At 69.7% G+C, this 112,019-nt stretch carries 96 protein-coding genes and 1 other RNA gene (2 of these 97 cut by a window edge); 48 read left to right on the forward strand and 49 right to left on the reverse strand.

All coding sequences use genetic code 11. The features are described 5' to 3' along the window. Positions 1-316 carry the final stretch of an ROK family transcriptional regulator gene (locus tag AC1PMG_RS04810; RefSeq protein ID WP_481110840.1) on the forward strand. It extends 845 nt beyond the left edge of the window, so the window shows 316 of its 1,161 coding nt (coding positions 846-1,161); the start codon falls outside the window, past its left edge; its stop codon occupies positions 314-316. Between the two features lie 117 nt (positions 317-433). Next, positions 434-856 carry a VOC family protein gene (locus AC1PMG_RS04815; protein ID WP_242160544.1) on the forward strand — a complete coding sequence of 141 codons (423 nt, stop codon included), beginning with the start codon at positions 434-436 and terminating at the stop codon, positions 854-856. A 4-nt stretch (positions 857-860) separates the two neighbouring features. On the opposite strand, the gene AC1PMG_RS04820 is transcribed toward AC1PMG_RS04815, so the two are convergent. Then, positions 861-1,730 carry an ion transporter gene (locus AC1PMG_RS04820; RefSeq protein ID WP_342072858.1) on the reverse strand — a complete coding sequence of 290 codons (870 nt, stop codon included), beginning with the start codon at positions 1,728-1,730 and terminating at the stop codon, positions 861-863. Positions 1,731-2,051: 321 nt separating this feature from the next. Here AC1PMG_RS04820 and AC1PMG_RS04825 point away from each other — a divergent pair, with 321 nt between their 5' ends. Continuing rightward, positions 2,052-3,284 carry an acetylornithine transaminase gene (locus tag AC1PMG_RS04825; RefSeq protein ID WP_267106700.1) on the forward strand — a complete coding sequence of 411 codons (1,233 nt, stop codon included), beginning with the start codon at positions 2,052-2,054 and terminating at the stop codon, positions 3,282-3,284. 9 nt (positions 3,285-3,293) lie between these two features. Here the strand turns inward: AC1PMG_RS04825 and AC1PMG_RS04830 are convergent, their stop codons facing one another. Then, entirely contained in the window at positions 3,294-3,911 is a 618-nt protein-coding gene (locus AC1PMG_RS04830; protein ID WP_481111611.1) for an HAD-IA family hydrolase, read from the reverse strand. 332 nt (positions 3,912-4,243) lie between these two features. Here AC1PMG_RS04830 and azu point away from each other — a divergent pair, with 332 nt between their 5' ends. After that, complete coding sequence (azu, locus tag AC1PMG_RS04835) at positions 4,244-4,594, forward strand: azurin (RefSeq protein WP_481111612.1); 351 nt, start codon at positions 4,244-4,246, stop codon at positions 4,592-4,594. Between the two features lie 73 nt (positions 4,595-4,667). On the opposite strand, the gene hemL is transcribed toward azu, so the two are convergent. Next, positions 4,668-5,960 (reverse strand): glutamate-1-semialdehyde 2,1-aminomutase, encoded by a 1,293-nt coding sequence (hemL, locus tag AC1PMG_RS04840; RefSeq protein WP_481110841.1) that lies wholly within the window; start codon positions 5,958-5,960, stop codon positions 4,668-4,670. A 587-nt stretch (positions 5,961-6,547) separates the two neighbouring features. Then, a complete protein-coding gene (gene thiE / locus AC1PMG_RS04845; RefSeq protein ID WP_481110842.1) occupies positions 6,548-7,171 on the reverse strand; it encodes a thiamine phosphate synthase in 624 nt (207 codons plus the stop codon). 14 nt (positions 7,172-7,185) lie between these two features. Here thiE and AC1PMG_RS04850 point away from each other — a divergent pair, with 14 nt between their 5' ends. Continuing rightward, complete coding sequence (locus AC1PMG_RS04850; protein ID WP_242004217.1) at positions 7,186-7,431, forward strand: rubredoxin; 246 nt, start codon at positions 7,186-7,188, stop codon at positions 7,429-7,431. A 181-nt stretch (positions 7,432-7,612) separates the two neighbouring features. On the opposite strand, the gene AC1PMG_RS04855 is transcribed toward AC1PMG_RS04850, so the two are convergent. The 10 genes from AC1PMG_RS04855 to AC1PMG_RS04900 all read right to left on the reverse strand — a co-directional run bounded on the left by AC1PMG_RS04855 (position 7,613) and on the right by AC1PMG_RS04900 (position 15,077). Beyond that, on the reverse strand, positions 7,613-8,527 hold the full coding sequence (locus AC1PMG_RS04855; protein WP_407136743.1) for a SirB1 family protein: 915 nt from the start codon (positions 8,525-8,527) through the stop codon (positions 7,613-7,615). Positions 8,528-8,577: 50 nt separating this feature from the next. Continuing rightward, complete coding sequence (locus AC1PMG_RS04860; RefSeq protein ID WP_017910443.1) at positions 8,578-9,030, reverse strand: DUF192 domain-containing protein; 453 nt, start codon at positions 9,028-9,030, stop codon at positions 8,578-8,580. A 174-nt stretch (positions 9,031-9,204) separates the two neighbouring features. Beyond that, entirely contained in the window at positions 9,205-9,852 is a 648-nt protein-coding gene (rpiA, locus tag AC1PMG_RS04865; RefSeq protein ID WP_152240005.1) for a ribose-5-phosphate isomerase RpiA, read from the reverse strand. Positions 9,853-9,952: 100 nt separating this feature from the next. Then, on the reverse strand, positions 9,953-10,423 hold the full coding sequence (locus AC1PMG_RS04870; RefSeq protein WP_017915860.1) for an EVE domain-containing protein: 471 nt from the start codon (positions 10,421-10,423) through the stop codon (positions 9,953-9,955). Next, positions 10,420-11,013: a 5-formyltetrahydrofolate cyclo-ligase gene (locus AC1PMG_RS04875; RefSeq protein WP_481110843.1), complete on the reverse strand. Its 594-nt coding sequence runs from the start codon at positions 11,011-11,013 to the stop codon at positions 10,420-10,422. Before AC1PMG_RS04875 ends, AC1PMG_RS04870 begins: the two co-directional genes overlap by 4 nt. A gap of 79 nt (positions 11,014-11,092) precedes the next feature. Continuing rightward, the gene (locus AC1PMG_RS04880; protein WP_481110844.1) at positions 11,093-11,872 is read right to left on the reverse strand and encodes an acyl-CoA thioesterase; all 780 of its coding nucleotides are present in this window, start codon (positions 11,870-11,872) and stop codon (positions 11,093-11,095) included. Between the two features lie 159 nt (positions 11,873-12,031). Then, positions 12,032-12,216: non-coding RNA, 6S RNA (gene ssrS / locus AC1PMG_RS04885), on the reverse strand. Between the two features lie 98 nt (positions 12,217-12,314). Next, a complete protein-coding gene (locus tag AC1PMG_RS04890; RefSeq protein WP_017910438.1) occupies positions 12,315-12,608 on the reverse strand; it encodes a cell division protein ZapA in 294 nt (97 codons plus the stop codon). Next, positions 12,605-12,826, reverse strand: coding sequence for a TIGR02449 family protein (locus AC1PMG_RS04895; protein WP_017910437.1), 222 nt, complete (start codon positions 12,824-12,826; stop codon positions 12,605-12,607). The genes AC1PMG_RS04890 and AC1PMG_RS04895 overlap by 4 nt, the downstream gene beginning before the upstream one ends. A gap of 67 nt (positions 12,827-12,893) precedes the next feature. After that, on the reverse strand, positions 12,894-15,077 hold the full coding sequence (locus AC1PMG_RS04900) for a putative bifunctional diguanylate cyclase/phosphodiesterase (RefSeq protein ID WP_481110845.1): 2,184 nt from the start codon (positions 15,075-15,077) through the stop codon (positions 12,894-12,896). A 209-nt stretch (positions 15,078-15,286) separates the two neighbouring features. On the opposite strand from AC1PMG_RS04900, the gene AC1PMG_RS04905 reads away from it, so the two are divergent. Both AC1PMG_RS04905 and AC1PMG_RS04910 read left to right on the forward strand, forming a co-directional pair. Beyond that, a complete protein-coding gene (locus AC1PMG_RS04905; RefSeq protein ID WP_160965354.1) occupies positions 15,287-15,832 on the forward strand; it encodes a YecA/YgfB family protein in 546 nt (181 codons plus the stop codon). After that, positions 15,832-17,178: an aminopeptidase P N-terminal domain-containing protein gene (locus AC1PMG_RS04910; protein ID WP_481110846.1), complete on the forward strand. Its 1,347-nt coding sequence runs from the start codon at positions 15,832-15,834 to the stop codon at positions 17,176-17,178. The genes AC1PMG_RS04905 and AC1PMG_RS04910 overlap by 1 nt, the downstream gene beginning before the upstream one ends. Positions 17,179-17,313: 135 nt before the next feature. Here AC1PMG_RS04910 and pepQ read toward each other — a convergent pair whose 3' ends face one another. The 7 genes from pepQ to rph form a co-directional block, all read right to left on the reverse strand. Then, positions 17,314-18,639, reverse strand: coding sequence for a Xaa-Pro dipeptidase (gene pepQ / locus AC1PMG_RS04915; protein ID WP_481110847.1), 1,326 nt, complete (start codon positions 18,637-18,639; stop codon positions 17,314-17,316). 281 nt (positions 18,640-18,920) lie between these two features. Continuing rightward, the gene (locus tag AC1PMG_RS04920) at positions 18,921-19,262 is read right to left on the reverse strand and encodes a PilZ domain-containing protein (protein WP_481110848.1); all 342 of its coding nucleotides are present in this window, start codon (positions 19,260-19,262) and stop codon (positions 18,921-18,923) included. Continuing rightward, positions 19,259-21,622 carry a DUF1631 domain-containing protein gene (locus tag AC1PMG_RS04925; protein ID WP_481110849.1) on the reverse strand — a complete coding sequence of 788 codons (2,364 nt, stop codon included), beginning with the start codon at positions 21,620-21,622 and terminating at the stop codon, positions 19,259-19,261. The genes AC1PMG_RS04920 and AC1PMG_RS04925 overlap by 4 nt, the downstream gene beginning before the upstream one ends. Before the next feature lie 93 nt (positions 21,623-21,715). Beyond that, positions 21,716-22,945 (reverse strand): radical SAM family heme chaperone HemW, encoded by a 1,230-nt coding sequence (gene hemW / locus AC1PMG_RS04930; RefSeq protein WP_481110850.1) that lies wholly within the window; start codon positions 22,943-22,945, stop codon positions 21,716-21,718. Between the two features lie 132 nt (positions 22,946-23,077). Then, entirely contained in the window at positions 23,078-23,689 is a 612-nt protein-coding gene (gene rdgB / locus AC1PMG_RS04935; RefSeq protein WP_481110851.1) for an RdgB/HAM1 family non-canonical purine NTP pyrophosphatase, read from the reverse strand. Continuing rightward, complete coding sequence (locus AC1PMG_RS04940; protein WP_481110852.1) at positions 23,686-24,075, reverse strand: VOC family protein; 390 nt, start codon at positions 24,073-24,075, stop codon at positions 23,686-23,688. The genes rdgB and AC1PMG_RS04940 overlap by 4 nt, the downstream gene beginning before the upstream one ends. Then, on the reverse strand, positions 24,072-24,797 hold the full coding sequence (gene rph, locus AC1PMG_RS04945; RefSeq protein WP_010343098.1) for a ribonuclease PH: 726 nt from the start codon (positions 24,795-24,797) through the stop codon (positions 24,072-24,074). The genes AC1PMG_RS04940 and rph overlap by 4 nt, the downstream gene beginning before the upstream one ends. Positions 24,798-24,904: 107 nt before the next feature. Here rph and AC1PMG_RS04950 point away from each other — a divergent pair, with 107 nt between their 5' ends. From AC1PMG_RS04950 to AC1PMG_RS04990, 9 genes are all read left to right on the forward strand, one after another. Continuing rightward, positions 24,905-25,765, forward strand: a complete 861-nt coding sequence (locus AC1PMG_RS04950; RefSeq protein ID WP_043094881.1) for a YicC/YloC family endoribonuclease — start codon at positions 24,905-24,907, stop codon at positions 25,763-25,765. Between the two features lie 153 nt (positions 25,766-25,918). After that, the gene (gene gmk / locus AC1PMG_RS04955) at positions 25,919-26,545 is read left to right on the forward strand and encodes a guanylate kinase (RefSeq protein WP_342072841.1); all 627 of its coding nucleotides are present in this window, start codon (positions 25,919-25,921) and stop codon (positions 26,543-26,545) included. Positions 26,546-26,657: 112 nt separating this feature from the next. After that, on the forward strand, positions 26,658-26,957 hold the full coding sequence (gene rpoZ, locus AC1PMG_RS04960; RefSeq protein WP_010343101.1) for a DNA-directed RNA polymerase subunit omega: 300 nt from the start codon (positions 26,658-26,660) through the stop codon (positions 26,955-26,957). Between the two features lie 101 nt (positions 26,958-27,058). Next, a complete protein-coding gene (locus tag AC1PMG_RS04965) occupies positions 27,059-29,230 on the forward strand; it encodes a RelA/SpoT family protein (protein ID WP_048491749.1) in 2,172 nt (723 codons plus the stop codon). Between the two features lie 320 nt (positions 29,231-29,550). Further along, on the forward strand, positions 29,551-29,934 hold the full coding sequence (locus AC1PMG_RS04970) for a RidA family protein (RefSeq protein ID WP_010341827.1): 384 nt from the start codon (positions 29,551-29,553) through the stop codon (positions 29,932-29,934). A 9-nt stretch (positions 29,935-29,943) separates the two neighbouring features. Then, positions 29,944-32,091 carry an ATP-dependent DNA helicase RecG gene (gene recG, locus AC1PMG_RS04975; RefSeq protein ID WP_481110853.1) on the forward strand — a complete coding sequence of 716 codons (2,148 nt, stop codon included), beginning with the start codon at positions 29,944-29,946 and terminating at the stop codon, positions 32,089-32,091. A gap of 241 nt (positions 32,092-32,332) precedes the next feature. After that, the gene (locus AC1PMG_RS04980; RefSeq protein WP_481110854.1) at positions 32,333-33,271 is read left to right on the forward strand and encodes a nucleoside hydrolase; all 939 of its coding nucleotides are present in this window, start codon (positions 32,333-32,335) and stop codon (positions 33,269-33,271) included. Between the two features lie 152 nt (positions 33,272-33,423). Next, positions 33,424-33,666: a type B 50S ribosomal protein L31 gene (locus tag AC1PMG_RS04985; RefSeq protein ID WP_010341537.1), complete on the forward strand. Its 243-nt coding sequence runs from the start codon at positions 33,424-33,426 to the stop codon at positions 33,664-33,666. A 285-nt stretch (positions 33,667-33,951) separates the two neighbouring features. Further along, positions 33,952-35,241: a citrate synthase gene (locus tag AC1PMG_RS04990; RefSeq protein WP_026143410.1), complete on the forward strand. Its 1,290-nt coding sequence runs from the start codon at positions 33,952-33,954 to the stop codon at positions 35,239-35,241. 170 nt (positions 35,242-35,411) lie between these two features. On the opposite strand, the gene AC1PMG_RS04995 is transcribed toward AC1PMG_RS04990, so the two are convergent. Both AC1PMG_RS04995 and AC1PMG_RS05000 read right to left on the reverse strand, forming a co-directional pair. Beyond that, positions 35,412-36,056, reverse strand: coding sequence for a hypothetical protein (locus AC1PMG_RS04995; protein ID WP_148830003.1), 645 nt, complete (start codon positions 36,054-36,056; stop codon positions 35,412-35,414). A gap of 113 nt (positions 36,057-36,169) precedes the next feature. Further along, complete coding sequence (locus AC1PMG_RS05000; protein ID WP_148830004.1) at positions 36,170-38,596, reverse strand: penicillin-binding protein 1A; 2,427 nt, start codon at positions 38,594-38,596, stop codon at positions 36,170-36,172. 218 nt (positions 38,597-38,814) lie between these two features. Here AC1PMG_RS05000 and AC1PMG_RS05005 point away from each other — a divergent pair, with 218 nt between their 5' ends. From AC1PMG_RS05005 to tkt, 13 genes are all read left to right on the forward strand, one after another. Next, positions 38,815-39,873: a pilus assembly protein PilM gene (locus tag AC1PMG_RS05005; RefSeq protein WP_017908825.1), complete on the forward strand. Its 1,059-nt coding sequence runs from the start codon at positions 38,815-38,817 to the stop codon at positions 39,871-39,873. Further along, positions 39,873-40,664 carry a PilN domain-containing protein gene (locus tag AC1PMG_RS05010; protein WP_481110855.1) on the forward strand — a complete coding sequence of 264 codons (792 nt, stop codon included), beginning with the start codon at positions 39,873-39,875 and terminating at the stop codon, positions 40,662-40,664. The genes AC1PMG_RS05005 and AC1PMG_RS05010 overlap by 1 nt, the downstream gene beginning before the upstream one ends. Further along, positions 40,661-41,335 carry a type IV pilus inner membrane component PilO gene (locus AC1PMG_RS05015; protein ID WP_342072835.1) on the forward strand — a complete coding sequence of 225 codons (675 nt, stop codon included), beginning with the start codon at positions 40,661-40,663 and terminating at the stop codon, positions 41,333-41,335. Before AC1PMG_RS05010 ends, AC1PMG_RS05015 begins: the two co-directional genes overlap by 4 nt. Continuing rightward, on the forward strand, positions 41,332-41,871 hold the full coding sequence (locus AC1PMG_RS05020; protein WP_342072834.1) for a pilus assembly protein PilP: 540 nt from the start codon (positions 41,332-41,334) through the stop codon (positions 41,869-41,871). The genes AC1PMG_RS05015 and AC1PMG_RS05020 overlap by 4 nt, the downstream gene beginning before the upstream one ends. A gap of 20 nt (positions 41,872-41,891) precedes the next feature. Further along, positions 41,892-43,787 (forward strand): type IV pilus secretin PilQ, encoded by a 1,896-nt coding sequence (locus AC1PMG_RS05025; RefSeq protein WP_481110856.1) that lies wholly within the window; start codon positions 41,892-41,894, stop codon positions 43,785-43,787. A 152-nt stretch (positions 43,788-43,939) separates the two neighbouring features. Continuing rightward, positions 43,940-44,959 carry an AAA family ATPase gene (locus AC1PMG_RS05030; RefSeq protein ID WP_481110857.1) on the forward strand — a complete coding sequence of 340 codons (1,020 nt, stop codon included), beginning with the start codon at positions 43,940-43,942 and terminating at the stop codon, positions 44,957-44,959. A 58-nt stretch (positions 44,960-45,017) separates the two neighbouring features. Next, on the forward strand, positions 45,018-45,956 hold the full coding sequence (locus tag AC1PMG_RS05035) for a DUF58 domain-containing protein (RefSeq protein ID WP_481110858.1): 939 nt from the start codon (positions 45,018-45,020) through the stop codon (positions 45,954-45,956). Then, positions 45,953-46,420: a DUF4381 domain-containing protein gene (locus AC1PMG_RS05040; RefSeq protein WP_481110859.1), complete on the forward strand. Its 468-nt coding sequence runs from the start codon at positions 45,953-45,955 to the stop codon at positions 46,418-46,420. The genes AC1PMG_RS05035 and AC1PMG_RS05040 overlap by 4 nt, the downstream gene beginning before the upstream one ends. Further along, positions 46,417-47,439 carry a vWA domain-containing protein gene (locus AC1PMG_RS05045; RefSeq protein WP_481110860.1) on the forward strand — a complete coding sequence of 341 codons (1,023 nt, stop codon included), beginning with the start codon at positions 46,417-46,419 and terminating at the stop codon, positions 47,437-47,439. Before AC1PMG_RS05040 ends, AC1PMG_RS05045 begins: the two co-directional genes overlap by 4 nt. Then, on the forward strand, positions 47,436-49,331 hold the full coding sequence (locus AC1PMG_RS05050; protein ID WP_481110861.1) for a vWA domain-containing protein: 1,896 nt from the start codon (positions 47,436-47,438) through the stop codon (positions 49,329-49,331). The genes AC1PMG_RS05045 and AC1PMG_RS05050 overlap by 4 nt, the downstream gene beginning before the upstream one ends. Further along, positions 49,328-51,088 (forward strand): BatD family protein, encoded by a 1,761-nt coding sequence (locus AC1PMG_RS05055; protein WP_481110862.1) that lies wholly within the window; start codon positions 49,328-49,330, stop codon positions 51,086-51,088. The genes AC1PMG_RS05050 and AC1PMG_RS05055 overlap by 4 nt, the downstream gene beginning before the upstream one ends. Before the next feature lie 192 nt (positions 51,089-51,280). Further along, positions 51,281-52,570 carry a dicarboxylate/amino acid:cation symporter gene (locus tag AC1PMG_RS05060; RefSeq protein ID WP_481110863.1) on the forward strand — a complete coding sequence of 430 codons (1,290 nt, stop codon included), beginning with the start codon at positions 51,281-51,283 and terminating at the stop codon, positions 52,568-52,570. A gap of 228 nt (positions 52,571-52,798) precedes the next feature. Next, on the forward strand, positions 52,799-54,799 hold the full coding sequence (gene tkt / locus AC1PMG_RS05065) for a transketolase (protein WP_152181027.1): 2,001 nt from the start codon (positions 52,799-52,801) through the stop codon (positions 54,797-54,799). Positions 54,800-55,001: 202 nt separating this feature from the next. Here tkt and AC1PMG_RS05070 read toward each other — a convergent pair whose 3' ends face one another. The 8 genes from AC1PMG_RS05070 to AC1PMG_RS05105 all read right to left on the reverse strand — a co-directional run bounded on the left by AC1PMG_RS05070 (position 55,002) and on the right by AC1PMG_RS05105 (position 66,755). Further along, on the reverse strand, positions 55,002-55,763 hold the full coding sequence (locus tag AC1PMG_RS05070; RefSeq protein ID WP_481110864.1) for a DUF2894 domain-containing protein: 762 nt from the start codon (positions 55,761-55,763) through the stop codon (positions 55,002-55,004). Continuing rightward, positions 55,753-56,403: an OmpA family protein gene (locus AC1PMG_RS05075; protein ID WP_481110865.1), complete on the reverse strand. Its 651-nt coding sequence runs from the start codon at positions 56,401-56,403 to the stop codon at positions 55,753-55,755. Before AC1PMG_RS05075 ends, AC1PMG_RS05070 begins: the two co-directional genes overlap by 11 nt. Further along, a complete protein-coding gene (locus tag AC1PMG_RS05080; protein WP_481110866.1) occupies positions 56,400-58,856 on the reverse strand; it encodes a DUF802 domain-containing protein in 2,457 nt (818 codons plus the stop codon). The genes AC1PMG_RS05075 and AC1PMG_RS05080 overlap by 4 nt, the downstream gene beginning before the upstream one ends. Positions 58,857-58,866: 10 nt before the next feature. Further along, positions 58,867-59,598 (reverse strand): DUF3348 domain-containing protein, encoded by a 732-nt coding sequence (locus AC1PMG_RS05085; RefSeq protein WP_481110867.1) that lies wholly within the window; start codon positions 59,596-59,598, stop codon positions 58,867-58,869. Positions 59,599-59,724: 126 nt separating this feature from the next. Then, positions 59,725-60,159, reverse strand: coding sequence for a hypothetical protein (locus AC1PMG_RS05090; protein WP_481110868.1), 435 nt, complete (start codon positions 60,157-60,159; stop codon positions 59,725-59,727). A gap of 297 nt (positions 60,160-60,456) precedes the next feature. Then, positions 60,457-63,195, reverse strand: coding sequence for a TonB-dependent receptor (locus AC1PMG_RS05095; RefSeq protein WP_481110869.1), 2,739 nt, complete (start codon positions 63,193-63,195; stop codon positions 60,457-60,459). A 133-nt stretch (positions 63,196-63,328) separates the two neighbouring features. Further along, entirely contained in the window at positions 63,329-64,450 is a 1,122-nt protein-coding gene (locus AC1PMG_RS05100) for a phosphatidylinositol-specific phospholipase C1-like protein (RefSeq protein WP_481110870.1), read from the reverse strand. Between the two features lie 349 nt (positions 64,451-64,799). Then, positions 64,800-66,755 carry an acetyl-CoA hydrolase/transferase C-terminal domain-containing protein gene (locus AC1PMG_RS05105; RefSeq protein ID WP_481110871.1) on the reverse strand — a complete coding sequence of 652 codons (1,956 nt, stop codon included), beginning with the start codon at positions 66,753-66,755 and terminating at the stop codon, positions 64,800-64,802. 199 nt (positions 66,756-66,954) lie between these two features. Here AC1PMG_RS05105 and AC1PMG_RS05110 point away from each other — a divergent pair, with 199 nt between their 5' ends. The 3 genes from AC1PMG_RS05110 to AC1PMG_RS05120 are packed head-to-tail and all read left to right on the forward strand — an operon-like array spanning position 66,955 to position 69,351. Continuing rightward, the gene (locus tag AC1PMG_RS05110) at positions 66,955-67,323 is read left to right on the forward strand and encodes a BlaI/MecI/CopY family transcriptional regulator (protein ID WP_010340889.1); all 369 of its coding nucleotides are present in this window, start codon (positions 66,955-66,957) and stop codon (positions 67,321-67,323) included. Then, a complete protein-coding gene (locus AC1PMG_RS05115) occupies positions 67,313-68,758 on the forward strand; it encodes a TonB family protein (protein ID WP_481110872.1) in 1,446 nt (481 codons plus the stop codon). The genes AC1PMG_RS05110 and AC1PMG_RS05115 overlap by 11 nt, the downstream gene beginning before the upstream one ends. Then, positions 68,755-69,351, forward strand: coding sequence for a hypothetical protein (locus AC1PMG_RS05120; RefSeq protein ID WP_342072817.1), 597 nt, complete (start codon positions 68,755-68,757; stop codon positions 69,349-69,351). Before AC1PMG_RS05115 ends, AC1PMG_RS05120 begins: the two co-directional genes overlap by 4 nt. Before the next feature lie 44 nt (positions 69,352-69,395). On the opposite strand, the gene AC1PMG_RS05125 is transcribed toward AC1PMG_RS05120, so the two are convergent. The 7 genes from AC1PMG_RS05125 to AC1PMG_RS05155 form a co-directional block, all read right to left on the reverse strand. Further along, positions 69,396-69,953, reverse strand: a complete 558-nt coding sequence (locus AC1PMG_RS05125; RefSeq protein ID WP_481110873.1) for a flavin reductase family protein — start codon at positions 69,951-69,953, stop codon at positions 69,396-69,398. Between the two features lie 60 nt (positions 69,954-70,013). Continuing rightward, on the reverse strand, positions 70,014-70,631 hold the full coding sequence (locus AC1PMG_RS05130) for a molybdenum ABC transporter ATP-binding protein (protein WP_320744995.1): 618 nt from the start codon (positions 70,629-70,631) through the stop codon (positions 70,014-70,016). Between the two features lie 28 nt (positions 70,632-70,659). Further along, positions 70,660-71,355, reverse strand: a complete 696-nt coding sequence (gene modB / locus AC1PMG_RS05135; RefSeq protein ID WP_481110874.1) for a molybdate ABC transporter permease subunit — start codon at positions 71,353-71,355, stop codon at positions 70,660-70,662. Positions 71,356-71,364: 9 nt separating this feature from the next. Continuing rightward, positions 71,365-72,144, reverse strand: coding sequence for a molybdate ABC transporter substrate-binding protein (gene modA, locus AC1PMG_RS05140; protein ID WP_481110875.1), 780 nt, complete (start codon positions 72,142-72,144; stop codon positions 71,365-71,367). A 118-nt stretch (positions 72,145-72,262) separates the two neighbouring features. After that, positions 72,263-73,093, reverse strand: a complete 831-nt coding sequence (locus tag AC1PMG_RS05145; protein WP_481110876.1) for an MBL fold metallo-hydrolase — start codon at positions 73,091-73,093, stop codon at positions 72,263-72,265. Next, entirely contained in the window at positions 73,090-73,440 is a 351-nt protein-coding gene (locus AC1PMG_RS05150) for an ArsR/SmtB family transcription factor (protein ID WP_184447052.1), read from the reverse strand. The genes AC1PMG_RS05145 and AC1PMG_RS05150 overlap by 4 nt, the downstream gene beginning before the upstream one ends. A gap of 4 nt (positions 73,441-73,444) precedes the next feature. Beyond that, positions 73,445-73,813 carry a rhodanese-like domain-containing protein gene (locus tag AC1PMG_RS05155; protein ID WP_481110877.1) on the reverse strand — a complete coding sequence of 123 codons (369 nt, stop codon included), beginning with the start codon at positions 73,811-73,813 and terminating at the stop codon, positions 73,445-73,447. A gap of 279 nt (positions 73,814-74,092) precedes the next feature. Here AC1PMG_RS05155 and AC1PMG_RS05160 point away from each other — a divergent pair, with 279 nt between their 5' ends. From AC1PMG_RS05160 to trxC, 4 genes are all read left to right on the forward strand, one after another. Next, entirely contained in the window at positions 74,093-75,148 is a 1,056-nt protein-coding gene (locus AC1PMG_RS05160) for an efflux RND transporter periplasmic adaptor subunit (RefSeq protein ID WP_481111613.1), read from the forward strand. A gap of 1 nt (position 75,149) precedes the next feature. Then, complete coding sequence (locus tag AC1PMG_RS05165; protein WP_481110878.1) at positions 75,150-78,353, forward strand: efflux RND transporter permease subunit; 3,204 nt, start codon at positions 75,150-75,152, stop codon at positions 78,351-78,353. Between the two features lie 78 nt (positions 78,354-78,431). Next, the gene (locus tag AC1PMG_RS05170; protein WP_019801935.1) at positions 78,432-78,911 is read left to right on the forward strand and encodes an OsmC family protein; all 480 of its coding nucleotides are present in this window, start codon (positions 78,432-78,434) and stop codon (positions 78,909-78,911) included. Next, positions 78,908-79,351 carry a thioredoxin TrxC gene (trxC, locus tag AC1PMG_RS05175; protein WP_481110879.1) on the forward strand — a complete coding sequence of 148 codons (444 nt, stop codon included), beginning with the start codon at positions 78,908-78,910 and terminating at the stop codon, positions 79,349-79,351. Before AC1PMG_RS05170 ends, trxC begins: the two co-directional genes overlap by 4 nt. Before the next feature lie 88 nt (positions 79,352-79,439). On the opposite strand, the gene AC1PMG_RS05180 is transcribed toward trxC, so the two are convergent. From AC1PMG_RS05180 to AC1PMG_RS05190, 3 genes are all read right to left on the reverse strand, one after another. Continuing rightward, positions 79,440-80,252 (reverse strand): S1/P1 nuclease, encoded by an 813-nt coding sequence (locus tag AC1PMG_RS05180; protein ID WP_043094932.1) that lies wholly within the window; start codon positions 80,250-80,252, stop codon positions 79,440-79,442. Positions 80,253-80,395: 143 nt separating this feature from the next. Continuing rightward, complete coding sequence (locus AC1PMG_RS05185; protein WP_481110880.1) at positions 80,396-81,016, reverse strand: OmpW/AlkL family protein; 621 nt, start codon at positions 81,014-81,016, stop codon at positions 80,396-80,398. A gap of 248 nt (positions 81,017-81,264) precedes the next feature. Next, the gene (locus AC1PMG_RS05190) at positions 81,265-81,894 is read right to left on the reverse strand and encodes an OmpW/AlkL family protein (protein ID WP_017917377.1); all 630 of its coding nucleotides are present in this window, start codon (positions 81,892-81,894) and stop codon (positions 81,265-81,267) included. Positions 81,895-82,054: 160 nt separating this feature from the next. Here AC1PMG_RS05190 and gap point away from each other — a divergent pair, with 160 nt between their 5' ends. Beyond that, positions 82,055-83,056: a type I glyceraldehyde-3-phosphate dehydrogenase gene (gap, locus tag AC1PMG_RS05195; RefSeq protein WP_043094937.1), complete on the forward strand. Its 1,002-nt coding sequence runs from the start codon at positions 82,055-82,057 to the stop codon at positions 83,054-83,056. A gap of 264 nt (positions 83,057-83,320) precedes the next feature. Here the strand turns inward: gap and AC1PMG_RS05200 are convergent, their stop codons facing one another. From AC1PMG_RS05200 to AC1PMG_RS05210, 3 genes are all read right to left on the reverse strand, one after another. Further along, positions 83,321-84,487, reverse strand: coding sequence for a hypothetical protein (locus AC1PMG_RS05200; protein ID WP_481110881.1), 1,167 nt, complete (start codon positions 84,485-84,487; stop codon positions 83,321-83,323). Between the two features lie 592 nt (positions 84,488-85,079). Beyond that, positions 85,080-85,541 (reverse strand): hypothetical protein, encoded by a 462-nt coding sequence (locus tag AC1PMG_RS05205; protein WP_342072807.1) that lies wholly within the window; start codon positions 85,539-85,541, stop codon positions 85,080-85,082. A gap of 281 nt (positions 85,542-85,822) precedes the next feature. Beyond that, complete coding sequence (locus tag AC1PMG_RS05210) at positions 85,823-86,899, reverse strand: methyl-accepting chemotaxis protein (protein WP_481110882.1); 1,077 nt, start codon at positions 86,897-86,899, stop codon at positions 85,823-85,825. A gap of 258 nt (positions 86,900-87,157) precedes the next feature. Between AC1PMG_RS05210 and AC1PMG_RS05215 the strand changes: the two genes are divergently transcribed. From AC1PMG_RS05215 to AC1PMG_RS05245, 7 genes are all read left to right on the forward strand, one after another. Next, the gene (locus AC1PMG_RS05215) at positions 87,158-89,905 is read left to right on the forward strand and encodes a DUF2339 domain-containing protein (RefSeq protein WP_481110883.1); all 2,748 of its coding nucleotides are present in this window, start codon (positions 87,158-87,160) and stop codon (positions 89,903-89,905) included. Beyond that, positions 89,902-91,266, forward strand: a complete 1,365-nt coding sequence (locus AC1PMG_RS05220) for a DUF3999 domain-containing protein (protein WP_481110884.1) — start codon at positions 89,902-89,904, stop codon at positions 91,264-91,266. The genes AC1PMG_RS05215 and AC1PMG_RS05220 overlap by 4 nt, the downstream gene beginning before the upstream one ends. A 218-nt stretch (positions 91,267-91,484) precedes the next feature. Further along, entirely contained in the window at positions 91,485-92,660 is a 1,176-nt protein-coding gene (locus AC1PMG_RS05225) for a phosphoglycerate kinase (protein ID WP_481110885.1), read from the forward strand. Beyond that, positions 92,657-93,307, forward strand: coding sequence for an HAD-IA family hydrolase (locus tag AC1PMG_RS05230; RefSeq protein WP_481110886.1), 651 nt, complete (start codon positions 92,657-92,659; stop codon positions 93,305-93,307). Before AC1PMG_RS05225 ends, AC1PMG_RS05230 begins: the two co-directional genes overlap by 4 nt. A 237-nt stretch (positions 93,308-93,544) precedes the next feature. Next, positions 93,545-95,011, forward strand: coding sequence for a pyruvate kinase (pyk, locus tag AC1PMG_RS05235; protein WP_010341498.1), 1,467 nt, complete (start codon positions 93,545-93,547; stop codon positions 95,009-95,011). 105 nt (positions 95,012-95,116) lie between these two features. Beyond that, positions 95,117-96,466: an HD-GYP domain-containing protein gene (locus tag AC1PMG_RS05240; protein WP_481110887.1), complete on the forward strand. Its 1,350-nt coding sequence runs from the start codon at positions 95,117-95,119 to the stop codon at positions 96,464-96,466. Between the two features lie 158 nt (positions 96,467-96,624). After that, a complete protein-coding gene (locus tag AC1PMG_RS05245; protein ID WP_481110888.1) occupies positions 96,625-97,629 on the forward strand; it encodes a class I fructose-bisphosphate aldolase in 1,005 nt (334 codons plus the stop codon). Between the two features lie 157 nt (positions 97,630-97,786). On the opposite strand, the gene AC1PMG_RS05250 is transcribed toward AC1PMG_RS05245, so the two are convergent. Next, positions 97,787-98,470 carry a response regulator transcription factor gene (locus tag AC1PMG_RS05250; RefSeq protein WP_342072801.1) on the reverse strand — a complete coding sequence of 228 codons (684 nt, stop codon included), beginning with the start codon at positions 98,468-98,470 and terminating at the stop codon, positions 97,787-97,789. A gap of 67 nt (positions 98,471-98,537) precedes the next feature. Here AC1PMG_RS05250 and AC1PMG_RS05255 point away from each other — a divergent pair, with 67 nt between their 5' ends. Further along, a complete protein-coding gene (locus tag AC1PMG_RS05255; protein ID WP_481110889.1) occupies positions 98,538-100,610 on the forward strand; it encodes a sensor histidine kinase in 2,073 nt (690 codons plus the stop codon). A 190-nt stretch (positions 100,611-100,800) separates the two neighbouring features. Here AC1PMG_RS05255 and AC1PMG_RS05260 read toward each other — a convergent pair whose 3' ends face one another. The 3 genes from AC1PMG_RS05260 to AC1PMG_RS05270 form a co-directional block, all read right to left on the reverse strand. Further along, a complete protein-coding gene (locus AC1PMG_RS05260) occupies positions 100,801-106,713 on the reverse strand; it encodes an MBG domain-containing protein (protein ID WP_481110890.1) in 5,913 nt (1,970 codons plus the stop codon). Between the two features lie 13 nt (positions 106,714-106,726). After that, entirely contained in the window at positions 106,727-108,427 is a 1,701-nt protein-coding gene (locus AC1PMG_RS05265) for a ShlB/FhaC/HecB family hemolysin secretion/activation protein (protein WP_481110891.1), read from the reverse strand. 264 nt (positions 108,428-108,691) lie between these two features. Further along, positions 108,692-109,234, reverse strand: coding sequence for an O-acetyl-ADP-ribose deacetylase (locus AC1PMG_RS05270; RefSeq protein ID WP_017912991.1), 543 nt, complete (start codon positions 109,232-109,234; stop codon positions 108,692-108,694). Between the two features lie 125 nt (positions 109,235-109,359). On the opposite strand from AC1PMG_RS05270, the gene AC1PMG_RS05275 reads away from it, so the two are divergent. Next, the gene (locus AC1PMG_RS05275; RefSeq protein WP_481110892.1) at positions 109,360-109,857 is read left to right on the forward strand and encodes a hypothetical protein; all 498 of its coding nucleotides are present in this window, start codon (positions 109,360-109,362) and stop codon (positions 109,855-109,857) included. A gap of 22 nt (positions 109,858-109,879) precedes the next feature. Here AC1PMG_RS05275 and AC1PMG_RS05280 read toward each other — a convergent pair whose 3' ends face one another. After that, on the reverse strand, positions 109,880-110,395 hold the full coding sequence (locus tag AC1PMG_RS05280; protein WP_481110893.1) for a methyltransferase family protein: 516 nt from the start codon (positions 110,393-110,395) through the stop codon (positions 109,880-109,882). Between the two features lie 254 nt (positions 110,396-110,649). Here AC1PMG_RS05280 and AC1PMG_RS05285 point away from each other — a divergent pair, with 254 nt between their 5' ends. Together AC1PMG_RS05285 and AC1PMG_RS05290 are read left to right on the forward strand one after the other, a co-directional pair. Beyond that, complete coding sequence (locus AC1PMG_RS05285) at positions 110,650-111,750, forward strand: nucleoside hydrolase (protein ID WP_481110894.1); 1,101 nt, start codon at positions 110,650-110,652, stop codon at positions 111,748-111,750. A gap of 119 nt (positions 111,751-111,869) precedes the next feature. Beyond that, a protein-coding gene (locus tag AC1PMG_RS05290; RefSeq protein ID WP_481110895.1) for a UDP-N-acetylglucosamine-peptide N-acetylglucosaminyltransferase crosses the window boundary here: on the forward strand, positions 111,870-112,019 show its start. The gene runs 237 nt beyond the window's last position; the window shows 150 of its 387 coding nt (coding positions 1-150); the start codon lies at positions 111,870-111,872; the stop codon falls past the right edge of the window.

The following is a 112,019-nucleotide window of genomic DNA, read 5'->3' on the forward strand; positions in this document are numbered from 1 at the left end:
GCCCGACATCCGCGCGCTGCTGGCCGCCTACGATCCGGCGTGGCCGGCGATCGAGCGCTGGATCGCGCGGGTGGCGCCTGGCCTGTCGCTGATCGTGTCGGCGATCGTGGCGATCTTCGATCCGCAGGCGGTGGTGTTCGGCGGGCGCATGCCGCGCGAACTGGCGACGCGGCTGATTCCGCACGTGCGCATCGACAACCAGCCGCGCCGCGGCCAGGCGCGGCCGTTGCCGCGGCTGCTGCCGGCCGCCGCCACCGCCGATGCCAGCGCGGTGGGCGCGGCGGTGCTGCCGTTGAAGGCCTGCTATTTCCGCTGAACCGGTCCCGCCGCGGCGTCGCCATGCCTGCACGCCGCCGGCGCTACCCTATGCGCCCTTTCCGCGCGCCATTGCGGTACGGCGCGCGTCCCATCCCCCACCCTCGGAGTTGTCACGATGAAATACCTGCACGCCATGATCCGCGTCCACGACCTGGAGAAGACCAGCAAGTTCTTCACCGAAGGGCTGGGCCTGCACGAAACCCGCCGCATCGAGAACGAAGCCGGCAAGTTCACCCTGGTGTACTTCGGCGCGCCGGAGAACCCGGAAGCCGAGGTCGAACTGACCTACAACTGGGGCTCGGACGAGGACTACGGCAGCGCCCGCAACTTCGGCCACCTGGCCTTCGAAGTCGACGACATCTACGCCCTCTGCGCGCACCTGCAGTCGCTCGGCGTGACCATCAACCGTCCGCCGCGCGACGGGCGCATGGCCTTCGTGCGCAGCCCGGACCTGATCTCGATCGAGCTGCTGCAGAAGGGCGAAGCGCTGGCGCCGGCCGAGCCGTGGGCGTCGATGCCGAACACCGGCGTCTGGTAAGGGCTCAGGGCACCGTCTCGGGCAACGCCTGGCCGCAGCCCCGGCAATAGCCGGCGTTGCGGTCGTGGCCGTGCAGGCCGCAGTGCGCGCAGGTGCGTCGATCCGGCGCGCGGCTGCGGTCGGCATCGCGCAGGCTGTTGGCCAGTTCCGCGGTGTAGATGCCGGTGGGCACGGCAATGATGCTGTAGCCGATCAGGATCAGCACCGAGGTGATGGCGCGGCCCAGCGGAGTGAGCGGGGCGATGTCGCCGAAGCCGACCGTGGCCATCGTCACCACCGCCCAGTACATCGCGGTGGGGATGCTGGTGAAGCCGTTGGCCGGGCCTTCGACCACGTACATCAACGCGCCGAAGATCACCACCAGGGTGATCACCGTGAACAGGAACACGAACACCTTGCGTCGGCTACGCCACAGCGCATCGACCAGCAGGCTGCTTTCCTCGACGTAGCGGGTCAGCTTGAGAATGCGGAACAGCCGCAGCACCCGCAGCACGCGCACCACCAGCAGGGTCTGCGCGCCGGGCAGCAGAAACGAGATGTAGGTGGGCAGGATCGACAACAGGTCGATCACGCCCCAGAAGCTCAGCGCATAGCGCAGCGGCCGTTTCACCGTGGCCAGGCGCAGCGCGTACTCGGCGGTGAACAGCGCGGTGAAGCCCCACTCCAGCACGTACAGGGTGCTGCCGTGGCGGGTGTGCAGCGCCGGCACGCTGTCGGCCAGGATCACCGCGACGCTGGCCAGGATCGCCGCGACCAGCAACAGGTCGAAGTTGCGCGAAGGCTTGGTGTCGTGCCGGTAGATGATGTCGAACCAGCGGCGCCGCCAGCCGTGCTCGGTCGCCGGGGCGAGCTGGGAATCGAGAAAAAATCGCATGCGCCCATGCTACCCGAGCCGCCTTGCGGTCGCGGGCGCGCACGCCGCGGCAGGCGGCGTCCCGATCGGATGCGACGCGGCTGCTGCAGAGCCCCCTGTGGGAGGGGCTTCAGCCCCGACGCCGTAGCGCTGAAGCGTCGGGACTGAAGTCCCTCCCACATGTCGAGCAACGGCGTGGTGGGGTTGCTGCGGCACGCGCGTGGGCGGCGGCGGTGTGGCACAGCAGCCTGCCGCCACGTCGGTCCAGGTGGCGGCCGGCAGTCCCCGGCCGTGCGCTGCCGGCGGTCTTATAATCGGCGCTTTCCCCGCAGGACTGCCTCGATGACCGCTTCTTCCGCCGCGGAGCTGATCGCCCTCGGCCAACGCTACGCGCTGCCGATCTACCGTCCGCGCCAACTGGTGCTGGAGCGCGGCCAGGGCGCGCGGGTGTGGGACAGCGAGGGGCGCGACTACATCGACCTGTCCGCCGGCATCGCCGTGTGCGGGCTTGGCCACAACGATCCGGACCTGCAGGCGGCGCTGCTCGAACAGGCGGGCAAGCTGTGGCACACCAGCAACGTGTTCTACAGCGAGCCGCCGCTGCGCCTGGTCGAGGAGCTGGTGGTGGCCTCGCGCTTCGCGGAGAAGGCCTACCTGTGCAATTCCGGCGCCGAGGCCAACGAGGCGGCGATCAAGCTGGTGCGCAAGTGGGCCACCGCCCAGGGCCGGCCGCCGCAGCGGCGGGTGATCGTCACCTTCCGCGGCAGCTTCCACGGCCGCACCCTGGCCGCGGTGACCGCCACCGCGCAGCCCAAGTACCAGGAAGGCTACGAGCCGCTGCCCGGCGGTTTCCGCTACGTCGACTTCAACGACATCGTGCAGTTGGAAACGGCGATGGCCGCCGGCGATGTGGCCGCGGTGATGCTGGAGCCGGTGCAGGGCGAGGGCGGGGTGATGCCGGCGGCGCCGGGTTTCCTGGCGCAGGTGCGGGCGCTGTGCGACCACCACGGCGCGCTGCTGGTGCTGGACGAGATCCAGTGCGGCATGGGCCGCACCGGCACCCTGTTCGCGCACTGGCAGGACCAGGTCACCCCCGACATCGTGACCCTGGCCAAGGCGCTGGGCGGCGGCTTCCCGATCGGCGCGCTGCTGGCCGGGCCGAAGGTCGCCGAGACCATGCAGTTCGGCGCGCACGGCACCACCTTCGGCGGCAACCCGCTGGCCGCGGCGGTGGCGCGGGTGGCGCTGCGCAAGCTGGCCTCGACGGCGATCGCCGCCAACGTGTCGCGGCAATCGGCGGCGCTGCGTGCCGGCCTGGCGGCGCTCAACGACGAGTTCGCGTTGTTCTCGCAGGTTCGCGGCCGCGGGCTGATGCTGGGTGCGGTGCTGGCGCCGGCGCATGCCGGACAGGCCGGCGCGATCCTCGACCACGCCGCCGCGCATGGTTTGCTGACCCTGCAGGCGGGCCCGGACGTGCTGCGCTTCGTGCCCGCGCTCAACCTCACCGATGCCGAACTGAGCGAAGGCCTGGCGCGGTTGCGCAGCGCGCTGCGCGCCTACCTCGCCGCGCGCTGAGTCGGCGACTCAGCCCAGGCCATGCCGCGCCAGCGCGCGGCGCAGGGCGCGCGCGCCGCTGGCGGTTTCCGCGGCCATGCCGATCGCGCGGGCGCCGCGCACGTTGACGAACAGGTCGTCGATGAACAGCGCCTGCCGCGGGGCGACAGCGAAGTGCGTCAGCGCGTGCCGATACACCGTCGCGTCCGGCTTGCGCCCGCCCAGGCTGCCGCTGCACAGCACGCGCCCGTGCAGCAGCGGAAACAGCGCGGGCACGATCTGCGGCATCGCCTGCGCCATCAGCGCGCCGTTGTTGGTCAGCACGCCGATGGCCACGCGCTCGGCCAGTGCCAGCACCTGCGCGACCACGCCGGCGTCGGCGCGGCTGGCCGCCACCCGCGCGGCGATCCACGCATCCGCGTCCACCGCGGCGCCCAGGCCCGCGCTCAATCGCTGCAGGTAGGCGGCGGTGTCGAGTTCGCCGCCGTCGTAGGCGGTCTCCAGTCCGGAGCCGAACAGCACCTCGCGCACCTGTGCTGACTCGCAGCGGCAGTGCGCGGCCAGTGCGGCGATGCGGTCGGCACGCGTGTAGCGCGCCAGCACGCCGTCGAAATCGAGCAGCAGCAGCGCCGGCCGCGCGCGGGTCATTGCGGACATGAAGAGGCCTGGGTGAGTGGCGGTTGGCGTGGTGCGGGAGCAGCGAAGCTCACGCCGCTCTGCGGAGTCGCTGCCGCGCGCCGCAGCGCGTGCCGATGATGCAATGCGCCATCGCTTGTCGTTGACAAGCCATCGCGGGCCGGCCGACAGTCGGGGCACGCCGCCGCGCGCGCGACCTGCCGTGGCGCAGTGTTGTCTTTCTTGCCGAGGAATCCGTCTTGAACACCAAGTTCCCATCCCTGCTGCTCGTCCTTGCCGGCCTCGCGTTCGCGCCTGCCGCCTGGGCCAAGACCTGCGCGGTGACCATCACCGGCACCGACCAGATGTCCTTCGACCAGCCCCAGATCAAGGTCGCGGCCGATTGCACCGAGGTGGCGGTGACGCTCAAGCACAGCGGCAAGCTCGCCGCCGCGGTGATGGGCCACAACTGGGTGCTGACCAAGACCCCGGATTTCCAGGCGGTGGCCAATGCCGGCACCAGTTCCAGCCTGGCCGACAACTACCTGCCCAAGAACGATCCGCGGATCATCGCCCACACCAAGGTGATCGGCGCCGGGCAGTCGGACACGGTCAAGTTCTCCACCGCCAAGCTGAGCAAGGGCGGGGACTACACCTTCTTCTGCTCGTTCCCGGGACACTGGGCGGTGATGAAGGGCAAGTTCGTGTTCGGCTGATCCAGCGCAGCGGCGCGGCGCCGGCCATCGGCGCCGCGTGCTGACGTCATGCCAGGGGCGTGGCGCCGGCATCTCAGCCGGCGGCGACCACCGCGAACGCCTCGCGCGCCGCGGCCATGGTGGCCTCCAGCACGTCCTGGTCGTGCGCACTGGAGACGAAGCCGGCCTCGTAGGCCGACGGCGCCAGGAACACGCCGCGTTCCAGCATCGCGTGGAAGAAGCGGTTGAACGCGGCGGTATCGCAGGCGGTGGCCTGCGCATAGGTCTCCACCTTCTCGGTGGTGAAGAACAGCCCGAACATCGCCCCGACCTGGTTGGTGGTGACCGCTACGCCGGCCGCCGCCGCGGCGGCTTCCAGGCCGGCGCACAGTTGCGCGGTGGCCGTGTCCAGGCGCTGGTGGAAGCCCGGCTCTTGGATCAGGTCCAGCATCGCCAGCCCCGCGGCCATCGCCACCGGATTGCCGCTGAGCGTGCCGGCCTGGTAGATCGGCCCGGACGGCGCCACCTGCCGCATCAGGTCGGCCCGCCCGCCATAGGCGCCCACCGGCATGCCGCCACCGATGATCTTGCCGAAGGTGGTCAGGTCCGGCGTGACCCCGTAGTGCGCCTGCGCGCCGCCCAGGGCGACGCGGAACCCGGTCATCACCTCGTCGAAGATCAGCAGCGCGCCGTGCTGCGTGCACAGGTCGCGCAGGTGTTGCAGATAGCCCGGGCGCGGCGGGATGCAGTTGGCGTTGCCGACGACGGGCTCGATGATGACCGCGGCGATGTCGTGGCCGATCTCCTCGAACAGCGCGGTGGCCCCCTCGGCATCGTTGTAGGCCAGGGTGGCGGTGAGTTCGCTCAAGCCGGCCGGCACGCCCGGCGAGGTCGGCACGCCCAGGGTCAGCATGCCGCTGCCGGCCTTGACCAGGAACGAATCGCCGTGGCCGTGGTAGCAGCCCTCGAACTTGACGATGCGGTTGCGCCCGGTGGCGCCGCGCGCCAGCCGCACCGCCGACAGCGTGGCTTCGGTGCCGGAGTTGACCATGCGCACCATCTCGCAGGACGGCACCAGCCGGGTGATGGTCTGCGCCATCGTCACCTCGGCCGGGCACGGCGCGCCGAACGACAGCCCATCGCCGATCGCGCGCTGCACCGCTTCGCGCACCGCCGGATGGTTGTGCCCGGCGATCATCGGCCCCCACGAGCCCACGTAGTCGATGTAGCGGTGGCCGTCGACGTCGTACAGGTACGGGCCATCGGCGCGCTGCACGAAGAACGGCTCGCCGCCCACCGACTTGAAGGCGCGCACCGGCGAATTGACGCCGCCGGGAATCAGCGACTGCGCTTGGGCGAACAGGGCATGCGAGCGGGAATGGGACATGAGCGGAAATCCTTGGCGATGCTGGCCAGGCCGACCGGCCGGGCGCGGAGCGAGGCCGTCTATTGTCGCGGCTGCTGACGGTGTGCGCCATGTTGCCTATTCGCTGCGGTCGGCGCCGCGCAGTGACAAGCCCCTCTCCCATCGGGAGAGGGGTTGGGGTGAGGGTACGGTGCGAAGCGACGCTAGGTGTTTGGATGCACGAGGCTTCGCCCGTACCCTCATCCGCCCCTGCGGGGCACCTTCTCCCGGTGGGAGAAGGGAGCGGCTAGCCCCTCTCCCGCCGGGAGAGGGGTTGGGGTGAGGGTCCGGCGCGGAGCGACGCGCGATGTTTGGGTGCATGAGGCTGCGCCCGTACCCTCATCCGCCCCTTTGGGGCACCTTCCCCCGAAAAGGGGGCCATGGTCCCGCAGGGAGAAGGAACAGCGCTAGCCCCTCTCCCGTCGGGAGAGGGGTTGGGGGCCCGGCGCGTAGCGACGCGCGGTGTTTGGGTGCATGAGGCTGCGCTCGCACCCTCATCCGCCCCTGCGGGGCACCTTCCCCCGAAAAGGGGGCCATGGTCCCGAGGGGAGAAGGGAAGCGCTAGTGCCTCAGTCGAAACACGCCCGGTACGCGGCTAGCGCCGTGCGCGGATCGGGCGCATCGAACACGCCGCTGATCACCGCCAGCAGATCGGCGCCGGCCGCGACCAGCGGACGCGCGTTGTCCGGCGTGAGGCCGCCGATCGCCACGCGTGGCAGGCCCAGCGCCGCCGCATCGCGCAGCAGGTCCGGCGTGGCGCGGCGCGTGGTGACCTTGCTGCGGGTGGGGAAGAATGCGCCGAAGGCGACGTAGCTGGCGCCGGCCGCCGCAGCGTTGCGGGCAAGGTTCAGATCGTCGTAGCAGGACGCTCCGATCAACGCGTGCGGCCCGAGCGCAGCGCGCGCGGCGGCCAGATCGCCGTCGTCCTCGCCCAGGTGCACGCCGGCCGCGCCCACCGCCTGCGCCAGCGCGACGTCGTCGTTGACGAGCAGCGGCACGCCGGCCTGTGCGCACAGCGCTTGCAGCGTCGCGGCCTGGTCGCGACGCTGCGCCGCGTCGGCGCGCTTGTTGCGGTACTGCAGCCAGGTCACGCCCTGCTCCAGCAGCGGCGCCACCCGTGCCAGCAGACGCGCGCCATCGGCCTCGTCGGGGGTGATCAGGTACACGCCGCGCGGCGCCGGGGATGCGTTCATGGCCAAGCCTTCCGATGCGTCGGCGGCGATGGGACAATGCCGTTCCGACTGTGACCTGCGATTATCCAATGAGCGACGCCAGCGCCACCACCTATCGCACCTGGATGTGCGTCGTCTGCGGGTTCATCTACAACGAGGCCGACGGCCTGCCGGAAGAAGGCATCGCCCCCGGCACCCGCTGGGACGACGTGCCCGACACCTGGACCTGCCCGGACTGCGGCGTGACCAAGGACGATTTCGAGATGGTGGAGATGGAGTGAGGGCTGGGATTGGGGAGTCGGGATTGGGGATTCGCAAGAGCGGCGATCCGTAATCTGCAAGCCATCCTGAGCGCCTTCAGCCCGGAAGCCCTCAAGAAAAAGCGGCGTTGCTCAGCGACGCGTCAGCTCACGCCGCAGCCGCTCTTGCGAATCCCCAATCCCCAATCCCGAATCCCCGCCCTCAATGCATCCGCTGCGCGCGCGCGCTCAGTTCCACCAGGCGCTCGCGGATCGGCAATGCGTCGGAGGCTTCGGGGTTCAGTTGCAGGTAACGGCCCAGATCGCGCCGTGCGCCGGGGACGTAATCCATCTGCAGATAGGCCATGCCGCGGTCGCGCAGGGCTTCGGGCTGGTCCGGCATCAGCTTGAGTACGCGGTCGGCGCTGCGTGCGGCGCGGTCCCACTCGTCGCGTTCGGCATACAGGCCATGCAGGTTGCGCAGGACCCGGGCGAGGATCGCGCGGTGCGGCGCCGGATCCAGGATCTGCAACAGGGCGCGGTCGTCCGGGCTTTCGCCGCCCATGTGCGGCCGCGCGCGCTCGCGCAGTTCCTCCACCGCCAGCGGACGCCCGCCGTTGAACGGGTCCATCACCAGCAGGCCGTCGTCCACCGGCAGGCGCACCAGGAAATGCCCGGGGAAGGACACGCCGTCGAGCGGGATGTCCAGGCGCCGCGCCACGTCCATCTGCACCAGCGCCAGCGAGATCGGGTTGCCCAGGCGCCGCTCGAACACCTGATTCATGTAGCTGTTGCGCGGGTCGTAATACTCGTCGTGGTTGCCGCTATAGCCCAGTTCTTCGAACAGGTGGCGATTGATCGCCGCCATCTTCAGCGGCCACTGCTCGATCATCGCCACCTCGTGCCGCAGGTGGTCGGCGTGGCTCTGCGCCAGGGTGTCGTAATGGGCGGCATCCAGTTCCGGATACTCGTCGCGGGCGATCAGCAGGGCGGTCGCCAGCAGCGGCAGGGCATCGTCGTCCAGCGCGGCCAGGGTATTCCAGCTCGGCAATGTCAATCGGGCGGCCATGGCCCAAGACTGGCGGCAAAGCCGGGCCCGATCAAGTCCGGCCGTTCCCGACAGCGGTGTCGGGTTCAGCGCCGTGGCGACGAGGCGTTTTCCCGACCCCGGCCGGGGCTGCGGGCGGCTCAGTGGCCCTGCGGAATGCCGGGGCCGAAGCGCAGTTCGGTGCCGTCCTGCAGCTTCAACTGCTCGGCCTGGCCGGCGTTGAGTTCGAGCACGTAGCGCGCCGGCGCGTTGCTGGGGTAGGGCGGGCAGGCGTCGCCGGCCGAGCACGGCGGCACGTCGCGCTGCTGCGCCACCAGCTTGCGCTGGTTGTCGAAGTACAGGATGTCCAGCGGGATCTTGGTGTTCTTCATCCAGTACGCCTGCGGTTCTTCGCGGTCGTGGATGAACAGCATGCCGTGGTCGGTTTCCATCTGGTCGCGGAACATCAGCCCGCGCGCGCGGGTCGCGTCGTTCTGCGCCAGCTCCACTTCGTAGCGATGTCCGCCCAGTTCCACCCAATGGTCCCCGCCGGCGCTGGCGCAGCCGCTGAGGGCGAGCAGGAGAAGGACGCAGAGCGCGCGGAAAAGGGACATGGGCGGACCAGGGCAGGGAGGACAGCGCGCACCTTGTTGCAAGGTGCGCGACGAGTCAAGAGAGCGGGGATTGGGGATTGGGGATTCGGGATTGGGGATTCGTAAAAGCTGGGATCCCCGCCGTTGCGAATCCCCAATCCCAAATCCCCAATCCCGCGCGCGCGCCAGCGCGCGTCAAAAGACGCGCGGCGGCTCGCCACCGACGATCACCACATCGGCCGGGCGGCGCGCGAACAGGCCGACGCAGACCACGCCCGGGATCTGGTTCAGTTCGCGCTCGAGCGCCACCGGGTCGGTAATCGACAGGTGGTGCACGTCCAGCACCACGTTGCCGTTGTCGGTGATCACGCCGTCGCGCCAGACCGGCTGGCCGCCGGTGCGCGCCAGGATCTCGCGGGCGACCAGGCTGCGCGCCATCGGGATCACTTCGATCGGCAGCGGGAACGCGCCCAGGGTCTGCACCTGCTTGCTCGGGTCGATGATGCAGATGAAGCGCTCGCTGGCCTCGGCGATGATCTTCTCGCGGGTCAGCGCGGCGCCGCCGCCCTTGATCAGGCACTTGTTCGGATCGCACTCGTCGGCGCCGTCCACGTACAGCGACAGGTTGCCGGTGTGGTTCAGCTCCAGCACCTCGATGCCGTGCTGGCGCAGGCGCGCGGTGCTCTGCTCGGAACTGGACACCGCACCCTTGATGCGGTGGCCGATGCGGCCGAGCGCGTCGATGAAATAGGCGACGGTGGAGCCGGTGCCGACGCCGACGATCATCCCGTCCTGGACGTAGTCGATGGCTTTCTCGGCGGCAAGACGTTTGGCTTCTGACATGGGAGGAGCTCGGGAGTGAGGATTCGGGATTGGGGATTCGTGAAAAGCGGGTCGGCGGATGGGACCGGGCGAATCCCCAATCCCCACTCCCGAATCCCGGCTATTCGAGCGAAAGCAGCAGCTTCCACTGCGCAGCGCTGACCGGGAACACCGACAGGCGGTTGCCGCGGGCGACCAGCGGGAAGCCCTCGCCCAGCGCGTCGGCGTGCTGCTTGATCTCGTCCAGGGCGATGGTGCGCGCCAGCTTGCGCTCGAACGCCACGTCCACCAAGTACCAGCGCGGCTGCTCCGGGGTGGCTTTGGGGTCGTGGTAGTCGGACGATGGATCGAACTGGGTGGCGTCGGGATAGGCCTGGCTGGCCACGCGCGCCACGCCGACGATGCCCGGCACCTTGCAGTTGGAGTGGTAGAACAGGATGCCGTCGCCGACCTTCATGCCGTCGCGCATGAAGTTGCGCGCCTGGTAGTTGCGCACGCCGTTCCAAGGTTCGGTGCCGACCCGCTGCAGGTCGTCGATCGAGAAGGCGTCCGGTTCGGACTTCATCAGCCAATAGCGGGTGCGTGCGGTCATGCGGGGGAATCGTGCGCGGTCGACAGGGTGAGGGATTCGGTGCAGACCGCGTCCAGCGCCACGTCCCAGGCCGCGAGCGGCAAGGCCGCGACCTGCTGTGCGTCGAAGGCGGCCCCGACCAGCCAGGGCGGCGGGGCCTGCCGCTGGCGGAAAGCGAAGCTGCGATCATACCAGCCGCCCCCCATGCCCAGGCGCCCGCCGGCGGCATCGAAGCCGACCAGCGGCGCCACCACCAGCGCCATCTGTGCCGGCGCGAGGGTGGTGGCCGGGTCGACGTCGGGCTCGGGAATGCCGTAGCGGTTGGCGCGCAGCGGCTGCCCGGGACGCCACGGCGCGAAGCGCAAGGTATCGCCGCTGAGCATCGGCAGGCAGTATTGCACCGCCTCGGGCAACGACAGTTGCCAGCGGTGCAGCGCGATCTCCCCGTCCATCGCCCAGTAGCCGCCGACATGGCCGTGCTGCGGCGCGAACGGCAGGTCCAGCAATCGCTGCGCCAAGGCGTCGGCGGCGGCCAGGCGCACGGGCGCGGGCAGCGCGCGGCGGCGCGCGCGCAGGTCCTGGCGCAGGGAGTCGCGGTCGTCGGCAGTCATCGGGCAGGCGTGGCGAGAGAGGGCGCTATTGTCGGCGTCGACGCGCGCACTGACCAGCAGGCGCGCGCCGCTGCGGCGATCACGCGTACAGCGCCACCGTCTGCCGGCCCCACAGCACCAGCCGCCCGGCCGTATCCCAGATCTGCATGTCCTGCAGCGAGTAGCCGTCCTCGGCATGGCGGCTGGCCGAGCGCAGCAGGAACCAGTCGCCGGCGCTGGCCGGCTGCGGGAAGTCCAGGCTCCAGGTCATCGAACTGACCGGTGCCGGCTCGGTGAAGCAGGTCATCGCCGCCGGCGGCAGGCAGTCGCCCAGCGCGACCAGGGCCACGCTCGGGTCCACGCCGCCGGCGTCGCGATGGCGAGCCCAGACCAGCAACTCCGGATCGGCCGCGGCGGACAGCGGCAGCGCGCCGCCGGCCAGGCGCATGTCGAAGTTGGCGACGAAGGCCGGGGTCGCGGCGCTGTCGGCGATCGGCGTCGCTTCGTCGGGACCGACGACCGCCGGCCGCGCCGGCAGGAAGTCATGGGCGATGCGGCTGGGCCTTGGCTGCGCGAACAGCAAGGCCGCGCGCAGGGCGACCTGTCCGTCGGCGATGCAATCGACGCCCACCGAGGTGGCGGACTTGCCCTGGCGCAGCACCTGCGCATCGAAGCGCAGGATGCCGTCGGCGGGGCCGATGAAGCCGATGTGCGCCGACTTCAGCGGCGGCAACGCGGACGGCGCCGTGCGCAGCGCGGTGTGCAGCGCCAGCGCCGCGGACAGTCCGCCGAAGGCGGTGCGGCCTTGCCGCCAACTGGCGGGGACGTCGAATCCCGCTGTGGGGTCGAAACGGTCGAGGATCTGGGCGAGCGTCGGCAATCCGGGATCTCCGTGGTGGGGCGACCAGTATCCCGGGTTTCGGCCGGTGCGAGAACGCGTGGCACCTGCAGTGCGCCGGCGACGACGGCGCGGTGAAGGCGCACGTTGCGGACGCACAAAAGGAAACGGCGCCTTGCGGCGCCGTTTCCTGGAAAAATTGCATTCTCCGCCGTGACGATGCGTGCGAAACGACCTTGAACCCGGGGTTCAAGTGGGATGGCTGGAGAATCATCGGGCTTCCCGCTACGAGGCGGACCTGCACTCCCGATTCCGTCGCCACCCCGTGGTCGTCATTAAGGGACAAGGCGAATGTTTGCACACGCTGTCGTTCACAGCAGAGAACGCAAGTGGAGTATAGCGCCGTGATCGCGCTTGGCTAGTCCGTTCGTCGGTCGTTCGGTACGTTGCAATTCACGTTGATGATCGCAGCGCCACGTGCGGATCAGCGCGTCGTATCGACCACGCTGTCCAGGCGCCGATTGAGATCGGCGAGTGTGCGCGCCATCTCGCGTTCGCGCTGCCCCTGTTCGTCGCGCAGTTGCTGCAACTCGTGCGCCAGGTTCAACGCCGCCAGCACGGCGACGCGGTCCACCGCGGCCATGCGGTTGCTGCCGCGCACCTCGCGCATCTTCGCGTCGAGCAGGCGCGCGGCGGCGAGCAGACCGTCGCGTTCTTCGGCCTCGACGCCCACGGTGTATTCGCGGTCGAGGATGCGGACGCTGACCGGCTCGCTCACGTGTGCTGCTCCAGGGACTTCAGCCGGGCGATCATCGCTTCCACGCGCGAACGCGCCTGTTCGTTCTTGGTCAGCAACTGCGAGCGCTCGCCGATCAGGTGTTCCTGCTGCTGGCGCAGGCTGCGGTTCTCGTCGGACAGGCGCTGGCAGCGCTCGACCAGCGTTTCCACGCGTGCGGCAAGGGCGCGAAGCTCGGCGAGGGCGTCAGGGCTGTCCATGGCGCTCACGATAGGCATGCGCCCGAGGGGCGGTCAAGACGCCGCGCGGCGGCGCCATGGCCGGCGCTCAGGCAGGCAGCCGCAGCGGTTGCTGCAGCAGGCGCAGGCAGGCGTCCGGCTCCAGCGCCGGCGCCACCAGGTGGCCCTGGATCTCGTCGCAGCCGTGCGCGCGCAGGAACGCCAGCTGCCCGGCGTCCTCGACGCCCTCGGCCACCACCTTCAGCGCCAGCGAGTGGCCCATCGCGATGATGGTGCTGGTGATCGCCTCGTCGTCCGGGTCGCGGGTGAGGTCGCCGATGAATTCCTGGTCGATCTTCAGGGTGTTGATCGGCAGCCGCTTCAGATAGGCCAGCGACGAATAGCCGGTGCCGAAGTCGTCGATGGCCAGGGTCAGCCCCAATTTGCGGCAGGCGCGCAGCAATTCGGCGTTCTTGCCGACCTGCGACATCACCACGCTCTCGGTCAGTTCCAGTTCGATGTTCGCGGCCGGCACGCCGGTTTCGGCGAGGATCCCGGCCATCAGTTCCGGCAGGTTGCCGCGCTCGAGCTGGATCGCCGAGACGTTCACTGACATGCACAGGTCGGTCAGCCCCATCCGCCGCCAGTCGCGCAGCGCGCCGCAGGCCTGGCGCAGCACCCATTCGCCGATCTCCAGGATCAGCCCGGTCTCCTCGGCCAGCGGGATGAACTGACTCGGCGAGACCGGCCCGAAATCGGCGCTGTGCCAGCGCAGCAGCGCTTCCACGCCGACCACCCGCTGCGTGCGCAGCGAGTAGCGCGGCTGGTAGACCAGCTTCAGTTCCTGATCCAGCGGGATCTTGCGCAGCGTGCTGGCCAGGGTGGCGCGGTGGCGGGTGGCCTCGTCCATGCGCGCCGAGTACACCTGCGCGTTGCGGCGCCCGGCGGCCTTGGCCTGGTACATCGCGGTGTCGGCGTGCTTGAGCAGCTCGCTCGGCAGCAGCGCGTGCTGCGGGAACAGGGAGATGCCGATGGAGGTGGAGACCGCGACCTCGCGGCGTTCGTCCAGCCGCAGAGGGGCTTCGAACGCGGCCAGCACGCGGGCGGCCACCGCCTCGGCCTCGCCCTGGCTGACGATGTCCTCGACCACCACGGTGAACTCGTCGCCGGCCAGGCGCGCCACCGTGTGCTGCGGCCCCACCGCCTGCTGCAGGCGTTCGGCCACCGCGCGCAGCACGCGGTCGCCGACCGCGTGGCCGAGCGAATCGTTGATGTCCTTGAAGCGGTCCAGGTCCAGGAACAGCACCGCGACCGAGCCGGCCTGGCGCCGCGCCCGCACGATCGCTCGCGCCAGGCGTTCGGACAGCAGCGCGCGGTTGGGCAGGCTGGTCAGCGTGTCGTAGTTGGCCAGATAGCGCAGTTCCTGTTCGGCGCGCTTCTGCTCGGTGATGTCTTCCAGCACCACCACCTGGAAGCTCTGGCGGCCATCGGCGTCGACCACGGTGTTGCGGCGCAGGTGGCAGAGGATCTCCTGGCCGTCCTTGCGCCGCTTCCAGGCCTCGCCGCGCCAGTGCCGGCCGTGGTCGGCCACCGGGGCCGCCGGCGTTTCCGGCGCGTGGTCGATCAGCGCCATCGGCTGGCCCAGTACCTCGCGCTCGCTGTAGCCGGTGATGCGGGTGAAGGCCGGGTTGACCGAGATGAAGCGGCGGTCCTCGTCGAGCACGGCGACCGCCTCGCCCATGCTGCGCAGCACTTCGGCGGCGATGCGCCGTTCCAGGTCGGCCTGGCGGTGCGAGGTGATGTCGCGTGCAGTGCCGGCGAGCCGGCGCGGCGCGCCGCTGGCGTCGTAGTCGACCACGCGGCCGCGCACCCGCGCCCAGTGCCAGACCCCGTCGCCGGCCAAGTCCACCCGGTACTCGGCGGTGTAGATCGCGGTGAGGCCCTGCAGGTGCTCCTGCAGCACCTGCCGCGCCTGCTGCATGTCGTCGGGATGGATCCGCAGCGGCTCGTTCTCGCGGATCACCAGGCCGATGTCCTGCGCGTGCGGCGTGGCTTCATCGGCGCGCATCAGCCGCAACCTGCGCTGTTGCAGGTCGTAATCCCAGAAGTGTTCGCCCGAGGCCCACAGCGCCAGCTTCAGGTGCTGGTCGCGCTGCTGCAGTTGTGCGTGCCGTTGCAGTTGCTCGCGCAGACGCCGACGCGAACGCAGCGCGAACAGCGCCGCTACCCCGCCCGTCGCCAGCGCGGCGAGCGCGACCAGCGGCCATGCGGCCAGCAAGGTCTCGCCGAACAAGGCGAGGCCGGTTCTTTCCGCAGCTCCTGCAGCAACGTGCTCCAATGGCATGGCGGAAAGTGACTTCTGTCAAAGAACGGGTGGTGGAGTGTAGGCGCGTGCCGGAAGCCACCACAAGCGGCGGCGCACACGCGATTGCTACACTGCGCAGTCCCGATTCCGCCGCAGGCCTCGACAGGCCCGCGGCCAGCGCCCGACAGGCTTGCTCCATGACCGAACTTCCCACTGCCGACCAGATCGCCGATGCCAGCCGGACGCTTGGCCTGGCTGCATCGGCGGCCGAACTGCACGGCGGCCTGTGCGGCTGGCTGGCCGGCGGCGGCGCCGAATTGCCGGCATGGCCGGCGGCCGTGCTCGCCGACGCCAGCATCGCCGCGCCGCGCCCCGGCGACGCGCTGGACCGCCTGCGCGAGGCCACGACTGCGCAACTGAACGACCGCGATTTCGGTTTCGACCTGGTGCTGGCCGATGCCGGCGCGCCGCTGCCCGAGCGCGCCGACGCGCTGTTCGACTGGTGTCGCGGCTTCCTCGGCGGCTTCGGCCTGGCCGCAGGGGCCGCGCCGCCGCTGTCCGAGGAAGGGCAGGAAGCGCTGCAGGACGTGGCGCGCCTGGCCCAGGCCAGCGCCGACGATTTCGACAGTGGCGACGAGGACGAGGACGCACTGGCCGAGATCGAGGAGTTCGTGCGCGTGGCGGTGCTGCTGCTGCACAGCGACTGCGTGCTCGGCCCGCGCCACCGGCAGCGCCTGAACTGATGAAGCGGCTCACCGGGATTTCCTCCGGCGAGTACGCGCGCCGGCGCCGGCAACTGATGGACATGGCCGGCGAGCAGGCCATCCTGGTGCTGCCGAGCGCACCGGAGCGTGTGCGCAGCCACGACACGCACTATCCGTACCGGCAGGATTCGGACTTCTGGTATCTGTGCGGCTTCGCCGAGCCGGACGCGGTGCTGGTGCTGGTGCCCGGCCGCCGCCACGGCGAGGCGCTGCTGTTCTGTCGCGAACGCGACCCCGAGCGCGAAGCCTGGGACGGCCCGCGGGCGGGCCAGGAAGGTGCGGTCGAGCGCTACGGCATGGACGATGCCTATCCGATCGACGACCTCGACGAGATCCTGCCCGGGCTGCTGGAAGGCCGCTCGCGGGTGTATTACCACTTCGGCCGCGATGTCGATTTCGACCTGAAGCTGATCGGCTGGGTCAAGCGCGTGCGCGAGCAGGTGCGGCACGGCGCGCAGCCGCCGCACGAGTTCCTGGAACTGGGCCATCTGCTGCACGAACAGCGCCTGTTCAAGTCGCGCGACGAGATCGCGCTGATGCAGGTGGCCGCCGACCTCAGCGTGGCCGGACATCGTGCGGCGATGCGGCTGGCGCGGCCGGGCGTGCACGAATACCAGGTGCAGGCCGAGATCGAGCGCGAATTCCGCGCCGGCGACGCCTGGCCGGCCTACGGCAGCATCGTCGGCAGCGGCCACAACGCCTGCGTGCTGCATTACCGCGCCAACGCCGCGCGCTTGCGCGACGGCGACCTGGTGCTGGTCGATGCGGGTGCCGAATACCGCGGCTATGCCGCCGACATCACCCGTACCTTCCCGGCCAACGGCCGCTTCAGCGCCGAACAACGCGCGCTGCACGATCTGGTCGGTGCCGCGCATGCCGCCGCGCTGGCGCAGGCGCGCCCGGGCCTGGCCTACGAGGCCGGACACCTGGCCGCGGTGCAGACCCTGACCGAAGGCCTGCTGCGGCTGGGCCTGCTCAAGGGCAGCCTGGAGCAGAACCTGGCCAGCGGCGACTATCGGCGCTTCTATCGGCACAAGACCGGGCACTGGCTGGGCCTGGACGTGCACGACGTCGGCGACTACCGGCTGGCCGGCGAATCGCGCCTGCTCGAGCCGGGCATGGTGTTCACCATCGAACCCGGCCTGTACGTGTCGCCGGACGACAAGGACGTGGACCCGAAGTGGCGGGGCATCGGCATCCGCACCGAGGACGACGTGCTGATCACCGACGACGGCCATCGCGTGCTCACCGATGCCCTGGCGCGCAGCGCCGAGGAGATCGAGGCCTTGATGGCTGAGGAGCCGGGATTGGGGATTCGGGATTAGGGATGAGGTAAACGCGACGGCCAGCGCGCGGACCCATCCTCCTAGACGCAGAACGAGCCGGATCCCTGGCGTTTCTTGCCGGCGTGGCGCTGCCCGCTGTACCCAATCCCGATTCCCCAATCCCAGCGGCAGCCGTCAGGCCGCCGCCGCAAATACTGGTCGCGTCAGGTTCTCTGGTGCGTCCTCGGTGCACACCACTTCGTCCTCGATGCGGATGCCGCCGTAGGGCTTGAACTGCTCCACGCGCGCCCAGTCGACGCTGCCGCCATGGCCGGCCTGCTTGAGCTCGTCGAGCAGCATGTCGATGAAGTACAGGCCCGGCTCGATCGTCACCACCATGCCCGGTTCCAGGGTGCGGGTCATGCGCAGGTAGGGATGGCCGTCGGGGCGTTCGATGCGGCCGCCGCGGTCGCTGGCGGCGAAGCCGGCGACGTCGTGCACCTGCAGGCCGATCGGGTGGCCCAGACCGTGCGGGAAGAACGCGGCGCTGACGCCGGTGGCGACCGCGGTTTCCGGCGACACGGTGAGCACGCCGGCGTCCTTCAGCACGCCCATCAGCGCCAGGTGCGCATCCAGGTGCAGTTGCCGGTAGTCGACGCCGGCGCGCACGTGCTGGCCCATGCGTTGCTGCGCGGCGTCCACCGCGTCGATCAGGGCCTGGAACTCGCTGCCGCGATCGGTGGCGTAGGTGCGGGTGATGTCGCTGGCGTAGCCGTGCGCCGAGGCGCCGGCGTCGATCAGGAAGCTGCGCAGCGGCGTCGGCGCCTGCCGCTGCAGTTCGGTGTAGTGCAGCACGGCGCCGTGCTCGTTCAATGCCACGATGTTGCCGTACGGCAGTTCGTTCGCGTCCTGGCCGACGGCCGCGCAGTAGGCCATGTGGATCTCGAACTCGCTGCGGCCGTCGCGGAACGCGGCCTCGGCGGCGCGATGGCCGCGTACCGCCGAGTGTTGCGCCTGGCGCATCAGTGCCAGCTCGTACGGCGTCTTGTAGGCGCGGTGGTATTCCAGGTACTGCAGCACGGCCGCCGGGTTGTTCGGCACGTAGGCGCCCAGCGCGCTCTGCGGCTCGCCGAGGATCGCGCTGCGCGCGGCATCCGGCAGCAGGGCCAGCGCCTCGTCCGGGGTGCGGATCAGGTGTATGTCGCAGTGTTCCACCCACCAGCCGCTGGGCGCGTCCGGCACCACGTGCCAGTAGTCGCGCGGCTGGTGGAAGATCACCTGCGGCCGGCGCCCGGGCGTGTACACCAGCCAACTGCTTGGCACCCGCGTCAGCGGCAGCCAGGCCTTGAACTGCGGGTTCACCGCGAACGGATAGTCGCGATCGTCGAACACCTGGTAGTGCAGGTTGCCGCTCGGGACCACCAGGTGGTCGAAGCCACCGCGCGCCAGCGCTTCGTCGGCGCGTCGGGTCAGGGTGCGCAGGTGGTCGGGATACAGGGCGCTTGGATCGTGCTGGGGCATGGCGGCGGACTCGTTCGGCGATGCGGAAACGGGGGCGCCAAGTGTGCCGCAAACGGTGCGGACGTGGTGCGCAGGGCACGCGGTGTCACGGCAGCCTTTGCGATCCCTCATGGCCTTCTTTTTGGTCGGGGTGCGCGCCGGATGTTGATCGCTGCCGTAGGAGCGGCTTCAGCCGCGACGGGCACTCCCGGTAACGCCCGTCGCGGCTAAAGCCGCTCCTACGAGGGCCACGACGTGTTCCTTAGAGAGGCCCTGAAGCCGCTCCTGCGGGATTGGCAGCGCTAGCCGCCGCTGGCGGCGTTGATCCACTGCCGCAACAGCTCGCGATGCGCAGGGGAAATGGTCAGGAAGCGGAAGCCGGCCCAGGCCTGGCCCGGTGCGTGCGAGGGTTCGCTCCACAACAGGTGCGCGCCGATATCGATCTGCACGTCGCGGTCGACGTGCGGCATCGCGAAGCGCAACTGGTACAGCGCGTCCTCGTGCAGCGGTGCCGAGGCGAGCAACAGCATGCCGTGTTCGGAGACGTTGCCGAGGCGGCCGACCACGGCGTCTTCCATCAGGTCCAGCACCGGCACCATGTCCGGAACCTGCAGGCGCGGCGAGCGGCGAGCGTCTGCGCTCATGCGCCCTCCATGGCGTCGTCGGCGGCGGGAACGCCGGCCAGGGTGCGCAGCGCGCGCACCGCGGCCTGCCAGGCGCGGTCGATCAGGCGGGCGCGGTCCTCGCTGACGATGCGCGCCTGTGCCTGCGCCAGCAGCCGCGCCAATCCGTCGAGCGTGTGTTCGGCGGCCTTCTGCCCGCGCTGGTTGACGAACAGCGCGCGCTCGGTGATCGGGCTGTACCAGGACAGGCGTTGCCGCTTCAGGTCGCCTTGCTGGTTGACGACGAATTCGAACCAGGTGCCGAACGGCAGCGTGCGCAGCCGCGCATACGCGGCCTGTTCGGCCTCGTTGCGCGGCGGCAGCGAGGAGCGCTCGCCGTCCTCGCCCTGCTCGCCGAGGCGGGTGCGCGCCTTCAGCCGCACGCTGAGTTCGGTGCGCGAGGTGGTGGCGTCGGTGCCGCCGGGCGTGGACAGGCGGCGGGCGATGGCCTCGGCTTCCTGCTGGTGGTAGCCCACCTGCAGCAGCGCCTGGCCCACGCGCTCGGCCAGGGCGGCATCGGAGGCGCCCTCGCTGCGGCAGGTGACCTCGGCGATGCGCTCGGCCAGGCCGATGCGCTCGCGCCAGGTCTCCGAGTCCTCGCCCTGACGCAGCAGGGTCAGCACCAGCACGTCGGACCAGGCCTGCTGCAGCAGGGTCTGCACGAAATCCGGCGGTTGCCGGGCGCTGCACAGCGCCTCCAGGGTGGCGGTCGCGGTCTGCTTGGCCAGCTCCAGCCGTTCCTTGCCGCGCGCGGCCTCGACGTGCCGGCGCTCGGCGATCTCGGCCTTGTGCGCCAGGCTGCGCTGCTGCGCCTGGATCTCCTGGTGGGCCTGTTCGAAGACGGTCTCGTCGCCTTCGTACTCCTCGATCACGCGGTCCACGGCCTGGTTGAGCTTGAGCAGCAGCGTCGGATCGCTGTCCTCTTCGCCCAGCCAGGTCGCGCCGGATTCGGCGACGGCATTGAGCAGTTCGCGCGCCGGGTGCCGGCTGCGCGCGAAGAACGCTGGATCCTGCAGCGCGGCGCGCACCAGCGGCACCTGCAGGCGTTCCAGCAGTGCCGCGGCCGGCGCGTCCGGGCGTACCTCGCGCTCGATCTCGCCGTACAGCAGGCCAAGCAGGTCGAAGGTGTCGGCCTGCTGCGCTGCCAGGGTCGCCTGCGCGCCGTGGGTGGCGCGCAGCGCCTGCAACAGGGCGGTCTGCACGTCGCGCAGGTGGCGGCGTCCGCGCAGCCCGCCCAGGGTGCTGTGGGCCGGTGGTTGCGCCTGCAATTCGCCCAGGGCTTCCAGCAGGCTGGCGGTCGGGACCGCGGCCGCACCGGCGGCGCTCGCCGGCCGCGCCGGGAGCGCGGCGGCACCGGCGGTCGCAGCCGTGGGCGCCGCTGCGGCGGGCGCGGCCTTGGCGCGCGCCGCGGTCAGCAGCTGGCGCAGGGTGGCCAGGTCCGGGCCGCTGGCGGCCGGTTCCGCGGCGCCGGCCGCCGCGCCCGCTGGCGGCAGCGGTGCCGTCGCGGCAGGCCCCGGCGGCACGCCCATGGCGGGTGCGGCTTGACCAGGAACGCTGGCGTTCCCGCGGGGGGCGCTGCCGGCAGGGGGCGGCGCCGCGGCGCCGGGCATGCGCGCCGCGCGCCGCGCGCTCGGGTCGACATTGGTGCTGCGCGCCACGTAGGGCAGATAGATCAGGCCGGGCAGCACCCCGGCGTGGGTCAGCAGGACATTGGCCCGTTCCACCATCTCGCCGTAGCGCGCCAGCACCTGCCGTTCGAAGGCGCGATACAGCGCCAATTGCGTGTCCAGGCCCAGGGCCAACGCTTCGCCGGCGGTGCGCAGCAGCCGGCACAGCGCGTGCGGTCCCAACGGCAGTTGCTCGATCTCGAAGGCGGGCCGCGCCGCCAGCACGCCGAAGCGCTGGCCGAGCAACTGCAGCGGGATATTGCAGCGGATCGCCTCGCGGCGGGCGATCTCGTGCAGCACGATGTCGCGGTCGATATCCACGTCGGCGACCAGGGTCAGCATCTGCGCGGCACCTGCCTTGGCTGTGCGCGGCGCGGCGGCCGTCGCCAAGGGGCTGCGGATCCCGGCCAGCCCGGCTTCCAGCTGCGCCTGGTAGAACGGCGCCAGGCGCCCGCGCTGCGCGCGCAGGCGTTGCGCCTCCTGGAACAGGTCCTGTTGCACCTGGCCATTGCGGGCGCGCCCGGCCTGTTCGAGCAGGTCCTGCTCCAGCTCGTCCAGGGTCGCCTGCAGTGGCAGCTCCAGGGCCTGCCACAGCAGGCTGTTCAAGGCCTGCAGGATGTCGCGCACGCGCGCCGGCAGGGCGGCGCTGGCAAGCGTCGCTGGCGGGGCCGACATTGTCGCAGACAGGGGCATCCTGTGATCGCCGTTATACTTTTCTGCGCGGTATGTAGCACGATCCGCCGCCGCAACCAAGGCGGGCGGCGTGGCTCAGGGCAGGAACAGGGCGATCACGTCGTTGGTGAACCGCCGTCCCAGCTCGGTCGGGACCGCGTGGCCGGCGCCCACCCGCAGCCAGTCGCGGGCCTGTGCGGTGGCCAGGGCCGGGGCGATTGCCTGCAGCGGCAGGCCGGTGCGCGCGCTGAAGTCGCGCAGCGCGAAGCCGTCGTTGAGGCGCAGTGCGTTGAGCATGTACTCGAACGGGCGCCGCTCCGGCGCGATCCATTCGTCGCCGCCGATCGCCGCCGGCGTCCCCGCCGCGTCGAGGAACGCCTGCGGGTGCTTGTGCTTCCAGCGGCGCAGGATGTTCTGCTCGGCGCCGGAGCTGATCTTGCCGTGGGCGCCGGCACCGATGCCGAGATAGTCGCCGAAGGTCCAGTAGTTGAGGTTGTGCGCGCAGCGGTAGCCGGCGCGCGCATAGGCGCTGACCTCGTACTGCGCGAAGCCGGCCTCGGCCAGCAGCGCCTGGCAGCGCTCCTGCATGTCCCAGGCGTCGTCGTCCTCGGGAATGCCCTGCGGCGGCCGCGCGGCGAACACGGTGTTCGGTTCCAGGGTGAGCTGGTAGTGGCTCATATGGGTCGGCTGCAGCGCCAGCGCCCGCGCGATGTCGCGCTCGGCCTCGGCCAGGGTCTGCTGCGGCAGCGCGTACATCAGGTCCAGGTTGAAATTGGCATAGCCGGCGTCCTGCGCCAGCTTCACCGCACGCTCGGCCTCGGCACCGTCGTGGATGCGGCCCAGCCGCTGCAGCGCCGCGTCGTCGAAGCTCTGGATGCCGAAGCTGAGGCGATTGACCCCGGCCGCCAGGTAGCGATCGAAGCGGCCATGCTCGGCGGTGCCGGGGTTGGTCTCCAGGGTGATCTCCAGGCCCGGCGCGAAGCGCAGCCGGGCGCTGGCCGCCTGCAGGAAGCGGTCGATCGCCTCGGGCGGGAACAGGCTGGGCGTACCGCCGCCGAAGAACACGCTGTTGACCACGCGGCCCCAGACCAGCGGCAGGTCCTGGTCCAGGTCGCGGATCAGCGCATCCACGTACGCGTCGAACGGCAGCGCGCCCTTGGCTGCGTGCGAATTGAAATCGCAGTACGGGCATTTGCGCACGCACCACGGCAGGTGCACGTAGAGCGACAGCGGCGGCGGCACCAGCGCCGGGGTGTCGGCGTGCGCGGACGGGTCCGGGCAGGCGGTGCCGGGCGGATGCTGGCAATGGTCGTGGGCGTGCGGCATGGCGGGCGGAAATCTGGAAACGGAGATGCGGGCAGTGCGGGTGCTGGAGGGTTCAAGGCTTGGCGCAGCGACGCCGGGTAGTCTGCGCGCGCCGCGGTGTCTTGACTGGCCCGGTGCCTGCGCGTGGCGCGGTCACTCGGCGGGATGCGCCGCAAGATGGTCCGCCAGGCGCTGCTTGAGCTGCTGCAGAGCGAGGGCGCGATGGCTGATGCGGTTCTTCAGCGCCAGCGGCATCTCCGCCGCGGTCTGGCCGTGGCCCGGATCCAGGAACACCGGGTCGTAACCATGCCCGCCGGTGCCGGCACGCGCATGCGCGATGCGGCCGCGCCAGCGGCCTTCCACCAGCAGCGGCTGCGGATCCTCGGCATGCCGCAGCAGCACCAGCACGCAGTAGAAATGCGCGCCGCGCTGCGCATCGGGGACATCGCGCAGCGCGTCCAGCAGCTTGTCGATGTTGGCCTGCGCATTGCCGTGTTCGCCGGCGTAACGCGCCGAGTACAGCCCGGGTGCGCCATGCAGCGCGTCCACGCAGATGCCGGAGTCGTCGGCCAGCGCCGGCAGGCCGGTGACGCGGGCGGCGTGGCGCGCCTTGAGCAGCGCGTTCTCGACGAAGGTCAGACCGGTCTCGTCGGCATCGCTGACGCCGAGCGTCGATTGCGCGATCAACTCGACCCCGACGTCGTCGAGCAAGGCGTGCAGTTCTTCGAGCTTGCCGGCGTTGCTGCTGGCCAGGACCAGTTTCATGCGATGGGCTCCAGCAGATCCCAGGTGTTGCCGTACAGATCGCGGAACACCGCGACCGTGGCATAGGGTTCGTGGCGAGGGGCTTCCAGGAATTCCACACCGGCGGCCAGCATCGCCGCATGGTCGCGCTGGAAGTCGTCGGTGTGCAGGAAGAAGTCGACGCGGCCGCCGGTCTGGTTGCCGATGCGGCTGCGCTGCGCGTCGTCGCTGGCGCGCGCCAGCAGCAGCGCCGCGCCGCGCGCATCGCCGGGGCCGACCACGACCCAGCGCTTGTGGCCCTGGTCCACGTCCTCCAGCAATTGGAAGCCCAGCTTGCCGGTGTACCAGGCGATGGCCTCGTCGTAGTCGGCCACCACCAGGGTGACCAGGGCCAGGCGCCGGTTCATTGCGCCAGGGCGGCGCGCTGTGCCGCCAGCAGCTCGCCGATGCCGCGCTCGGCCAGGCCGAGCAGCGCGTCCAGTTCGTCGCGGCGGAAGGCGTGGCCCTCGGCGGTGCCCTGCAGCTCGATGAAGCCGCCGCCATCGTTCATCACCACGTTCATGTCGGTATCGCAGTCGCTGTCCTCGGCGTAGTCCAGGTCCAGCACCGGCACGCCGCGGTAGACGCCGACCGAGACCGCGGCGACCGCGCCCAGCACCACCGGCTTCTTCAGGTCGCCGCGCTTCTGCAGCCAGTTCACCGCATCCACCAGGGCCACGTAGGCGCCGGTGATGGCGGCGGTGCGGGTGCCGCCGTCGGCCTGCAGCACGTCGCAGTCCAGGGTGATGGTGCGCTCGCCCAGCGCGGTGCGGTCGACGCAGGCGCGCAGCGCGCGGCCGATCAGGCGCTGGATCTCCAGCGTGCGTCCGCCCTGCTTGCCGCGTGCGGCTTCGCGATCGGAGCGCGAATGGGTGGCGCGCGGCAGCATGCCGTATTCGGCGGTCACCCAGCCTTCGCCCTTGCCGCGCAAAAAGCCCGGCACGCGGTTCTCGACGCTGGCGTTGCACAGCACGCGGGTGTCGCCGAAGCTGACCAGGACCGAACCTTCGGCATGGCGGGTGAAGGCGCGTTCGATGCGGACCGGGCGCAACTGATCGGCCGTGCGGCCGCTGGGACGGGAGAAGGACATGCAGGGGTTCCGGGAAGGGCGGGGCCGTGCGCGGCCTGTGACCGCGTCGGTGAGGCAGGAAAGGGCGCTAGGTTAACATTCGCCCCCTGTCCGCACCGGAACACCGCATGATCCGCAGCATGACCGCCTACGCCGGCGCCGAGCGCATCACTCCCTGGGGCACGCTGGGATGCGAGCTGCGCTCGGTCAACCACCGTTTCCTGGAAGTCGGTGTGCGCCTGCCGGAAGAACTGCGCGCGCTGGAGCCGCAACTGCGCGAACGCGTGGCCGCGCGCATCAGCCGCGGCAAGCTCGACCTGATGCTGCGCCTGCGCGCGCCGGAGGCGGCGCAGACCCTGGCGGTGAACGAGGCCCTGGTCGAGCAACTGGGTGTGCTTGCGCAACGGCTGGGAGTGCGTTTCCCGCAGATGCAGGTGCAGTTCGTCGACCTGCTGCAGCTGCCCGGCGTGCTGCAGGGGCAAACGGCCGATCCGGCGGCGCTGCAGGCGCAGGCGCTGGAACTGCTGGACGAGGTGCTGGCCGAGTTCGTCGCCGCGCGCGAACGCGAGGGCGGCAAGCTGGCCGCGGCCATCGTCGAGCGGGTGGATGCGGTGGAGCGCATCGCCGGCGAAGTGCGCACGCTGATCCCGGCCATCCGCGACGGCCAGCGCGCCAAGCTGGCCGCGCGCCTGGCCGATCTGCCGCATCCGGTCGATCCCGGCCGCGCCGAGCAGGAACTGGTGCTGTGGCTGCAGAAGCTCGATGTGGACGAGGAGCTGGACCGGCTCGGCAGCCACATCAAGGAACTGCGCCGCGTCCTGCGCCAGCCGGAACCGGCCGGCCGGCGCCTGGACTTCCTGCTGCAGGAGTTCAACCGCGAGGCCAATACCCTGGGCTCGAAGTCGGTGGACAGCCGTACTTCCAACGCCGCGGTGGAACTGAAGGTGCTGATCGACCAGATCCGCGAGCAGGTGCAGAACCTCGAGTAGCCGGGATGGCGGGATTCGAGATTAGGGATTGGTACGGCGGATCCCGGCGTTGGCCGGGTCGGGCCCAATACCGGGTAGCATATCGACCCCGTGGGTGTTGGCCCGCGGCTTCGTTCGCGAATCCCGACTCCTCACTCCCGAATCCCTGATCCTATGCGCGGCACTCTCTACATCGTGGCGGCCCCGTCCGGCGCCGGCAAGAGCAGCATCGTCAACGCCACCCTGGCGCGCGACCCGCAGATCGCGCTGTCGATCTCGTTCACCTCGCGCGCGCCGCGCCCGGGCGAACGCCATGCCGAGCACTACCATTTCGTCTCCGCCGACGCGTTCCAGGAGATGATCGATGCCGGCGACTTCTTCGAGTACGCCCGCGTGCACGGCGACTGGAAGGGCACCGCGCGGCAGTCGGTGGAGCCGCAGCTAGCCGCCGGCCACGACGTGCTGCTGGAGATCGACTGGCAGGGCGCCCGCCAGGTGCGGGCCAAGGTGCCGGACGCGGTCAGCGTGTTCATCCTGCCGCCGTCGCGCGAGGCCCTGGAGCAGCGCATGCGCAAGCGCGGCCAGGACAGCGAGGCGGTGATCGCGCAGCGGCTGGCCGCCGCGCGCGAGGAGATGTCGCACTACGCCGACTTCGACTACGTGATCGTCAACGAGCATTTCGACACCGCAGTGGACGAGATGTGCGCGATCTTCGTCGCCAGCCGCCTGCGCCGGCCGCAGCAGCAGCAGCGCCATGCCGCGCTGATCGACACCCTCCTGCAGGAACAGCCAACTGGCTGATTCCAAAGGGAACTGAATGGGGTGGGGTTGATCTCGGGCGGTTGCCGCCCTACAATCCCCGCCCTTTCCCTCATTCGAACGCGTGGCCGCCGCCGGCCCGCCGGGAGCCCGCATGGCCCGCATCACCGTAGAAGATTGCCTGGAAGTCGTTAACAACCGTTTCGAACTGGTCATGATGGCGTCCAAGCGCGCCCGCCAGCTCGCCAACGGCGTGCAGGCCACCCTCGACAACACCGAGTCGGCCGACAAGCCGACCGTGCTGGCGCTGCGCGAGATCGCCGCGCGCAAGATCGACAACGCGCTGATCGACGAGGTCGAGAAGGCCGAACGCGAGCGCGCCGAGCGCGAAGCCCTGGAATGGGCCGCGGCCGAGGTCGTCGCCGACGAGGACATGTCCAAGAACGACGACTGATCGCGTCCCCGCGTCGCGATCGTCCTGCGAACAGCCCGCATCCGCGGGCTGTTTCGTTTTGCGGGTTTGCCGTCCACGCGCCGCTGGCATAGTCTTTCCGCATGAACCCAGGCCCTTCTGCCCAGGTCGCCCACGCCGCGCCATCGTCGGCCGACGAGGCGGTCCCCGACTACGTCCTGCAGCTCGAACGCAGCGCCAGCTATCTGCCCGCCGAGCAGATCCCGCTGCTGCGCCGCGCCTGGGAGGTCGGTGCGGCCGCGCATGCGGGGCAGACCCGCAAGTCCGGCGAGCCCTACATCACCCATCCGGTGGCCGTAGCCGGCGTACTGGCCGAGCTCGGCCTTGACGTGGAAGCGCTGATCGCGGCGATCCTGCACGACACCATCGAAGACACCCCGCTGACCCGCGCCGAACTGGCCGCCGAGTTCGGCGAGGCGGTGGCGGAGCTGGTCGACGGCGTCACCAAGCTGGACAAGCTCAAGTTCCGCGACCGCCAGGAAGCGGCCGCCGAGAGCTTCCGCAAGATGCTGCTGGCGATGTCGCGCGACCTGCGCGTGATCATGATCAAGCTCGCCGACCGCCTGCACAACATGCGCACGCTGGGCGCGCAGAGCGCCGAGGCGCGCAGCCGCATCGCCCGCGAGACCCTGGAGATCTACGCGCCGATCGCCCAGCGCCTGGGCATGAGCCTGATGAAGTCCGAGCTGCAGAACCTCGGCTTCCGCGCGCTGCATCCGTGGCGCCACGCGATCATCGAAAAACACATTCGCAGCCAGCCGGTGGTGCGCCGCGAGTCGATGGCGCAGGTGGAGGTGCAGTTGTCGCAGCGTCTGGCCAAGGAAGGGCTGGAGCACCGGCTGGTGAGCCGGATCAAGACCCCGTGGAGCATCTACAACAAGATGCGCGACGAGAACAAATCCTTCGACCAGGTGATGGACGTGTTCGGCTTCCGCCTGGTGGTGCGCGGCGTGCCCGACTGCTACCACGCGCTGGGCGCGGTGCACGCCACCTTCAAGCCGCTGGACGCGCGCTTCCGCGACTTCATCGCCATTCCCAAGGCCAACGGCTACCAGTCGCTGCACACGGTGCTGTTCGGGCCCTACGGCTCGCCGATCGAGGTGCAGATCCGCACCGAGGAAATGGACCTGATCGCCGAGCGCGGCGTCGCCGCGCACTGGACCTACAAGTTCGGCGGCGACTCGCCCAACAGCGCGCAGAGCCGCGCGCATGCGTGGATCGTCGAGCTGATCGAATCGCAGCGCGCCGCCGGCTCCTCGCTGGAGTTCCTGGACAACGTCAAGGTCGACCTGTTCCCGGACGAGGTCTACCTGTTCACCCCCAAGGGCAAGATCCTGGCGCTGCCGCGCAACTCCACCGCGCTGGACTTCGCCTATGCGGTGCACACCGACGTCGGCAACCGCGCGGTGGCCTCGCGCGTGGACAAGAAGCTGGTGCCGTTGCGCACCAAGCTGGTCAGCGGACAGACGGTGGAAGTGATCACCGCGCGCTCGGCCACGCCCAAGCCGCAGTGGCTGGAGTTCGTGGTCAGCAGCAAGGCGCGCACCGCGATCCGCCATCAGCTCAAGCAGCTCGAACACGAGGACGCGGTGCAGCTCGGCCATCGCATGCTCGATCGCGCGCTGGAGGCGATGGACAGTTCGCTGGAGCGGCTGCCCAAGGGGCGCCTGGACTCGTTCCTCAGCGAGCACCGCTATCCGCGCCTGGAAGCGTTGCTGGCCGACGTGGCGCTGGGCAACTGGATGCCCAACCAGGCCGCGCAGGCGCTGATGGCGTATGCCGAACTGCGCGGCGGCGGCCATTCCAAGCACTCGCAGGAAAAGATCCTGATCAACGGCACCGAGCGCGGCGTGGTCAGCTTCGCCAACTGCTGCCAGCCGATTCCCGGCGACGAGATCATGGGCTACCACACCGCCGGCAAGGGCATCGTGGTGCATCGGCTGGACTGCCCGAACCTGGCCGAACTGCGCAAGTCGCCGGAGCGCTGGGTGCCGATCGGCTGGGACAGCAGCGTCATCGGCGACTACGACACCGCGCTGGTGGTGGACGTGGAGAACCGCACCGGCGTGCTGGCGCAGCTGGCTGCGGCGATCGCGCAGAGCCAGTCCAACATCGAACGCGTCGACTACCTGGACCGCGACTTCAACGCCGCGGTGCTGCGTTTCAACATCCAGGTGCGTGACCGCAACCACCTGGCCGAGGTGATGCGCCGGCTGCGGCGCCTGCATGCGGTGCAGAGCGTGCGCCGCCAGTAGGTGGTGCTGGGATTGGGGAGTCGGGATTGGGGATTCGGAGCGGGTCTGGTCCTGACGTCGTAGGAGCGGCTTTAGCCGCGACGCCTTACCGATAAAGCATCGCGGCTAAAGCCGCTCCTACGAAATGCAGGCGAAGCGGATGGCCGCGGCATGCTTGGCGGCACGCTATTCCCGATTCCCGATTCCCGATTCCCGATTCCCGATTCCCGATTCCCGATTCCCAATCCCCAATCCCCAATCCCCAATCCCCAATCCCCAATCCCCAATCCCCAGCGCGCACGCCAGCTAAACTAGGCGGACATTCTTCCAACGGAGTCGCCATGTCCCGCCAGATCATCCATACCGACCGTGCCCCGGCCGCGATCGGTCCGTATTCGCAGGCCGTGCGCGCCGGCAACACCGTGTACTTCTCCGGGCAGATCCCGCTGGATCCGGCCACCGGCGAGATCGTCGCCGGCGACATCGCCGCGCAGGCGCGCCGCGCCTTCGACAACCTGCAGGCGGTGGCCGAGGCGGCCGGCGGTTCGCTGGACCGCATCGTGCGCCTGGGGCTGTACCTCACCGATCTGGCGCAGTTCGCGCAGGTCAATGCGGTGATGCAGGACTACTTCCAGGCCCCGTTCCCCGCGCGTTCCACCATCGAAGTCTCGGCGCTGCCCAAGGGCGCGGGCTTCGAAGTGGACGCGGTGATGGTGCTGGACTGATTCCCCGCCGTGCCGCGCGTGCAGGTTCCGGCGCCGGCGCTGTCGGCGGCAGGCGAGGTGCCGCTGACCACGCTGCCCGGCGTCGGTCCCAAGCTGGCGGAGAAATTCGCCGCGCGCGGCCTGTACACCCTGCAGGACCTGTGGCTGCACCTGCCGCTGCGCTATGAGGACCGCACCCGCCTGACCACGGTGGCGGCGCTGCAGCCGGGCGTGCCGGCGCAGGTCGAGGGGCGGGTGCAGGCGGTGGATCGCGGCTTCCGCTACCGGCCGATGCTGCGCGTGGCGGTGGCCGACGACTCGCGCGGCACCCTGGTGCTGCGCTTCTTCCAGTTCCGTGCCGCACAGGCAGCGCAGTTCGCGGTCGGCGCGCGCTTGCGCGCCTTCGGCACGCCCAAGCCGGGCCAGCACGGGCTGGAGTTCGTGCACCCCAGCTACCAGATCCTCGGCGAGGGCGACGACGCGGCGTTGGGCGATCGCCTGGATCCGGTGTACCCGGCGGTGGAGGGCGTCGGCCCGGCGACCGTGCGCCGGCTGATCGGCCAGGCGCTGGACCGGCTGCCGGAGGAGGCGGCGCTGGAACTGCTGCCGGCGTCGCTGCTGAGCGAGCTCGGCCTGCCGTCGCTGCGCAGCGCGCTGCTGGTCGCGCACCGGCCGCCGCCGCAGGCCGACCTGGCCGCGCTCGCCGCCGGCCTGCATCCGGCGCAGCAGCGCCTGGCGCTGGAGGAACTGCTCGCGCATCACCTGAGCCTGCGGCGCCAGCGCATCGCCATGCAGTCCCAGCCGGCGCCATCGCTGCGCGGCCGCGGGCTGCTGGCCAAGCGCCTGCAGCAGTCGCTGCCGTTCAAACTCACCGGTGCACAGCAACGCGTGTTCGCGCAGATCCGCGCCGACCTGGAGCGGCCAGCGCCGATGTTGCGGCTGGTGCAGGGCGACGTCGGCAGCGGCAAGACCGTGGTCGCCGCGCTGGCGGCGATGCTGGCGGTGGACAAGCGCAAGCAGGCGGCGCTGGCGGCGCCCACCGAACTGCTTGCCGAACAGCATCTGGCCAACCTGCGTGGTTGGCTCGAGCCGCTGGGCGTACGCGTGGCCTGGCTGGCCGGCAAGGTCACCGGCAAGGCGCGCAGCGCGACCCTGGCGCAGATCGCCTCGGGCGAGGCGCAGGTGGTGGTCGGCACGCATGCGCTGATGCAGGAGGCGGTGCGCTTCCACGACCTGGCCCTGGCCATCGTCGACGAGCAGCACCGCTTCGGCGTGCACCAGCGCCTGGCATTGCGCGACAAGGGCGCTTCCGGCGCGGGCGTGCCGCACCAACTGGTGATGACCGCCACGCCGATCCCGCGCACCCTGGCGATGGCGGCGTATGCCGACCTGGACGTCTCCTCGATCGACGAACTGCCGCCGGGGCGCACGCCGGTGCAGACCATCGTGCTCAATGCCGAGCGCCGTCCCGAGCTGGTGCAGCGCATCCGCGTGGCCTGCGCCGAAGGCCGCCAGGCCTACTGGGTCTGCACCCTGATCGAAGAGGCCGAGGACACCGAAAAATCCGCGCAGGGCGGTGCCGGCAACCGGCTCGAGGCCAGCGCCGCGCAGGCCACCTTCGAAGCGTTGTCGGCGCAGTTGCCGGAACTGCGTGTGGGCCTGGTCCACGGACGCATGAAGCCGGCGGAGAAGCAGGCGGCGATGCGCGCGTTCAAGCAGGGCGAAATCGACCTGCTGGTCGCCACCACCGTCATCGAGGTCGGCGTGGACGTGCCCAACGCCTCGCTGATGATCATCGAGAACGCCGAACGCCTGGGGCTGGCGCAGCTGCACCAGCTACGCGGGCGGGTCGGGCGCGGCGCGGCGGCGTCGAGCTGCGTGCTGATGTACCAGGCGCCGCTGTCGGCGATGGCACGGCAGCGCCTGGAAACCATGCGCCAGACCAACGACGGCTTCGTCATCGCCGAGAAGGACCTGGAACTGCGCGGCCCCGGCGAACTGCTCGGCACCCGCCAGACCGGCCTGGCCGCGTTCCGCGTGGCCGACCTGGCCCGCGACGCCGGCCTGCTGCCGCGCGTGCACGCCCTGGCCGACCGGCTGCTGGAGGAGGCGCCGGTCCTGGCCGATCGCATCGTCGCGCGCTGGGTCGGTGGGGCGGTGCGGTTCGCCGGGGCGTGATGGGGCGGGGATTCGGCATTTGGGATTGGGGATTCGCAAAAGCGGCATTGCCACGTCTTTGTTCGTAGGGCCGGCTTTGACCGCGATGAGGCTGTCCCGGTAATGCCCGGTCGCGGCTAAAGCCGCTCCTACAACGGAGAGAGCGGTGATGCTGCTTCTAACGAATCCCCAATCCCCGCGCCTTCCCATGCCTGCCCGGCAGTGCCAGACTCGGCGGCCGAATGGACGAGCGAAGCGACGCATGAGCGACAAGATTCCCCTGTTGATCGATACCGACCCCGGCGTGGACGATGCGCTGGCGCTGCTGATGGCGTTCGCCGATCCGCGCCACCAGGTGGTCGGGCTGACCATCGCCGCCGGCAACGTCGGCCTGCGCCACACCGTGCGCAATGCGCTGAAGCTGTGCGAAGTGGCCGGGCGCGAGGACGTGCCGGTATTCGCCGGCTGCGCCGATCCGCTGCTGCACCCGTCGGTGGACGCCGGGCACGTGCACGGCCAGGACGGTTTCGGCGACGTCGACCTGCCGCCGGCTGCGCGCGGCGCCGAGGCCGAGCATGCCGCGCTGGCGATCCTGCGCCTGTCGCACCAGTATGCCGGGCGCCTGCTGCTGGTCGCGCTGGGGCCGCTGACCAATATCGCGCTGGCGCTGAAGCTGGATCCGACCCTGCCGCAGCGCGTCGGCCGCTTCCTGGTGATGGGCGGGGCGATCACCTGCCACGGCAACATCACCCCGGCCGCCGAATTCAATATCGCCTTCGACCCGGAAGCCGCGCACATCGTGTTCAAGGCGTTCCCGCACATCGAAGTGGCGGATTGGGAGGCGACCGTGGCGCACGGCCTGCCGCACCGCGAGGTCGAGCAGTGGCTGGCGGTGGATGCACCCAAGGCGCGCTTCTACGAGCTGATCTCGCGCAAGACCCGGCTGTGGTCGGAGGACGCGCGCGGCGAGCACTGGTATGCCGCCGACGCGCTGGCGATGGCCTGGGCGCTGCAGCCCGACGGCGCCGAGGAGGTGCAGTCGCGCCCGATGCAGATCGAGCTGTCCGGGGTGCATACCCGCGGCGCCACCCTGGTCGACTGGAACCGCCAGCTGGGCCTGGCGGACAACGCGACCATGCTCATCCGCTACGACCACGCGCGGTTCCTGGGCCTGGCCCGCACGGCGGTCGGCGCCGGCTGAGCCTGGCGGTCCCGCCCGATTCCAGGCGGGACCGCAGTAGTAGGGCAGCCTGTGAGCCGTCACCTCACTTGCCGTCACGTAAACGTTGCGTGCAGGGCAGGAGGGCTGTTATAGTTTCCCTCTTGTCCAGCAGCCACCTACGGTGCGAGCCCATGAAGGCCGACATCCATCCCCAGTACCGCGACGTCGTGTTCCACGATGTCACCTCCGATTTCAAGATCCTGACCCGTTCGACCATGTCCTCGAAAGAGACGGTCAAGTGGGAGGACGGCGAAGAGTATCCGCTGATCAAGGTCGAAATCTCCTCGGCTTCGCACCCGTTCTACACGGGCAAGCACAAGGTCATCGACACCAGCGGCCGCATCGACAAGTTCCAGAAGCGCTACGCGCGCTGATCGGAACCGTCGAACGGATGTAAAGCGACGGCCGCTTGCGCGGCCGTTCTGCTATCTGCTCCCCCCTCCCGGCGTTGACGCGCCGGTGTCATCCTTCCGTGAAAGTGCGGCGAGGATGCAACGCTGTGTCGCTTTCCTGCTGCCATCGTGCAACGTGGGTGGTGAGCGACGACGCAAATGCTGCTGTGCGATAATGGCGCGATCCGTGGCGATTGCCGTGGACTTCCTTCACGCGTCTGTTCGCAACGTAATCGGACAGGCGCCTTCCATCGAGGAGCGCACACTGTGTCCGATCTTGATCAGGTCACGTTGAACGCCGGCGACAAGTCGGTCGTTCTTCCGGTACTCAAGCCCACCCTGGGCAACGATTGCGTCGACATTTCCAAGTTGACCAAGGAGACCGGTCTCTTCACCTACGACTCGGGCTTCACCGCGACCGCCAGCTGCAAGTCGGCGATCACCTACATCGACGGCGACAACGGCGTGCTGCTGTACCGCGGCTACCCGATCGAGCAACTGGCCGAGAAGTCCAACTTCCTCGAAGTGGCCTACCTGCTGATGAACGGCGAGCTGCCCACCGCCGACGAATTCAAGAAGTTCGACCACGAAGTGACGCATCACACGATGATGCACGAGTCGCTGAAGAACTTCCTCGGCGGCTTCCGCCACGACGCGCACCCGATGGCGATGATGGCCGGTACCGTGGCCTCGCTGTCGGCGTTCTACCACGACACCCTCGACCTCAACGATCCGGAGCAGCGCCGCCTGGCCGCGATCCGCCTGATCGCCAAGGTGCCGACGATCGCCGCCGCCGCCTACCGCTACTCGATCGGCTGGCCGATCCGCTATCCGCGCAACAACCTCGGCTACGTCGAGCGCTTCCTGCACATGATGTTCGAGGTGCCGAGCGAGCAGCTGCAGATGAACCCGGTCGTGGCCAAGGCCCTGGACCTGCTGTTCATCCTGCACGCCGACCACGAGCAGAACGCCTCGACCTCGACCGTGCGTCTGGTCGGTTCCACCGGCGCCAACCCGTACGCCTCGGTCGCCGCGGGCATCACCGCGCTGTGGGGCCCGGCGCACGGCGGCGCCAACGAAGCCGTGCTGAAGATGCTGGAAGAGATCGGCACCGCCGACAACGTCGAGAGCGCCGTGGCCAAGGCCAAGGACAAGAACTCGAGCTTCCGCCTGATGGGCTTCGGCCACCGCGTGTACAAGAACTTCGACCCGCGAGCGAAGATCATCCGCGAGATGACCCACAAGGTGCTGGGCGAGCTGGGCGTCAACGACCCGCTGCTGGAAGTGGCGCTGAAGCTGGAAGAGGCGGCGCTGAAGGACGACTATTTCGTGCAGCGCAAGCTGTACCCGAACGTCGACTTCTACTCGGGCATCATCTACAAGGCGCTGAATATCCCGGTGGAGATGTTCACCGTGATGTTCGCCATTGCCCGTACCGCCGGCTGGGTCTCGCATTGGCTGGAGCAGCAGGTCGACCCGGAAATGAAGATCGGCCGTCCGCGCCAGATCTACACCGGCTACGACAAGCGCGACTACACCAGCGCCGACAAGCGCTGATCGACCGCCTCACGGCTGTCCGGAACGCCCCGCCTCGCGGGGCGTTTTTCGTTTGTGGCGGGGCCGAAGCAGGGAGGGAGATTGCAGCAGCCTGTCGCGCCGACTGCAGGCCGCGGCACGGGCGCCAGCCAGCGGCGCGGCGCCCACGACATGCTGACGCGGCGGTCCGCTCAGCCGGACTGGTAGTCGGCGATGTCCTGCTCGGTCAGCAGTTGCCGCAGTTGCGGCATCGAGGCGCGCCGCATCGGCTTCTCGTCCACCTGCGACAGCGGCGCCTGGCGCAGCGCGTCGTAGGGCAGCACGGTCAGGTCGAAGGTCAGCTCCTCGGCGGTGAACAGCCACACCGGGAAGTCCTCGCTACGCTCGCGGTCCAGGCGCAGGCGGCGGCTGCGCAGCTCGGCCGGGATCCGGTGTTCTTCGAGAAAACGTGCCACCGCCTCGGCATCGTCGCTGTGCAGGTGCAGTTGCACCGGGCTGTTGGCGTCGGCGGTGCCGTCGTGCACCGGTCCGGCCAGGCGTGGCGCGAAGGCGTGCAGGAAGTCCATCGCGCGCAGCGCCGCCTCGCGGCGCCGGCGCAGTTCGCCGGCATGGTCGGGGCCGGCGAACAGTCGCTGGTACTCGCGCAGCGCGTCCTCGATCTCGCTGTTGCGCGGCAGCGAGGCGTCGTCGTGGATGCCGAGCCGGTCGGCGGCCTTGAGCTTGGCCTGGTGGAAATCGCGGATGCCGCCTTCGGCCATCAGCCGGGCGGCTTCATGCGCCAGCCGGCGGCGGCGTTCGTGCGTGCGGGTCCGGGCGTGTTGCCGAGCGTGGTGCATGGTGCGCCTCCCCTCAAAGCCTGCCCCGACTGTACCGCAGCATTGCGAAATTCAGGTGTAGCAGGCGCCGCCGCCTGAGGCGGCGTCCGCCGGGGCGGGGGAACGCGACGCGATCAGAAGATGTCGAATGCCGCGTCGTCGGTCTTCTGGTCCTGCAGGCTTTCGTCGAACTGCTGGATGCGGTCCATGTCCTCGGTCTTGACCCATTCCGTGGCGCCGTTGAGGCTGACCTGGACCATGCCGCCCGGCGGGTCGTTGCGGGCGATCGGCTGGTCCTTCAGCGCGACCCGCATGTAGTCGATCCAGATCGGCAGCGCTGCCTTGCCGCCGTACTCGCGATAGCCGAGCGAGCGGTAGTCGTCGCGACCGACCCAGACGGTGGTCACGTACGGGCCGCCGAAGCCGGAGAACCAGGCGTCGCGATGGTCGTTGGTGGAGCCGGTCTTGCCGCCCACGTCCTCGCGGCCGAGCACCTTGGCCGCGGTGCCGGTGCCGCGCTGGACCACGTCGCGCATCATCGACACCAATTGATAGGCGGTGCGCTCGTCGATCGCGCGCGGCGCCACCTTGGCCTCGGGGTCGGCGGGCTTCTCGGCTGCAGCCGCCGTAGCCGCGGGCTCTGCCGGCTTGGCCGCCGGCGGCGGCGTGGCCGCGCCGAAGTTGAAGCCGTCCACCACCTGGCTGACCGGTGCGGCGTTGCCGCCGACGCTGCCGCAGCTGCGGCAGGCGGTCAGCGGATGCTCCTGGAACAGGACATTGCCGTCGCGGTCGGTGACCTTGTCGATGATCCAGGTGTTGACCAGCGAGCCGCCGTTGGCGAACACGGTGTATCCGCGCGCCACCGACAGCGGGGTCAGCGAGGCGGTGCCCAGCGACATCGACAGGTTCGGCGGCAGTTCGGCTTCCTGGAAGCCGAACTGGCTGATGTACTTGCGCGCGAAGTCCACGCCGATGGCGTCCAGCAGGCGCACCGAGACCAGGTTGCGCGACTGCACCAGCGCTTCGCGCAGGCGCATCGGGCCGCGGAAGCCGCCGCCGTCGTTCTGCGGCGACCAGGTCTTGCCGCGGCGGTCGCGGAACACCACCGGCGCGTCGAGCACGATCGAGGCCGGGTTGAAGCCCTTCTCGAACGAGGCCGCGTACAGGAACGGCTTGAAGCTGGAGCCTGGCTGGCGGCGCGCCTGGGTGGCGCGGTTGAACTTGTTGCCGGCGTAGCTGAAGCCGCCGACCATGGCGCGCAGCGCGCCGTTGTTGGCGTCCAGCGACACCAGCGCGGCCTGGCCGCGCGGGATCTGGGTGATCTCCCATTCGCCTGGCTTGTCGCCTTCCTGGATGCGCACCAGGTCGCCGCGCTTGAGCAGGGTGGCCGGGCTGCGCCCGGTCCAGCGGCTGGCGGCCACCGGCAGCACCAGCTCGGTCTTGTTGGCGAGCACCACGGTGGCGCTGCCGTCGCTGCCGGTGCCGGCGACGATGCTGGGCAGCATCCCGCCCTGCGCGTAGACGCCGCTCAGGTGGCTGGCCAGGGCCGCCGCATCGGCAGTGGCCGGGACGTCGAAATGCTTTTCCACCCCATGCCAGCCGTGGCGGCGATCGTAGACGACCAGGCCCTGGCGCACGGCATGGTTGGCGGCGGCCTGCAGGGTCGCATCGATGCTGGTGTAGACGTGGTAGCCCTTGTCCAGCACGTCGCCGCCGAAGCGCGCGATCATCTCCTGGCGCACCAGCTCGGCCACGTACGGAGCCTCGACCTCGACCGGGCGCTCGTGCGGCGCGGCGTGCATCGGCACCGCCTTGGCCGCCTCGGCCTCGGCCGGGGTGATGAAGCCCAGTGCGGCCATGCGGCTGAGCACGTAGTTGTCGCGGCGCTGCTTGGCGCGCTCGGGGTTGCTGATCGGGTTGCCGCTGGAGGGGAACTTGGGGATGCCGGCCAGCGAGGCCATCTCGTCCAGGCTCAGCTCGTTGAGCTTCTTGCCGTAGTAGTACTCGGCGGCGGCGGCGACGCCGTAGGCGCGGTTGCCGAAGAAGCTCTTGTTGAGATACAGCTCGAAGATCTCGTCCTTGGTCAGCTCGGCCTCGATCTTGCGCGCCAGCAGGATCTCCGCCAGCTTGCGGGTGTAGCTGTATTCCGAGCTCAGGAAGAACTGGCGCGCCACCTGCTGGGTGATGGTGGAGCCGCCCGGTACGCGCTTGTCGTTGGTGGTGGCCAGCAGCCACACCGCGCGGGCGATGCCCTTGTAGTCGACCCCGCCGTGCTCGTAGAACCGGGCATCCTCGGTGGCCAGGAAGGCCTGCTTCAGCCGCTCCGGCACGTCCTTCATGGTGATGGGGTAGCGCCGGGTCTCGCCGAACAGCGCCATCAGCTTGCCGTCGCTGGAGTAGACGTACATCGGCTCCTGCAGTTCGACCTTGCGCAGGGTCTGCACGTCCGGGAGCTTGGAGGAGACGACGTAGTACAGCCCGCCTGCCACGGCGGCGCCGACCAGGCCAAGGAGGACGAACAAGACCAGCGCCCAGCGCAGCCAACGACGAAAACGGGGCATCGCGAGAGATTCCGATTGCAGATTTCTTGGGCGCAGAGTATAGAGTACGCCGGGGAACGGCTGGGGCCGGTTCCGGGGATGCGACGGGTTTGCTGCCGCAGGTCATGCCGTGACACGGATCGCGACATGCAACCGGGCGGTTGCCAATTGCAAAAAATTTGTTATTAATGCGCTGGCGCAACATTGGCGTCCAAGTGCCCGCCGGCAGGGGAAAATCCGTGGGGCTTATCCCAAAGAGTCAGCAACCGCTGATCGGCATCGACATCAGCTCGACCGCGGTCAAGCTGCTGCAGCTTTCGCGTAACGGCAACCGGTTCCGGGTCGAGCATTACGCCGTCGAACCCTTGCCGCCCAATGCCGTGGTCGAAAAGAACATCGTCGAGGTCGAGGCGGTGGGCGAGGCGATCCGCCGCGCCGTGACCCGTTCCGGCACCCGCGCCAAGCATGCCGCGGCCGCCGTGGCAGGTTCGGCGGTGATCACCAAGGTGATCCCGATGCCGGCCGAGCTGGACGAGAGCGAGCTGGAAGCCCAGGTCGAGCTGGAGGCGGTGAACTACATTCCGTACCCGATCGACGAAGTGAACCTGGATTTCGAGGTGCTGGGCGTCATCCCCAACAACCCCGAGATGGTGCAGGTGCTGCTGGCCGCCTCGCGCTCGGAGAACGTGGAACTGCGCCAGTCGGCCCTGGAGCTGGGTGGGCTGGTGGCCAAGGTGATGGACGTGGAGGCCTTCGCGGTCGAGAACGCCTTCGCGCTGGTGGCCAGCGAGCTGCCAGTGGCCGCCGACGGCATCGTCGCCCTGGTCGACATCGGCGCCACCATGACCACCCTCAATGTCCTGCGTGGCGGGCGCAGCCTGTACAGCCGCGAGCAGGTGTTCGGTGGCAAGCAGCTGACCGACGAAGTGATGCGCCGCTACGGCCTGACCTACGAAGAAGCCGGCATGGCCAAGCGCCAGGGCGGGCTGCCGGAAAGCTACGAGGTCGAGGTGCTGGAGCCGTTCAAGGAAGCCACGGTGCAGCAGATCAGCCGCCTGCTGCAGTTCTTCTATGCCGGCAGCGAATTCAACCGGGTCGACCACATCGTCCTGGCCGGCGGTTGCGCCGCCCTGGCCGGGTTGCCGGAAATGGTGGAGGAGCAACTGGGCGTGGCCACCGTGGTCGCCAACCCGTTGGCGCAGATGACCCTGGGCCCGAAGGTCCAGGCGCATGCGCTGGCCCAGGACGCGCCGGCGCTGATGATCGCCACCGGCCTGGCGCTGAGGAGCTTCGACTGATGGCGAAGATCAATCTGCTGCCCTGGCGGGCGGAACGGCGCAAGCAGCGCGAACGCGAGTTCTATTCGATGCTTGGCCTGGCCGCGTTCGCCGGGGTGCTGCTGGCGGGACTGATCTGGTTCTACTACGACCTGCAGATCAGCGGCCAGAACGAGCGCAACGCGTATCTGCAGGCCGAGATCGAGAAGGTCCAGGCGCAGAACAAGGAAATCGACACCCTCGACGAGAAGAAGCGCCGCCTGCTGGCGCGCAAGCAGGTCATCGAGGAGCTGCAGGCCAAGCGCTCGCAGATGGTGCACCTGTTCGACTCGCTGGTGCGGACCATCCCCGACGGCGTGGTGCTGACCTCGGTGAAGCAGGAAGGCGACATGCTGACCCTGGAGGGCCGCTCGCAGTCCAACGCCCGGGTCAGTACCTACATGCGCAACCTCGAGGGCTCGGGCTGGATGACCAATCCGGAGCTGACGGTGATCGAGGCCAAGGCCCAGGAGAAGGAAGCCAAGGGTCCGATCGTCGATACCAAGGCGCTGCCGTACGTGTTCACGCTGCGGGTCAAGCTGCCGGTGCCGGGCGAGAGCACCGATCCGGCCGCCGCCGGGACGGCACCTGCGGCTGCCGCTGCGCCCGGAACCCCTGGCGCAGCCCCCGCTGGCGGCGCGCCTGGCACGCCTCCTGCGCAGGCCCCGGGCGCTCCTGCGCCTGCACCTGCCGCGGGCAGCCCTGCCGCACCGGCGCCGGCCACCGCGCCGGCACCCGCCGCCACGCCAGCGAAACAGGGACCGGCGTCATGAGCAAGAAATTCAACATCAAAGAGCTGGATTTCAACAACATCGGCAATTGGCCGCAGCAGGCCAAGATCGTATTTTGCGTGCTGGTGACCCTGTTCATCCTGACCCTGTCGTGGTTCCTGCTGATCAGCAGCAAGAGCGACGAGTTGCAGGCGCTGGAGCAGAAGGAAACCGACCTGCGCGCCTCCTTCGAGAAGGAGCAGAGCCGTGCGGTGAACCTGCAGCCGCTGAAGCAGCAACTGGTGCAGATGGAGCAGGTGCTGCAGCAGATGCTGCGACAGCTGCCGAGCAAGACCGAGATGCCGGACCTGATCATCGACATCTCGCAGACCGCGCTGTCCAGCGGCCTGACCAACGAGTTGTTCCAGCCGGGCCCGGAGTCGCCGAAGGAGTTCTACGCGGAGAAGCCGATCGCCCTGCGCATGGTCGGCAGCTACCACCAGTTCGGCGCCTTCGTGAGTGGCGTGGCCTCGCTGCCGCGGGTGGTGATCCTGACCATGCACGACATCAACCTGAAGCCGCGCGACAAGAGCAACGGCATCACCGCGCGCGGCGAGCTGGAGCTGTCCGGTACGGTCAAGACCTATCGCTACCTGGACGACAAGGAAATGGCCGAACAGGAACAGGCCGCGGCGGCCGCGAAGAAGGCCGGCAAGCAAGGCGGTGGCGCATGAGCCGGCGGCATCGGGTGGTCAGGATGCTCGTTGCGGGCGCGCTGGCGCTGGTGCTTGGCGCTTGCGGCCGCACCATCACCAGCACGCCGGGTGATGCGCCGAACCTGGAAAACTGGGTGAAGGAAGTGCGCGCGCGACCGGCGCAGCCGCTGGAGCCGTTGCCGGTGATGCAGCAGTTCGAAACCTTCGAGTATGCGGCGCAGGGCCTGCGCGATCCGTTCAGCGATGCCTGGGCCAGTCCCGACGGCAGCAGCGGCCTGCGCCCGGATCCGAACCGCCGCAAGGAACCGCTGGAACAGTTCCCGCTGGACAGCCTCAACATGGTCGGCACGCTGGGCAGCGGTGCGGGCCAGGTCGCGCTGGTGATGGCGCCGGACAAGGTGACCTACCGCGTGCGTCCGGGCGTGTACATGGGGCAGAGCGATGGCCGCGTGACCGGGGTGCACGAGGATCGCATCGATTTGATTGAACTGGTGCCGGATGGCGCCGGCGGCTGGCTGGAACGTCCCGCCTCCGTCGCGCTGGACGATCAATGATTGATTATGGGGATAGCACGATGACTTTTTCCAAAGCCCTGAGCCTGCGCCCCATCCGGCGTCACGCGACGATGCGGCTATGCGCGTTGGGGTTGGCGGCGATGCTCGGGAATGCGGTCGTCGCCAGTGCGGCGCCGCCCGCCGCGCCTGTTGCTGCGTCTCCCGCACCTGCGGCGGCGCCGGCCAAGCTCACGGTGTCGAAGATCGACTTCAAGCGCGGCGACGGCGGTGCGGGACGGCTGATCCTGTCCTTCAACGGCACCGGCGCCAGCCCGGACCTGCGCACCCAGGGCAACAGCGTGGTGGTCGATGTCGGCAACGCCACGCTGCCGCCTGAGTTGCAGCGTCCGCTCAACGTCACCGACTTCGCTACCCCGGTGCAGCGGATCGATGCCAAGCCCTATGCGGGCGGCGCCGAGCTGGTGCTGAACACCAATGGCGCGTTCGAATCGCTGGCCTACCAGTCGGGCAACGAATACGTGGTCGAGATCACCCCGCGCGCCGCCGCGCCGGCGGTGGGCGCGGTCACCGCGACCACGGTCAGCCAGGCCGCCGCGCAGGTGGCCGCCCGCGGCTACAGCGGCAAGCCGGTGACCTTCAACTTCCAGGACGTGCCGGTGCGCACGGTGCTGCAGTTGATCGCCGAGGAGTCCAATCTCAACATCGTCGCCTCCGATACCGTGCAGGGCAGCGTCACCCTGCGCCTGGTCAATGTGCCGTGGGACCAGGCACTGGACATCGTGCTGCGCGCCAAAGGCCTGGACAAGCGCCGCGACGGCAAGGTGATCTGGGTCGCGCCGCAGCAGGAGCTGGCCAAGTTCGAGCAGGACAAGGAAGACGCGCGCATCGCGATCGAGAACCGCGAGGACCTGATCACCGACTACGTGCAGATCAACTATCACAGCGCCACGGCGATCTTCAAGGCGCTGACCGAGGCCAAGGGCATCGGCGGTGGCGGCGGTGGTGGCAGTGGCGGCTCGGGTGGCGGCGGCAGCAGCCAGAACGACAATGGCTTCCTGTCGCCGCGCGGGCGTCTGGTTGCCGACGAGCGCACCAATACGCTGATGATCAGCGACATCCCGAAGAAGGTCGCGCAGATGCGCGAGCTGATCAACGTGATCGACCGCCCGGTCGACCAGGTGCTGATCGAGGGACGCATCGTCATCGCCACCGATACCTTCGCACGCGATCTGGGTGCCAAGTTCGGTGTCGGCGCGACGCGCACCTATGGGGACAATGTCGCTACGGTCGGAAGCAACGCGGCTGGCGGCGGCGTCAATACGCGTGGTCTCAACGTCGATCTGAGCGGTCCGACCTTCACCAGCGCGCAGACCCTGCCTAGTCTTGCCTACACCCTGCTCGGCAAGAACTTCAATCTGGATCTGCAGCTGTCGGCATTGCAGGAAGAAGGGCGGGGCGAAGTCATTTCCAATCCGCGCATCGTGACCTCCAACCAGCGCGAAGCGGTGATCAAGCAGGGCAAGGAGATCGGCTACGTCACCATCACCGGCGGCACCGCTGGCGCTGCCCCCACGCCGAATGTGCAGTTCAAGGAAGTGTTGCTGGAGCTGAAGGTGACCCCGACCATCACCGACGACAATCGTGTGTTCTTGAACATGAGCGTCAAGAAGGACGAAGTCGAGCGTTTCGTGGTCCTACAGGGCTACGGCACCATTCCCGAGATCAACCGCCGCGAGATCAACACCGCTGTGCTGGTCGACGATGGGCAGACGGTGGTGATCGGCGGTGTCTACGAGTTCAACGACCGCAGCAGCATCTCCAAGGTGCCGTTCCTGGGCGACGTGCCGTTCCTGGGCAATCTGTTCAAGAAGCGTGGTCGCAACAAGACCAAGGCCGAATTGCTGATCTTCGTGACCCCGAAGGTGATGCACGTGGCCAAGCGCGCGCCAGCCTGAGCTGCCTCAAGCAGGTCGGATTCTTCGACGGGAGAGGCGCAAGCCTCTCCCGTCGGCGTTTACGCCCATCGATGAGGAAATCCTGAATTCGCAGCACGCGGCGCCCGCCGTGCACGGAACCATTTTCACCGGCGATCGGTCAGACTGCGCAAATGAACACTCCATCCCCGACCCTCGATTCCCCGCCGGCCGCGCCCGAGCAGCAGCGCCTGCACGCCGCGTTCGTCGCCCTGCGCGACGGCCTGTCCCAGACCATCGTCGGCCAGTCGGCGCTGGTGGAGCGCCTGCTGATCGCCCTGCTCGCCGATGGCCATCTGCTGGTCGAAGGCGCGCCCGGCCTGGCCAAGACCACCGCGATCCGCGCCCTGGCCTCGCGCCTGGAAGCCGATTTCGCCCGCGTGCAGTTCACCCCCGACCTGCTCCCGGCCGACCTCACCGGTACCGAGGTGTGGCGCCCGCAGGAGAGCCGCTTCGAGTTCCTGCCCGGGCCGATCTTCCATCCGATCCTGCTCGCCGACGAAATCAATCGTGCGCCGGCCAAGGTGCAATCGGCCCTGCTCGAGGCGATGGGCGAGCGCCAGGTCACCGTCGGCCGGCACACCTATGCGCTGCCGAAGCTGTTCCTGGTGATGGCGACACAGAACCCGATCGAGCAGGAGGGCACCTTCCCGCTGCCGGAGGCGCAGCTGGACCGCTTCCTGATGCATGTGCGGATCGGCTACCCGGAAGCGGCCGCGGAAGCGGAGATCCTGCGCTTGGCGCGCGAGCGCGCCCGCGAGACGCTGGAGGCCGGCGAGGCGCCGCCGCCGCGCATGCCGCTGGAAGACGTGTTCGCGGCACGCCGTGCGGTGCTGGCGCTGCACATGGCACCGCCGCTGGAGCGCTATCTGATCGAACTGGTGCTGGCCTCGCGCGATGCCAGCGGCTACGACGTCGCGTTGGCGCGGCGCATCGCCTGGGGCGCGAGTCCGCGCGGTTCGATCGCATTGGAGCGGTGCGCCCGCGCCCGCGCCTGGCTGGCCGGGCGCGATTTCGTCACGCCCGACGACGTGCGCGCGGTCGCCGCCGATGTACTGCGCCACCGCGTGCTGCCCAGCTACGAAGCGACCGCCGAAGGCTGGGATGGCGATCGTCTGGTCGCGGCGCTGCTGGACAAGGTGCCGCCGCCGTGAGCGTATGCCGCCAAGTACGGCGGTTTCCCGCCGCCCGCCTCCGCGCGGAGTAACGACGATGGCACCGCAGCCGACCGCGCCGGGCACGCCGCACGCTGCCGCGCCGGCCGAGGCGGGGATCCGTCCCAGCCTGGCCGAGCTGATGGCCCTGCGCGCCGCGGTCGCACGCATGCCGCCGCCGCGCCGAGGCCGCCATGGCCTCAGTGGCGCCGCCCCGTCGCCGATGCGCGGGCGCGGCATGGAGTACGCCGAGTCGCGCGAGTACGTGGCCGGCGACGACGTGCGGCACATCGACTGGCGGCTCACCGCGCGCAGCGGCCGCACCCACACCAAATTGTTCCAGGCCGAGCGCGAACGGCTCAGCCTGATCGTCGCCGACACCGCGCCATCGCTGTACTTCGGCACGCGCGTGCGCTTCAAATCGGTGCAGGCGGCGCGTGCCGGGGCGGTGGCGGCGTGGGCGGCGCAGCGCCAGGGCGATCGCCTTGCCGCCTTGCGCGGCAGCCGCAGCGAAGCGCCGGTGCCGCCCGCCGCCGGGCCGCGCGGCGTGCTGCGCGTGCTCGATGCGCTGGCACGCTGGTATGCGCAGCCGCCGCAGGACGATGCCGGCCTGACCATCGCGCTGGATCACGCGGCCAAGCTGCTGCGCCCGGGATCGCGCCTGACCGTGCTGGCCGATCCGGCCAGTGCGCAGGCCGTGCCCGCCGCGCGCTGGGCCGGGCTGGCGCTGCACAACGAAGTGGAGTTGCTGCTGCTCGCCGATCCGCTGGAAGTGCATCCGCCACGCGCCGCCCTGCCGTTCTGGGCAGGCGGCCGCCGCGTGGAGGTGGATCTGCTGGCGAGCACCGCGCAACAGCGCTGGCGCGCGCAGTTCGTGCAGCCATTGGAAACCCTGGCGGCGGAACTGCCGGGCCGCGGCGTACAGGTGCGGGTATTGCTGAGCGACGCACCCAGCGAGTCGTGGTTGCTGCCGGTGCAACGGGGGGCGTCGGCGTGAGCCCGCAGCAATTGCCCCTGCGCGATGTGCATCTGCCGCCGGCACCGGCCTGGTGGCCGCCCGCACCGGGCTGGTGGATGCTGGCGGCGGTGCTGCTGCTGGCGATCGGCGTGGCGCTGTTGGTATGGATGCGCCGGCGCCGGCGCGAGCAGCGCTGGCAGCGCCAGTTCGATGCGGCAACGCGTGCGGGCGAACCGCCGGCGCAGGTGGCCGCGGTCTCGGAGTTGCTCCGGCGCGCGGCACAACGTCGCGATCCCGCCGCGGCAGTGTTGCAGGGAGAGGACTGGCTGCGGTTTCTGGATGGTGGCGAGAAGCGCCAGGCGTTCTCCACCGGCCCGGGCCGTGTGTTGCTCGACGGCGGCTACCGGCCCAGCGTGGACCCGGCGCAGGTGCAGGCGCTGCTGCCGCTGGCGCGGCGCCGCTTCCTGGCGTTGATGGCGGCGCGGCGTGGAGGACGGCGATGAGCCTGGTGTCGTCGTCGTGGCAGAGCCTCAGCGACCTGCTGGCCGGCTTCGCCTGGCCGTGGATGTGGCTGGCGATGCCGCTGCCCCTGCTGGCCAATCTGCTGCTGCCGGCACGGCGCGGCAATGCGCCGGCCTTGCGCGTGCCCTATGGCGAGCGCCTGCAGGCCGTAGCCGCCGCGCCGGCACGCGGCGGGCTGTGGCGCGCCAGCGTGTGGCTGGCCTGGCTGGCCTGGTTCTGCCTGTGCGCGGCGGCGGCGCGGCCGCTGCAACTGGGCGAACCCATCGCGCCGCCGCAGCAGGCGCGGCAGCTGATGCTGGCGGTGGATCTGTCCGGCAGCATGAGCGAGCCCGACATGACCCTGGGCGGGCGCGTGGTCGATCGTCTGACCGCGGCCAAGGCGGTGCTGGCCGACTTTCTCGATCGCCGCGATGGCGACCGCATCGGCCTGCTGGTGTTCGGCCAGCAGGCGTATGCGCTGACCCCGTTGACCGCGGACCTGGCTACGGTGCGCGACCAGTTGCGCGACAGCGTGGTCGGCCTGGCCGGACGCGAGACCGCGCTGGGCGATGCGATCGCGTTGGCGGTCAAGCGCCTGCGCGAACAGCGGCAGGGCGAGCGGGTGCTGATCGTGCTGACCGATGGCGTCAACACCGCCGGCGTGCTCGATCCGCTGAAGGCCGCCGAACTGGCCAAGGCCGAACACGTGCGCGTGTACACCATCGCCTTCGGCGGCGATGGCGGCATGTCGCTGTTCGGTCTGCCGATCCCCGGCAGCGGCGGCGACGACCAGGTCGACGAGGACACGCTGCGCAAGATCGCGCAGGACACCGGCGGGCGCTTCTTCCGCGCCCGCGACACCACCGAGCTGGCCTCGATCTATGCCGAACTGGACCGGCTCGAGCCGGTACGTTCGGCCGGTCCGGCGGTGCGGCCGCGGATCGAGCGCTACGCCTGGCCGCTGGCCGCGGCGCTGGCGCTGGCCTTGCTGTCCTTCATCTGGCCCTGGAGGCGGCAATGACCCGCGTGACGGAGTTCCTCCAGGCCCTGCACCTGCTGCGCCCCGAGTGGCTGTGGGCGCTGCTGTTGCTGCCGTTGCTCGGCTGGAGCTGGTGGCGCCGGCGGCGGCGCCGCGACATCTGGCGGCGCACGGTGGACCCGCACCTGTTGCCGCATCTGCTCGCGCGTGGCGATGCCAAGGGCAGCGCTGGCCTGTTGCTGGGCGCGCTGGGCTATGCGCTGGCGGTGCTGGCGCTGGCCGGACCGAGCTGGCGCCAGGAACAGCAGCCGCTGTGGCAGGCGCGCACGCCGTTGGTGATCGCGCTGGACCTGTCCGCGCAGATCGACGCGCGCGACCTGCCGCCGTCGCGGCTGCTGCAGGCGCGGGCCAAGCTGGCGCGGCTGCTGCACGAGCGCGCCGGCGGCGAAGTGGCCTTGCTCGCGTATGCCGGCGAGCCTTACACGGTGGCGCCGCTGACCGACGATGCGGCGAACGTGGGCCTGTTCCTCGACGCGCTGTCGCCGCAGGTGATGCCGGTGGCGGGGCAGCGCACCGACCTGGCGATCGATTGGGCGGCGCAACTGCTGCGCCAGGCCGGCTTCTCCCGCGGCGACATCCTGGTGCTCAGCGACCAGGCCGACGCGCAGGCGCAGCAGGCCGCGGCGCGCGCGGCCAGGCAGGGCTATCACGTGTCCGCGCTGGGGCTGGGCACGGCGCAGGGCGCCGCCTACCGCGACGACCAGGGCCGGCTGTCGCACGCGCAGCTGGATGCGGGCGCGCTGCGCGCGCTGGCGGAAGCGGGCGCGGGCCGCTACGCGACGTTGACGCCCGACGATACGGATCTGCGCGCGCTGGGCGTGCTGCGGCCGCAGGAAGCGGACGCCACGGCGGCCGACGAAAGCCATGGCCGCGTGTGGCTCGATCAAGGCTATTGGCTGCTGCCGCCGCTGATGCTGCTGGCCTTGCTCGCGTTCCGTCGTCGCGGTGGCGCCGCAGTGTTGCTGCTGGTGTTGGCGCCGCTGGCGATGCCGCTACCGGTGCATGCGCAGGCTCAGGTGCCAGCGCCTGCACCGGCACCGGCACCGGCATCGGCATCGGCATCGGCATCGGCATCGGCACAGACGCCGGCACTCGGTCCTGTCGCAGGCGGGTGGTGGGAACGTGCCGACCAGGTCCGCCAGCAACGGCTCGACGCAGGCGTGCAGGCCTACCGCAAGGGCGATTTCGCCGCCGCGCAACAGCAGTTCGAAGGCATCGACAGTGATGCCGGCTGGTACAACCTCGGCAATGCGCTGGCGCGGCAGGGCCGTTACGACGAGGCGATCGACGCCTATGACAAGGCGCTGAAACTGCATCCGCAGATGGCCGATGCGATCGCCAACCGCGCTGCGGTGGAGGCGGCGCGCAAGCGTCAGTCGTCGCAGGACTCCAAGTCCGGCCAGCAGGGCAAGGACGGCCAGCAGCAGAAGAGCGGGCAGTCGCAGAACGGCCAGCAACAGAACGGTCAACAGCAAAACGGTCAACAGCAGGCGGGTCAGCAGCAGAACGGCGCCCAGCAGAACCCGCAGCAGAAGAACCAGCAGCAAAACGGTCAGCAGCGCGACGGCCAGCAGGGGCGCGATGGCGCCAAGGACGCGCGGCAGGCGCCGCCGAAGCCGGGCGATGCGCAGGCGCAACAGCAGGCCGATGCGGCGCAGCGCCAGCAGATGCAGCAGGCGATGGCACAGCAGGGTGGCGCCGACAAACAGGCCGCCGAGCGCGCCGCTGCCGCCGCGAACGAGACGCCGCAGCAACGCGAGCAGCGTCAGGCGGTCGAGGCGTGGCTACGGCGGGTGCCGGACGATCCGGGCAATCTGCTGCGCGCAAAATTCAGGCTGGAACACGAACGCAGGCAGCGGGAACAAGAACCATGATCCACTTCAAGCGACTCGGCCAGGGGGCACGCGTCTGCGCGGTGCTGATGGTGTTGGCCGCGCTGCTGCTGGCGCTGCCGGCGGCGGCCGCCACGCGCGCGTGGCTGGATCGCGACAACGTCGGCGCCGGCGAAGGCGTGACCCTCAACATCGAGACCGACCAGGCGGCGGCCACGCCGGACTACACGCCCCTGCGCGCGGATTTCGCGCTCAGCAACGAGGTCAAGAGCCGGCAGATGCAGATCGTCAACGGCGCGGTCTCGTCGAAGTCCTTGTTCGGCGTGATGCTGACGCCGCGCAGCACCGGCACGCTGGAGATTCCGTCGCTGCAGGTCGGCAACGAACGCACCGCGCCCTTGCGGCTGGAGGTGGCCGCGGCCAGTGCCGCGGTGCCGGCCACCGCCAATGCCGATGTGCCGGCGCAGGTGGGCAATGCCGACGTATTCGTGCAGACCGTCGTCGACGATGCGCGGCCCTATGTGCAGCAGAGCGTGGGCGTGGTGGTGCGGCTGTATCTCGGTGTGCCGCTGAGCTCGGGCGAGCTCGACCTGGACGCGCCGGCCGGCGCGTCGCTGCAGCGCGTCGGCGACGACATCCAGAACCGCCGTCAGATCGACGGGCGCATGTACACGGTGGTCGAGCGGCACTACCTGCTGGTGCCCGAGCGCAGCGGCTCGCTGCTGTTGCCGGGCGCGCGTTTCAGCGGCCGCGGCCCCACCGGCTTCTTCGACGACTACTTCGGCCGCGGCGGCGAACTCAATGCGCGCGGCACCGCGCAGACCCTGCAGGTGCGCGCGCAGCCGGCCAATGCGCCGCAGCCGTGGCTGCCGCTGCACGAACTGCGCCTGCGCTACACCGCCACGCCGCAGCGTGCCAAGGCCGGGGAGGCTGCCGACATCGTGGTCGAGGCCACGGCACGTGGTGCGACCCAGGCGCAGTTCCCCGAACTGCCCACGCCCAGTGTCGATGGCGCGCAGGTGTTCGCCGAGCCGCCGCAGGTGCAGGAACGCTTCGTCGACGGCGGGCCGCAGGTGACCGTCAGCCGTCGCTACTCGATCGTGCCGCAGGCGGCGGGCCCATTGCTGGTGCGCGGCCTGCGCATGCCGTGGTGGGACGTCGGCGCCGGCGCTGCGCGCGAGGCCAGCCTGCCGGATCTGACCCTGCAGGTGCAGCCCGGACAAGGCGTGCCTGCGCCGGCCCCCGCCCCGGTCACCCCCGCGGCGCCGACGCTGAGCGCGGTCCCCGCCGACAACGCGGTGGCGCCGACGCATACCCTGCGGGGATGGCTGGCCTCGTCGCCGCTGTGGATGGCGCTGGCCGCGGGCTTTGCGGTGCTGTGGCTGGCGACCCTGGTCTGGGCCTGGCGCCGCTTGCGCCGTGCACGCGGCGTTGCAGCGCTGCCGGGCTCGGCGCCCAACGCTGCGCCGGCTGCGGCATCGGCGCCCGCGACTGCGCGCGCCGCATTGCCGGAATTGCGCAAAGCGCTGGACAGCGGCGGTCTGGACGAGGTCGTCGCGATCCTGTGCGCGCAGGCCGGCGTCGCCGATCTGGATACGGTGGTGCAGCGTCTGGACGATCCGGCGCAGCGCGACGCGGTGCTGCGCATGCAGCACGCACGCTGGGGCGGTGGCGGCGATGTGACCGGGGCGCGCGCCGCGTTGCGCGCGGCGTTCGCGTCGGGGCCGCGCTGGCGCGTCGCCACGCGCGGTGCGGCGGAAGACGATCTGCCGCCGTTGTACCCGACGCGCAAGGCTTGAGCGGGGGCGTGCAGCCAGGCTCGATCTTGCGATCGCGGGATCGTGGCTCGCCAGTCTTGGGGGGTGCCATCCGACGTTGCAGGTGAGACGCGGCAAGCCGATGCGCGCATCGCGCAGCCTGTGTCGTCGGGTGATGGTCGATGTCTGCTCATGGTTTGTTAAGCTGAGTGCTCCTTTTCGCAAGGCGTACTCATGACCGACACCCCCGTGAAGGCCGAAACCGGCATGCCGTTGCACTGGAAAATGGCGATCGGCTTCGTCCTCGGGCTGGTGCTGGGGCTGGCGGTGCACATGAGCGTGGGCGGTGATGCGGCCTGGGTGCAGGCGCTGACCAAGTACCTGACCACGCCGTTCTCCAAGCTGTTCCTCAACCTGATCTTCATGCTGATCGTGCCGCTGCTGTTCTCGGCGCTGGTGATGGGCATTTCGGAGATGGGCGACATCCGCGCGCTTGGCCGGATCGGCTGGAAGACGCTGGGCTACACGGTGGTGCTGTCCGGCGTGGCGGTGCTGCTGGGTCTGGTCCTGGTCAACGTGCTCAAGCCGGGCATCGGCGTGGATCGCGAGCTGGCGCAGCAACTGCTGCAGCAGAACGTGGAGCGTACCGCGCAGATCGTCGATCAGAGCAGGCACCAGCCGCACGGCATGGACATGCTCTTGTCCATCGTGCCGGACAACGTGATCGAAGCCGCGTCCAGCAACGGCGCGATCCTGTCGCTGATGTTCTTCGCAGTGATGTTCGGCGTGGGCATGGTGCTCAGCGAAGACGCCAAGGTGGCGACGCTGCGGCGCGGCATCGAGGGTGTGTTCGAGATCTCGATGACCCTGATCGGGCTGGTGATCCGCCTGGCGCCGTATGCGGTCGCCTGTTTCATGTTCAACCTGGCGGCGCTGTTCGGCTTCGAGCTGCTGGTGCGGCTGGGCGCCTACGTGGGCGTGGTGGTGCTGGCGCTGGGCCTGCACATGGTGGTGAGCTACGGCGTGGCGGTGCGCCTGGCCGGGCGCTCGCCGCTGTGGTTCTTCCGCGCCACCCGCGAGGCGACGGTGATGGCGTTCTCCACCGCGTCCAGCAACGCCACCCTGCCGACCGCGCTGCGCGTGGCCGACCAGATGGGGCTGCCGCACAAGGTCTCGCGCTTCGTGCTCACCGTCGGCGCCACCGCCAACCAGAACGGCACCGCGCTGTTCGAGGGCGTGACGGTGATCTTCCTGGCGCAGTTCTTCGGCGTGGAGCTGAGCATCGCGCAGCAGTGCATGGTGATGCTGGTGTGCATCCTCGGCGGCATCGGTACCGCCGGCGTGCCGTCCGGCTCGCTGCCGGTGGTGGCGCTGATCTGCGCGATGGTCGGCGTGGACCCGGTCGGCATCGGCATGATCCTGGGCGTCAACCATTTCCTGGACATGTGCCGCACCGCGCTGAACGTGACCGGCGACCTAGCGCTGACCACGCTGGTGGCCAAGGGGGAGGATGGCGGGGATTAGGGAGTCGGGATTGGGGATTGGTGAAGGCGGCAGTGTTGCGGCCTGACGGGCCACGCGTCAGCCGCGATGGGGGTTTGCTGGCAATGGCCCGTCGCGGCTGAAGCCGCTCCTACGTCATCTCAGGCGTCCAGCCGATGACGCTCCGAATCCCCAATCCCCAATCCCCAATCCCCGCCTGTGGGACAATAGTGGGCCCGACGCCACGCGCCCGCTTCCGACAGATCCCTCATGACGACGCCTACCCGCCGCGAACTCGCCAACGCGATCCGTTTCCTTGCCGCCGATGCGGTCGAGGCCGCCAATTCCGGCCATCCCGGCATGCCGATGGGCATGGCGGACATCGCCGAAGTGCTGTGGAACGACTTCCTCAGCCACAACCCGAACAATCCGCACTGGTTCAACCGCGACCGCTTCGTGCTGTCCAACGGCCATGGTTCGATGCTGCAGTACGCGCTGCTGCACTTGTCCGGCTACGACCTGCCGATCGAGGAGCTCAAGCGCTTCCGCCAGCTGCACAGCAAGACCGCCGGCCACCCGGAGCGCAGCGAGACCCCGGGGGTGGAGACCACCACCGGTCCGCTCGGCCAGGGCTTCGCCAACGCAGTCGGTTTTGCGCTGGCCGAGAAGTTGCTGGCGCAGCGCTACAACCGCCCCGAGCACCAGATCGTCGACCACCGCACCTGGGTGTTCATGGGCGACGGCTGCATGATGGAAGGCGTGTCCCACGAGGCCGCCTCGCTGGCCGGCACCTGGGGCCTGGGCAAGCTGGTCGCGTTCTGGGACAACAACCATATCTCCATCGACGGCAACACCGCCGGCTGGTTCAGCGACGACACCCCAGCGCGGTTTGAGGCCTACGGCTGGCACGTGATTCGTGATGTCGACGGCCAGGACGCCGACGCGGTCAAGGCCGCGATCGAGGCGGCGATCGCCGAGAGCGAGAAGCCGACCCTGCTGTGCTGCCGCACCACGATCGGCTTCGGTGCGCCGACCAAGGCCGGCAAGGAATCCTCGCACGGTGCCGCGCTGGGCAAGGAAGAACTGGAAGGCGCGCGCAAGGCGCTGAACTGGCCGTACGCGCCGTTCGAGATTCCGCAGGAAATCTACGACGGCTGGCGCGCCGGCGGTGCCGGTACGTTGCGCCAGGCCGAGTGGGAGTTGGCCTTCGACAAGTACGCCAAGCAGTACCCGGCCGAAGCCGCGGAACTGACCCGCCGCTCGCATGGCGAGCTGCCGGAAGACTTCCTCGCCCAGGCCGACGCCTACATCGCCAAGCAGGCCGCCGAAGGCCAGACCATCGCCTCGCGCAAGGCCTCGCAGATGGCGATCGAGGCGTTCGCGCCGCTGCTGCCGGAACTGGTCGGCGGTTCGGCCGACCTGGCGCATTCCAACCTGACCCTGTGGAAGGCCAGCAAGTCGGTCGCCACGGACGATCCGAACGCCAACTACGTGTACTACGGCGTGCGCGAGTTCGGCATGACCGCCATCGCCAACGGCCTGGCGCTGCATGGCGGCTTCATTCCGTTCGACGCCACCTTCCTGGTGTTCAGCGACTACGCGCGCAACGGCGTGCGCATGAGCGCGCTGATCCCGGCGCACGCGATCCACGTCTACACCCACGACTCGATCGGCCTGGGCGAGGACGGCCCGACCCATCAGCCGGTGGAGCACCTGGCGTCGCTGCGCTACATCCCCAACAACGACGTGTGGCGCCCCTGCGACACGGTGGAGTCGGCGGTGAGCTGGAAGGCCGCGATCACCCGCAAGGACGGCCCGAGCTGCCTGGTATTCAGCCGCCAGAACCTGCCATTCCAGGCTCGCACCGAGGCGCAGATCAAGCTGATCGAGCGTGGCGGTTACGTGCTGGCCGATGCCGAGGGCGGCACGCCCGACGTGATCCTGATCGGCACCGGTTCGGAGGTGGGCCTGGCGGTGGAAGCCAAGCAGGCGCTGGATGCCGCGGGCCTGAAGACCCGCGTGGTGTCGATGCCCTGCACCGACGTGTTCGATCGCCAGGACGCCGCGTACCGCGAGTCGGTACTGCCGTCGGCGGTGCGCAAGCGCGTGGCGGTGGAAGCCGGTGTCACCGCGTTCTGGCGCGCCTACGTGGGCCTGGACGGCGCCGTGGTCGGCATCGACAGCTTCGGCGCCTCGGCGCCGGCGAACGTGCTGTACAAGCACTTCCAGATCACCGCCGAGCACGTGGTGGCGGCGGCGAAGGCGCTGTAAGCCGGTTCCACGACAGGTGACGAAAAAGGCCGGCGTATGCCGGCCTTTTTCTTGCCTGGATGGTGTGTGCCGCAGGAGGGAACGCGCATCTCGTAGGAGCGGCTTCAGCCGCGACCGCGATTCCCAGCAACGCCTGTCGCGGCTGATCCCGAAAAAGGGGACAAGAGCCGCTCCTACGGCAACGCATGCGCCGGCGATGCGATCAACCGCGCTTGCGCGGCTTGCTGCGGGGTGCTGCCGGTTTGCCGGCGGCGCTGCCGGGTTGCTGCGGCTTCGCCAGTGCGCCGCCGTCGTGCAGTTGCTGCAGCCAGGACAGTGCATCGACGTAGGACAGGAAGTGCTGCAGGTAGCCGGGGGAGAGCGTGCGCATCAGCGCCAGTGCACGATGCACCAGCACGCCGGAGTTGAGCGGGCCGGCGTCGGTGGGTGCCGGTTGCAGCGACTGCCGCAATTGGCTGCGGCTGCGCAGTTCTGTCCACAGCCGGCGCGCGTCTTCGACGGCGGGCAACTGTGGTGCGGCAAGGCGCGCTGCGGCGCTTGCTGCCGGCGAGTGCGACGGTGCAGCGGCGTCTGCATCGATTGCGCCGGTCGCCTTGGACGTCTCGGTGTCGGTATCCACATGGGCGCCGACGTCGGTGTCCTGGCCGCTGCGGGCGGTGGCCGCCGCAGTCGCAGGGCGGGACTGCGCCAGCAAGGCACCGAGCGGGCCGGGTTGCATCGCGCGCACCGCCGCGTCGGCCTCGGCATCGCCAGCACCTTGCGGTGCCGCGGCCAGTGCCGCGGCGTAGGCGTCGAGCAGGGCGGACAGCTTCTGCTCCAGCAGTTCGCGCGCCTTGCCCTGCTGCGCCTCGGTGCGGTGCGCCAGCGCTTCGAGGAAGCGAAAGCGCAGCGGGTCCAGCCGCTCGGCATGCTGGGCGCGCCAGGCGGCGAGGCGATCGGCGGCGGGAGTCGGATCAGTGCCCATGCGGTGACGCGGCGCTCTTGCGCATGCGCGGCAGCGGCGCCATCTCAACGCGGCGGTTGCTGGCGCGTCCGGCCTCGTCGCTGTTCGGCGCCACCGGTTGCTGCGCGCCGAAGGCCGCGGCGAAGACCGCATCGGCCGGTACGCCGGCCTCGATCAGTGCGCGGGTCACGGTCAATGCGCGCTCGGCCGACAGTTCCCAGTTGTCGGCGAACTGGCGGTTGCTCTCGCGCACCTGGCGGTCGTCGGTGAAACCGCTGACCATCAGGATCTCGTCGCGCGCCTTGAGGTAGTCAGCCAGTGGTGCGGCCAGGCTCTTCAGCAGATCGCGGCCTTCCGGCTGCAACTGGTCGGAGTTCAGCGCGAACAGCACGTTGCCGCGGATACCGATGCGGCCGTCGACCAGGGTCACCCGGCCGGCCGCCAGCGGCGCGGCCAGCGCCTGTTCCAGCGTCTTGCGCTGCTGCGCTTCAAGCTGGCGCTGGCGCATCTCCGCGTCCAGCTTGTTCGACAGCTGCAGTTGCACGCCGATCACGCCGATCAGGATCAGCACGAAGGCGCCGAGCAGTACCGACATCAGGTCGCCGAACACCGCCCAGACCGGGGCGCCGTTGTCGGCGTCCAGTTCCAGTTCGTCGCTCATGCTGCGTCGGCCTGGTCGGGCGCCTGGCGCGCGGCGAGCTGGCGCAATTCCTCGGTGATCTGCTGCTGCGAGAGCATGCTCAGGTCGATCACCTCACGCGCCTGCGCCACGTAGTAGGCCAGTTGCTCGTCGCTGCGCGCCAGCGACTTGTCCAGCGCCTGCTCGATGCCCTGCAGGCGTTCCAGCAGCGCGGCGTTGGATTCGCCGAAGGCCTGCACCGCGCCGGAGAACGCGTCGCCCAGGCTGGCCACCTCGGTGGCACCGGCGACGACCTGCGCGGCGGCGTCGTCGAGCTTGCCGGTCTGGGCGTCGATCTGGTCGGTGAAGCGGCTGCCGACGCGCTCGAGCAGATCGGCCGAGGTCGCGACCAGGGCGTCCACCGCGCTGCGCTGTTCGGTGGACGCGTGGTTGACCGCGTCCAGCAGGGTCTGCAGCGTGGCCAGCAGGCGATTGCGCTCGTCGAGCATGGCAGTGTCGCGGACCATGCTGTCGGAAAGCTTCTGGCGCAATTCCGCGACCACGTCGGCCGCGGCCTTCGGCGCTTCCGAGGCCACCTGCACCAGTCGTTCGATCTCGGCGATGGTGTCGCGCGCCTGCGCCTGGCTCTGTTCGGACATGGCCGCGGCGGTCTCCTGCAGCGTGCTGCAGATCTCCTGCTGGCGCTGCGCGATGCGCTCGCCATGGTGCTCCCACTGTCCGCCGAGGGTCGCGGCCATGCTGGCGAAGCTGTCGGTCCAGGCATGCAGACGCGCCTGGTCGCGCGCTTCCAGCGCCTCCTGCAGGTCGGCATGGGCATGCTGCAGCGTCTCGGCGAGGGCGGCGGCACGCTGTTCCAGGCTGGCCGCGGCGGTGTCCAGTGCCTGCGCGTTGCGCGCGGCCAGGGCCTCGTTGACCTCGCGTTGCTGCGCCAGCGCCGCGCTCCACGCCTGTTGCACGGCCTCGACGGTGGCGTCCAGGCGGGTCGCCACGGCCTCCAGCGCCTGCGTGTTGTGCGTGGCGAGGGTGTCGTTGATCGCGCGCTGCTGTGCCAGCGCAGCGTCCCAGCCCTGCTGTGCGGCCTCGGCGGTGGCGTCCAGGCGCGTCGCCACGGTGTCCAGTGCCTGCGCGTTGCGTGCGACCAAGGCCGCGTTGGCCTCGCGCTGCTGTTCCAGCGCCGTGTTCAAGCTCTGCTGTGCGGCTTCGGCGGTGGCATCCAGGCGGCTGGCCACCGTGTCCAGTGCCTGCACCTGGCGCGCAGCGAGGCCGTCGTTCGCCTCGCGTTGCTGCGCCATCGCCTCGCTCCAGGCCCGCCTGGCGTCGTCGCTGGCGGCCTGCAGGCGTATTGCGGTCGCCTCCACCAGGCTGGTGGCGCGCTGTTCCAGACCATCGCCGGCGCGTTGCAGCGCACTGCCCAGTTCCTGCAGCAGCGCGCCGTTGACGCGTTGCTGTTCGGCCAGCGCGCTGTCCCAGCGCTGCGTGGCCTGCTCGGCGGCCTGGGCGAAGCCGCTGGCCAGGCCGTCCAGTTGCCGCTGCACCGCCTGGCCGACGCTGTCCTGCAGCGCGGCGGTCTCGCGCGCCACGCCGTCCAGCGTGCGTTGCACCACCGGTTCCAGCGCGTCGCCGAACGCCCGCGCGTGCGCGGCCACACCGGCCTGCAGGGCGTGTTCGACCGCCCCGGCCAGGCGCGTGTAGGCGGCCTCGGTGCGGCTGTGGAAGGCGTCCTGGCTGCTGGCCAGGCGTTCGCCGCTGACTGCGCTGTGCTGTTCCAGCGCCGCCATCATCGTCTGCATGCGCTCGATCAGGCCGGGCATCAGCGTGGCCTGGGTCTGCAGCAGCTTGAAGGCCTCGTTGCGCTGGTAGGCCAGCGAATGCGTGCGCAGCGCGGTCGCCGCGTGCAGGTCCAGGTGCTGCACCGCCTGCAGGCGCTCGCGCCGGCACAGCGCGGCGAGCAGGCCGAGCATCGCCGAGGCGGCGACGCCGGCGATGGAGGTGCCGAAGGCGAAGCCCAGGCCCTTCAGCGGCGCCGCCAGCGAGGCGCGGATGGCATTCAGATCGGTGGCGCTGTCCAGTGCCAGGCCGGTACCGCGCAACGTCGCCATCATGCCCAGGAAGGTGCCGAGCATGCCCAGCAGCACCAGCAGGCCGACCAGGTACGGGGTCAGCGCCGGCACCGGCAGGGCCGCGCGTTCGCCTTCGATGCGCAGGCGCACCGCGTTGCGCAGGCTCGGGTGCAGCCGTTGCAGCCAGCCGCCCAGATCGCTGCGCGCGGCCTCGGCGTCGCTCAGCGCGGTGTGCAGGGTCGCCGTGGCCTGGCGGTAGCGGTACAGCTCGGCGATGCCGGCCAGGTAGCACAGGCCGATCAGCGCGGCAAAGCTTGCGCCCAGCGGGTTGGAGCCGAGATAGCCGACGCCGATCCAGCAGACCACGGCAAGGCCGGCGAGGAACAGGACGGAATGGAGCAGGGTCTTGGGCATGAGGATCGGATCAACGGCTGCGAAGCGCGGCGAGCAGCGCTTCGATGGGATGGAAACGGATGTCCAGTTCGGCGCGCAGGACGCTGTGCAGGTCCTGGCGGAACAGGTCCAGCCAGGCCGTGTCGGCAGGCGCCGGCGGAACGTCGGTCAGGGATGGATCGGGGGTGTGCGCGGCGGTGGCGCGCAGGCGCTGGAAATGCGCTTCCAGCAGGTTGGGCACCGTCGCCAGCAGGGTTTGCTCGCGCGGGCTGAGGGTCAGTTCCATCACCGCATCGACCTCGGCCAGCCGCGCCATGTCCGGCGAGAGCGGGACCAGGGCATCGCGCAGCAGGCCGCGCAGGCGCCCGGTGGCGGTGAGCATCGCGCGCTGCAGCGTCTGGTAGCGCTGGCGGAACGGCGCGTAGTCGATCGGTGCGTCGGGGTCGTGCTGGCGCTTGCCCACGGGCTTGCCGGTCTCCTTGGCGATGTCCAGCGCGATGCTCTCTTCCAGCGCAGCGCGCACGCGGCCGCATTCGGCCTCCAGGGCCGACGGTTCCGGCGCCTCGGGGGCGTCCTCGGCAGGCTCGGGCAGTTTGCCGTCCAGCGCGCGCGACACCGCCACCGCGCGGTTCCAGTCGATCCATTGGCCGAGCCGGTCGGCCAGCGCAGGGCTGGACGCGGGCATCGACGCATCGCTCAGGCGCGCCAGCAGGCGAATGAAGGCCGGGCCCGGGACGGGCGCCCGTGGAGGGGCTTTCGCCATGTGAGTGGTCAAAAACCCGCAATTTTACACGCGAATGACATCGGCTGCCCGGAGGCGGCCGATGCCGACCCGCAAGGGGGCGCCAGCGACCTCAGCGCGTCTGGCGTTCGGTGCGAATGCGTTGCCTCATTTGCACTGCGGCTTGTTCATCTTGATGCCTTTCAGATCGGCAGCGGTATACAGCGCCGCGGGGCGGTTCGGGTCGTTCTGCATGTTCTGGTAGAGATTGGCCAGTGCCTGCAGATGGCCGTTTTCGCCGCTGCCGAAGCGCTGCTGCGCCGATGCCCCGGCGCCATACAGCCCATTGCACAACAGGGCTTTCCTGAAGATCTTCAGCACTTCCACGCGCGTATAGTAGGTCTGCAGGCGCTGCGCGGCGTCTTGCGGCTGGTGATTGATCTTCGCGTAGTTGCTGTTGCAACGCGGACCGAGGTCCGTCGGATAGGCAGCGGCGATGCCCGCGCAACTGGCAACGGTGGCGGGCGGAGCGGCCAGCGCAGCAAAGGGCAGGAGGGTCGACAGCACGAGCAGAAGAGCGCGGGGCGATGGGCGCATGTTCATCGAAGGATCCTTGGGCGCAATGGGATGGGTGATCGGCTTGCGCCCATGCAGGCATGATCGGCGCGCAGTCACTGTCTCTGTGCGCCGGCGTATTCGGGATCGGGAAATGTCCGTAGATGTACGGGGCTCCAGGCCGAGGAACGCGATGCCGTTCGCGCGGAACTGCCTCACCTCCAAACATTGCTTGCGTCAGGCTTCGCCTTCGAAGATGGATCGCGGTCCTGGCGGATCCTGCCCGATGCGTTGCGGGCGGTTTGCCCGCAACGCATCGGCACAGCGCCGCAGTCGGCTGCAGCGTCAGTATGTATAGCTCAGCGTGAGCATGTACACACGCCCCGTTTCCACGTAGGCGCCATCGGCACCGGGGTCGTAGGCCATGTAGCGGGTGGACTTGCCCTGGGTCTCGTAGAACGTGGCCGAATTCAGCAGGTTCTTGGCGGCGACGCCGACGTCGATGCCGTGCGGCAGGTGGTAGGTGGCGGTGAAGTCCAGCGACTTGACCGGCTGCAGGTAGTAGTTGAGCCGGTCGCTGGTCAGGCCGAGCAGTTGCAGGCCGGTGTAGTTGTAGCTCAGGTCGGCGCGCAGGCGGCTGTCGTCGTAGAACAGGTCCAGGTTGTAGATGCGCTCGGGCGCACGCGGCAGCCAGGTCTTTTCGGGCTGGTCGGTGCGCTTGCTGTCGGCGGAACTGTGTTGCAGGGTCAGGTTGGCGGCGATGCCGAAGTTGCTCCAGAACCCAGGCAGGTCCTGCAGGCGCTTGCTGCCGGCCAGTTCCAGGCCGTACAGCGTCGCGGTGCCGCCGTTCTGCGGCATGGTCACCGGCACGCCGTCCTCGAAGGTGGTACCGGTCGGGACCAGGCCGCCGAGCGTGTTGTCGTTGCTGGTCGCCGACTGCGAGGTGTAGATGAAGCCGGTGATGCGCTTGTAGTAGGTCGAGGCGCTGAGCACGCCGCCGTTGCGGTCGTAGAACTCCGCGGACAGGTCGGCGTTGTCGGCCTTGCTCGGCTGCAGGTCGGGATTGGGTTTGGAGATGCCGATGACCTTCTGGGTGGGGTCGACCGTGTACACGGTCTCGCCGGAGATCAGCCCGAACGCCGGGCGGCTGAAGCTGCGCCGCAGCGAGGCGCGGTAGACGGTCAGCTCGTCCGGGCGGTAGTTGAGGCTGATGCCCGGCAATACTTCGCCATAGGTGCGGCCGCTGCCGACGAAACGGCCGTTGATGCCGTCGCCGTTCGATTGCCAGGCATCGGCGGAGTAGCGGGTCAGTTCGTAGCGCACGCCGGGCAGGAGGGTCACCGCGCCGACATGCAGCGTCGCCATCGCGTAGCCGGCGTAGATCGCCTCGGTACTGGAGGTGGTGTTGGCGTTGTAGTCGTTGGCGGTATAGACGCCAGCCCCGTTGGGATCGTTGACGTACTTGTACGGTACCGCCTGCGTGCGCACCCAGTCGCGGTCGAGGATCTTGAACGGGCCGGCGTAGTGGCCATCGAACGCCGCATAGGTGAGGCGGCCGGGCAGGGCGCTCAGCGGCGGGCCGCCGGCGTTGGGGAACACGTAGTTGGGGCCGCCGAAATACGGGCCGTTGTAGACGAAGTTGCCGTCCTTGTGGAAGAACGGGTGATCGTAGGAGCCGCGGTCGGCGTGATCGAGCGACAGGCCGGTCTTGACCTCGTCGAGCACGTCGCCGTCCACGCGGTAGCTGATGTCGGCATGCGCGCTGGCGCGGTTGTCGTGGCTGCCGGCATCGTGGCCCTGGGTCTTCCAGAACAGCGCCGAATCCAGGCTGTAGAAGAAATTCTTCAGGGCCGGCGAGCTCGGGCCGATGCTCGGATAGGTCGGGTCGCTCAGGTCGAACGCGAAGCTGCCCGGGGTGAAACCGTACAGGCTCGCGGCGACGTAGTCCGGGCGGCTGCGGGTGCCGCGGCCGAAGGAACTGCCGTAATCGAAGCGCAGGCGATCCAGCGTGGTCTGCCCGCCCAACTGCAGCGTGGCCAGGGTTTCCTTGATGTCGTGGGTGTTGAAGTAGCCGCCGCGCACCGCGGTCGGCTGGTTGTTGACGGTTTCCAGGCGTGCGCTGGATTGGTCCTGCTGGCCGGTGACGTTGTAGCTGCCGTAGATGGCGCGCGCGAAGAGGGTGGTGTGCTCGCCCTGCCAGTCGAAGGCGAGATTGCCGCCGTAGCGCTCGATCTGGCTGGTGTAGACGCTGTACTTGTAGCGGGCGCTGAGCAGCGGGCCGACATCGCGCAGATCCACTGCCTTGGCCTGCGCCGGATCCGCCGGGAAGTACGCGCTGTTGGGCGCCGGGGCCTGCGCCATGTTGTTGTTCTTGCCGTAGTAGGCCGAGGCATAGACGCCGAACGCGTGGTCGTCGCCGAACTTCCAGGCCAGCTCCTGTTGCACCGTGCCGCCGGTGTGCTTGCCGCCGAGGTCGGAGGCGAGTGCGTTGAACTGGCCTTGCGTGGTGGTCTTGCCGTAGAAGTCGCCGTCGAAGTCGAACGCGCTGGGCGTGCGCATGTCGATCGCGCCGCCGATCGCGTCGCCCGGCAGGTCCGGGGTCGGCGACTTGGAGACCTTGACCGACTGGATGCCGAACGGCGCCAACATGTTCAGCGAGATCGCACGCGTAGACGAATCGGTCTCGGGCATGCCGAAGCCGTTGAGACGGTAGCTGTTGTAGCTGGCATCCAGGCCGCGGATGCTGACGTAGGCGTTCTCGCCGGTGGTGGCTTGGCCCAGGTGCATGTCGCTGTAGGCCGACAGGCCGGGCAGGTGCGCGACCACGTCGGCGATGCCGGCCGAGGGAATCGCGTCGATCTGCTGCTTGCTCATCACGCTGTTGACGCCGTTGGACAGGCGCTGTTCGTCCAGCGATCCGGGCACGGTGGCCTGCGCGGCCTGGACGTTGACCGAGTCCAGGGTGGTGGTACGCGCGCTGGCGTCAGTGGCGTCAGTGGCGTCGCTGGCATGGGCGGCCGGCGAGAGCGCAAGCGCGAGGGCGATGGCACAGCACAGGGGGCGGGGGCGATGGATCGGGAGCATGGGGGGCGGCTCGTTGGGGGAAACAGCGGTTGCGATCCGAAGTCCGGACACGCCGATGCCGGCGCGCGGATCGCCCAGGCCTTCCATTGCGTACGTGTGGGGCGTGGCCGCGACGTCGTGCGGCCAATGGCATTCAGTGGTGCAGGTCGACGCCGTGGCAGTCGGCCTGCGGACGCTGCGGATTGCAGCGGGCGACGGCGTCGCCGGGAAAGCGCACCACGTAGCCGGAGGCTGCGGGCTCGTGATCGGGAAAATCGGTGCTGAGCAGTTGCGCGCCGCTGGCGAGCATGGCGTCGCGCCGCGCGGTGTCGTTGCGCAGGGCTTCCTTGAGGTCGGCGTCGGTGCGGGTGCGCACCAGGTAGCCGGCCTTCACCAGCGTCGCGATCTCGTCGGCGCTGCCGTCGTTGCGCTCGACAAAGGCGGCATCGTCGGCGCCGGGATCGGCGTTGGTGAAACACACGCGGCCGCGCAAGGACGGATGGCCGGCGAGATAGGCCGGGCCGACCGCACGCTGGTCGAGCAGGAACACCACCTTGCCGCGCGCCGCGGAGAGCGCCGGCCAGCCCTGCGCGAGCACGGCAGCGTTGAGCGTGGCCGCGCTGCCGCGTACCTGGTCGGGGCTGATGTAGTCGTTCGGGGCGAACACCGAGCGCAGTTCGGCGTCCAGCGCGTCCAGCGCCTTGCCGTCGAACGGTTCCGGCTGCACCGTGGGAAATGCTGCCGGCACGGACGATTGCTTGGTTTCCAGCAGGATGAAGATCGGCAGATGCCCGGGGTGCCGTTGCGACCACGCCCGCACCTCGCGCAGGCAGGCCAGCAGCGGCTGGCAGGTGCTGCGCTGGTCGAGATCCTGGATGTGCATGACCTTGAAGCCCGGTCGCTGCATCACGCCCGGCGCGGCGATCGGCGGAGCCGGCGGCAGCCCGGCCTTGGCGAGCTGGTCGATCATCGCCGGGTGCGCGTAGCGCCCACCCTTGGCGTCGGCGTAGATGTCCAGTTCGATCTGGCGCACGCCGTCGTCCAGTTGCTGCGTCAACGGCGGATGCCGATAGTCCAGCGCCGCGAACGTCGCCGGGTCCAGGCGCTGCCACAGCGCCGCTTCGCTGGGCGCGAAGCCGGCGTGGTAGCTGTTGTGGCTGCCGATGTACTGCAGGTCGCTAAGCCTGGGTGCGGCGCGCAGCGCAAATGGCAACAGCGCCAACACCACCAGCAGGGCGCGCAGCGCAGCTGGCGCGCTGCGCAGTTTCGACGACATCGGGACAGAACGTTGGGGGAACATCGTGGTCACGCTTGGTAACGATATCTCGACAGCATCCCGAGTGCAGTTGACGCGGGTGTTGCCAAATCGTGTCATGGCCGACGGCGTGCCACGACCGTGCGCGGTGTCCGATGCATGCATGACCGTCGTCACGTTGTCGTGGCGGGTGGACGACGCGCTTTAACCGCAACTCAGCGCGAAGCGTTCTCTTTCTTGCGAGAGCGGCTCAGCCGCGACGGGCATTCCCGATCGCGCGCGTTGCGGCTGATGGCTCGAGGCACGTCGAGCCGCTTCTACACGTAAATCCTGCGTCACCGGATGGCTCCCTGCCGTTGCTGCGCGTGCGTCACTGCGGCGTGCGCGTGCGCTGCAGGGCGAATGCCAGCAACGTCGCTTCCAGCCGTTCGCCGAGGCTGCGCGGCGCGTCCAGCCCCATGCGCTGCATGCAGGCGGCATCCGCCGCGGGACGCGCCAGCACCGCGCTGGCCACCGTCTTCAGCTTGGCGCCGGTGCTCGCGGTGTGCTGCTGCAGCCAGGACAGAGCGCGCAGCAGGCGCTGCTCGACCTCGGTGAAATCGCTGCCCAGCGGATAGTCGGGCAGGGTGCCGTCGCGGCGGAACGGCGCCAGCGCGTCGCGCACGCGCGCAGCCTGATTGTGTTGCCAGTGCGTGGATGCTGCGAAGTCGGAGGCCAGCTTGCCGTTGGCCTTCGCCGTCTCCAGCAACGCGGGTTGGGCCTGCACGTCGGCGATCCCGACCATCGCCGCGATGCAGTCCTCGTCGGTCAGGCCGCGCAGGTCGGCGATGCCGTACTCGTTGACGTAGAGGTCGCGCAGATGCCGCGGAATGGTGGTGTGGCCGTAGTTCCAGCGCACGTTCGACTGCGTTGCGCCGGCATCGCTGCGGACGGCGCGGAACATGAGTACGCTGCGCGCGTCGTCGAGCGCGTGCGCCATGGCCACGAAGTTGTACTGGCCGCCGACGCCGGACACCACGCGGCCATCGTCCAATGCATCGGACACCGCCGCGCCGAGCGCGGTGGCCATCATGCACGAGTTGAAGAAGCGCGCCTCGCGCCGCTGTACCCGGCGCAACGCCTCGCCGCCGTAGAGCTGGTTGATCTCGCTGATGCGGCGCATGCCGATCGCCGCGCGCGCCTGCGGATCCATGTCGCGCAGCCAGGCGTAGAACTCCGGCGAGCCCAGGTAGAACGCGCCCTGCAGGTATTCGCCCTCGCGCTCCAGGCGCTGCAGGTCCTGTGCAGCGGCGCTGCCGTCGGCCACACGCTGCAGCAGCGGTGCGTCGTCGAGCACCTTGCGCCGGATCACCCCGCACTGGACCAGCTGCCGGAACCCCTCGTTGAGCATCTCGCTGCAGCCGAACAGGCCGACCGCGAACGGATCCAGGCCGCCGCATTCGCGTACCGCCGGATGCCGCTCCAATTCTGGATCCAGCGCCGCCAGCACCTGCCGGTAGCGCGCGTTGTCGGTATGCCGCAGCACCAGCGCGTGGCACAGCGCGTCTGCCAGGGTGCCGATGCCGATCTGCAGGGTGCCGCCGTCGCGCACCAGGGTGCTGGCGTACAGGCCGATGGCGTAATCGGCATCGGCGACCGGCTGCCGCGGCAGCCCGAACAGGCGCGGATACGGCCCCGGCGGCGTCACCACCACGTCGAAGAAGCTCGGCTCCACCGCCGCGCAGCCGCCGATCCAGGGCAACTGCGGATCCACTTCGGCCACCAGCAGCGGCCGCGGCAGGCCGCGCCGCTGCACCGCGGCCAGGGTGTCCTGGGTGATGTCGTTGTTGCACGAGAACGACAGCCGGGTGCCGTCGGGTTCGCGCGCCACCTTCTGCACGATCAGGTTCGGCGCGCGCTGCGCCACCGCATCGGCGGCATGGGTGTAGTTGAGGCTGGTGTAGCTGCGCTGGGCCTGGGTCGAGCGCAGCAGTGCGCCGGACTGCATGTAGAACTCTTCGACCTGGATGTGCGCCGGCAGCGCATCGCGCTGCATCGCCTGCACGTAGCGCAGGCGCGGGAAATCCTCGCCGAAATGGCGCTGCACGAACGGCCGCGCGAACCGGCCCTGCAGCCCACCGCCGGGCGCCGGCGGATTGAGCGAGAGCGCGGTGTAGATCTGCAGCGGCCGCGTCGGATCGGGTTCGACGCGGTCGTACAGCGCATTGAGCAGGCGGTGCGGTTTGCCCAGGCCCAGCGGCGCGCCCACGCGCAGCGGGCCGGCGATGCGCTGCAGGATCAGGTCGGCAGCGGCGTCGAGGTCGTCGAGATGATCGGTCATCGGCATAGCTTAGAGGGTGCGCCGGCGATTGCGTCGATCGGTGCGCGCGCGATGTGCGCGGTGCCGCGGCGCACGTGACTGTCGGCGACGCGCTCCGGGCGTGGGGGGCATGGCGATCGACAGGGCATCGGCCGCTGCGCAAAAAACGCTTGACATGTGTTTTGTTTACGCGCGTAATCAATTAAAATTTACGGGTGTAAACGAAATGTCGATCAGCGACGCGGAAGCCGTGGTCATGGAGGTGTTGTGGGAGCGGCACCCCCTCAGCGCCGAGGAGGTGTTCGCCGCCTTGTCCGGCCATGGCGGCTGGGCCGAACCCACGGTCAAGACTCTGCTCAACCGCTTGCTCAACAAGGGCGCGATCCGTGCCGACAAACAAGGCCGCCGCTATCTGTACACGCCCCTGCTGCAGCGCGCGCAGTGGGTGCAGCAACAGAGCGAAGGCCTGCTCGACCGCCTGTTCGGCGGCCGTATCGCGCCGCTGGTGGCGCACTTCAGCGAACGCGGCAAGCTCAGCGATGCCGATATCGCCGAACTCAAACGACTGATCCAGGAGCTGGACGATGAGCATTGACGGGATCGTGAGGGACCTCGGGAGTACCGCGCTGGTCGTCAGCGTGGCCATCGCGGCGGTGCTGGCGTTGCGCGTGCCGATGCGGCGCGCGTTCGGCGCCGGCATCGCCTACGCGCTATGGATCGCGGTGCCATTGGCGCTGCTGGCGGCACTGTTGCCTAGCGGCTGGCGTCCAGCGTTGCCGGCGGGCTTGGCGCTGGACATGCCGGCGGTGCTGGTCGGCGTGACACGGGCGCAGATGTCGGTAGGCGACGGCGTGTCGGCGAGCGGACAGGCCACGGTCTGGTTGTTGTCGTTGTGGCTGGCGGGTGCGCTGGCCTCGGCGGCTGTATTGTGGCGGCAGCAGCGCCGCTACCGGCGCAGCCTGGGTCGCTTGCAGCCTGGCGAGGATGGCGTGCTGGTCGCCGAGCATGCGCTGCATGGACCGCTCGTGCTGGGCGCGTGGCGGCCGCAGGTGGTGGTGCCGATGGACTTCGCCTCACGATATCCGCCGCCGCAGGCGCAACTGGTGCTGGCGCACGAACGCATGCACATCGCCCGCGGCGATACCCGCAGCAATCTGCTGCTCGCCGTGCTGCGCTGCATGTACTGGTTCAATCCGCTGCTGCACTGGGCCGCCACGCGCTTCCGCCTGGATCAGGAACTGGCCTGCGATGCCGCAGTGCTGGTTCGCCATCCCGGCACGCGCCGACACTACGCCGAGGCGATGCTGCAGACCCAGTTGGACGCGCTGGCCTTGCCGGTGGGGTGCCATTGGCAGGCGGGCAGCGTCCTGTGCCAGCGCATTGCCTTGCTGCGGCGCCCGGCGGTGCGTGGTTGGCGGCGTCGTCTGGGCCTCGCGGCGGTGACGCTGGCCGCGTTGAGCGGGAGTGCAATGGCTCTGGCGTTGCCAACTGGAACAGATGCCACGGGCGTGGCGCGCGATCTTGTCGCGAGCGAGGTGGATGGCACGTCGGCACGATCGGTGCAGCAGGCGTCGGTGGTCGCCGCGCGGACCGGAGCGCGACCTGCAAAGGTGATCGACATGCCGCCTCCGAAATACCCGGATGAAGCGGTGCGTGCGGGCGTCTCCGGTAAGCTGGTCCTGCTGGTCGATGTGGATGCGCACGGGGCGCCGAGCGCCGTGAGCGTGCTGGATCATGGCAGCGGTAGCGCAGTTTTGGATGCTGCCGCGGTCACCGCGGCCTGGAAGTGGCGCTTCTCGCCAGCGACTACGCACGGACGCGCTGTGGCCAGCCGCCTGAAGATTCCGGTCGCGTTCGATGTGGAAATGTACCCCGAGCAGGCGCCGGCTGGCGTCGCCGATGCTGCGAACTACCGCTGGTATCGCCTCGGCGAGGATGCCGGCGACACCTTGGCGAGCTTGTGCGACAAGGTGTTCTCCGGCAAGGGCGGCGCCGCGCCGCTGTGCGGCATGGCGCGGACCGTGCGATGAGTGCGCACGGGCGGGCTGGCATGCTGCTGGCGTTGGTCCTTTCCGGATGCGCCAGCCACGCGGCGAAAGAGGCGCCACAACCGACCCAGCGCATCGACTCGGTGGATCAGCGCATGCTGGAAACAGGATTCGGCGCGGCGCCCGGTGCGGCGGCGGTGCAGTCGTATCGGATGCAGCCGCAGGAAGTGTTCCGCATGCCGCAACCGCTGCTGGCGCCGACGCCGCAGTTGCCGACCGATTCGCCGCGCCGCACGCTGGCCCCGACCACGGTCTGCGTGCGGGTGATCCTGTCCGCGCAAGGCGCGGTGGAACGCAGCGCGCTGCTGGACGATCGCCCGGATTGCGGCGCGGGCGCGCAGCCGGAGATGGCCGATCTGCTGCAGGCGGTACAGGACGCGGTCGCGCAGTGGCGCTTCGTGCCGGCGGCGATCTGTACTTATGCAGATCCGGCGCAGCGGCCGGCGCAGGAGGGGCGTTGCGACGATGCGCAGTCGGTGCAGGAGGTGCCGGTGACGCTGGCCTATGCGTTCACCTTCGAGGTCCGGCAGGGCAAGGCCAGCGTGCAATCGGGACGCGTGAGCGGCGCGCGCTGAGCGCCGCGAGCGACACGCCTTGCATCATCGTCCGACGCCTTGGTCTACAGCATCTCCGGCTTGAACAGGCGCCGCCGCGAGATTTCCGGGCCCGACAGCATGAAGCGGCCGTCGCCCCGGTAGTGCAGGGTGCGCGGCCGCTTGGGCGAGGCGGCGACGTGCGCCTTGACCACCTCCCACACGAACAGGCCGTGCCTGCCGATCTGGCTGCCGTCGTGCAGGCGGCATTCGAAGCTGGCGTAGCACTCGGCGATCAGCGGCGCCGCCACGTGCGTGGCGGGCACCGCGGTGAGGCCGAAGTGCGCGAACTTGTCCAGGTCCGCGCCGCTGGTATTGCCGATGCCGACCACGGTGTCGACCAGGTCGGCGGTGGGCAGGTTGATCACGCATTGCTTGCTGCGCCGGATCAGCGCGAAGCTGTGGTTGGCGCTGGAAATGCAGCAGGCCAGCAGCGAGGGCGAGAACTCCAGCACCATGTGCCAGCCGAGCGTCATCACATCGCGCTGCTGCTTCCAGGCCGAACTGACCAGCACCACCGGTCCCGGCTCGAGGAAGCGGCGGACGTCCTGCGTGGGAAAGTCGAGCTTGCGGTAGCGGCGCATGCAAAGTCTGCCGTGGCGGGGACTTCAGTCTCGCCGGCTCCGGTGAACGCGGTGTCGCCGTCAGTCCAGCCGATGCACCGCGTCGGCGATGCGTGCCACTTCCTCGGCTTGATGGCTGACGTAGAGCATCGGCAGGCGCACGTCGTCGCGCACGCGCTGCAGGTAGGGGATCAGTTCGCTGCGGCGGTCGGCGTCCAGCGCCGACAGCGGTTCGTCGAACAGCAGCAGCGACGGCTGCGACAGCAGTGCGCGCCCGATTGCCACGCGTTGCGCTTCGCCGCCGGAGAGCGTGTCGGGGCGCCGCCCGAGCAGGGCGCCGATGCCGAGCAGGTCGACCACCGCATCCAGTGCGAAGCGCGCCGGCCGGCCGCGGCCGTGGCGGCCATAGCCGAGGTTGCGGCGCACGTCCATGTGGGGGAACAGGCGCGCGTCCTGGAACACGTAGCCGATGCCGCGGCGGTGCGCCGGCAGGTCGATGCCGGCGGCGCTGTCGTACAGCACCCGGCCATCGATGGCGATGCGCCCACTGCGCGGCGGCAGCACGCCGGCGATGGCGTTGAGCAGGCTGGTCTTGCCCGCACCGGACGGACCGACCAGGGCGACCACGCGCGCCTGTTCTTCGATGCGCACGTGGCGGGCGAAACGGCCGCGCTGCAGCTGCAGGTCGATGCTCAGCATCGGCGTCGGCTCCGGGCGGTTGCGCGGCTCATGCGTCCACCTCGGTGCCGCGCTGACGTCGCACCAGCCACTCGGAAGCCAGCAGCGCGCCCAGCGAGATCGCCAGCGCCACCGCCGCCAGCCGCCAGATGCCGGCTTCGGCGCCGGGCACCTGCAGCAGGCTGTAGATCGCCGAGGCCAGGGTCTGGGTCTGTCCCGGGATGTTGGAGACGAAGGTGATGGTGGCGCCGAACTCGCCCAGCGCCTTGGCGAAGCCGAGCACGCCGCCGGCGACCACGCCGGGCCATGCCAGCGGCAGGGTGACGGTGAAGAACACCCGCCATGGGCCGGCGCCGAGCGTGGCGGCGGCCGCTTCCAGGCGGCGGTCGGTGGATTCCAGGGCCAGGCGGATCGCCCGCACCATCAGCGGAAAGCCCATCACCGCGCTGGCCAGCGCCGCGCCGGTCCAGCGGAACGCGAACTGCACGCCCAGGTGCTCGAACAGCCATCCGCCGATCGGGCCCTGCAGGCCGAACAGTTGCAGCAGCGCATAGCCGGTGACGATCGGCGGCATCACCAGCGGCAGGTGCAGCAGCGCGTCCAGCAACGATTTGCCGAAGAAGCGGCGCCGCGCCAGCAGCCAGCCGCAGGCCACCGCGAACGGCAGGCTGGCCAGCGCCGCGACCAGCGCCACCTTGACGCTCAGCACGATCGCGGTCAGTTCCTGCGCGGTGAAGTCGAACAACGGCGGACCTCAGTGGGCGGGCGAGAAACCGTGGCGACGGAAGATCGCCTGTGCCGGTGGCGTGCCCAGCCAGCGTACGAAATCGGCGGCGGCCTTGGCTTGCGGGCTCGCACGCAGCGGCGCCACCGGATACACGATCGGCGCGTGGCTGTCGGCCGGGAAGGTCGCCACCACCCGCACCTTCGGTTCGGCCTGGGCGTCGGACCCGTAGACGATGCCCAGCGGCGCCTCGCCGCGTGCCACCAGCATCAGCGCGCTGCGCACGCTCTCGCTCTCGGCCAGGCGCGGCTGCACGCTGTCCCACTGGCCCAGCGTCTGCAGCGCCGCGCGCGCGTACTTGCCGGCTGGCACGCTGGCGGTCTGGCCGACCGCCAAACGCCCTTGCGCACCGAGCGCGGCGAGCAGGGCGCCCGGTTGGCGCAGGTCGACCTGGGCCTTGCTGGCGGCCGGCGCCACCAGCACCAGGGTGTTGCCGAGCAGGTCGCGGCGCAGCGCCGGATCGATCAACTTGCGCTGCTGCAGGTAGTCCATCCATTCCTGGTCGGCGGACGCGAACACGTCCGCCGGTGCGCCCTGTTCCACCTGCCGGGCCAGCGTGGAACTGGCGGCATAGGACACCTGCACGGGGGTGCCATGGGCGCGCTGGTAGGCACTGGCGGCCTCGTCCAGCGATTCCTTGAGGCTGGCGGCGGCGAACACGGTCAGCGGCGTCTGCGCCGAGACCGGCGTGATCGCGGTGGCGACGATCAAGGTGCACAGGCACAGCAGGCGGCGTAGCGGTCGGGTCATGGTCACTCCAGCGGTGGGCGGGGGAGGCGGTGCGGCAGTGCGCGGCGGTGCGCACGAGCACAGTCGCGCAGCACTGCCGCAGCTCCGCATCCTAGCGCGCCGGCGGCGCGCTGCCTGCTCACGCCGCCGGGGGCGCCAGGTCGTCGGTGCGGCCGGCCTGGATATTGGCGCGCACCGACGGCTGCATCAGCCGCGGCTCGGTCAGCGTTGCGTCGCGCGCCTTGCGCACGGCCACGAAGGCCGCTTCGTCGATGCCGTCGCGCACGTGGATGTTGCTGCGGCGCTGTTCGCCGATGCTGGTCTGGCAGGCGACCGCGCGGCCGCCGGCGCCGTAGTCGTGGCACACGAATACGCGCGTCGCCTCCGGCAGCGCGTACAGCCGCTGGATCGAGCGGTACAGCGTGGCAGCGTCGCCGCCGGGAAAATCGCAGCGCGCGGTGCCGCTGTCGGGCATGAACAGCGAATCGCCCGGGAACAGCGCATCGCCGATCAGGTAGGCGACGCTGTCGCCGGTGTGGCCGGGCACGGCGATCACCTGCGCCTGCACACTGCCGATCGCGAAGCGCTCGCCATCCGCGAACAGGTGATCGAAGCCACAGCGTGCCTGCGCTTCTGCGTCCAGGCCGAACTGCGGCGCGAAACGGGCGCGCACCTCGCGGATGCCGTCGCCGATCGCCAGCGTCGCCTGCGGCCAGCGTCGCTTGAACCACTGAGCAGCGGAGACATGATCGGCGTGGGCGTGGGTCTCGAGGATCCATCGCAGGTGCAGCCCGCGCGCGTCCAGGCAGGCGGCAAGCGCCTGCGCCGGTGCGTCGTCCAGTGCGCCGGTCTGCGGGTCGTAGCCGACCACCGGGTCGATCACCGCGGCGTCGTGACCGTCCTCGACCACGTAGCTCCAGGTGCCGGAACCGGCGTGGTGGAAGGCGTGGACGTGCGGATGCTGGCTCATCGATCGCTCCTGGTGGCGGCAGGTGGCGCGGCGCTGCAGTAGATGCCGTGCAGCACCTCGAGGATGCGCTGCACCGGGCCGGGCACCAGCGAATAATAGATGGTCTGGCCGTCGCGGCGGGTCTGCACCAGTCCATCTTCGCGCAGCAGCGCCAGATGTTGCGACAGCGCCGACTGGCTCAGCTCCACACGTGCGTTGAGTTCACCGACCGATTGTTCGCTGTCCACCAGCAGGCACAGCAGCAGCAGCCGCTTCTCGTTGCCGAGCGCCTTCAGCAGGCGCGCCGCCTCGCTGGCGTGCGCGCGCATCGCGGCAGGATCCAGGGCGGGCGCGGCGCGGCGCGGCATGGGCTCAGAAATCGACCGGGCCACCGGCCGCGGTCCAGCCCAGGAAGCCGCCGGTCAGCGAGCGCACCGCGGTGTAGCCCAGGTGCTGCAGGCTCAGCGCCGCCAACGTGGAGCGGCCGCCGCTGGCGCAGTACAACAGGATCGGCTGGTCGCGCCGGGCGAGCGCCGGATCGGCATCGAGGCGGAACTCGAGGATGCCGCGCGGGATGTTGATGGCGTTGGGCAGATGGCCCATGGCGAACTCGCCGGGTTCGCGCACGTCGATGATCCACTCGCCGGGCAGCGGCGTGGCGGCGGCATCGGTGTGGGCGGGGGTTTCGTGGATCTGCGCGCGTGCGCGGTCGACCAGGGCTTGGGCGGAAGAGGCGGGCATTGGGGGTGCTCGGCGGGAAAGTACTTCCATCATATCAGTTGACTCTAATATAAGAAAATTCTAATTTATCTCGCGGCCAGCCTCGGGCGGCCGCGCCCGGCCTGTCGCGGCGGCGTGTTCACCGACGGCGCGGATGCGCCCTTTCTCTGGAGTTCGATCATGCGTGTGCTTCGTTGGCCGATCCGCGGTGTCTGGCGTGCCGGACGGCGGCGCAGGACGGCTGCGTCCGTCGCTGCGCCGGCCCGCCGGAATGGCCGCGCGACCAGGGCTGGCTTGCTCGTGTGGCTGGCCATGCTGGCGCTGGCCGGCTGCCGTCATGACGCGGCTGCCGTCGCGCCGCCACCATTGCCGGCGCTGGCCACCGCGCCGGTGGAATCCGTGGCGATGGGATCGCGCTCCTGGGATGGTGTCGTGGCCGCGTTGGAGTACGCCGATCTGAGCGCGCAGACCGGCGGACGCGTGCGCAGCGTCGCGGTGGACGTGGGCGATCGGGTCGCCGCCGGCCAGGTGCTGCTGCAACTGAGCGCGGTGGAGCAGCGTGCCGGCGTGACCAGCGCGCAGGCGCAAGTGCGTGCCGCCACAGCCAGCGCCGACGAGGCCGAGGCCAGCTATCGCCGCTATGCGTCCCTGGCCGGGGCGCAGTACGTGTCGCGGGCGCAACTGGATCAGGCGCGCGCCACCCGCGATGCGGCGTACGCCGCACGCGCTGCCGCCGCCGCGCAACTGGCGCAGGCGCAGCAGCCGGCCGACTACACCGTGGTGCGCGCGCCGTTTGCGGGTGTCATCAGCGCGCGCCAGGTGCAGCCGGGCGAGGCGGTGGCGGCCGGGCAGGCCTTGCTGTCGCTGTACGTGCCCGGCGCGCAGCGCATCGAGGTGCAGGTGCCGCAGTCCGATGCCGATGCCATCCGTGCCGCGCCGCGCGCGCAGGTACGGTTGGACGATGGGCGCAGCCTGCAGGTTCCGCGGGTGACGGTGTTTCCCACCGCCGATCCGCGCAATCACAGCGTGACGGTGCGGGTGCCGCTGCCGGCGCTGCAGCCGGCCCCGGTGCCGGGCAGCACGGCCAAGGTCGGTTTTCCGCTGGCTGCCGGCGATGCCGCAGCGGCGGTGCCGTTGAGCATTCCGCTGTCGGCGCTGCTGCAGCGGGGCGAACTCAGCGCCGCCTATGTCCTGGCCGACGGGCGGTTGATCCTGCGACAGCTGCGGATCGGCCGGCGCGACGCGCAGCGGGTGGAAGTGCTGGCCGGGCTGCACGCGGGCGAGCGCGTGGCGCGCGACCCGGTCGCCGCCGGGCAGGCGCTGGCCGCGCAGCGGCGCGCGCTGGCGGCGCGCTGAGATGGGCATCTCCGGCCGCCTGGCGGCGTTCTTCCAGGCCAATCCGCTGACGCCGCTGCTGGCCCTGCTCGGGCTGCTGCTGGGCATCGCGGCGGTGGCGATCACCCCGCGCGAGGAAGAGCCGCAGATCGACGTGACCATGGCCAACGTGTTCGTGTCGCTACCGGGCGCCGATGCGCGCGAGGTCGAACAACTGCTGAGCACGCCGCTGGAACAGAAGCTCGACGAGATCGAGGGCATCAAGCACGTGTACTCGGTGAGCCGCCCCGGGCAGGCGGTGCTGACCGTCGAATTCGAGGTCGGGGTGCCGCGGCAGACCGCGCTGGTGCGCCTGTACAACCAGGTGTATTCCAACCTGGACGTGCTGCCGACGCGGATGGGCGCGAGCGCACCATTGATCAAGCCCAAGGGCATCGACGACGTGCCGGTGATGAGCGTGACCCTGTGGAGCGACGATCCGCAGCGCAGTGCCGCCGACCTGGGTGCGATCGCGCGCACGCTGGAAACCGAACTCAAGCGCATCCCCGGCACGCGCGACATCTACAGCATCGGCGCGCCGCCGCGGGTGGTCACGGTGACGCTGGATCCGGCGCGGCTGGCCGCCTACGACCTCACCGTGGCCGACCTGGGCCAGGCGTTGCAGGGGGCGAACCTGGTGCACCCGCTCGGCGACCGCATCGGCGGCGGTCGCGCGGTGCCGCTCAGTGCCGGGCGGTTCCTGGCCGATGCCGATGCCGTGCGCGAGTTGGTGATCGGCGTGCACGACGGCCGGCCGCTGCAGTTGCGCGATGTGGCACAGATCCAGGCCGGTGCGGACCTGCCCGCTGCCTATGTGTGGTACGGCGCGCCGCCCGCGCGTGGTGGCCCGGCGCAGGGGCGCGCACCCGCGGTGACCCTGGCCATCGCCAAGAAGCCAGGCAGTGACGCCTCGGCGCTCACCCGCGCCGTGAGCGCGCGCCTGCAGGCCTTGCGCGGCGAATTGCTGCCGCAGGGCGTGCATGCGGAGGTCACCCGCGACTACGGTGCCAGCGCGGCGGCCAAGGCCGGCAAGCTGATCCACAAGCTGGTGTTCGCCACCGCCTCGGTGGTGCTGCTGGTGCTGTTCGCGCTGGGCTGGCGCGAGGCCAGCGTGGTCGGCAGCGCGGTGGTGCTGACCCTGGCGCTGACGTTGTTCGCCTCGTGGGCGATGGGCTTCACCCTCAACCGCGTATCGCTGTTCGCGCTGATCTTCTCCATCGGCATCCTGGTCGACGACGCCATCGTGGTGGTCGAGAACATCCACCGCCATCTGCGCGCCGGTGGCAAGACCTTGCGCGAGGCGATCCCGCCTGCGGTGGACGAGGTCGGCGGCCCGACCATCCTCGCCACCTTTACCGTGATCGCGGCGCTGATGCCGATGGCCTTCGTCAGCGGCCTGATGGGGCCGTACATGCGGCCGATCCCGATCAACGCCTCGGTCGGCATGCTGCTGTCGCTGGCGATCGCGCTGGTGGTGACGCCCTGGCTGGCGCTGAAGCTGTTGAAGCGGCATGTGCCGGCGGGAGCCGCGCAGGCACATGCGGGTGGCGACGCGCCGCCGCGCCTGCAGCGCCTGTTCGGGCGCTTGCTGCGCCCGTTCCTGGATCCTGTCCGCGGCGCGCGCCGGCGCGGCTGGCTGTTCGCCGGCATCGCCGCCCTGCTGCTGGCCGCGATGGGCCTGGTCGGACTGCAGTGGGTGGTGCTGAAGATGCTGCCGTTCGACGACAAGTCGGAACTGCAGATCGTGGTCGACCTGCCCGAAGGCAGCACCCTGCAGGACACCGATGCGTTGCTGGTGGACCTGGCCGGCGTGCTCGACCGCACGCCGGAGGTGCACGACTACCAGGGCTATGCCGGTACTTCGGCGCCGGTCAACTTCAACGGCCTGGTGCGGCAGTACTTCCTGCGTAGCGGCAACAACGTCGGCGACCTGCAGGTGAATCTGATCGACAAGCACCGGCGCACGCGCCACAGCCATGCCATCGCCCGCGCGCTGCGGCCGCCGCTGGCGGCGATCGCACGCCGGTATGGTGCCTCGCTGAAGGTGGTGGAGGTGCCGCCGGGGCCGCCGGTGCTGGCGCCGCTGGTGGCCGAGGTGTACGGGCCGGACTACCCGCGCAGCCGCCAGCTCGCCCTGGCGCTGGAGCGGCGCTTCCTGCGCACGCCGGACGTGGTCGATGTCGACACCAGCGTGGAGAGTGCGGCCACCCGCGAAACGCTGGTGGTCGACCGCGTGCGCGCCGCGCGCCTGGGCGTGAGCCAGGCCGCCATCGCCGATGCCCTGGCCACGGCGGTGCAGGGGCTGGACGTCACCTGGCTGCACGATGGCACGTCCAAGGTGGCACAGCCGGTGCGGCTGCGCCTGCCGGCCGCCGCGCAGGCCGCCAGTGCCCGCCTGCTGGCGTTGCGCGTGCGCGGCGGCGATGGGCAACTGGTGCCCTTGTCGGAGCTGGTGACGGTGCAGCGCCTGCCCTGGGACGACAGCATCGCGCACAAGGACCTGCGGCCGGTGGTGTATGTCACCGGCGACGAAGCCGGGCGCCTGGACAGCCCGCTGTACGGCATGTTCGACCTGGTCGGGCAACTGCGCGGCCACAGGCTCGATGGGCAGACGCCGCAGCAGTATTTCATCGCACCGCCGGTCGACACCGCCGACTTCGCAGTTAAGTGGGACGGCGAGTGGCAGATCACGTACGAGACCTTTCGTGACATGGGCATCGCCTACGCGGTGGGCCTGTTGCTGATCTATCTGCTGGTCGTGGCGCAGTTCCGCAGCTATCTGTTGCCGCTGGTGATCATGGCGCCGATTCCGCTGACGGTGATCGGGGTGCTGCCGGGCCACGCGCTGCTTGGCGCGCAGTTCACCGCAACCAGCATGATCGGCATGATCGCGCTGGCCGGCATCATCGTGCGCAATTCGATCCTGCTGGTGGACTTCATCCGCCATGCGTTGGCGCAGGGACGCAGCGCCGAACAGGCGGTGATCGAGGCCTGTGCGGTGCGCGCGCCGCCGATCGTGCTGACCGGCCTGGCGGCGATGCTGGGCGCGTTGTTCATCCTCGACGATCCGATCTTCAACGGCCTGGCGGTGGCACTGCTGTTCGGCATCCTGGTCAGCACCGCGCTGACCCTGCTGGTCATTCCGTTGCTGTACTACCCGTTGGCACAGCGCGCAGCGGCGGCGTGAACGCGACGCTGCGTCCACATGCCGTTACCGGTGCCGGCGTAGAGTCGCACGTCCCTCCTTCGCAGTGGAGCTTCCACCATGCCCATCGGCGATCCGATCCGCGTCACCCTGGAGCAGGACACGGACTTCGCGTTCCGCATCCGCTTCGACGAAACCGCGCTGGAGCCCTGGCTGAGCGACGAAACCGCACCGCTGGGCCAGGAGCGCGGTCCCAATCCCACGCGCATCCTGCTGGCCGGCATCGCCAATTGCCTGGCGGCGAGCCTGCTGTTCGCGATGCGCAAGTACAAGAACGACCCGGCCGGGGTGGTCGCGCACATCACCGCCACGCCGATGCGCAACCCCGAGGGCTTCTGGCGCATTCCGCAGGCGTCGGTCGAACTGCAGTTGCCCGGCGCCAACCAGGACTACGCGCAGTTGGAGCGGATCCTGGCCCAGTTCGAGCAGTTCTGCGTGGTCACCCAGAGCGTGCGCCAGGGCATCGACGTGCAGGTCACGGTCAAGGATGCGCAGGGCACCGTGCTGCTCGGCGACAAGAGCATCGAGGCCGGGGCATGAGCGAGTCGCTGCATGTCGCCTGCCCGCACTGCGCCGCGCTCAACCGGGTGCCGGGCGAGAAGCTGGCGGCGTCCCCGCAATGCGGGCGCTGCCATCGTGGCTTGTTCGACGCGACCCCGGTGACGCTCACCGCGGAGACCTTCGCCGCGCATGCCGAACGCAGCGACCTGCCGTTGCTGGTGGACGTGTGGGCGCCGTGGTGCGGCCCGTGCCGGACCATGGCCCCGCATTTCGCGGCGGCTGCCGCGCAGCTCGAGCCGCGGCTGCGCCTGGGCAAGCTGGACAGCGATGCACAGCCGGCGCTGGCCGGGCGCTTCGGCATCCGCAGCATTCCGACGCTGCTTCTGCTGCGGCAGGGGCTCGAACTCGGCCGTCACAGCGGCGCCATCGGCACCGCCGAGATCGTGCGCTGGACGCGCACGCAGTTGGGTGTGGCGTAAGTGCTCTCGCAGGAGCGGCTTCAGCCGCGATGGGCTTTTCCAGGCAAGCCCATCGCGGCTGAAGCCGCTCCTACCGTGTGCGCCGCGCTTACTTGCCCAGCGCTGCGTTCAACGTGGCTGCCAGATCCGCACCGGCCTGGCGCAGCTGCGCCTCGGCGACCGGGCGCCAGGTCGTCACGTAATCGGCCGGCAGCGTGGCGCCGGGCGGATAGAAGCCCGGACGCAGCATGATCTTGCAGGAGGCCTCGGCCCACGCCGCGGCCGGCGGCGGCAGCGCGCTGCCCGCCGGCGAGGGCGCCGGCAACGGCTGCTTTTCCAACTCGGCCAGGTAGGCCTGTTCGTCCAGCCCGCGGCTGCGCAGCAGGCCGCTGTCCCATAGCGAATGCAGATTGCTGCCCTTGCCCTCGAACTGGATCTGCACGGTGTTGGCGCCCTTGTCGCGGGCGTAGCCGGCATGCAGCGGCTGCTGCACGTCGCCGGCGAAATGCACGACGAACTTCAGCGCCTGCGCACGCGCGGCCTGCGGCTGGCTGCGGTCGGCGAGGATCGCGGCCTGGCGGCGCAGCGCTTCGACCGCGCAGTTGCCATCCGGACAGTCGCGGGTCTGCTCGTAGTGGCAGTCGTTCTCGGCCAGGTTGACGTAGTGCCAGCGCGCGCTGCGCTTGCCGAGGTCGGGATCGTGTTCGCGGAGCTGGTCGGCCCAGTTGGCCACGCCGGCCAGGGTCGGGTCGGGTTCGCCCTGCAGCAGGGTACGGACCTGCGCGCGGGCTTGCGGGGTGAGTTGGGTGTCGGCGAGATCGGCGACCAGGCGGTGGCCCAGCGGGCCCCAGGCGAAGGCGGCGGACGGTGCGGCGGCAAGGGCCGCGGCGAGCGCGGTGCAAACGAAGGGAGAGATTTTCATGCGCCGATTCTAGCCGGCGCCGACGACGTGGCCATGACGCGTATTGGGTCTATTGCGTTGCCGCTCAGCATGGCGGACGTCCGTGCCAAGTGGCGTCGCAGACCGTGCCGAGCCGCGTCCGAGGACACGACCCGGCTGCCGGCTCAGAAATACATCAGGTAGGCGACGCCGTAGGTGACCGGGTCGAGCTTGGCCTTGCCGAGCGTGCTGCCATCGACTTCCACGTCGCTGCGCATGCCGGTCCAGCGTGCGTCCACGCGGATGGCGCTGCGCTCGCCGACGGCGAAGTCCACGCCGGCATGCACCGCCGGTCCAATGCTGTCCTTGAACTTCACGTCGTTGGACGAAAACGCGCCCTTGCCGTCGCTGCCGAGGAATGCGGTGTAGTTGAGGCCGGCGCCGACGAACGGGGAGATGTCGCCGTTGCCGTTGAAGTGGTACTGCAGCGAGATGGTCGGCGACAGCATCCAGGCGCTGCCGATATCGCCACCGCGGTCCAGGCCGATCTTCTGCTGGCCGACCAGGCCCTGGATCTCCACGCCGAGGTTGCCGCGGAAGAAGTATTCGTAACTGAACGACACGGCCGGCGCGACGTCGGCGTCGAAGCGTTGGTCGCTGCCGCGCAGCGTGCCGTTGGACGACCCCGGCACCATGCCGTGCAGGCCATAGCTGGTGGTGAAGTGGCCGGCCGACTGCGCCGCGGCGGGCATGGCGATGCTGGCGAGGGCGGCGACGGCAAGGCGACGGAACAGGCGTGGCGGCATGGGAGACCCCGGTGGACGACGAGTGGGCGGATGCGAACCCCGTGTCGGCCCGGCGGGCACCGATCCACATCCGTGTGGCGCGTAGTCTGCCAGAGAAGCGGGGCGGACGCGCTGCGCTCCGGCGAGGCCGCGTCTGCGGCCCGCGCGTCGATCCGGTAGGGCCATGCTCCGGGATGGCGCCGCTGCCGCGCGCGGCGCCGATCCTGTTGCCGCCGGCGCCGCAGCTCGCAGCGGCGCCGGTGCCCGTCTCAGAACTTCATCACGTAGGCCAGGCCGTACACCAGCGGGTCGATGTGCGCGGTGCCCAGGTCGCTGCCGTTGACCTTGACCTTGCTGTCGATGTCGATCCAGCGCATGTCCACGCGCAGCGCCGACTTGTCGGTGAGCGCGATGTCCACGCCGGCATGCGCGGCCAGGCCCCAGGAGTCGTCCAGCTTGAGCTTGCTGCCGGCCAGCGCGCCGGTGGTCTTCTCGCTGAAGAAGGTGGTGTAGTTGAGGCCGGCGCCGACGAACGGCGAGACCTTGCCGGCGCTGTTGAAGTGGTACTGCAGCGACACGACCGGCGGCAGGTGCTTGGTGCTGCCGACCTTGCCCACGCCCTTGACGCTGATGTCGTGCTCGAACGGCAGCGCGGCCAGCACTTCCACGCCCAGGTCCTGGTGCACGAAGTACTCGAAGGTCACCGTCGGCCGGATGTTGCTGTCGATGCGCAGCGGCAGGGTGCCGCCGGCGAGCGTGCCGTTGTCGGACTTCGGGTTGACCTGGTGGGCGCCGATGCCGATGGTCCAGTCGCCTTGCGACTGCGCCAGCGCCGGCAGGGCGCACAGGGTCAGGGCGGCGGCCAGGCCGGCGAGCAGGAGGGGGGAGGTGGTGCGCATGGTGGAGTCTCGGTTGGGTGTGGGCGCAGTGTCCGGCGCGCCGCCCCATGCCGCCTTGATCCTGATCAAACCGGCGTGTCCGGCGTGGCGCGGCCGGCCTGCTAGAATGGGATTTCCCCTTCCATCCGCCGCGCCAGGCGCGGCCGCAGGAGCTACTGAAATGGCAATCAAGGTCGGCATCAACGGTTTCGGTCGCATCGGGCGCAACGTGCTGCGCTCGGCGGTGCAGAATTTCGGCAGCGACATCGAGATCGTCGCCATCAACGACCTGCTCGAGCCGGATTATCTGGCCTACATGCTGCAGTACGACTCCGTGCACGGCCGCTTCGAGGGCGAGGTGTCGGTCGACGGCGGCCACCTGCTGGTCAACGGCAAGAAGATCCGCCTGACCCAGGAACGCGATCCGGCGGCGCTGAAGTGGGGCGAGGTCGGCGTGGACGTGGTGATCGAGTCCACCGGCCTGTTCCTGACCAAGGAAACCGCGCAGAAGCATCTGGACGCCGGCGCCAAGAAGGTGATCCTGTCGGCGCCGTCGAAGGACGACACGCCGATGTTCGTGTATGGCGTCAACGACAGCACCTACGCCGGCCAGGCCATCGTCTCCAACGCCAGCTGCACCACCAACTGCCTGGCGCCGCTGGCCAAGGTGATCAACGACAAGTGGGGCATCAAGCGCGGCCTGATGACCACCGTGCACGCGGCCACCGCAACCCAGAAGACCGTGGATGGCCCGAGCAACAAGGATTGGCGCGGCGGCCGCGGCATCCTGGAGAACATCATTCCGTCCAGCACCGGTGCGGCCAAGGCGGTCGGCGTGGTGATCCCGGAGTTGAACAAGAAGCTCACCGGCATGAGCTTCCGCGTGCCGACCTCGGACGTGTCGGTGGTCGACCTGACCGTGGAACTGGAAAAGCCGGCCACCTACGCCGAGATCTGTGCCGAAGTGAAGGCGCAGAGCGAAGGCGCCCTGAAGGGCATCCTCGGCTACACCGAAGACAAGGTGGTGGCTACCGATTTCCGCGGCGACGCGCGCACCTCGATCTTCGATGCCGATGCCGGCATCGCCCTTGACGGCACCTTCGTCAAGCTGGTGTCCTGGTACGACAACGAGTGGGGCTACTCGAACAAGTGCCTGGAAATGGTCAAGGTGGTGGCGAAGTAAGCCGCCTGGCGTCGTCCACAAAGAAAGCGCCTTGCGGCGCTTTTTTGTGGGCGATGACGTGCCCGGATGGAATGGCGCAGGTCCCGTGCCTGCATGCCCCGGAGGACATGACACGCTCCAGGTGTCGCACGCCGGCTTGCCGGACAGATCGTGCAGGTGCTTCCTGCTCCGGGTCGATGTTCGTGCGGTTGCGGCGGGACTGTTCAGGCTGGGGATCCGGATGGACTCAAGACCTGCCTGGCTTGAAGCCAATTCGATGCACTGCTATTGCCGGCATTGCTTCGCGAAAAGCTTTGGATAGTTCATTCTGGGGTCGATGCTTTTCAGGGGAATGGGCGTGGTGTTTTCGATTTCCTTTCCATCGAGGCCGATAAGCCTTGCGTGACATTCCTTGTCGATCACCACAAGGCAGGTCTTGCCGAAGATGGATTTGTCTTTGACGAGCGTTGCGGATAGGTTGAAAAAAAGCCACGGACATTCGAATTCCGTCACGATCCTGCTGCCTTCCTCGTTGAGGATCGTCAGGCACGGCGGCTGATGATCGCGTACGGGCAGCGCAAGGCACAGAATTTTCTTGTCGATGTACTTCGGATGCCTGGTCGAGGTCTTGCCGAAATACGAGGGTACCTGTCCCGCAATGTAATAAAATTCCCCGTAGTTATTGCCTTTCCTGTCGATCAGTACATCGCATGCCTCATAGCGGTTGAAATACCAGCGCGATGATAGAAAGATGGGTTTGTCCAGAATTCTGTGGGTGATTCCCATGCCTCGTTGGGAGAGATCGAAACAGGTGTCTCCGCCGCCCTGTCCCCAGGTCGTTTCAAAATCTACCAGCGGTTCTCCTTCGGCGGTATATAACTGGAATATTTTGTGTGTGTAGTGATCGATGGGGTTTTCGTCGTCGCGAATCCAGATCGAAAAGAAATACTCCGCGCCGCGCACGCGATGAACAGAAAATGGTTCTTCCCGGTAGGGGCCTTCCCATAGTTCCCGGCGTTCGTTTCTAAGCGTGTCGTAGAGGTGGATGGTGACCTGGGACAAGGGATTTTCCTTGTCCTTGGCCACTTGCAGCAACAGTCGTTGCGGCGTTATGGGGGCTGCACACAGGATGAGCTCGTCTTCGAGTAAGCGGACAAGGTTGCCGTTCCGAAAGGAGAAAATCGAGTTGGTAATGAATTCCCCTGAAAAATGGATTGCTATCCAGTAATCGATCTGACGGTTGAAATCCGTTTCCCACTTGTCCCAGTTGTAGGGGAAGTGGCTTCCATTTAAATCGGCGAACGTCTTTTCGGGCGGTTGGTAGACGATGTCTCCATTTCTTTCGATCAGGTATGTCTTGTTCTCTTCGCCGGCTGCGTAATACAGGCCAAGCTTTTCCAGCCAGAAGAAATAGAAGTCCGGGTACTTGTCCTGTAGCGTAAGGCAATCCATATCTGCTCGTTTCTTGAGTTGCAAATGGAGGGATGTTGGTGGTCATTGGCTGCGCATCGGCCTTGTGCGGCCAGTTTTCCGCCGTTTTCGTTGCGTCTTCATTGCTTTCCTCGACTTTCGCATGCGAGTCGGGGTGGTCGTTTGCCGCATCCACGATGATTGCATTGGTCCCAACGCGAGATCCACTCTTCATGGCGGAGTGGTTCTGCGAGGGCCGATGGAGTCCTTGCGCCGTGTTTCAGGCCCACCAGCGCATGTCGTCACTGTGATCGTGGAGGTGCGATCAGGTCGACACTGACCAGGGCCGGTTCGCTGAGGTGCGTGCGGCGCATCTCGTCCTGCAGGCGACCCAGCGCCTGCCGCATCGCCGCGCTGGTGCTCGTGGCGACCGTGTCCAGGTGCTGAGGAGCTCGGCCACGCGACCGGCGGGTTACGTATGTTCCCGTGCAGCGCTCGGCCCGTTCTGGCGCTGTCGCGAACGCAGGCCCAGGCCACAACGAAGAAGGAGCGCTCACGCGCTCCTTCTTCGTTGTGGCGAGCCGTTGGCCCTGCTGCGGCGCGTCGAATGCCGTAGGCTGGCTCGGCCTCGCGATTACAGGGCGTCGCGCGATTGGTTGCTTTCGGTCTGCCGATAGTCGGTGACCACGCCCTTGGCGTCGAATTCCACCTCCAGGTCATACGACTTGACGTTGCGTGCACCGACGCCGTGGTCCTGCGCCTCGTTGATCGCCTGGCCGGTGTAGAAACCCGGCAGCATGCGCTTGAGCACCGTCGTCGCGGTACCACGCACTTTTTCGCCGTGCGACTCGCCCGGGCTGTAGGTCCAGGACTTTTCGTAACCGCCTTCCTTTCCGGACGTCCTGTAGACGTGCTTTGGCTCGCCATAGATGGCGCGTACCTCTTCCTTGGTGGTCTTGCCGATGACGATGTTCTTCTTGACCGCGTCGGCGGTGTAGAGATCCGGATTGTCGACCTTTTCGGCCAGGGCGGGAGCGGCGAAGGACCCGGCCAGCAGGGCCGAGATCAGCAGGGTGCGAAAGGGTTTCATGGTCATGTCCGTTTACCTGGGGAGTGGCGTCTGCAATCCAGAGTGCACCGATCGCGTCGAGGCGATGCGTCGTGTGGCATCAACGCGGCGCGACGAGCTTAGGCATGGCGAAATGACGCCGTCAATACAGCACGCACGGGCGTTCAGGCAGAGACGACGCCCTGGCGATGAGGGCGTCGCACTCGTCGGCACACGGTCTGCGGGCGCTGCGCAGGCGGCTGTGCCGACATCGCGCGCGGCAGCCTGTGATCCGCTGCCGCTTTTGCGGTGGCGACCAGTGCGGGCGGCTACAGCGCCTGCAGGATCAGCGAGTGCCAGCCGGTGCGGTAGGTTTCGTAGCCGGGAGAGGCGGCGTGCGCGATGCAGTGCGGCCGGCCGTCGAGATCGATCAGCACGGCGCCACGCGGCTGCTTGAACAAGGCGTCGCGGCCGTCGAAGTCGATCCGGTCCTGCAGCATGCGCCCGGCCGAGTCGGCCAGCACCCGGCCCTGCGCATCGACGATGCAGGCGCGGCTGCGGCCCCATTCGGATTCGGACAGCGGCGTGCGCTGCACGATCGTCTGCGCCAGCGCGTCCCAGCGGAACACGATGCCCAGCACGCCCAGCACGCGCCCATCGACGCGACCGCCGTCGCGCACCGTGCATGCGTACACCAGCACGCGCTCGCCGTCGGCCAGCGCACTGGCATGCACGTCCTGAAAGCCGAATTCCTCGCCGCTGCGCGTGCGCATCGCGTGTTCGAACCATGGCTGCGCGGAGACGTCGCTGCCGACCGAGGCGAACTGCCGCGGTCGGCCGTTGGCGCGGATGCGGCCATCGCTTCCGGCCAGGATCAGGTCGAAGTAGACCGTGTACGAATCCAGGATCTGGCCCATGCGCCGCGAGGCGTAGGCCAGCGCCTCGGCATCGCTGTCGGCACGCGCCGCGGCGACCACCGCCGCGTCGGTGGCCCACCAGCGCACGTCGCAACTGCGCTCGTAGAGGTTGCGGTCGATCAGGTCGATGTTGCTCAGGGCCAGCTCGCTGAGCCGCGTGCGACGCACGTCGTCCTGCAGGCGGCCCAGTGTCTGCCGCATCTCCGCGCTGGTGCGCGCGGCGACCTTGTCCAGGTCCTGGGTGGCCTCGGCCACGCGTCGCGACAGTCCGTCCATTTCCTGCGCGATCACGCTGAAGCCGCGTCCGGCGGCGCCGATCCGCGCCGATTCGATGCGCGCGTTCATGGAGATCATGTGGGTGGTGCGGTTGATCGCGTCGATCCCCTGCAGCGAGCGGCGCAACTGGCCGAGCAACTGGTCGGACAAGCCGACGACGGCGCGAATCTGGTCATCGATCCCCGCGTCGGCGGGGTGGGCGGGTAGGTTCATTCATGCTGCCGGTGGGGTGGGAGAAAACAGCAGACGGACGACGCGATAAGGGGTGTAGCGGCCGCCGGTGCACTGGACTTGAGGGCGCTGTGAAGACCGTTTGTCGGAACGTCGGGCCTTGCGCTGACTGGGCTGCGGCCTCGTCCGTGGGCCGATGTCGGCGCCGAACTCGTCTACCATCTGCGCCAGGTCCGGCGCCGCCGGGCCCCCGGTGCGCGCCACGGGCGCCGCCCCACCGCCTGTGGAGATGTGAGACGAATGGACAAGTTGGTCGTGCTGGTGGTGTTTGCGGCGCTGGTGGTGCTGGCGCTGCCACTGCTGTCGATCGTGGCCCTGGTCGGGCAGTCGCGCCTGCGCCAGCGGCTCGCCGCACTGGAGGCGCAGGTGGCGCGGATGGCCGCCGCCACGCCGGCCACCGCGACGGATCGCGCCGATGTCGCGGCCGCTGCCGCAGAGGGCCAGGCCGCCGTCGCCGAGTCCGAGGTCGAGGCGGAGGACATGCCGTTCGCTGCAGGCCTCGACCTTTCGCGTCCAGACCCGTTCGCCGAGCCCGTCGTGGCGCCACCGCCGCTGCCGCCACCCTTGCCGGCGTCTCCCAGGGACGACGATTTCGCGACGCTGGCCGCCGCGGTCGAACGCGCCGAGCAGCAGCAGGCCCAGGCGCGCACCGCCGCGACGGCCCAGCCCGCCGCGCCGCGTGGGCCGGATCCGATCGAACGGCTGTTGGGCGGGATCAAACGCTCGTTCACCGAGGGCAATGTCCCGGTCAAGATCGGCATGCTGGTGCTGCTGGCCGGCGTCGCCGCGCTGCTGAAGTACGCTGGCGACCAGGGCTGGCTGCGCATGCCGATCGAGCTGCGCTACGCCGGCATCGCCGCCGCGTCGCTGGCCGGCCTGGCCTTCGGCTGGCGCCAGCGCACGCGCAAGCGCAGCTTTGCGCTGGCCCTGCAGGGCGGGGCGATCGGCGTGCTGCTGCTGATCGTGTTCGCCGCCTTCAAGCTGTCCGGGCTGATCCCCGCCGGCGCGGCGCTGGCGCTGAGCATCGCCCTGGTCGCGGGCATGTGCGTGCTGGCGGTGGCGCAGGAATCGCGCACGCTGGCGGTGCTGGGCACGCTGGCCGGCTTCCTCGCGCCGCTGTGGCTGTCCACCGGCAGCGGCAACCACGTCGCGTTGTTCTCCTACTATGCGCTGCTCAACGCGGCGGTGTTCGCGATCGCCTGGTACCGGCCGTGGCGGGTGCTGAACCTGCTCGGGTTCGGCTTCACCTTCGGCATCGGCACGCTGTGGGGCGTGTTGCAGTACCGGCCCGAAAAGTTCGCCAGCACCGAGCCGTTCCTGCTGCTGTTCTTCGCCTTCTACCTGCTGATCCCGATCCTGTATGCGCGGCGCCAGGCAGCGCGCAGCACGCTGATCGACGGCAGCCTGGTGTTCGGCACGCCGCTGATCGCCTTTTCGCTGCAGGCGGGGCTGCTGCGCGGCGACGGCCTGCCGTTGGCCCTGTGTGCGCTGGGACTGGCGGCGATCTATGCCCTGCTGGCGGCGGCGCTGATCCGGCGCGCGAGCTTCGCGGTGCTGGGGCAGGCGTATGCGGTGCTGGCGGTGGGGTTCGCCACGTTGGCGGTGCCGCTGGCGCTGTCCGCGCGCGCGACCGCCAGCGTGTTCGCGCTGGAGGGGGCGGCGTTGGCGTGGCTGGGCCTGCGCCAGCGGCGCTGGCTGCCGCAGTTCAGCGGCGCCGGCCTGCAATTGGCGGCGTCGTTCGGTTTCCTGGTGGGCGTGGAGGACATCGCCCAGGACACCCAGGCGGTGGCCAACGCCACCTTCATGAGCGGGCTGCTGCTGGCGCTGGCCGGTTTCGCCAGCGCCTGGTGCTACCGCCGTGGGCGGGCCGCCGTGCCGGCGCTGGGCTACTACGTGTGGGGGCTGTTCTGGTGGTGCGGGATCGGTGTCACCGAGATCGTGCGATTCGTCGACGCCGACGCGCGCGCCGACGTGCTGCTGGCGTGGGTCGCGGTCAGCGGCTGGCTCGCCGCCGAGGCGCAGCGGCGCTGGCCGGCACTGGCGCTGGCCGCGACCACGCTGGGTGGCCTGGCCCTGGCCTTGCCGCTGGCGGTCTGGCAGGCCGATGTGCACGGGCAGCCGTTCGCCGGGCATGGCGGCTGGGCCTGGGCGCTGTTCGCGGTGCTCGGCGTGCGCAGCCTGCTGTGCCTGCGCGACAGCGGTGGCGGCGTCGCGCGTGCGGCGCAGTTCGTGTGGTGGCTGGTGTGGCCCAGCGTGGTCGGGCTGCTGTGCACCTGGATCGCGCTGCACAGCGAGCTCGCCGCCGGCTGGCGCTGGATGCTGTTGCTGGCGCCCTGGTTGCTGGCGACGGCGCTGTCGCTGTGGCGCTGGAACTGGCTGGCGGCTCCGCTGGGTGCGGCATTCGCGCCGTGCCGCAGCGCGCTGCAGAGCACCTACTTCGGCCTGCTGGCGGTGGCCTGGCTGTACAGCCTGGGCCTGCCCGGCAGCAGCGCGCCGCTGCCCTGGGTGCCGGTGCTCAATCCGCTGGAACTGACTCAACTGGCGCTGCTGGTCCTGGGCGTGCGCTGGACCCGCACCGCGGAGCTGCCGGCGCTGCTGCGGCCCTGGCGCACCCAGCTGTTGGCCGGTGCCGGCTTCCTGTGGATCACCAGCGTCACCCTGCATGCGGTGCACTACTGGGCGGCGGTGCCGTGGCCCGGCGTGCTCGGCAATGGCGTGGCGCAGACCAGCCTGACCGTGGTCTGGAGCGTGCTGGGCGTGCTCGGCTGGGTGCTCGGCTCGCGGCGCGGCCAGCGCGGCCTGTGGCTGGCCGGCGCGGTATTGATGGCGGTGGTGCTGGGCAAGCTGTTGCTGGTGGACCGCGGCAACCTCGGCAACGTCGCCGGCATCGCCTCGTTCATCGCGTACGGCTTGTTGTGTACGGTGGTCGGCTATCTGGCGCCGGCGCCGCCGCGCGCTGCCGAACCGGCCGAGGAGGCCATCCCATGATCCGACGTGCGCTGTTCCCGTTGTTGCTGGCCGGGTTGCCGCTGTGCGCGTTCGCCGCCAGCCAGCGCGACGACTACGCCCAGCAGTGGCCGCTGACCCTGCAGGACGCCGATGCCGGCGCCTATCGCGTGCAGCTCGACGATGCGGTCTACCGCAGCGCGCAGCGCGCCTCGCTGGGCGATGTGGAGGTGTTCAACGCGGCCGGCGACCCGCTGCCGGCGGCCCTGTTCGCCGCCGAGCAGGCCGAGACCGCGCCGCGCCGGCAGCCGCTGCCGTGGTTTCCGCTGCCGGCGGCGCCCGACGGGCGTACGCCGGATCTGGAGCTGATCGCCGAGCGCGACAGCGACGGCAGTGTGCGCCGCATCCAGACCCGCGTGGCCGGCGCTGGCCCCGACGCGGGCGCTGCCGGCTGGCTGGTCGATGCCAGCGCACTGCGTGCGCCGCTGCGCGCGCTGTCGCTGCAATGGGCCGCCGCTGCGCAGCCACAGCAGGCCCGCTATCGCGTCGAGGGCAGCGACGACCTGCGCGACTGGGAGGTGGTGGTGGACGAGGCGACCCTGGTCGACCTCAGCAACCAGGGGCACCGCCTGCAGCAGCTGCGCATCCCCATCGGCCGCGAGGTGCGCTATCTGCGCCTGCTGCCGCTGGCCGGTGCCGGCGCGCCGCCGCTGACCGGAGTGGAAGCCGAACTGGCGCCGGTACCGGTCGCGGCCGACTGGCATTGGCAGCAACTGGACGCGGCGAGCACCGATCCCGCGCAGCACGGCTATGCCTTCGTGTCGCCGGGGCGCTACCCGGTGACGCGCGTCGACATCGCCTTGCCCGGCAACAACGCCATCGAATGGCGCGTGCAGAGCCGCGACAGCGCCGAGGCGCCGTGGCAGGACCGCGCCGGCCCATGGCTGGCCTACCAGGTGGGCGGCGGCAGCCGCTCGCCGCCGCAGGCGCTGACTGCGCCGGTGCGCGATCGCTACTGGCGGCTGCTGGCGACGCAGGAGCCGGGCCGGCAGCGGCCGGCGCTGCGCCTGGGCTACCAGCCGGAGACGCTGGTGTTCCTGGCGCAGGGGGCGCCGCCTTATGCCCTGGCCGCCGGCAGTGCGCGCACCCAGCGTGCGCAGGCGCCGTTGGCCGCCGCGTTGCAGGCCTTGCACACCCAGCGTGGGCCGCAATGGGCGCCGGCCACTGCCAGCCTCGGCGCGGTGCAGCCGCTGGCCGGTGCCGCGGCGTTGCAGGCGCCAGCGCCACCGCGCGACTGGAAGACCTGGCTGCTGTGGGCGCTGCTGGTCGGCGGTGCGCTGCTGGTGGTCGGTTTCGCGCTCAGCCTGCTGCGCAAACCCGGCGCCGCCGACGGTACGGGCTGATCGATCCCGCGGCGACGGTGCGTACGCTGCGCCGCGCGCGCGGGGCAGCGCACCGTACCCCACCGATTTGCCGCTGTGCGGCCGACGCCGGAAAATGGTGGTTTCGCCGCTGCGCGGCGATCGGCCGAACGGCGTGCACCCGACGTTCCGATGCCGACGCCGATACTGCACCGATGGCGCGGTTTTCCCTTTGCAACCCCACGAAAGCGAGCAATCACATGTCCATCCTGCGAATGACCGATCTCGACCTGTCCGGCAAGCGTGTGCTGATCCGGCAAGATCTGAATGTGCCGATCGACAATGGCCTGATCACCTCCGAGCAGCGCATCCTGGCCTCGGTGCCGACGCTCAAGCACGCACTGGAGCAGGGCGCGGCGGTGATGGTGACCTCGCATCTGGGCCGGCCCAAGGAAGGCGTGTGGACCCAGGAGGATTCGCTGGAGCCGGTGGCCATCCGCCTGGCTGCGCTGCTCGGCGTCGACGTGCCGCTGATCCGCGACTGGGTCGATGGCGTGGACGTGCAGCCGGGGCAGATCGTGCTGCTGGAGAACTGCCGCATGAACGTCGGCGAGGGCAAGGACGACGAGGCCCTGGCGAAGAAGTATGCGGCGCTGTGCGACGTGTTCGTGATGGACGCCTTCGGCACCGCGCACCGTGCGCAGGCGTCTACCCATGGCGTGATCAAGTTCGCCCCGGTCGCCGCCGGCGGCCCGCTGCTGATGGCGGAGCTGGATGCGCTGGCCAAGGCGCTGGAGCAACCGGCCAAGCCGCTGCTGGCGATCGTCGCCGGCAGCAAGGTCTCGACCAAGCTGGAACTGCTGTCCAACCTGGTGGACAAGGTCGATCAGTTGATCGTTGGCGGCGGCATCGCCAACACCTTCATCGCCGCGGCCGGGCATGCGGTCGGCAAGTCGCTGTGCGAGCCGGACCTGCTGGAGACCGCGCGCAAGATCGTCGCCGACGCCAATGCGCGCGGCGCGGCGATCCCGCTGCCCAGCGACGTGGTGGTAGCCAAGCAGTTCATGCCCGACGCCGAGGCCACGGTGAAGGCGGTCACCGATGTCGCCGACGACGACCTGATCCTGGACATCGGCCCGCAGACCGCCGCGCACTACGCCGAACTGATCGCCAAGGCCGGTACCGTGGTCTGGAACGGCCCGGTCGGCGTGTTCGAGTTCGACGCCTTCGGCAAGGGCACCGAAACCCTGGCGCGGGCGATCGCCGCCTCGTCGGCGTTCTCCATCGCCGGCGGCGGCGACACCCTGGCCGCGGTCGACAAGTACGGCATCGCCGAGCAGGTCAGCTACATCTCCACCGGCGGCGGCGCGTTCCTGGAGTTCCTGGAAGGCAAGACCCTGCCGGCGGTGGCCGCGCTGCAGGCGCGCGGCGCGTGAGCGCCGCCGACGTCCTGTTCTTCGACCTGGACGGCACCCTGGTCGATTCGGAGGCCGGCATCGTCGGCAGCCTGCGCCACGCCTTCGCCGAACTGAGGCAGCCGCTGCCGACACCGGCACAGTTGCGCGCCTGGATCGGCCCGCCGTTGCGCGACAGCTTCCAGCAGCACTTCGGCGGCGATGCGGCGCTGGTGGAGCAGGCGTTGACCCTGTACCGCAATCGCTACGACAGCGATGGCTGGCGCGAGCACACGGTGTTTCCGGACATCGGCGCGGCGGTGGAAGCGGTGGCTGCGTCCGGTCACCGCCTGGCGGTGGTGACCTCGAAGAACGAACGCTTCGCGCGGCGCATCGTCGAGCACCTGCCGTTCGGCGGACGCTTCGAGGAGATCGTCGGCGCCAGCGACGACGGCGCGCGCCGGGCCAAGCCCGAGCTGATCGCCGAGGCGCTGCGGCGGCTCGCGGTCGTGCCGGCGCGGTGCCGCATGATCGGCGACCGGCGCATGGACATCGACGGCGCGCGCCACCACGGCATGCGCAGCATCGGCGTACTGTGGGGCTTCGGCGATGCCGAGGAACTGCGCCAGGCCGGTGCCGATGTGCTGGCGCAGTCGCCGGCGCAGTTGCCGGCGCTCGTCGCGGCCTGAATGGGCACGTGCGCCGGTGCGTCCGGCGCACGGGGCGCTGGCTGCGCATGGTGCGTCGCCTGGCGTGCGCCTGCCCACGCGGTGGCCGAGGGCAGGCGGTCGTTGCCGTGGCATGACCACATACTGTCCCGCATTGTCCGCTCGCTATGCCGGGCCGCGCGTGCGTCTATGCCGAAATGCCATGCTGTGTGATGGGCGCGTGTGCTAGCTTTGAGCGCTTTTTCCAAGGATGCCATCATGATAGAACGCCAGCGCCGCACCAAGATTCTCGCCACCCTCGGTCCGGCCACCGACCCGCCCGGCGTGCTCGAGGATCTGTTCCGCGCCGGCGTCAACGTGGTGCGGTTGAACTTCAGCCACGGCGATCCGTCCGGCCAGGCCAAGCGCGCCGCCGAAGTGCGCGCCGCCGCGGCCCGCGTCGGTGCCGAGATCGGCATCCTCGCCGACCTGCCCGGTCCGAAGATCCGTATCGAGCGCTTTGCCCAGGGCAAGGTCTCGCTCAAGCTCGGCGACCGCTTCGACCTCATCGCCGACCCCAATGCCGCGCCGGGCGACGCCAGCCAGGTCGGCGTCAGCTACCTGGGCCTGCCGCAGGACGTGGCGCCGGGCGACGTGCTGCTGCTGGACGACGGCCTGATGCAGCTGAAGGTGGTCGAGGTGCAGGGCGAGCGCATCGTCACCAGCGTGCTCAACGATGGCGTGCTGTCCGACCGCAAGGGGCTCAACAAGCAGGGCGGCGGCCTGTCGCTGGGCGCACTGACCGAGCGCGACAAGGAACTGATCGGCATCGTCGCCAAGATCGGCGTGGACTTCATCGCGGTGTCGTTCTGCCGCAATGCCGAGGACATGAACGAGGCGCGGCGCATCGCCCGCGCGCACGGCTGCGATGCGGCCCTGGTATCCAAGATCGAGCGCACCGAGGCGATCGAGAACCTGAGCGAGATCGTCGAGGCCTCGGACGTGGTGATGGTCGCGCGTGGCGACCTGGGCGTGGAGATCGGCGACGCCGAGCTGCCCGGCCTGCAGAAGAAGATCATCAAGGAATCGCTGGCGCAGAACAAAGTGGTGATCACCGCCACGCAGATGCTGCAGTCGATGGTGGAAAGCCCGATCCCGACCCGCGCCGAAGTGCTGGACGTGGCCAACTCGGTGATCGACGGCACCGACGCGGTGATGCTGTCGGCCGAGAGCGCCGCCGGCGCCTATCCGATCCGCGCGGTCGAGGCGATGGCGCGCATCTGCCTGGGCGCCGAGCGCCAGTTCGAGACCGAGACCGACTTCGGCATGGCCCCGCGCAACCTCGAGCGCGCCGACCAGGCCATCGCCATGGCGACGATGTTCCTGTCCCAGCACGTGGGCGTGCGTGCGATCGTGGCGATGACCGAATCCGGCGGCACCCCGCGCTACCTGTCGCGCTTCCGCGCCAAGGCGCCGATCTTCGCGGTGACCCGCCACGACGGCGCGCGCCGGCACATGGCGATGATGCGCGACGTGTTCCCGATCAACTTCGACAGCCGCGGCCTGACCCCGCGCGAGGCCGCGCGCGGCGCGATCCGGGTGCTGGTCGAAGCCGGACTTCTGGCGCCGGGCGATCGCGTGGTGTTCACCAGCGGCGAGCACATGGAAACCCACGGCGCGACCAACACCCTGCGCCTGCTCGAGGTCGGCCCGGACGGCCGTGCCAGCGGCCTGGGCGAACTCTGAAGGACGCGGCGCGGCGGCCCCTGCCGCCGCGCCGTCGGCAACACCTGTTCGATCGCGCATGGAACGGCGCGGCGCCCTCCCGTTCCCTGATCGTGCGACACCCCCATGACGTCCCCAAGCGCGCACGCCGAACTCGGGCTGGAACTGCCCGAGCGCCCCGGCACGCATTGCCTTGAACACCTGATCCAGGCCTCGGCCACGCGCGAGCTGGTGGTCACCGAGGATATCCGCGACCGCCGCGGCATCCTGCTCGTCGCCAAGGGCCAGCGCATCAACGCCGGCCTGCGCGAGCGCCTGATCGCGCGGCGCCTGCTGCGTCCGCTGGAATCCTCGCTGGCGTTCTGCGAGGAACTGCGCCCGAGCGAAGTGCAGTTGGCCGCGCAGCGCGAACTGGACGAACACCCGCACCTGCGGCAGTTGCTGGGCGAGCAGGCGCAGCCGGTGATGGCCATGCTGGCCCGCGCCCGCACGCTGGGCGCGCCGGGCACCTTGCTGACCACCCTCGGCCAGACCCGGCCGGCCGCGTTTTCGCACGCGGTGCGGGTGGCGATGCTCGTGTCGTGGCTGGCGGCGTTGCTGTCGCGCTCGGATGCGGCGATGCGCGAGGCCGCGGAAGTGGGCCTGCTGCACGATCTCGGCGAGATGTACGTGGATCCGGTGGTGCTGGAGATTCCCGAGGCGCAGCAGGACTTCGGGCAGTGGCGCATGCGCTGCGTGCACCCGGTGATCAGTGCCGCGCTGCTGGGCGAATCCGGCGTGTACTCGGCGCAGCAGGCCGCGGCCGCGCGCGAGCACCACGAACGCATCGACGGCTCCGGCTATCCGGTCGGCGCGTCGGCGCTGTCGCCGCTGGGCCGGTTGATCTCCTGTGCCGAAGCGCTGGATGGGTTGTTCGAACGCGAGCAGGGCCACGCGCAGGCGCTGGCGCGGATGCGCATCGCGCTGCGCGTGGTGCCCGGGCAGTTCCCGCGCGACGTGGTCGACCTGCTGACCGAGCGCTTGCGCGACTGCGCGCTGGAACAGGCGCCGGCGCACGATCCGCAACACCTGCGCGAGGTGGTGGCGGCCTTGCTCGACGGCCTGGAGCGGGCGCGCGACGAGGCGTTGCGGCTGCAGCGCGGCGGCGACCTGCGCGAGGACGAGCGCGCGGCCTTGCAGCATCTGCTGCTGTTGATCGTGGGCTACATCATGGCCATCCACGATTCCGGCGCCGGCAAGATGGTCGAGCAACTGCCGTGGCTGATCGCCGCGCCGGAAGTGGCCGAGGAAGTCGACCGCGTCTGCTGCGAACTGCGCTGGCAGCTGCCGGGGCTGCGCCGCCACGCCGCGTTGCTGGCGCACCGCCGACGACTGGCGGCCGTTGCTCGATGCGCTCGACATCGCCTTGCCGACAGCGCAGGGCGCGCCGGCGCCGGACCTGGACGCTGCGCCGCTGCGGACCGCGCAGGCCGATGAAGAGGCGCAGTGTGACGCAATGACGGATGCGCTCGGCTGACGTGCCTGGAACCTGCACGGTCTACGCCTGTAACCGCTTGCAATTCCCGCGGTAACGGAATGCATGCAGGCCGGCCCGGTATAATGGGCGTTCCCCCGCTGCAGCCATCAGGAACCGTATGAGCATCGAACAGCTTGCCGAAACCGCACAGGCAATGGTCGCCCCGGGCAAGGGCATCATCGCGATCGACGAATCCACCAGCACCATCGCCAAGCGCTTCGCCGGCGTGGGCATCGAGAATGTCGAAGAGAACCGCCGTGCCTACCGCGAGCTGCTGCTGACCACGCCCAAGCTGAGCGAACACATCTCCGGCGCGATCCTGTACGACGAGACGATCCGCCAGAAGACCAAGGACGGCGTGCCGTTCGCCAAGTACATGGCCGAGCACGGCGTCATCCCCGGCATCAAGGTCGACAAGGGCACGCATCCGCTGGCCGGCATGCCGGGCGAGCTGATCACCGAAGGCCTGGACGGCCTGCGCGCACGCCTGGAGGAGTACTACAAGCTCGGCGCGCGCTTCGCCAAGTGGCGTGCGGTCATCACCATCGGCGAGGACATCCCGTCGGGCGTGTGCATCGAGACCAACGCGCATGCACTGGCCCGCTATGCGGCGCTGTGCCAGGAGCAGGGCCTGGTGCCGATGGTGGAGCCGGAAGTGCTGATGGACGGCGACCACGACATCGAGACCTGCTACGAGGTCACCGAAGCCACGCTGCGTTCGCTGTTCGGCGCGCTGTACGAGCAGAACGTGGTCCTGGAAGGCACCATCCTCAAGGCCTCGATGGTCATCGCCGGCAAGGACTGCGACGAGCAGGCCAGTGTCGAGGAAGTGGCCGAGTCCACCGTGATGTGCCTCAAGAGCACCGTGCCGGCGATCCTGCCGGGCATCGTGTTCCTGTCCGGCGGCCAGACCGACGAGCAGTCCACCGCGCACCTCAACGCGATGAACCAGCTCGGCAACCTGCCGTGGCCGCTGAGCTTCTCCTACGGCCGCGCCATGCAGCAGGCCGCGCTGAAGCTGTGGGCGCAGGACATGAAGGGCAATTTCGCCAAGGCGCAGCAAGTGGTGTACGAGCGCGCCAAGGAAAACGGCCTGGCTGCGCTGGGCAAGTGGCAGGGCTGATCGGCCCCGACATCGCCTCAGAGGAAAGAAGAACGCCGGCATCGCCGGCGTTTTTCGTTTGCGGTCCAGCGCCTTGCGCGCGGCCACACGGGCGCTCCCGCATCGATGACCACGCTCCAGGACCGGCGTGAGCGGCGCCCGACGCGCCGCATTGCGCTCAGGGCGCCAGCGCCGCCGGCGCGTGGAAGCGATAGCCGCTGTTGCGCAAGGTCTTCACCGGCAGCGGGCGTCCGCTGATCTCCTCCACGCGGCGCCGCAGGCGGTACATCTGCGTGTCCAGCCGCCGCCGGTCGTACTCGAGGAAGTTGACCCCCAGCGCGTCGGCGATCTCGCGGTGGCCCACGCTCTCGCCGGCATGGCGCATCAGGCAGGCCAGCACCAGCAGATCCTGGCGCGACAGCGGCACCGGCGGCGCGTTGGGAACGTTCAGGCGTGCGGCGGCCAGTTCCAGGACCCAGCGCGCGGCCGGTGGCGGCAGGGCCAGGCGCCGGCCCAGCGACGCCAGCGTGGCGGCGAGTTCGTCCAGATCGACGCCCTTGCCCAGGTAGTGGTCCGCGCCGAGTTCCAGCCCCGCGATGCGGTCGCTGGCGGTGTTGCGCGCGCTGAACACCACGATGCCCAGCCGATGGCCGGCACGCCGCAGTTCACGGACCAGTTCCAGGCCGCTGCCGTCGGGAAGACCGACGTCGATCACCGCCATGGTGTGGCGCGCCGGATCGAACCGCGTCCGGAAGCCGGCGATGCTGTCCACGCAGAGGGCGACATAGCCCAGATCCTGCAGGAACTCGCCGAGTTCCTCGCACAGCACCGGTTCGTCCTCGAGCAGGATCACTTCGGACATGGAGCCGCGTCCTCGCGCAGTGCGGTTTGCTGTAACGTCATCGGCTGGCAACGGTGCGGTATGGCGAATGATGGCGCAATGGTGGCGCTGGCTGGTGGGCGCATGGCTCGTGGTGGTCGTGGGCGTGTGCGTGGCCGCCGACGCGGCGCCATCCCCGGTCGCGGCGCTGCCGCTGACCAGCGCGCACCACGATGCGAGCGGGTATCTGCAGCGCCTGGACGATCCGCACGGCCGACTGGACGTGGTGCAGGCCGCCGCCGCGACCGGCTGGATCCGCCTGCCCGCCGGCCTCAACGCGGGATTCGCCGACGGTGCCGTGTGGCTGCGCCTGCCTCTTCATGTCCAGAGTGTACCGCCCGGCGGCTGGATGGTGCGATTGAGCAATGCCTTGCTCGACGACGTGCAGGCCTACGCGCGGCCCGAGGGCGGCGCCTGGCGCGCGCTGGGGGACAGCGGCGAACGCGTGCCGCGGCGCGATTGGCCGGTGGACTACCGCAGTCCGGTCTTCCAGTTCGCGCCCGCGCATCCCGGCGATTACGAGTTGCTGCTGCGGTTGCGCAGCAAGAACGCGTTGGTCACCCGTCTGGACGTCTGGCAACGGCTGCCGTTCGATAACCACTCGCGGCGCGAGGGGCTGCAGTTCGGCCTGTATTTCGGCTTCTACCTGTTGCTGCTGTGCCTGCACGTGCTGTTCTGGCTCGCCACGCGCGCGCGCATGAGTGGCCTGTTCGTGGCCTATCTCGGCGGCTGCGTGTTCAACGAAGCGATGTCCATCGGCCTGGTGCAGCAGGTCACCGGCATGCCGATGGCGTGGAGCGACACGCTGTTGGGCATCAGCATCGCCTGCAGTCTGCCGGTGGGATTCCAGGTCGCCAGCCGGCAACTGAACCTGCGCGCCTTTCATCCGCGGCTGGTGCGCTGGGGCACACGTCTGCTGTGGGCGGTCGCGTTGGGGTGTGCCGTGTTCGTGCTTGCCGGCCACTACGCCTGGGGCATGCAGCCGGTGCAGTCGCTGGGCCTGCTGGAAATCCTGCTGCTGGCGGGGCTGGGCCTGCACCTGCTGTGGCGCCGCTATCGGCCGGCGCTGTTCTTCGTGCTCGCGTTCTTTCCGTTCTATCTGGGGGTGATGCTGGGCTTCCTGCGCAACCTCGGATTCGTCCCGGTCAATGCGTGGACCCAGTACGCCACCACGTTCGGCACCATGCTGCACATGACGCTGCTGAGCGTGTTCCTCATCGGCCGTTACGAGCGGCAGCGCCGCTTGCGCGAACGGCGGCATGCCGAGGCCGCGGTGGCACTCGCGCGCAGGCACGGTCTGGCGCTGGAGCGTGACGTGGCGTTGCGCACCGCAGAGCTGCGCAACGAAATCGGCAGGCGGCAGGCGCTGGAGAACGACCTGCGCGGCTTGCTGCAGACCGAGCGCAAGGTCATGCAGGAGCAACGCGATTTCGTGGCGATGGTGTCGCACGAGTTCCGCACGCCGCTGGCGGTCATCATGACCTCGGCGCAACAGCTGGCGCGCAAGCTGGATGCGCCGCCGGAACGCAATCGCGTGCGCTGCGGCAACATCCGCGACGCGGCGCAACGGCTGCTGGCGCTGGTGGACGAGTATCTCGCCGACGACCGCATGGGCGAGGCGGCCTCGGAACTGCGGCTGCAGCCTTGCGCCCTGCACGTCCTGCTCGACGACCTGTGCCGCGACTTCCCGCCGCAGCGCGTGGTCTGCGAGGTTCTCACCGACGACGACGGTCTGCTCACCGATACCGGACTGCTGCGGGTGGCCGTGCGCAACCTGCTCGCCAATGCCGACCGTCATTGCCCGGTGGGCATGGCCATCCGCGTGCGCGTCCGCGGCAGTGCCGGAGGGCTGCGGCTGGAGGTCGCCAATCCGGGCGAACGCATCGCGCCTGCCGAACGCGAGCGGCTGTTCCAGAAGTACTACCGTGGCGAAAGCGCGCGACATGCGCCGGGCGCGGGGCTCGGTCTGTATCTGGTGCGGCGCATCGCCGAGCGTCTTGGGGGATGGGTCGGCCTGGCCAGGCAGGCATCCGACGAGTCGGTCTGCTTCGTATTGCTGCTGCCGCGCCGCCCGGATGCACAGCTCGCAGTGTCGCGCGTGCTGCCGGCGACGGATGCCTGATCGCAGGCGGCCGTGCGTATCCCGGCGCACGGTGTGCGCCAACAGCAAAAACAATCGGGTGCGGCGGCGACCGACCGCCGCGCGTTGGTGCAGAGAGCCCGGTGCCGATTCGTGTGCCGGCGAGGGCCGCGACGAAAGCGGTGCCATGACCTGACGACACCGCCGCGCGGTGTCGTCAGGTCATTCCCGGCTACTGCCGGATGATGCAGCTGTCCGCGGACGCGTTGGACGCGCCCGGGCTGCAGGCGACCGCCGGGGCGCGGATGCCGCCGTCGACGATCAGGATCGAGTCGGTGGCGGCCGTCACGGTGCCGCTGCCGCCGCCACGTGCCGCGGCCGCCAGCTGCCTGGCGGTCTCGTCGGCCTTTTGCGGACTCGTCTCTGTCGTGCTGCCGGCATCGCTGGTCACCGTGGCGGCGGCGACCGAAGTGTTGATCGCCTGCACGGTGGTGGTGGGCAACTGGACGGCGCCGCCGCCATCGGCGACCACGTTCAACAGGCCATCGACGTAGCTGATGGCGTAGTTGGACAACCCCGCGCCGGTGGCGCCGGAGGCCGTGATGGCGTAGTTGCCGACCGCAGCGCCGCTGCCGGCACCGGCACTGTTCAGGGCGACGCCGGAGACGGTGTCGCTGTTGAGCAGGCCGGAGACACGGTAGCCGGTGAGGGTGGCGGTGCTGCCGACGGTCTTGCTGGCATCGCTGGCGACGATGCGCAGGGTGGCCGGATCGACGCGGAGGCTGCCGTCGACGTAGCTGACGACGTAGTTGGACAGCCCGGCGCCGGTGGCGCCGGAGGCGGTGATGGCGTAGTTGCCGACCGCGGCGCCGGCACCGGCGCCGGCGCTGCCCAGAGCGACGCCGGAGACGGTGTCGCCGTTGAGCAGGCCCGAAACACTGTAGCCGCTGAGATTGACGGTGCCGCCGTAGGTCTTGTTGGCGTCGTTGGCGACGATGCGCAGCGTTGCCGGATCGACGCGCAGACTGCCATCGACATAGGTCACGACGTAGTTGGACAGCCCGGCGCCGGTCGCGCCGGAGGCGGTGATGGCGTAGTTGCCCACCGCGGCGCCGGCGCCGGTGCCGGCGCTGCCCAGGGCGACGCCGGAGACGGTATCGCCGTTGAGCAGGCCCGAAACGCTGTAGCCGCTGAGATTGACGGTGCCGCCATAGGTCTTGTTGGCGTCGTTGGCGACGATGCGCAGGGTGGCCGGATCGACCCGCAGGCTGCCGTCGACGTAGCTGACGACGTAGTTGGACAGCCCGGCGCCGGTCGCGCCGGAGGCGGTGACGGCATAGTTGCCCACTGCGGCGCCGCTGCCGGCGCCCGCGCTGCTCAGCGCGACCCCGGAGACGCTGTCGTTGCCGACCAGGCCGGAAACGCGGTAGCCGCTGAGGTTGACGGTGCCGCCGTAGGTCTTGGAGCCCGAGGTCGCCGTCACCGTCAGCGTCGCCGGGGTGATGGCGATGCCGCCGGAGACCACGTAGCCGATGTCGTAGCCCTGCTGCGAGGACGCCAGGCCACCGATCTGCAGCATGCCGTTGCCGGTGGTGTAGCTGCCGACACCATTGCCTGCGGTCGCGTAGCGCAGCGACGAGCCGAACAGCAGGCTCGGGTCGAAGGCGCCGCCGACCGTGTAGGACGCGAGCGTGCCGCTGACGCCGTTGCCGTCGTAGGTCTTGTCGAGGCCGGAGACGCTGCTGCTGATCGTCAACGGGGTCAGGAAGCTGCGCAGCAGCGGCGTGCCCATGTGTTCGTACAGGCGCCAGGTCAGGCCGGTGCCGCCACGGTTGTCGATCGCCCAGCCGGCGTCGGTGAACGTGGACAGGGTGTTCAGCGCGCTCCAGGACCTGCCGCCGCTGATCGCGTCTATGCTGCCGGTGTTGCTGCCCGCCAAGCGCAGGCCGGCGTTGATCGGATTGCCGCCGATGTCGGTGGCGAAGAAGCTGGCGTTGATCGTGCCTGCGTCGTTGGTGCCGACCAGACCGCCGACATCGGTGCTGCCACCCACGTCGCCCGTGGCGTAGCTGGCGTTGATGGTGCCGCTCTCGTTGTAGCCGACCAGGCCGCCGAGATGCTGGGTGCCGATCACCTGACCCGTGGCATAGGCCGCGTTGATGCTGCCCTGTTCGTTGTAGCCGACCAGGCCGCCGGCGAAGTCCGTGCCGGCCACGAAACCGGTGGCATAGACACGGGTCAGAACGCCACGATTGTTGTAGCCGACCAGCCCGCCGATGAACGACGTGCCGGAAACATCGCCGACGGCGTAAGCGTCGCTGAGGCTTGCGTTGAAGAGGTTACCGACCAGTCCGCCGACATAGCTGACTCCCGATGCGCTACCGGTCGCGTGCGCGTTCGTGATGGTGCCCCTGTTCGCCACGCCGATCAGCCCGCCGACGTAGTTCGAGCCGGAGACGCTCCCGCTGGCCTGCACATTGGTGAGGGTCGCCATGGACGCCTGGCCTAGCAGGCCGCCCGCATGCGTGGTGGTCGCGGTGACGTTGCCGCTGGCCGAGGCGTTCTGGATCTGGCTCTGATTGGCGTTGCCGATCAGCCCGCCGACATGGTCGCCGCTGGCAGTGCTGGTGCTGGTCGCGCTGCCGCTGGCCTGCACGTTGCTGTAGTTGCCCTGGTAGTCGTTGCCGACCAGGCCGCCGACGCCGCTGCCGCCGGACACCGTGCTCGACGAGGACGAGGCGTTGATCGTGCCGCTGACGTTGCTGCCGATCAGTCCGCCGACGTAGTTGCCGCTGTAGGGGCCGCCGCTGCCGACCACGCTGCCGCTGGTCTGCGCGCCGGTGATCGCCCCGGCATTGTTGTAGCCGGTGAGGCCGCCGATGAAGTTGCCGGTGCCGCTCATGGTGCCGTTGACGCGGATGCCGCTGAGCGTGCCGACATTGAAGCCGACGACGCCGCCCACGTAGGCAGTGCCGGTGACGGTGGCGCCGGTCAGGGCGAGGTTGACGATCCGGCTGGCGGCGCCGGTGTTGCCGAACAGGCCGACGTAGGACGTGCCGCCGCGGGCGATGGTCAGCCCGGAAATGGTGTGGTTTGCGCCATCGAGGCTGCCGGTGAAGGCGTTGTTGCTGTCGCCGACCGGGCTGAAGCCGGCGCTGCTCCACATCCCGCTGGCCGTGCTGCCGACAGTCTGGCTGGCGTCGATGTCGGCGGACAGGCTGTAGTTGGCCGCCAGGTTGTACGCCATCAGCTGCAACTGGTGTGCGTTGCCGATGCTGGTGCTGTATTCGCTGGCCAGGAACGGACGCGTCTGTCCCTCGATCATGATCCAGGCCGGACTGCCGACGCCATCGCTGGCGACGTAGACGTTGCTGGTGCCGGCGAGCAACGCCCAGGTGCCGAGATTGCCGTAGGTGCTGTGGCTGTAACGGTTGTTGCTGCCGAAGCTGGTCAGATTGGTGGCGCTGCCGCCGCCACCGCTGCTGATGGCATTGGCCTGGCCGGTGCTGTCGACGTCCCACGACGCATTGCTGACGCTGCCCGAATTGGCGCCGATCAGTCCGCCCACGTTGTTGTTGTTGGTGCTGATGACGGCACCCGTGGCGTAGCTGTTGCTGACGCTGCTGGAGCTGACGCCGGCACCGCCCGCGTTATTGACGCCCACGAGCCCGCCCACCGAGGCCGTTGCGGTGACGCTGCCGGTGGCGTAGGTGTTGGCGATGGTGCTCTGGTAGTTCATGCCGACCAGCCCGCCGACCATGGAACTGCTGCCGGTCACGTTGCCGGTGGCGTAGCTGTTCTTGATCGAGCCGGCGTTCTGGTTGGTTCCGACCAGGCCGCCGACGGAACTGGTGCCGCTCACGGTGCTGGTGGAATACGTGTTGGTCAGGCTGCCGCCGTCGTTGTAGCCGACCAGGCCGCCGGTGTTGCTGGAGCTGCCGGTCACGCTGCCGGTGCTGTGGGAATTGCGGATCGTGGCGCCGACGTTGTTGCCCGCCACGCCGCCGACGGTGTTTTGCCCGTTGACGCTGCCGTTGAACACGCCGTTGTCGATCAAACCCAGGTTGTAGCCGGCCAATCCGCCGATGCCGCCCGAGGTGCCGCTCACCACGCCGTCGACGGTGACGTTCTTGATCGCGCCCTGGTTGTAGCCGACCAGGCCGCCGACGTAATAGCCGCCGGAGATGGCCACGTTGCCCAGGTGCACATCGCGGATGAGGCTGTTGCTGCTGGTCGTGCCGAACAGGCCGACGTAGCCGCTGGCGCCGGAGATCGTCAGGTTGTTGATGCTGTGGCCCAGGCCGGCCAGCTTGCTCTGGAAGGAGGAGACCAGGGCGCTGCTGCGGGTGACGCCGCCCAGGTCGATGTCCTGCGCCAGCGCGTAGGAGCCGGGGCTGTTGAAATAGGTGGCCGCGTCCGCCAGCGAATGGATCAGCCTGTACGCCTGGCCGTTGATCGCCAGGCTGGCGTGCGCGCCGCCGAGCGAGACCGGGGTGTTGACGTAGTAGTCGCCCGTGCCGCCGACGGTGCCGTTGTCGGTGTAGCCGCCGTAGTTCAGCACCAGGCCGGCCGTGTCGCCGGTGGCGGTGACGGCGGCATTGAGATGGATGCTGTGGTAAGCGTCCAGGGTCAGCGTGGAGTTGCCGCTCCAGCCGATCGCCGCATTGACGTTGATGTCGCCGCTGCCGTTGCTCACGGTGCCCGGGCCGCTGGCGTTGGTGATGGAGGTAAGCAGGGTGACGTTGGTGCCGCCGTTCAACGCGCCGCTGATGGTGCTGGCGGCCGCGCTGTCCACGGTCAGGTCTTCCGGGTCGACCAGCCAGGTGCCGGCGCTGCCGTGGCCGGCGCTCTTGGCGCCGACGGCGATGCCGGAGAAGTCGACGGTGTGGCCGCTGGTTTCGAGCAGGCCGCCATTGCCGCTGCCGGCCGCATCGGCGCGCAGCGCGCCGTGCACTGCGGTGTGGCCATCGGACCAGACCACGATGGAGCCGCCGTTGCCCTGGCCGGTCGCGCTGGCATCGAGCAGCGCGCCGTCGGCGACCGTGGCCGCACTGGCGTGTTGCAACTGTTCGCCGCCCTGGTAGCCGCCGCCGATGCGCACGCTGCCGCCGGCCGCGGTGCCGCTGGCGTCGATGCGGCCAGCGACGTTCACCGCGCCATCGGACAGCACCTGCACGCTGCCGCCGCGGCTGCCGGAGACATCGATGCGGCCGCTGCTGGCCACGTCGCCGCCGCTGCCGACCAGGCGCACGCTGCCGCCGGAGGTGTCGATGCCGGTGGCCTCGAGCGCGCCGGTGTTGTTGACCAGCAACTGCGACAGCCCGGTGCTGCCGGCCTGCAGCAGGATCTGCCCGCCGTTGGCGCGCAGCGTGCCGCTGTTCTCCACCGCCGCCGCCGCGCCGTCCACCGACTGGCTGGCCGCCGCGACCATCTGCATGCCGATCGCGCCGGCCGCGTCCATGGTCACCTTGACCTGATCGGCCGAGAGCAGGCGGATGGCGCCGCCGTCGGCGCTGATGCTGCCGCGGTTGGCGACATGGTTGCCGACGAGATTGACCGAGCCGCCGTTGCCGGCGCGGATGCTGCCCTGGTTGACCACGCTGGCGGCGCCATGGTCGCCCCGTGCGAGCAGATAGCCGTTGTCGTCGTCCCCGGCCAGGCCCAGCGAACTGGCGATCAGGCCGCCGACGTTCACCTGCGCGTGGTTGCCGAACAGGATGCCGGCGGAGTTGATCAGGAACACGTTGCCGTTGGCGCGCAGGCTGCCGTCGATGACGCTGGCGCCGCGGCTGGCGTCGATCAGGTTGAGCGCCACCGCCGAGCTGGACGGCTGCACGAACACCACGCTGGCGTCCTTGCCGACATTGAAGCTGTTCCAGTTCAGCACCGCCTTGGCCGCGTTCTGGTCGATCTGCAGCGTGCCGCCGTTCTGCGACACGGTGGCGCCGGTGGCGCTGGACAGCGACGGCACGCCGCTGGCGTATGCCGGCGCGGCCAGCGCGCAGGCCAGGGCGAAGGGCAGCAGCGGCGCGGCCAGGCGCGCCGCGCCGGTGCCGGTTGCGCCGGCGTGGCCGGTGGCGACTTCGGAGGCGACCTGGAGCACGCCGAGGTGGCGGTTGAAGACGAGGCGGTAGATGCGGTTCATGGAGATCCCCAGGTCAGAAGGTCAGGCCGAAGCGGGCCCAGTAGCGCACATCCTTGCCGTCGCTCGGCTTGGTGGTGCCGGTGGGCTTGGCTGCGGCCAGATCGAACGAGAGTCCGTGCCAGTCGGGCAGCCGGAAGCTGAGGCCGACGCCGGCGCCCTCGAAGGTGGTGACGCTGTCGTACACCGCGCGGTTGGCGCCGTTCGGGTAAACCCGGCCGTAGTCGTAGAACACGCTGGCGGTCAGCAACTGGCCCCAGGCGCGGCCGCCGAACGGCGAGGCGGCGCTGGCGAAGCCCGGTGCGTCCACTTGGTACTCCAGGCCGGAGTCGAAGCCGCGATCGCCGAGCGCGGCGCCGAGCGGGAAGGCGCGCACGCTGGTCGGTCCGCCCAGCGAGAACTGCTCCAGCGGAGTCAGGGTGTCGTCGCTGTACTGGCCGTTGACCCGCAACTGCAGGCGCTGCGTGGCGGTCAGACCCTGCAGCCGGGTGTAGCTCAGGCGCGCGACCGTGAAATGGCGGTCGTGGCGGGCGTACAGGTAGTCGGTCTGCGGCGAGTCGTCGTCGAGCGCGCCGCGCACGCTGAGCTGCAGCAGGTCGATGGCGTGAAGCCGGCGATCGTCGTGGCGCACGCTGGTGCCGAGCTCGGCCACGTCGAACTTCTGCTTGGACAACAGCACGCCCAGGCCCTGCAGGCGCGAGCTCTCCTTGACCAGGTGCAGCCAGCTCTGCACGCGCCAGGCGTCGGAATTGACGAACTTCCAGTCCAGGCCCAGCGCGCTCTGCTGGGTCGGCCCCTGGATGTCGAGCGCGGCGAACGCGCCGTTGTCGAGGTTGACCACGCTGCGCGTGTAGGACGCGCTGGCGCTGAGGCCGTCGACGCCGGCGATCGGCACCTGGTAGGCGAGGCTGCCCTGCCAGGTATTGGCCGGATCCAGCGCATAGGCATAGCTGGCCGACAGGTGGTCGCCCAGGCCGAGCGGGTTGTTCCAGTCCACGCCGAGCTGGGCGCGGTAGCGGCCGATGCTCGGGGTGCCGTAGTTGCTGGCGCCGACGCTGACCTGCAGCGGGCGCTCCTCGCTGGCCTGGATCACCACGTCGGTCTCGCCGGGGTTGGCGCCGGGCTTGAGCACGGAGGTGGCGGACACGCCCGGCAGGTCGCGGGTGTACAGCAGCGCCGACTGCAGATCCTGCTGGCGCAGGATCTGGCCCTGCAGGGCCAGGGCAGGGCTGGCGATCAGGCGGTCGTCGTAGCGGCGCGTGCCCTCGACGGTGATCTTGCCGACGCGGCCTTCCACCACGCGGATCTCGACCACCTGGTCCGCGCCCAGGGTCTGCACCGGCAGATACGCGCGGGCGACCAGGAAGCCGGCCTGGCGGTAGGCCTGGGTCAGCGTGTCGGCGATCTGCTGCAGTTGCGCGAAGCTGAGCTGTGCTGGCACCGTGCCGCCGCCGAGTGCGCGCAGGCGGGCGTCGGCCAGCGCCTGCAGGCGCGCCGGATCGATCTGCTCGCGCGGATGGTCGCCGACGCCGGTGACGCGGATCGCCTGGACCGCGATCGGCGCCGCGGCGTCGGTGGTGCTGGTGCCGGTGGCCGGGGCGGCCTCCTGGGCCAGTGCCGTCGCGCAGGTCAGGGTCAAGGCCAGGCCGGCGGCCCACGGAAGCACAAACAGGGCATTCGCCAGCGTACTCGGACGCGGACGGCAAGAAATCGTCATGATGTTAAGGTGGCGTTAGGGTTGAGGCTCGCGCAATGTAGCCGTCCCACAACCGATCAATCTGAGCGAATCTGAGCGCGCGATCACTCTTTGCGCGGTCCCCTGACAGGGTGTCGGGAAAATCCCCACAGCGCGCTGTGCCAGCCGGGCGCGGGGCGGCCGCCATGTCAGGGAATCAGCGCGTGCCTGCGCCCGGGTGGTACGCAGGCCCTGTGGTACTTCGCGGGTACTTGCCGGGTCTCTGAGAGCGTCCGGGTCGGCCGCTCAGGCTGCGGTGGCGCACTGCGCGTCGCGCAGTGCCTGCCGGTACGCCTTGGCGGTGGCGTCGTTGTAGGCCACCAGGATGATCCGCTTGGGCACCGCATGCGCGCGCTGCCAGGCGTCGGTCTCGGCCACCGCGATACGCGCGGCCTGGTGCAGCGGGTAGCCATAGACGCCGCAGCTGATCGCCGGGAACGCCACCGAATGCAGGCCCATCTGCTCGGCCAGGCGCAGGGCGCGCCAGTAGCAGTTGGCCAACAGGGCCGGTTCGTTGTGGGCGCCGTCGCGCCACACCGGACCGACGGTATGCAGCACGTGCCGGGCCTTGAGCTGGTGGCCCGCGGTCGCGCGCACCTCGCCGACCGGGCAGCGCACGCCCGGCTTGAGTTCCGGCAGGCGCCGGCATTCTTCCAGCAGTTCCGGGCCGGCGGCACGGTGGATGGCGCCGTCCACGCCGCCGCCACCGAGCAGGGACTCGTTGGCGGCGTTGACGATCGCGTCCACGTCGAGCTGGGTGATGTCGCCTTGCCAGATTTCGATCTTCATGCGCCGATCTTTAGGGGAGCCGAATGATGGATGCGTGAGGGTGTCGCCACCGCCGCCGCCCGCTGCCACGGCCGCTTAACCGGCCAGCGGCAAGACTGACGCGCCTCCATCTCAGCACTTGCGACATGAACCCGAACCCGCCGCCGCCACAGGTCGCCGAAGCCCTCGCGCAGGGCCAGATCATCAAGGCGATCAAGCTGCTGCGCGCGCACAGCGGCATGGACCTGCGCAGTGCGAAGGAGCAGGTCGATGCCTGGCTGCTGGCCGGCGCGGCGCGCACGGTGACGGAGATGCTCGACCGCCACGCCTCCGGTGCGGCAGCGGGGTCGACGTCGGCGACCGGGGCGCAGGCGCCGGTGGTGGCCGAGGAACGGCGCCTGCCGCCGGCGGCGGAATTGGCGCTGCGTCGCGGCGAGCGGCGCAAGGCCGCCAAGCTGGTGTTCGAGCACTATCCGGACATGTCGCTGCGCGAGGCGCTGGAGATGGTGCAGCGGCATCTGCGCTCGGCGCCGACGCTGGGTGCCGCCTCGACCGTGGCCGCCGGCGACCGCGGCGGAGCCTGGCGTTGGGTGCTGCTGGTGCTGTTGCTGGCCGCGGCGGCGGCCTGGTGGCTGGCACGCTGAGGCGAGCCGACGCGGCCAGTGGCTACAGCCAGCGCGCGACCTGCGCGCAGTAGCGCGCATAGGCACTGCCGAAGCGTTCGCGCAGGCGCGCTTCCTCGTAGGGGATGACCACCCACTGCAAGGCCAGCAGCGGCAGGGGCAGCAACAGCGCCGACCACGGCCAGCCGATCTGCACGCTCAGGCCGAGGTAACTCAGGGTCAGGCTGACGTACATCGGGTTGCGGGTCAGCCGGTAGGGCCCGTGGCAGACCAGGTGCGAGGGCGCGCGCTCGGGCAGCAGGGTGGTGCGGTCGCGGGCGAACAGCACGAAGCACCAGCACGCCAGCAGCAGGCCGGCGAGCGCGACGGCGCCGCCGCCCACTTGCAGCCAGGCCAGCGCGGTGCCCTGCGGCAACGGCAACGGCAGCGCGTGCTGCAGGCTGGCACCGAGCAGCAGCGCCAGCAGGAAATGCGCCGGCGAGGTCGTGCGCACCAGCAACGGCACGCGCGCCTGCGCACGTGCCGGCGGTGGATCGGTGCGGTCGGTTTGGTCGTGCATGCAGTCCTTCCCTGGTTCGGTTGCGGCCGCGCAAGTTTACGCGGCTGCTCACGGCGGACGCGCGCGAGCGCGTCACGAATGGGCACGGACGCGAGCCGACGGCGACCGGCGGCGCATCGGCGCGTGGCAGTGCACGCAAACCCGATTACCCTAGCGCCCACGCGGTACGTCGCCGGCGCTTGCGTTTCGACGTGTCGCCTCGTTCCACGTCGATCGCGCCTTGTTTCCCCTTTCGCTACCCACTGTCCCGCCTCATGCCAATCGCTTCCGCCAGCACCGCCACCGCCCCGCGCCGCCGGGTCATCCTCGAAGACGACATCGACGGCTTCACCCCTGCGCAGCTGTTGCTGCTGCAATCGCCCGAGGTCGAGGTGCTGGGCATCTCGGTGGTCAGCGGCAACATCTGGCGCGACGAAGCGCTGGCGCATACCCGGCGCCTGCTCGAGATCGCCGGGCGTGGGGAAGTGCCGGTGCTGCCCGGCCCGGTGTTCCCGCTGCTCAACAGCGAAGTGGCCACCGAGCGCTGGGAAGCGCTGTACGGCAAGTTGCTGTGGAAGGGCGCCTGGACCCGGCAGTGGGTCGAGCACGACACGGTGCAGAGCGCGCCGCGCTATCACGCGCACGACGTGGTCCCGGACCTGCCGCTGGGCAATCCCACGGTAGTGCAGGCAGCCAGCGAGCCGGCCGCCTTGTTCATGATCCGCAAGGTGCGCGAGTTCCCCGGCGAGGTCAGCATCGTCGCCACCGGGCCGCTGACCAACCTGGCCTTGGCGCAGCGGCTCGATCCCGACTTCGCCACGCTGGCCAAGGAACTGGTCTACATGGGCGGCAGCCTCAATCCGCGGCAGCGCCGCGACAGCGTCTCGGCGGCGCAGTTCGCGCGCGAGTTCGTCAATTCGCCGCGGCGCGAATTCAACATCCGCTGGGACCCGGAAGCGGCCAGCATCGTGATGCGCGCGCCGTGGCGGCGCATGGTGATGGTGCCGGTGGATCCGTCCACCGCCACCGAACTGACCCCGCAACTGCTGGCGCGGATGAGCGCCGCCGACACGCCGATCGGCCATGCGCTGCGCCGTCGCGAGCCGGGCTTCCCGATGTGGGACGAGTTGGCCACCGCGCTGTGGCTGCGTCCGGAACTGGCCACGCTCAGCGAGACCCTGTACGTGGACACCAACACCGAGTTCGGCGCCGGCTACGGCGACATCCTGTCGTGGGCGCCGGGCTATCAGCCGGGCCTGGGCGAGCAGGCGCAGCAGGTGGTGCGCGAGGTCGACGTGGCCGCCATCGAGCAGTTGCTGGTGGAGCGCCTGACCGCGCCGCAGCCGCCGGCGCTGGGCGCGCCGCTGCCGGGCTGAGGCATGGCGCACGCGGATCTGCAGTCCGGTGCACGCCACGTCGTACTGGTGCGCAGCGGGCTCGTCGTCCTGCCGCTCGCGTTTGGGGCAGGCGGGACGCAGGCCTGGGGTGCGCTGACATGAGCGCATCCGCGCCCGACGACCGCCTCGCGCAAGCGAAGGCCTTGGCCATGGCGGCGTTCCAGGAGCCGCAGCATGCCGATGCGCGGCTGGCCGACGCCGAGACGTTGTTGCGCGCCGCGGCCAGGGCGGCGCCCGCCGATCCCGGC

The sequence above is a fragment of the Xanthomonas sp. NCPPB 2250 genome, from assembly GCF_056725265.1.

What these genes read in the sequence shown, in the direction of transcription:
- AC1PMG_RS05050 (WP_481110861.1), top strand. Translation starts at nt 47,436, where the DNA reads ATGACCCGCGTGACGGAGTTCCTCCAGGCCCTGCACCTGCTGCGCCCC.
- rpiA (WP_152240005.1), bottom strand. Translation starts at nt 9,852, where the DNA reads ATGTCAGAAGCCAAACGTCTTGCCGCCGAGAAAGCCATCGACTACGTC.
- AC1PMG_RS04875 (WP_481110843.1), bottom strand. Translation starts at nt 11,013, where the DNA reads ATGACTGCCGACGACCGCGACTCCCTGCGCCAGGACCTGCGCGCGCGC.
- AC1PMG_RS05280 (WP_481110893.1), bottom strand. Translation starts at nt 110,395, where the DNA reads ATGCACGACCAAACCGACCGCACCGATCCACCGCCGGCACGTGCGCAG.
- AC1PMG_RS05020 (WP_342072834.1), top strand. Translation starts at nt 41,332, where the DNA reads ATGAGCCGGCGGCATCGGGTGGTCAGGATGCTCGTTGCGGGCGCGCTG.
- AC1PMG_RS05275 (WP_481110892.1), top strand. Translation starts at nt 109,360, where the DNA reads ATGAACCCGAACCCGCCGCCGCCACAGGTCGCCGAAGCCCTCGCGCAG.
- modA (WP_481110875.1), bottom strand. Translation starts at nt 72,144, where the DNA reads ATGACCCGACCGCTACGCCGCCTGCTGTGCCTGTGCACCTTGATCGTC.
- AC1PMG_RS05035 (WP_481110858.1), top strand. Translation starts at nt 45,018, where the DNA reads ATGGCACCGCAGCCGACCGCGCCGGGCACGCCGCACGCTGCCGCGCCG.
- AC1PMG_RS05045 (WP_481110860.1), top strand. Translation starts at nt 46,417, where the DNA reads ATGAGCCTGGTGTCGTCGTCGTGGCAGAGCCTCAGCGACCTGCTGGCC.
- AC1PMG_RS05115 (WP_481110872.1), top strand. Translation starts at nt 67,313, where the DNA reads ATGAGCATTGACGGGATCGTGAGGGACCTCGGGAGTACCGCGCTGGTC.
- pepQ (WP_481110847.1), bottom strand. Translation starts at nt 18,639, where the DNA reads ATGCCCCAGCACGATCCAAGCGCCCTGTATCCCGACCACCTGCGCACC.
- rpoZ (WP_010343101.1), top strand. Translation starts at nt 26,658, where the DNA reads ATGGCCCGCATCACCGTAGAAGATTGCCTGGAAGTCGTTAACAACCGT.
- AC1PMG_RS04825 (WP_267106700.1), top strand. Translation starts at nt 2,052, where the DNA reads ATGACCGCTTCTTCCGCCGCGGAGCTGATCGCCCTCGGCCAACGCTAC.
- AC1PMG_RS05255 (WP_481110889.1), top strand. Translation starts at nt 98,538, where the DNA reads ATGATGGCGCAATGGTGGCGCTGGCTGGTGGGCGCATGGCTCGTGGTG.
- AC1PMG_RS05190 (WP_017917377.1), bottom strand. Translation starts at nt 81,894, where the DNA reads ATGCGCACCACCTCCCCCCTCCTGCTCGCCGGCCTGGCCGCCGCCCTG.
- tkt (WP_152181027.1), top strand. Translation starts at nt 52,799, where the DNA reads ATGACGACGCCTACCCGCCGCGAACTCGCCAACGCGATCCGTTTCCTT.
- gap (WP_043094937.1), top strand. Translation starts at nt 82,055, where the DNA reads ATGGCAATCAAGGTCGGCATCAACGGTTTCGGTCGCATCGGGCGCAAC.
- AC1PMG_RS04985 (WP_010341537.1), top strand. Translation starts at nt 33,424, where the DNA reads ATGAAGGCCGACATCCATCCCCAGTACCGCGACGTCGTGTTCCACGAT.
- rph (WP_010343098.1), bottom strand. Translation starts at nt 24,797, where the DNA reads ATGTCCTTCTCCCGTCCCAGCGGCCGCACGGCCGATCAGTTGCGCCCG.
- pyk (WP_010341498.1), top strand. Translation starts at nt 93,545, where the DNA reads ATGATAGAACGCCAGCGCCGCACCAAGATTCTCGCCACCCTCGGTCCG.
- AC1PMG_RS05000 (WP_148830004.1), bottom strand. Translation starts at nt 38,596, where the DNA reads ATGCCCCGTTTTCGTCGTTGGCTGCGCTGGGCGCTGGTCTTGTTCGTC.
- AC1PMG_RS05095 (WP_481110869.1), bottom strand. Translation starts at nt 63,195, where the DNA reads ATGCTCCCGATCCATCGCCCCCGCCCCCTGTGCTGTGCCATCGCCCTC.
- AC1PMG_RS04860 (WP_017910443.1), bottom strand. Translation starts at nt 9,030, where the DNA reads ATGTCCCTTTTCCGCGCGCTCTGCGTCCTTCTCCTGCTCGCCCTCAGC.
- AC1PMG_RS04995 (WP_148830003.1), bottom strand. Translation starts at nt 36,056, where the DNA reads ATGCACCACGCTCGGCAACACGCCCGGACCCGCACGCACGAACGCCGC.
- AC1PMG_RS04820 (WP_342072858.1), bottom strand. Translation starts at nt 1,730, where the DNA reads ATGCGATTTTTTCTCGATTCCCAGCTCGCCCCGGCGACCGAGCACGGC.
- AC1PMG_RS05055 (WP_481110862.1), top strand. Translation starts at nt 49,328, where the DNA reads ATGATCCACTTCAAGCGACTCGGCCAGGGGGCACGCGTCTGCGCGGTG.
- AC1PMG_RS04905 (WP_160965354.1), top strand. Translation starts at nt 15,287, where the DNA reads ATGACCGAACTTCCCACTGCCGACCAGATCGCCGATGCCAGCCGGACG.
- AC1PMG_RS05010 (WP_481110855.1), top strand. Translation starts at nt 39,873, where the DNA reads ATGGCGAAGATCAATCTGCTGCCCTGGCGGGCGGAACGGCGCAAGCAG.
- AC1PMG_RS04980 (WP_481110854.1), top strand. Translation starts at nt 32,333, where the DNA reads ATGAGCGACAAGATTCCCCTGTTGATCGATACCGACCCCGGCGTGGAC.
- AC1PMG_RS05030 (WP_481110857.1), top strand. Translation starts at nt 43,940, where the DNA reads ATGAACACTCCATCCCCGACCCTCGATTCCCCGCCGGCCGCGCCCGAG.
- AC1PMG_RS05125 (WP_481110873.1), bottom strand. Translation starts at nt 69,953, where the DNA reads ATGCGCCGCTACCGCAAGCTCGACTTTCCCACGCAGGACGTCCGCCGC.
- AC1PMG_RS05155 (WP_481110877.1), bottom strand. Translation starts at nt 73,813, where the DNA reads ATGCCCGCCTCTTCCGCCCAAGCCCTGGTCGACCGCGCACGCGCGCAG.
- AC1PMG_RS05145 (WP_481110876.1), bottom strand. Translation starts at nt 73,093, where the DNA reads ATGAGCCAGCATCCGCACGTCCACGCCTTCCACCACGCCGGTTCCGGC.
- AC1PMG_RS04910 (WP_481110846.1), top strand. Translation starts at nt 15,832, where the DNA reads ATGAAGCGGCTCACCGGGATTTCCTCCGGCGAGTACGCGCGCCGGCGC.
- AC1PMG_RS04815 (WP_242160544.1), top strand. Translation starts at nt 434, where the DNA reads ATGAAATACCTGCACGCCATGATCCGCGTCCACGACCTGGAGAAGACC.
- AC1PMG_RS05070 (WP_481110864.1), bottom strand. Translation starts at nt 55,763, where the DNA reads ATGGGCACTGATCCGACTCCCGCCGCCGATCGCCTCGCCGCCTGGCGC.
- AC1PMG_RS04850 (WP_242004217.1), top strand. Translation starts at nt 7,186, where the DNA reads ATGCGTCGGCGGCGATGGGACAATGCCGTTCCGACTGTGACCTGCGAT.
- AC1PMG_RS05120 (WP_342072817.1), top strand. Translation starts at nt 68,755, where the DNA reads ATGAGTGCGCACGGGCGGGCTGGCATGCTGCTGGCGTTGGTCCTTTCC.
- AC1PMG_RS05150 (WP_184447052.1), bottom strand. Translation starts at nt 73,440, where the DNA reads ATGCCGCGCCGCGCCGCGCCCGCCCTGGATCCTGCCGCGATGCGCGCG.
- trxC (WP_481110879.1), top strand. Translation starts at nt 78,908, where the DNA reads ATGAGCGAGTCGCTGCATGTCGCCTGCCCGCACTGCGCCGCGCTCAAC.
- AC1PMG_RS05110 (WP_010340889.1), top strand. Translation starts at nt 66,955, where the DNA reads ATGTCGATCAGCGACGCGGAAGCCGTGGTCATGGAGGTGTTGTGGGAG.
- hemW (WP_481110850.1), bottom strand. Translation starts at nt 22,945, where the DNA reads ATGCCGCACGCCCACGACCATTGCCAGCATCCGCCCGGCACCGCCTGC.
- AC1PMG_RS05200 (WP_481110881.1), bottom strand. Translation starts at nt 84,487, where the DNA reads ATGGATTGCCTTACGCTACAGGACAAGTACCCGGACTTCTATTTCTTC.
- AC1PMG_RS05205 (WP_342072807.1), bottom strand. Translation starts at nt 85,541, where the DNA reads ATGACCATGAAACCCTTTCGCACCCTGCTGATCTCGGCCCTGCTGGCC.
- hemL (WP_481110841.1), bottom strand. Translation starts at nt 5,960, where the DNA reads ATGTCCCATTCCCGCTCGCATGCCCTGTTCGCCCAAGCGCAGTCGCTG.
- gmk (WP_342072841.1), top strand. Translation starts at nt 25,919, where the DNA reads ATGCGCGGCACTCTCTACATCGTGGCGGCCCCGTCCGGCGCCGGCAAG.
- AC1PMG_RS05080 (WP_481110866.1), bottom strand. Translation starts at nt 58,856, where the DNA reads ATGCCCAAGACCCTGCTCCATTCCGTCCTGTTCCTCGCCGGCCTTGCC.
- AC1PMG_RS05215 (WP_481110883.1), top strand. Translation starts at nt 87,158, where the DNA reads ATGGACAAGTTGGTCGTGCTGGTGGTGTTTGCGGCGCTGGTGGTGCTG.
- AC1PMG_RS04965 (WP_048491749.1), top strand. Translation starts at nt 27,059, where the DNA reads ATGAACCCAGGCCCTTCTGCCCAGGTCGCCCACGCCGCGCCATCGTCG.
- AC1PMG_RS05270 (WP_017912991.1), bottom strand. Translation starts at nt 109,234, where the DNA reads ATGAAGATCGAAATCTGGCAAGGCGACATCACCCAGCTCGACGTGGAC.
- AC1PMG_RS05075 (WP_481110865.1), bottom strand. Translation starts at nt 56,403, where the DNA reads ATGAGCGACGAACTGGAACTGGACGCCGACAACGGCGCCCCGGTCTGG.
- AC1PMG_RS05025 (WP_481110856.1), top strand. Translation starts at nt 41,892, where the DNA reads ATGACTTTTTCCAAAGCCCTGAGCCTGCGCCCCATCCGGCGTCACGCG.
- AC1PMG_RS05060 (WP_481110863.1), top strand. Translation starts at nt 51,281, where the DNA reads ATGACCGACACCCCCGTGAAGGCCGAAACCGGCATGCCGTTGCACTGG.
- AC1PMG_RS05220 (WP_481110884.1), top strand. Translation starts at nt 89,902, where the DNA reads ATGATCCGACGTGCGCTGTTCCCGTTGTTGCTGGCCGGGTTGCCGCTG.
- AC1PMG_RS05130 (WP_320744995.1), bottom strand. Translation starts at nt 70,631, where the DNA reads ATGCTGAGCATCGACCTGCAGCTGCAGCGCGGCCGTTTCGCCCGCCAC.
- AC1PMG_RS05085 (WP_481110867.1), bottom strand. Translation starts at nt 59,598, where the DNA reads ATGGCGAAAGCCCCTCCACGGGCGCCCGTCCCGGGCCCGGCCTTCATT.
- thiE (WP_481110842.1), bottom strand. Translation starts at nt 7,171, where the DNA reads ATGAACGCATCCCCGGCGCCGCGCGGCGTGTACCTGATCACCCCCGAC.
- AC1PMG_RS05105 (WP_481110871.1), bottom strand. Translation starts at nt 66,755, where the DNA reads ATGCCGATGACCGATCATCTCGACGACCTCGACGCCGCTGCCGACCTG.
- AC1PMG_RS04925 (WP_481110849.1), bottom strand. Translation starts at nt 21,622, where the DNA reads ATGTCGGCCCCGCCAGCGACGCTTGCCAGCGCCGCCCTGCCGGCGCGC.
- AC1PMG_RS04895 (WP_017910437.1), bottom strand. Translation starts at nt 12,826, where the DNA reads ATGGACAGCCCTGACGCCCTCGCCGAGCTTCGCGCCCTTGCCGCACGC.
- AC1PMG_RS05260 (WP_481110890.1), bottom strand. Translation starts at nt 106,713, where the DNA reads ATGAACCGCATCTACCGCCTCGTCTTCAACCGCCACCTCGGCGTGCTC.
- AC1PMG_RS05170 (WP_019801935.1), top strand. Translation starts at nt 78,432, where the DNA reads ATGCCCATCGGCGATCCGATCCGCGTCACCCTGGAGCAGGACACGGAC.
- AC1PMG_RS05165 (WP_481110878.1), top strand. Translation starts at nt 75,150, where the DNA reads ATGGGCATCTCCGGCCGCCTGGCGGCGTTCTTCCAGGCCAATCCGCTG.
- AC1PMG_RS04830 (WP_481111611.1), bottom strand. Translation starts at nt 3,911, where the DNA reads ATGACCCGCGCGCGGCCGGCGCTGCTGCTGCTCGATTTCGACGGCGTG.
- AC1PMG_RS05245 (WP_481110888.1), top strand. Translation starts at nt 96,625, where the DNA reads ATGAGCATCGAACAGCTTGCCGAAACCGCACAGGCAATGGTCGCCCCG.
- AC1PMG_RS05210 (WP_481110882.1), bottom strand. Translation starts at nt 86,899, where the DNA reads ATGAACCTACCCGCCCACCCCGCCGACGCGGGGATCGATGACCAGATT.
- AC1PMG_RS05250 (WP_342072801.1), bottom strand. Translation starts at nt 98,470, where the DNA reads ATGTCCGAAGTGATCCTGCTCGAGGACGAACCGGTGCTGTGCGAGGAA.
- AC1PMG_RS04920 (WP_481110848.1), bottom strand. Translation starts at nt 19,262, where the DNA reads ATGAGCGCAGACGCTCGCCGCTCGCCGCGCCTGCAGGTTCCGGACATG.
- AC1PMG_RS05185 (WP_481110880.1), bottom strand. Translation starts at nt 81,016, where the DNA reads ATGCCGCCACGCCTGTTCCGTCGCCTTGCCGTCGCCGCCCTCGCCAGC.
- AC1PMG_RS05015 (WP_342072835.1), top strand. Translation starts at nt 40,661, where the DNA reads ATGAGCAAGAAATTCAACATCAAAGAGCTGGATTTCAACAACATCGGC.
- AC1PMG_RS05180 (WP_043094932.1), bottom strand. Translation starts at nt 80,252, where the DNA reads ATGAAAATCTCTCCCTTCGTTTGCACCGCGCTCGCCGCGGCCCTTGCC.
- AC1PMG_RS05100 (WP_481110870.1), bottom strand. Translation starts at nt 64,450, where the DNA reads ATGTCGTCGAAACTGCGCAGCGCGCCAGCTGCGCTGCGCGCCCTGCTG.
- AC1PMG_RS05265 (WP_481110891.1), bottom strand. Translation starts at nt 108,427, where the DNA reads ATGACGATTTCTTGCCGTCCGCGTCCGAGTACGCTGGCGAATGCCCTG.
- AC1PMG_RS05090 (WP_481110868.1), bottom strand. Translation starts at nt 60,159, where the DNA reads ATGAACATGCGCCCATCGCCCCGCGCTCTTCTGCTCGTGCTGTCGACC.
- AC1PMG_RS05240 (WP_481110887.1), top strand. Translation starts at nt 95,117, where the DNA reads ATGACGTCCCCAAGCGCGCACGCCGAACTCGGGCTGGAACTGCCCGAG.
- AC1PMG_RS04970 (WP_010341827.1), top strand. Translation starts at nt 29,551, where the DNA reads ATGTCCCGCCAGATCATCCATACCGACCGTGCCCCGGCCGCGATCGGT.
- AC1PMG_RS04940 (WP_481110852.1), bottom strand. Translation starts at nt 24,075, where the DNA reads ATGAACCGGCGCCTGGCCCTGGTCACCCTGGTGGTGGCCGACTACGAC.
- AC1PMG_RS04870 (WP_017915860.1), bottom strand. Translation starts at nt 10,423, where the DNA reads ATGACCGCACGCACCCGCTATTGGCTGATGAAGTCCGAACCGGACGCC.
- AC1PMG_RS04950 (WP_043094881.1), top strand. Translation starts at nt 24,905, where the DNA reads ATGATCCGCAGCATGACCGCCTACGCCGGCGCCGAGCGCATCACTCCC.
- AC1PMG_RS05285 (WP_481110894.1), top strand. Translation starts at nt 110,650, where the DNA reads ATGCCAATCGCTTCCGCCAGCACCGCCACCGCCCCGCGCCGCCGGGTC.
- rdgB (WP_481110851.1), bottom strand. Translation starts at nt 23,689, where the DNA reads ATGAAACTGGTCCTGGCCAGCAGCAACGCCGGCAAGCTCGAAGAACTG.
- AC1PMG_RS05225 (WP_481110885.1), top strand. Translation starts at nt 91,485, where the DNA reads ATGTCCATCCTGCGAATGACCGATCTCGACCTGTCCGGCAAGCGTGTG.
- azu (WP_481111612.1), top strand. Translation starts at nt 4,244, where the DNA reads ATGTCCTTCGACCAGCCCCAGATCAAGGTCGCGGCCGATTGCACCGAG.